Source organism: Erwinia oleae (assembly GCF_000770305.1).
In the GTDB taxonomy this organism is placed as follows: Bacteria; Pseudomonadota; Gammaproteobacteria; order Enterobacterales; family Enterobacteriaceae; genus Erwinia; species Erwinia oleae.
In genome coordinates this window covers 1-81107 of sequence record NZ_JNVB01000009.1, presented here as the reverse complement: position 1 = coordinate 81107, position 81107 = coordinate 1, and the positions used below count along the sequence as shown (strand labels likewise).

The following is an 81107-nucleotide window of genomic DNA, read 5'->3' as shown; positions in this document are numbered from 1 at the left end:
CCGGAACAGCGCGGGCGTCAACTGCGCCGGAGAGAGCCAGCCGCCGAGGGGATAGGTGATGCCGCCGCAGCCGGTTTTAACACCGCACAGCGCTTCCGCTTCCGCCTGCGTCACCGCGCGGGCGATCGCTTCCGGCAGGCGCATCGTCAGCATTTTCGCAATTTTTCCGGCGCTCTTTTCATCCCACGCAAGCTGCGTAACGCCGCACCACTGATGATCGAACGTGACATCGAGCTGATCTAACAGGCGTCGTGCAAAGGTAAAGGCCGCAGGGAAAAAGGTTGCCAGCGCTGGATCGTGATGATTGAGCAGCGGATAGAGCGCGCCCTGACGGTTCCCCGATGCGCCTGCGGCAGGCTGCGCATCGGCGCTGTACAGCGTCACTTTTTTGCCGCGCCGTAGCAGCGCAAGAGCGAGAAGGGCGCTGCTGATGCCGCCGCCAATTAGCGTGATCTCACCGCATTGCGCCTGCGGCCGTGCATACCAGGGCGTTCGCGGTGGCGTCGCATCTGCCCGGGTCATCACGCCGCCCAGCATCTCCCGTTTGGGGCCGAAACCTTTACGTTTTTCCATGCTGAAACCGGCGTCGATCAGTCCACGCCGCACAAAACCGGCGGCGGTAAAGGTAGCGATTGTGCAGCCCTGGCGGGCCAGTCGCGCCATGCATGCAAACAGGTCAGGCATCCACATCTCCGGGTTTTTCGCCGGCGAAAAACCATCCAGAAACCAGGCGTCGACCTGCTGATTCAGGCTGTCATCAAAACTGTCTGTCAGCGCATTAATATCCCCCAGCCACAGGTCGAGCGTCACGCGTCCGCCGTCCAGCAGCAGCCGATGACAGCCGGGCGTTGCCGACGGCCACTGCGCGCGTAGCGCAGCGGCATAGTCGGCCAGCTCGGGCCAGTGAGCGTGGGCGCGAGCCAGATCGGTCGGACTAAGCGGAAATTTCTCACAGCTGATGAAGTGCAAACGCTGTAGTCTGGCTTCAGGCTGCTGCTGTCGAAAAACATCAAAGCACTGCCACAGCATCAGAAAATTCAGGCCGGTGCCGAAACCTGTCTCGGCGGTGATAAAAAGATCGCGCGGATGGTCGCTAAACCTGGCAGGAAGCCGATTGCCGCCAAGGAAGACGTGGGCGGTCTCCTGCGGGCCGTTTTCATTAAAGAAGTACACATCGCCAAACGCTCGGGATACAGGTGTACCCTGTTCATTCCAGTTCAGCTCAGCATGTTCAACAGGCGTGGTTTTCACGGCGGAAGCTCGGTTATCAGGCGGTGGCGCGATTGTAACGGTGTGATCTCACCTACGCAAATTTACACAAGCTAACCGCTGATCGGACTTGTTCGGCGTACAACTGTAAGCTAAAGTGCTCCTCGAATCTTGATAATCGTATCCTAATAAAGAAGTGATGAGGTATTGAATGAAACGTGCAGTGATTACTGGCCTGGGAATCGTTTCCAGCATTGGTAACAACCAGGAAGAAGTCCTGGCGTCCCTGCGTGAAGGTCGCTCCGGCATTACCTTCTCTCAGGAGCTGAAAGATTCCGGCATGCGTAGTCACGTCTGGGGTAACGTTAAGCTTACTAAAGATGAAATCACCAGCCTGATCGATCGTAAAGTTCTGCGCTTTATGAGCGACGCGTCCATTTATGCCTACATCTCTATGCTGGAAGCGGTGAAAGATTCCGGCCTCACCGTTGAGCAGTATCAAAACAATCCGCGCGTGGGCCTGGTGGCCGGTTCCGGCGGCGGGTCGCCTATTAACCAGGTGGCCAGCGTTGACGGCATGCGCGCAAAAGGCCTGCGCGGCGTCGGCCCGTATATGGTCACCAAAGCCATGGCATCTGGCGTTTCTGCCTGTCTGGCTACGCCGTTTAAAATTCACGGCGTGAACTACTCGATCAGCTCTGCCTGCGCCACCTCCGCGCACTGCATCGGTAACGCCGTCGAGCAGATCCAACTGGGCAAACAGGATGTGGTGTTTGCCGGCGGTGGTGAAGAGCTGTGCTGGGAAATGTCCTGCGAGTTCGATGCCATGGGCGCGCTCTCCACCAAATATAACGACTCGCCTGAGAAGGCTTCCCGCACCTATGACAGCAGCCGCGACGGTTTTGTTATCGCTGGCGGCGGCGGTATGGTGGTGGTTGAAGAGCTTGAGCACGCACTGGCGCGCGGCGCGCACATTTATGCGGAAGTGGTTGGCTACGGCGCCACCTCTGATGGTGCAGATATGGTTGCGCCGTCAGGCGAAGGCGCGATGCGCTGTATGCGTCTGGCGATGCAGGGCGTGGATACGCCAATTGACTATCTGAACACCCACGGCACCTCCACGCCGGTGGGCGACGTGAAAGAGCTGGGCGCCATCCGTGAAGTGTTTAACGATGCCGTGCCAGCAATGTCCGCCACCAAAGCGATGACCGGTCACTCGCTGGGCGCTGCGGGCGTGCAGGAAGCCATCTATTCGCTGCTGATGCTTGAACACGGTTTCATCGCGCCAAGCATCAACATTGATGAGCTGGATCCGGCCGCCGAAGGCCTGAATATCATCACCAAACCCACCGAACAGACGCTGACCACCGTCATGTCGAACAGCTTTGGCTTTGGTGGCACCAACGCCACGCTGGTGATGCGCAAGCTGTAAGCGTTGGCTAATAAAAAAAGGGATGCGCCGCAGGGCCATCCCTTTTTTTGCCTCAATACGACCTACTCGCCGCGCAGCACTTTGCCGACATTCCCGGCGGGATGCACCGCCAGCAACTGCTCCCTGCCGAAACCACTCTTCGCCATCAGTCCGGCAATCATGCCGTCAAACAGCGCCAGCACCACCACGACCGAGGTGGTTGCCAGCATCTTCAGCGGGTCGATCTCCTCCACGCGCGGCGTCAGCAGCAGGCAGTCCGCTGCGCGGGCAAGTAGAGAGTCGGGATTTTCAGTCACGGCGATCACGCGCGTGCCTTTCGCCTTCACCGTGGGCAGCAGGCGGGTCAGTTCGTCTGAGTTGCCGCCGCGCGACAGCATGATCAGCACGTCGTCCGCGCGAAGAAAACCGATGTCGCCGTGGGCCGCATCCGCCGCGCTCAGCCAGATGGCCGGTTGCTCGATGCAGGCCAGCATATGGGCGATTTTACGCGCCGCAATGCCGGAGGTGCCGATGCCGGTAACGGCAATTTTTCCCGGACAGTCAGCCAGCAGATTAAGCACCGCCAGCCACTGTTGGCGATCGATATCCTCTTCCAGCCGCGCCAGCGTGCGGCTCCAGGTTTGCCAGCCAGCCTGCGCCTGCTGCCAGGCATCTGCGTCGTTCATCATGCCTCCTGCATCATCTGACGGTATTTCATGTGATCGTGATACAGCTCGCGAAAGACGCGGTATTTACGGTCGTAATAGCGTTTGATCTCATTGGTTTGCGGGGTGACGGTTTTACCGGTGCGGCTCATGGCGTTCATTGCTTCCGGCAGGGACTCATACAGGCCCGCCGCAACGGTGCCCATTATCGCGCTGCCAAGCAGCATCGCTTCGCTCTCTTCCGGCAGCAGCATGGCGCAGCCGGTGGCGTTAGCGTGTTCCTGCACAAACACCGGATTTTTGGTGCCGCCGCCGCTGGCCATAATGGTATCGATGCTGTAGCCGGTTTTGTTCATCGTTTCGATGATATGCCGCGTGCCCAGCGCGATAGCCTGAATCGTCGCCAGATAATGCAGCGCCATATCTTCCGGCGTACGTGACAGCTTCAGGCCGGTCAGCACGCCGGTGAGGTGGGGATTGGCGCGCGGCGAGCGGTTGCCGTGGAAGTAGGGCAGCATATGAATATCTTTGGTCAGAAAGGCGATATTCTCCGGCTCGCCCGCCATTTTGCGTAGCAAATCGTTAAGCATTTCATAAATGGTTTTACCCTGCGATTTGCCCTGTTCACGCAGCGCGCTGTAGCACGGGTGCGACTGAATAATGTGATCGATGAGCGCGCCGGTGGCCGACTGGCCGCCTTCGTTCAGCCAGAAATCCGGCAGTGCGGCAGAGAAATAGGGGCCCCAGACGCCTTTGATAAAACGCGGCTCGCGGGAGATCGCCATGTGACCGGTCGAGGTGCCGCCGATCAGCGCGATACGGCGGTCGAAATCCGCATGTTCGCCCGATGCCCCGGATGCGCCTAACGTGCCGAGGCTGCCCGCATGGGCGTCAATTATCGAGACGCTGACCGCCGTGCCGGGCAGCAGGCCCATCTCCTGCGCCGCACGCTGCGTCAGGCCGTGGCCCAGCGGCTCGCCCATGGTTTTCACGCTGCGGCCGATTTTCGCCGCCTCATGTTCCAGCAGATCTTCCAGGCCAATCTGGCGGAAATAGCTCTCGTCCCAGCGTTTCTCATGGCCCATGTAGGTCCATTTGCACACCAGCGAGCAGAGTGAGCGCGTTTCGTCCTGGGTGGCGCGCCAGGTCAGGAAGTCCGGCAGATCAAACAGGTGACCGATATTCTGCCAGCTGTTAGGCATATGCTGTTTCAGCCACAGCAGTTTGGGCGTCTGCATCTCTGGCGAAATCACGCCGCCAACGTAGTCAAGCACGCGATGCTGCGCGGCATTGATGCGTTCGGCCTGGGTAATCGCGCGATGATCCATCCACACAATAATGTTCTGTTCGCTGCGCCCGGACGGGCTCACCGTCAGCGGCTTGCCCTCTTTATCCAGCACCACCAGCGAACAGGTGGCGTCAAAACCAATGCCTTTGATCTGTACCGGATTGATATTGGTCTGGTTAACCGCATCACGTACAGAGTCGCAAACCGCCTGCCAGATATCATCTGACGACTGTTCAACAAAATCAGCCTGTGGGCGGAAAAGCGCAATTTCACGGCTGGCCTGGCCCATCATCCGGCCCTGGGTATCAAAAATGCCTGCCCGCGCGCTGCCGGTTCCCACGTCCACACCCAGATAGTAACTTGTCATTGTTAGCCTCGTCCGTCAGGTTCTGCGATTCTGTAATGCAATAAACAGGATGAGAACGCCGCCCCAAAGCGCCATGGTGAGGTAACTGCTCACGCCCAGCAGATTGAGGCCGCTCTCCAGCATTTGTAACACGATCAGCGCCAGCACCAGGCCGACCACCCGACCAAAGCCGCCGTCGGGATTCACCCCGCCAAGCACCGAAGCCAGAATGGTCACCAGCAGCCAGGATTCGCCGTAGCCCGCCTTGGCGGAGTTAAACATTGACATCATCAGCAGCGCCGCGCCCCAGCTCAGCAGTGCGGAAAGCACATAAACGGTCACCTGTACCCGCGCGGTATTCACGCCGCTGAAGCGCGTCGCTTCTTCGTTTGAACCCAGTAGATAGATGCTGCGGCCGAGCGTGGTGTGCTCCAGCAGCACCCACAGCAAAAAAGCCACCAGCAGGAAAATGAATAGCGCAACCGGTACGCCGAACAGATCACCATTGCCGAGGTACTGGATCAGGGGCGGAAAGCCCGAAATCACCGCGCCGTTAGAGAGCAGGATATTCAATCCGGCGATCAGCGTCATGGTGCCGAGCGTGGCGAGGATCGGCGACACGCCAACCACCGCGATCAGCAAGCCGTTGAGTGTGCCAATCGCTACCGCCAGCAGCGCACCCGCCAGCAGCGCCAGCAGCAGATACTGCGGGCCGGCATGGGTGGTAATGATCCACGCCATCAGCAGCGAGCAGGCGTTGGCGCTGGCAATAATCGACAGATTAATGCCGCCGGTGAGCATGGTCAGCCCCATTCCCAGCGCCAGCAGCCCAAGAACCGGGAGCTGCGTGGCGATGGACTGGAAGTTGCCCATACTGAAGAACCTGCCGCCCAGCGTGAAGGAAAACAGCGCCAGCACCACCGCGATCATCAGCATCTGGAGCTTAATAATGCGGTCGCCGGGTAACGCTTTAATCAATCGCTCCATCTCATACTCCCTTCGCCAGTTTGCGTTTTTCATTCCACGCGGTGGCGCTGATGCTAATTAAAATAATCAGACCGCTGAACACCATGTGCCAGTACGAAGAGACCGCCAGCAGCGTCAGTCCGTTTTGCAAAAAGGCCAGCAGCAGTACGCCAAGCAGCGTGCCGATGAGAGAACCGCGCCCGCCGGTCATGCTGGTGCCGCCAAGCACCACCGCCGCCAGCACGGTCAGCTCGTAGCCCACCAGCGAGTTCGGCGCAACGGACTGCGTGGTCTGGGCCTGTACCACCGCGGCAACGCCCGCCAGCAGGCCCATATAGCCGTAAACGTAAAAATGCAGCGTCAGCAGGTTCATGCCCAATCGCGAGGCGGATTCCCGATTGCCGCCCATGGCGTAGATCTGCCGCCCCAGCCGGGTATAGCGCATCAGCACGCCGGTGACGATAAATACCGCCAGCAGGCAGAGCAGGGGCAGGGTCAGGCCGTATTCGTACCCGTCCGCCGCCGTGAACGAGAGCCAGTTGATGCCGTTCATAAACCAGTCAGGGAAACCGTACAGCCAGGTCCCGTTGGTGAACCAGACCAGCAGCCCGTAAAAGAGATTCAGCGTGGCGATGGTGATAATGATGGCTGGCACGCGCAGGTAATAGACCAGCGCGCCGTTAATCAGGCCGAGTGCCAGCCCGCAGAGCATGGCAACGGCAAAGACCACAAGGAAGTTGCCGCCGTGCGCCAGCATGGTACTGGCCATCACATACTGCGCAATGGCGGTCATCGCCGGAAAAGAGATATCGATGCCGCCCGCGATCAGCACCACAAACAGCCCGCAGGCGAGAATACCCAGAATGGCATAGCTGGTTGCCACATCCGTCAGGTTGCCGAGGGTCAGAAACTCAGTGGTGCGCAGGCTGAGGCCCAGCACCAGCAGCAGGATCAGCATCCCAAGCCAGAACTCATGATGACTGATGATATGTCGCAGCTTGTTATTCATTGACCACTCCGGCGATCTCTTCTTCTTTACATTGATGCGGCGCGAAGCTGGCAACCAGCTCGCCTTTGCGCATCACCAGCACCCGATGACTGTTGTAATACGCTTCCGGGATCTCATCGCAGATCATCAATACCGCCATGCCGGACTCGGCCAGATCGCGGGCGATGCGATAAATTCCCTCTTTGTTGGCGATATCCACGCCGACGGTGGGCGAATCCAGGATCAGCACGCGCGGGTCGGTCGCCACCCATTTACCGATAGCGACGCGCTGGGCGTTTCCGCCGGAAAGCGTCTTCACCGGCAACTGGCTGTCGGATACCTTAATATTCAACTGGCGAATGAGAGCAGCGACCTGATGTCGCGCCTTGCCGTGATCGAGCAGGCCGAGGCGGTTGCGAATACGGTCAAACACCGGCACCAGCATATTGTCAAAAATCGACTGCTGCATAATCAGCCCCTGCGTCTGGCGATCTTCAGACACGTAGGCAATGCCATGACGAATGGCTTCGCGATTGTTGCGCAGCCTGACCGCGTTGCCTTCAATGCGGATTTCACCGCTGTCGGGCTGCGTCATACCAAACAGCGACAGGCACAGTTCGGTGCGCCCCGCGCCGAGCAGGCCGACCAGCGAGGTAATCTCTCCACGGCGCAGGCTGAGGTTAACCGACTGATACTGACCTTTTCGCGTCAGGTTAGTGATTTCCAGCAGTGGCGTTTCGCTCTTGTCAGCGCGCGCCGGTAAATGGCTGAACTCAAATCGCTGTCCGGTCATCAGGAAGGCCAGTTCGTCGCTGTTAAGATCGCTGGCCGGGTATGTGCCAACCAGCTTGCCGTCACGCATCACGCTGATACGGTCAGCGACTTCCATCACTTCATCCAGCTTGTGGCTGACAAACACCACGCAGATGCCTGCGGCCTTCAGCTCGTTAACTACCCGCAGCAGGCCATTAACTTCATGGCGGGTGAGCGAGGCGGTTGGTTCATCCATAATCACCAGGCTGGCGTCGGCGGCCAGCGCACGGCAGATAGCCACGAGCTGCCGATCGGCGATGGAGAGTTTTTCAACTTTACGATCCACATCAAGCATCACCCCAATGCGCTGCATGGTGTCCACCGCCAGCTTGCGCATGGCGCGGCGACGTACCCAGAAGCCGCCGCCCGGCAGATAGCGATGCACGGCAATATTTTCCGCCACCGTCAGGTTGGGGAAAAGCGACAGATCCTGATAGATCACCTGTACGCCATAATAAGCAGACAGCGAAGGCGAAAGATGGGTGAACAGTTTGCCGTCGATGCCGATATGTGCGCCTTTATCGGGATGATAAACGCCGGAGACGACTTTAATCAGCGTGCTTTTACCACAGCCGTTCTGTCCGGCCAGGCAGTGCACTTCGCCTTTATTCAGGGTCAGAGTCACATTATCCAGTGCCCGTACGCCGGGAAAGGATTTGCTGATTTTTTCTAATGAGATAAAAGGTTGCGACATAAGCGATGTCCGAAGCGATGGGCGTTCAGGCGCCGGTTCCAAAGGGGAACCGGCTTTTCCCTGGTATGGCGTAATTAAAAACCGAGCGTTTTAGCGTTATCTTTTGTCACTTCAAGGATGCGGTTAAAGCGAATTACGTGCGTTTTCATGTCCACGTCCGCTTTACCGATGCCGTCGATGGTCAGATCTTCGGTCACCTGCTTGCCGTCGAGGATCTGATCGGCCAGGCTCACCAGCGCAAAACCAGCATCTTTAGGATCCCACAGCAACGCTTTTTTGACGTCGCCGGTGGCCAGGTAAGGCGCGGCCTGTGCAGGCATGGCGATACCGACCACGGCGATTTTGTTTTTGGCACGTTTGCTTTTCACCGCCTGACCTGCACCGATCGGGCCGAGGGAACCAAAGCCAATGATGCCTTTCAGGTCGGGATAGGTACGCATCAGATCAAGCGTGGTGGCATAGGATTTATCAATGCTTTCCGCCACGGGCAGACGTGACGTCACCTCGTGCATCTCTGGATATTTTTTCTTCTGGTAAGCGATAGCGGCATCGGCCCAGGCATTGTGCAGCGGCACGGTCAGCGAGCCGACATAGATGGCGTAGCCACCCTTGCCGCCCATCGCCGAGGCCAGCTCATCCACGTTCTTTTCGGCGTATTTCTGGCTGTCGATAGTTTCCACGTCCCACTCGCCAATCTGCTGGTCGGGGGATTCATGCGTCAGTACGACAATGCCCTGACTGCGGGCTTTTTTCAGTACCGGCTCCAGCACTTTCGCATCGTTTGGCACCACAATAATGGCATCCACTTTTTTGGCGATCAGATCCTCAATGACTTTCACCTGCTGAGCCGGATCGGCCGTCGAGCCGCCCACCTGATAGGCATTCACATCCAGTTTGGTCGCGGCTTCTTTCACGCCCACTTCCATACGGGTAAACCACGGAATGCCGGTGACCTTGGCCACGACGGCGATATCATGTTTTTCAGCAGACCAGGTTGGTGTTGTAAACAGCATGCTGGCAGAAGCCACACAGGCGTATAATGCGAGGTTGAGTTTCATAACTATACCTTTGTCGTAGGGCGCGGATTGACCGCCATGTTGTCTGCTTGAGGCAGACTTATCGTCAGGTAAGACGTGGCGATGGCCACATCAGAAAGATAACAAGCGAAGGGAAGGACTCATGCAGTTATGTAAAAGAAATGTGATGAATGCCCATTATTGTTAATATTTAAGTATTTTTTAGTTAAAAATAAGTTAATTTTAGGTTTGCGGTTGGATTTTTACTACATTTTCCACCTCTTTAATGTAAATTAAATGTTAAATAATTAACCGGTTAAACTATTTTTTTAACAAACAAACTTTTTTAAACTGTGGTACTGCGGCGAGATATCGCGCAACGTTTAAAAAAGATTCAAAAGTGTGACAATGCACAACATTCCTCGTCTGAAAATCGCTTCTGGCAAAATAAATTAATGTTTTAATTTACCTATTTTTATTACATATCCATATGCGGACAGGACGTTTCTGACAAAATTCATCAGACATTGCCAACTGGTCTTAAAAGCAGGTACTGAGGGAGGGCTGCTATCTTCCTGCGCCTGTGCGGTCTTTTTACGTAAAACTGTACGCATACACACTAAATTGCATTTGCCCGGTATCTTTTAATTTCTGAAAGGGTCACAATGATTCTTCATCCCCGATCCCATCGGCGGCCATTCCCCTCACATGAGGGCAGGTAATGATTTTTCACACAACTGAAACCGTCTGCGCACTTACCGGAACGCATGAGGCCAATCTGCGCCGCTGGCAGCGGCGTGGGTTAATTTCTACTGAAAATCCCCGGGAAGGGTGGAGCGAAGCGCAGCTTGATGAGATTTACCTGATTAAAGCGCATACCGCGGGCGGCGCATCATTGAATGAGATCCAGTGGAGTCATACAGACGCTGCGTCACATCGTCTGACCGGATGGCCCGCGCGAAAAGGCGATCTGCTGTGGCTGCTGGAGTTTGGTTCAGAGCGGGCATTGCTCAGAAGTGTCAGAAATATGGCGGGGGACTTCTCCAGTGAGGACTTTATCAATCTGTTGATGCGTCCGCTGAATCGCTGGCTGCGGGATGACCGCCGTCAGGGCGCTGAACAGCGTCTGGAACGTTTTCATCACTGCGTGATTCTTCATTTTTATTCCATCAACCGCGCTGCGGATCGCAACTGCGCGACGCCGCTTTTTCTTGAAGCGATAAGCGTTACCGATACTACAGAAATATGGCTTGAGGCCATCCGGCTTACGGGTGAAGGTTTTTGCGTTGAGATTTCTTCGGAGGTCAGCGAAACGCCAGCCGTGTCACAACGCCATTACGATCACCATCTGCTGTGGTGCGGCGCAGGTATCAGTAAAAGCAGGTATCAGCTCTACTGTGACAGCATTACTGCCGGTCAACCCGTGCTGCTGTGCGGCACCGATAAACAGGTCAATGAATACCACTGAACCCGCCTTCGACCGACCATAAGGCCGGGTTTTTATCACGTTTCCCCTGTACTGATTTCTCTTTCCTGCCGCTGCTGATAATGATTGTGTTGGCGTTTTTTGCATAATCGTTCACCGGAAACAACGCGCCAGCGTCTCTACCGCGTTAACGATCTCGGCGCTGCGCAGGGCGGAAAAACCGAGCAGCCAGCCATGACGTTGCGGTTCGCCATGGTATAAGGGCGACAGGCGTGGCAGCACCAAACCTGAATCTCCGGCTCTGCGGGTCAGTTGTTGTTCGTCGTTGCCGGGCAGCGTAACGGTCAGCTGTAGCCCGCTCTCATGCGGCACGATCAGCAGTTTATCGCCGAGCTTCATGTTCAGCTCATTGAGCAGCGTTTCACGACGGCTTCCATATAAGCGCCGCATCAGGCGCAGATGGGCCTGAAAGTGGCCGTTATTGATAAAGTCTGCGGTAACAACCTGCATCAACTGGGCGCTGTGCCCATCCATCACGCTGCGCAAACGGCAAAGCGGATCGATCAGTGCGGGCGGCACCACCAGGTAAGCCAGCCTGAGAGAGGGAAAAAGAACTTTTGAAAAAGTGCCGAGGTAGAGTACGCGATTGTGTTCATCCAGCCCCTGAAGCGCAGGCAGAGGACGATCGTGATAATAAAATTCACTGTCATAATCATCTTCGATAAGCCAGCAGCTATGGCGGCGGGCGAATTCCAGCCATTGCAGACGCCGCGCCAGCGTCATCGTCATGCCTAAAGGGTACTGATGCGCCGGCGTGAGATACGCGAGGCGAGCGGTGGGAGCCGCAGGCAGCCGGGCGCCTTCGTTATCAACCGGCAGGGCCTCTAATTGTGCATTGGCGACGAGAAACGCGTTGCGGGCGCCTCTGTAGCCCGGTTCTTCCATCCACACAGCATCCCCGTCATTGCACAGCAGCAAAGCCAGCATGTGCAGAGCCTGTTGCGAACTGGTGAGGATCATCACCTGCTCAGCCTCGCAGCGGACGCCGCGAGAGAGCGCAAGATAGCGGGCCACCGCCTCGCGCAGTTCACTGTGCCCCTGTGGATCGCCGTATGAGTGCAGCGCAGAGGGGGTATTACGCAATCGCTGATTCATTAGTCGCCGCCAGATAACATGCGGGAAGGCGTTCAGGTCGGGTGAACCAGCGGCAAATGCCTGCGGGAAGGGCGGTTCGCGACAGCCGTCGGTGGCAATAATTTGCCTGCCACGCGCCGAAATGAGAGGCGACAGCGCACAGGCGCTTTTTTTCTTCAGGGCGCCGTCAGGCAACACAACGGCCACAAAGGTGCCGCGTCCGATCTCACGCCGCAAATACCCTTCACTCTCAAGCTGACCGTATGCAGCCTCAACCGTAACGCGTGAAAGCGAGAGGTCGCTGGCCAACAGCCGTGATGAGGGTAAACGTTCTCCCTGCCGAAGCGCGCCGCGAATAATTAATTGTCTGAGCATACCGCACATTTTTTCGGCTTTGGTTTGCCCTTTCTGTGAAGCAAAAAGTGAAATCAGTGGGAGCGATGTTAAGGGCATATGGGTCTTATTGTCAGGGGTAAATGGGTATTATTGACCGGTCCGATTCACCCTATCATTGAGCCACATCTGCTTAAAGGAGTTTTTATGAAGCCAACATCGGTTGTTTTAACTTTTCCTCCACCGTCACCTGGCCAGAGCGAAAACTGGCTGCGCGAGAAGCTCGCGTATTATGCCGACGCATGGGATGTCGCCACGGATCTGGCGAACCACGTTGCTGAAATTGTGGTGGTGGACGTACGTTCACCCGAGCAATATCAGGCCGGGCACATCTGCGGCGCAATAAGCTTTCCGCATCGTCTGATGACGTCAGAAAGCCTGGCGCAACTCGACAGAGAAAAGGTCTGTATCACTTACTGCGATGGCATTGGCTGCAATGGCTCAACCAAAGGCGCATTGAAGCTGGCGGAAGCCGGTTTTAAGGTCAAAGAGCTGATTGGCGGGCTGGATTTCTGGCTGCGCGATGGTCATCCCGTCACGCAGGGGAAAGAAGCGGGAGAATGGCCTTTACAGGCCAGACCGCATGAGTGCGGCTGTTAGGCTTTTCACTGACGTTAAAGAAAAATCCACAGCAGGAACCCAATCACCACCAGCGCGACAAAGATGCTGAGCATCGGGCTGTTGACGAGAGGTTGCAGCACCGGCGGCACATAGCCATAAAGGGGCGCGACAATCGGCTGTGGGTTGATTTCGCTGTCGGCCAGCGCCTGTTCGCGCTGGCGCTCTGCGCGGCGGGCAAACAGCAGATTGAGCAGATCCTGCGCCTGTAATAGGGTAAGCGGGGCGGAGGCAGGCTGCTGAAAACGCTGCTGACAGGCGTCTTCCAGCATTCGCTGCTCGTCGCGGTCGGGCGGCACTTTCAGCGAGGCCAGCAGCATCGGCAGGCCGGGTGACGTAGTGTGCTGACTGAGCGCCAGGCTGGCCTGGAGATACTGCGTCAGCAGCGGGAAAACGCGCGACGGAATGGGATCGCCGCTGTGAAGATTCACCATGTTCAACACCGTTGCCCACAGCTTCACTGGCTGTTCGCCGGTTGCGGCGGCAAGGCGCGCGATTTGCTGATTAAGTGTCTGGTGCTCGGCGGGCAGCAGCGTGCGATCGGTAATACGGTTTTGCTGCGGCTGAGGAATGGTCATCTGACCGTTTTGCAGCATGGTCAGCACCTGGCGGAGCTGATCGGGGTTAAGCGAACTGAGCACGGTGTGACCAAACTGCTGACGAATAAAATCGCTGACCGCCTGTCGATTGTTGCCCTGCGGCAGCAGGTCGGTGAGCTGTTGCAGCAACTGGCGCGTGGCGTGGCTGTCCTGCACCTGTGAAAGACGCGTGTTAAGAAACTGCTCCGCCGCCGGAAAGTGGCGCGACAGCAGCCCTGCATCGTTTTTCACGCCCACTTCGTGGCGCAGCCCGGCCCACAGCTCAGGCGATTTCAGCGAACTGAGCGCCATAATTTTCACAATCAGTCTTTCAAGCGCGGTGCGCTGCGCGGGCGAAAGAGGCTGGTCTCCGGGGCCGGTCTGACCGGGGCGGGTATCGATCGTCGTGCGATCGCCGGGTATCGGCGCACCGGGGCCACTGAGAGGCTGCATGGCTGAATCCTTAACTGAAGGGCGAATCCGGGGCGCGCCGGAAAAAAGATGCGCTATGATAGCAATCCCGCCCGGCGATAGGTAGTAGTCGACAGTACAGAAACGCTATTTTTTACCGCAATATTACCGCTCGCCGCTCTCCTCATTCAGCGCTTTCCTTTTCAGACGTAGTGGGGTTCGCAGACGCTGAGCCAGCAGCACGCCCAGCAAGGTCACGCCGCCGCCGATATAGTGATAGCTGTGCAGCGCCTCATGCAGGAACAGCACCGCAATGATGGCGGTGAAAATCGGCGTCAGGTTCATAAAAATCGACGCGGTATTGGCGCCCATCCGCATTACGCCCTGGATCCACATAAACGGGGCGATAATCGATGCCGGAATGCCTGCAAACAGCACCAGCGGGATATTATTCAGGTTAAGCGAGACGTCTTTCGCCAGCAGGAAGTTGGGCGTCAGCAGCAGCACGCCAAAGACAATTTGCACATACAGACTTTGCCAGTTCGGCAGGGCAATGGCCCAGCGTTTGGTCAGCACGCCGTAAAGCGCGTAGGAGGTGGAAGCGGCAAACATCATCAGTTCGCCTTTGCCCATGCCGTGCGTCAGCAGTTGCTGAGGATTTCCCTGGCTGACCAGCCACACCAGGCCGCTGAAGGAGAGCAGGCTGCCCAGCACTACGCCGTACGTAGGCGCCAGCCGTAACAACACCAGGCCAATCAGCACCGTCAGGAGCGGGATCAGCGCGTTTAATATACCCATAAACAGCGCGCTGACGCTGTGTGCGGCGTAATAGGCCAGGCTCTGATAAAGCACCATGCCGAGCAGGCCGAGTACCAACAGCTTCCACCATTCCGCACCAATTTGTTGACGATTACGCCAGACGGCAGGCAGCACGAACGGCGTCAGCGTCAGCAGCGCCAACAGCCAGCGATAAAAGGAGATCGCCGCCGGATCGATAGCGCCTGCGGAGATTTTACTGACGATGGCGTTGACCGACCAGATAAGCACGGCCAGCAAGGGAAACAGGGCATTCATGGCAGGAAGTTAGCTCTTTCAATTATTCTGTGAGACAGCGAGTGTACGCGGGTTTTGTCTCCTCATCACCTCCAAGGGTTATCCCGCCTGCGGGTTTGTGGCAGAATATTGCGCCTCACTGTGCCAAAGCAGGAATCTGATTGTGAAAATCCTCGTTGATGAAAATATGCCTTACGCGCGCGAGCTGTTCAGCCGCACCGGTACGGTTGTCGCGGTGCCCGGACGACCGGTACCGCAGGAGGCGCTTAACGACGCCGATGCATTAATGGTACGTTCAGTCACCAAAGTGGATGCAGCGCTGCTCGACGGAAAAACGGTAAAATTTGTCGGCACCGCCACCGCCGGAACCGATCATATTGATGAGGATTTTCTGAAAGCGCAGGGCATTGGCTTTTCCGCTGCGCCTGGCTGCAACGCCATTGCGGTTGTCGAGTACGTTTTCTCTGCGCTGCTGCTGATCGCCGAACGCGACGGTTTTCAGCTTCGCGACCGCACCGTTGGTATCGTCGGCGTCGGCAACGTCGGCGGTCGTCTTCAGGCGCGCCTTGAGGCGCTGGGTATCAGGACGCTGCTGTGCGATCCGCCTCGCGCCGATCGCGGTGACGAAGGTGATTTCCGCCCGCTTGCTGAGCTGGTGGCGGATGCGGACATCCTCACGTTTCATACGCCGCTGTTTAAGCAGGGCGAATATAAAACGCTGCACCTGGCCGATGAGGCGCTGTTAAAGGCGCTGAAGCCGAATGCCATCCTGATCAACGCCTGCCGTGGCGCGGTGGTGGATAACCACGCGCTGCTCAACGTGCTGCAACAGCGCAGCGATCTCAGCGTGGTGCTTGACGTCTGGGAGCCGGAACCGGATCTCTCCCTGCCGCTGTTGAAGAAGGTTGATATCGCCACCGCGCACATTGCGGGTTACACGCTGGAAGGCAAGGCACGCGGCACCACCCAGGTCTTTGAGGCCTGGACACAGTTTATTGGCCAGCCGCAGCAGGTTGCGCTGGAGATGCTGCTGCCCGCGCCGGAGTTTGGCCGCATCACCCTGCATGGCGAGCTCGATCAGCCGACGCTGAAAAGGTTAGTGCATCTGGTGTATGATGTGCGCCGCGATGATGCTCCGCTTCGTAAAGCGGCAGGCACGCCGGGCGAATTTGACCGCCTGCGTAAAAATTACCTTGAACGACGCGAATGGTCTTCGCTGATGGTGCAGTGCGACGTCGAGGAGACGGCAACGCTGCTGGCGAAGCTGGGTTTTAACGCGCTCTTTCATCCACATTCCTGAGGCGGTTTTCCACCGCCCTGTTTTTTTCTCTGGAGTAAACCAACATGTCTGACGGCTGGAATATTGCGCTACTGGGCGCGACAGGTGCCGTAGGGGGCGCTTTACTGGAGTTACTGGCCGAGCGTGAATTCCCGGTTGGTGAGTTGTATTTGCTGGCGAGCGAACGCAGCGCGGGCGAGACGCTGCGCTTTGCAGGCCGGTCGGTGATGGTGACCGACGCTGCTGAATTTGACTGGTCAAACGTGCAGTTGGCGTTTTTTGCCGCCGGGCGTGAAGCCTCGGCGCGCTATGCGGAAGACGCGGCCAACGGCGGCTGCCTGGTGATTGATTCCAGCGATCTCTTTGCGCTGGAGCCGGACGTGCCGCTGGTGGTGCCTGATGTCAATCCGCAGGCGCTGGGCGACTACCGCAATCGGAACATTATCAGCGTGGCGGATAGCACCGTCAGCCAACTGCTGTGCGCTATCAAACCGCTGACCGACGTGGCCGGTCTGGGGCGGCTTCAGGTCACCAGCCTGATCGCCGCCTCGGCGCATGGCAAAGCCGCAGTGGATTCACTGGCGGGTGAAAGCGCGCGTCTGCTTAACGGGCTGCCGGCGGAAGAGACGTTTTTCGGTCGCCAGTTGGCGTTTAACATGCTGCCGCAGCTGACCGACAGTGAAGGGAGCGTGTTAGCCGAACGACGTCTGGTCGATCAGGCGCGCAAGGTGATGCAGGATGAAGGGCTGCCGATCACCGTTTCGGTGGTGCAGGCGCCGGTATTTTACGGCAACGCGCAGATTGTTCATATTGAAAACCTGCGGCCCATGTCGGCCGAAGAGGCGCGCGACGCCTTTCAGCAGCAGGAGGATATCGCTCTCTCGGAAGAGGACAGTTATCCCACCCAGGTGGGCGATGCCTCAGGCAGCGCGCATCTCAGTCTTGGCTGCGTGCGCAATGACTACGGCGTACCGGAGATGTTGCAGTTCTGGTCCGTGGCGGACAACGTGCGCTTCGGCGGCGCGTTGATGGCCGTCAAAACGGCGGAAAAACTGGTTCAGGAGTATCTGTACTGATGTCAGAAGGGCAACCGCGACAGAAAGTCGCGCTTGGCATTGAGTATGACGGCAGCCGCTACTATGGCTGGCAGCGTCAGCAGGAAGTGCGCAGCGTGCAGGAGAAGCTGGAAAAAGCGCTGGCGAGCGTGGCGAACCATCCGGTCAGCGTATTTTGCGCGGGCCGAACCGATGCGGGCGTGCACGGCACGGGGCAGGTGGTGCACTTTGAAACCACGTCAATACGCAAGGATGCAGCCTGGACGCTGGGCGTGAATGCCAATCTGCCGGACGACATCGCCGTGCGCTGGGTGAAAGCCGTCGCTGAAGATTTTCACGCACGCTTCAGCGCTACGGCGCGGCGTTATCGCTACGTCATTTACAACCGGCGGCTGCGTCCGGCGATACTTAACGGCGGCGTCACCCATTTTTATCACCCGCTGGATGCAGAGAAAATGCAGCGTGCCGGACAGGCGCTGCTGGGCGAAAATGATTTCACGTCGTTTCGCGCCGTGCAGTGCCAGTCGCGGACGCCGTGGCGCAATGTGATTCACCTGAACGTCTGCCGTAAAGGCGCATATGTGATCGTTGACATCAAAGCCAATGCCTTTGTGCATCATATGGTGCGCAATATCGTTGGCAGCCTGATGGAAATAGGCTGTGGGAATCAGCAGGAGAGCTGGATGGCCGAGCTGCTGGCGGCGAAAGATCGCACGCTGGCTGCCGCTACCGCCAGAGCCGAAGGGCTGTACCTGGTGGCGGTCGATTATCCCGAACGTTATGACTTACCCCGTCCACCGATGGGGCCGCTCTTCCTGGAAGATTAAACCTGCTGGCGTATTGAAGGAAACACGTATGGAAATGATTCACACCGTGATCGATTTTATCCTGCATATTGATGTTCATTTGCAGGCAATGGTTGCCCAGTACGGCGTCTGGATCTACGCCATTTTGTTTCTGATCCTGTTCTGTGAAACGGGGCTGGTGGTGACGCCGTTCCTGCCGGGCGATTCGCTATTGTTTGTGGCCGGTGCGCTGGCCGCCATTCCCGACAGTGCGCTGAACGTTCATCTGATGGCGCTGCTGCTGTGCATCGCGGCCATTCTGGGCGACGCGGTAAACTATACAATTGGTCGCTTGTTTGGCGACAGGCTGTTCAGCAACCCCAATTCGAAAATTTTCCGCCGCAGTTACCTGGAAAAAACGCATCAGTTCTACGAGCGCCACGGCGGCAAAACCATCATTCTGGCGCGCTTCGTGCCGATTGTGCGGACCTTCGCGCCGTTCGTGGCCGGTATGGGTAAAATGTCCTATCGTCACTTTGCGCTGTATAACGTGGCTGGCGGCCTGCTGTGGGTTATCCTGTTTTCCTATGCGGGCTATTTCTTTGGCAATTTGCCTGCCGTCCAGCAAAATATTCACTACCTGATCGTAGCGATAATACTGGTGTCGATTCTGCCCGGCGTGATTGAAATCATTCGTCATCGCAGCAAAGCGAAACGGGAGTCGTGAGTTGAACTCTCCGGCGCCGTGCGATGCGCCGGAACATATTTAATAAATAAAAAAGCCCCGGCGACGGGGCAATCTACATTCCGCGCCTTTTTATACAGGCTTACGGGGTGGGGTCTGTTTAAGTATAGACATTCCATCCGGTCGCGCATCAACAACGGCGGCCCTGATATATAAGGCGTCCGCTCCCGTTTTACCCCTCGAAATGTCGCGGTAATGCATTGATGAATGTGTAGCGCGATGCGCTGTTTTATGATGTAATGTCGTTTAATTCTCAAACGATAATCTGTGTTAACTAATTGATTTAACACGATAAACAACATAACAGGTCATCAATGAGCTGGATTGAACGCATCCTCAATAAGAGTACAACCACCACAACGCGCAAGGCCAGTATCCCGGAAGGCGTCTGGACAAAATGTGACAGCTGCGGCCAGATCCTCTATCGCGCCGAGCTTGAGCGCAATCTTGAAGTTTGCCCTAAATGCGATCATCACATGCGCATGCACGGTCGTGACCGTCTGCACAGCGTGCTGGATGAGGGGTCGCTGATCGAACTGGGGAGCGAACTGGAGCCTAAAGACGTGCTCAAGTTCCGCGACTCCAAGAAGTATAAAGATCGTCTGGCTGCGGCACAGAAAGAGACCAACGAGAAAGACGCGCTGATCGTGATGAAAGGCACGCTGCACGGCATGCCGGTTGTGGCCGCCGCCTTTGAGTTTTCCTTTATGGGCGGCTCAATGGGGTCAGTCGTAGGGGCGCGTTTTGTCCGCGCTGTTGAACAGGCGCTGGAAGATAACTGCCCGATGATCTGTTTCTCAGCCTCCGGCGGCGCGCGCATGCAGGAAGCGCTGATGTCGCTGATGCAGATGGCGAAAACCAGCGCCGCGCTGGCCAAAATGCAGGCGCGCGGTCTGCCTTATATTTCCGTACTGACCGACCCCACCATGGGCGGCGTTTCCGCCAGTTTTGCTATGTTGGGCGACCTGAACATCGCTGAACCGAAAGCGCTGATTGGCTTTGCCGGTCCACGCGTTATTGAGCAGACCGTACGTGAAAAACTGCCGCCGGGCTTCCAGCGCAGCGAGTTCCTGATTGAAAAAGGCGCTATTGACATGATCATCCGTCGGCCGGTGATGCGCTTTAAGCTGGCGAGCATCCTGGCGAAAATGATGAACCTGCCTGCGCCGCAGGAAGAGAGCCTGAAAGAGGTGGTTGAAGAAACCCCCGACAGCCCTGAAGCCTGAATACTGACGGGAAGGGCAGCGGCTCTTCCCCCAATTCACCGTAACGCAGTGAACGGGACACATGGATAATCTTCCTCAAGCCACGTCGCCTTTGGTCACGTGGCTTCATTATCTTGAGAATTTACACACTCAGGCTATTGAACTGGGTCTGACGCGTGTTCAGCGCGTCGCAACCGCCCTCGATCTGTTAATACCCGCTCCGGTCGTTTTCACCGTCGCCGGCACCAATGGCAAGGGCACCACCTGCCGGACGCTGGAAACGCTGCTGATGGCGGCGGGCTATCGCGTTGGCGTCTACAGTTCGCCGCACCTGCTGCGCTATACCGAACGGGTGCGCATTCAGGGAGAGGAGCTGGCAGAAGCCGATCATACCGCCTCATTTGCCGCTATCGAAGCGGGCCGCGGCGACACCTCGCTTACCTATTTTGAATACGGCACGCTTTCTGCGCTGTGGCTGTTCAGACGCGCTAAAATTGACGTGGCGATCCTGGAAGTGGGGCTGGGCGGGCGGCTGGATGCAACAAACATCGTTGATGCTGACGTGGCGGTGATCACCAGCATCGCGCTCGATCATACCGACTGGCTGGGCCCGGATCGCGAAAGCATCGGCCGTGAAAAAGCGGGCGTTTTCCGCCGCGGCAAAGCTGCCGTTGTGGGCGAACCGGCGATGCCGCAAAGCATTGCGGAGGTCGCCGACGCTCTGGGCGCGCACCTTGTCAGGCGCGGGCGTGACTGGTCGTTCAGCGCAACCGACGACAGCTGGACGTTTAGCGATGCAAACGGCACGCTGAGCGGCCTGCCGCTGCCGCAGGTGCCGCTAGCGAATGCGGCGACGGCGCTGGCGGCGCTGCGGGCCTCTTCGCTCACGGTCGACGAAGCCGTCGTGCGCGAATGGATTAACAAAGCGATGCTGCCGGGACGGTTTCAGACGGTTCAGCAGGCGCCGAAGGTGATCCTTGACGTCGCGCACAACCCGCATGCGGCGGCTTACCTTGCCCATCGTTTGCGCACGTTGCAGAGCGCCGGCAGAGTGCTGGCGGTGGCAGGCATGCTGCACGATAAAGATATCGCCGGTACGCTGGCCTGTCTGACGCCGGTGGTGGATGAATGGTTCTGCGCGCCGCTGGAAGGGCCGCGCGGCGCAACGGCAGAACAGCTTATCGCGCATCTGCCAGCCGGACGGGTTTTCCCGAGCGTCGCCGCCGCGTTTGAACAGGCGCTTGAACAGGCCGCAGAACAGGATATTGTGCTGGTGTGTGGTTCTTTCCACACCGTGGCGCAGGTAATGGAAGTGCTGGAAACGGAGAAGGGCAGTGGCAAGTAAGTTTCAGAACCGTTTAGTCGGCACGGTGATCATCGTGGCGCTGGGCGTCATCATCCTGCCGGGATTGTTGGACGGAAAGAAAAAGCACTATAAAGAAGAGTTTGCGGCCATTCCGCTGGTGCCGAAACCGGGCGACCAGCAGGAAACCGACATGGCGCCGCCGGTAACCCAGGCGCTGCCTGCGCAACCGCCGGAAGGTGCGGGATCGGCAGTGAGCGGCAATAACGGCGAAAACAGTTCACAGGCGGAGAGCGGCTCAACCGCACCGCAGACCGACAGCCCGCCGACGGTTGTCGCGCCGCCGCCGGTCCAACAGCCAAAACCTGTGCCGGTTGAGAAGCCGAAACCACAGCCGAAGCCGGTGGAGAAAACACCGCCGAAGCCGGTTGAGAAGGTTCAACCGCAAACGCCGCCGCCAGAGGCTGCGCCCCAGGAGAGCGCGCCGTCCGGCCAAGCCTACGTCGTTCAGCTCGGCGCGCTGAAAAACGCCAGCAAGGTGAATGAGATAGTTGCGAAACTGCGCCTGTCTGGTTACCGCGCCTTTACCGTACCGTCTTCGCCAGTGCAGGGGCAGATCACCCGCATTTATGTCGGGCCGGACGCCTCTAAAGCGAAAATGCAGGCGGCGGTCGGTCAGCTTCAGGGGATCTCCGGATTGAGCGGCGTGGTGAAACCCTACAGTGCACGTTGACAAAGACGCGCCGCCCGCGTTTTTGCCTTTCGTTGTGAGAGGCTGTGCCTTGGGCGTCAATGAGAATTTATGGCGGCTCTTGCGCCCGCAGGCGGCGCAGGAAGTAAATTAATCGACGCAAATCAGGCGATTGGCCGCCGGTGCCGATTGCCTGCTTTCAGGCGCCGTTTCGCTGTAGAAATGCCGTTTTTTTACGCGCGCCCGTTTAATCAATATGGCTGAGGAAAACCGTACGCAAACGTTTTCTTTTTCTGTTAGAATTCGCCCCGAACTGGATGCGGGGCATCTGCGCTGGAAGAGTTCATGGTCTGGATAGATTACGTCATTATTGGTGTTATTAGTTTTTCGGCACTGGTCAGCCTGATCCGCGGGTTTGTTCGGGAGGCTTTGTCGCTCGTGACCTGGGGTTGTGCATTTTTTGTCGCCAGCCATTACTACTCTTTCCTTGCCGTCTGGTTTACCGGCTTTGAAGACGAACTGGTTCGAAACGGCATTGCCATCGGGGTGCTTTTCATCGCTACCCTGTTGGTTGGCGCTATCGTCAACTACGTTATCGGTTCGCTGGTTGAGAAAACCGGCCTGTCGGGAACGGACAGAGTGCTCGGTGTCTGTTTCGGCGCGCTTCGCGGCGTGCTGATCGTGTCAGCGATGCTGTTCTTTCTTGATACGTTCACCGGCTTCTCGAAAAGCGCGGACTGGCAGCAGTCGCAGTTAGTTCCCCAGTTCAGTTACGTCATCAGGTGGTTTTTCGACTATCTGAAAAGTACGTCGAGTTTTTTACCCCGGTAATTGAGCCGGGGTTGCGGCTTATGAGGAAATGACCACATGTGCGGTATTGTCGGGATCGCCGGTTTTATGCCGGTCAACCAGTCGATTTATGACGCGTTAACGGTGCTACAGCACCGTGGGCAGGATGCCGCAGGCATCGTTACCATTGATGCATTAAAGTGCTTCCGTCTGCGTAAAGCGAACGGTCTGGTCAGCGATGTATTTGAAGCCCGCCATATGCAGCGTTTGCAGGGCAACATGGGTATCGGCCACGTTCGTTATCCCACCGCCGGCAGTTCCAGTGCATCAGAAGCGCAGCCCTTCTATGTCAACTCGCCCTACGGCATTACCCTTGCGCACAATGGCAATCTGACTAACGCGCACGAGCTGCGTAAGCAGCTTTTCGAAAGCGGCCGCCGTCACGTTAACACCACCTCTGATTCCGAGATCCTGCTCAATATTTTTGCTCAGGAACTGGATCGCGCGCAGCATTATCCGCTGGAAGCCGAAAACATTTTTGCCGCCGTCACCGCTGTCCATCAGCACGTGCGCGGCGCTTATGCCTGTGTGGCAATGATTATCGGTCATGGCCTGGTCGCCTTCCGCGATCCTAACGGCATTCGTCCGCTGGTGATCGGCAAGCGCGCCATGCAGGACGGCCGCAACGAATATATGGTGGCCTCGGAGAGCGTGGCGCTGGATACGCTTGGCTTTGAGTTCCTGCGCGATGTGGCGCCGGGCGAAGCGGTCTACATCACTGAAAAAGGGCAGCTGTTCACCCGTCAGTGCGCGGAGAATCCGAAGTTTAATCCGTGCCTGTTTGAATATGTTTATTTCGCCCGCCCGGATTCGTTCCTCGACAAAATTTCCGTCTACAGCGCACGCGTGCGTATGGGCACCAAGCTGGGTGAGAAAATCGCCCGCGAGTGGGAAGATCTGGATATTGATGTGGTGATCCCCATTCCGGAAACCTCCTGCGATATCGCGCTGGAGATGGCGCGTATTCTCGACAAGCCTTATCGTCAGGGCTTTGTGAAGAACCGCTACGTGGGCCGCACCTTTATCATGCCGGGACAGCATCAGCGCCGCAGCGCCGTTCGCCGCAAGCTGAACGCTAACCGCGCCGAGTTCCGCGACAAAAACGTGCTGCTGGTGGATGATTCTATCGTACGCGGCACCACCTCGGAGCAGATTATCGAAATGGCGCGCGAAGCGGGTGCGAAAAAAGTGTATCTCGCCTCGGCCGCACCGGAAATTCGCTTCCCGAACGTCTATGGCATTGATATGCCCAGTGCGACAGAGCTGATTGCCCACGGCCGTGAAGTGGAAGAGATCCGCCAGCTTATCGGTGCAGATGCGCTGATTTTCCAGGATCTTGATGACCTGATTGAAGCGGTACGCGAAGAAAACCCGGACATCGCACAGTTTGAGTGTTCCGTTTTTAACGGCGTGTACGTCACCAAAGATGTCGATCAGCGCTACCTTGAGTATTTACAGTCGCTGCGCAACGACGACGCAAAAGCCATGGCGCGTCAGAATGAGGTGGAAAACCTGGAAATGCACAACGAAGGTTAATAAGTTGCGCATCAGCAGGTATGATGGGCCGGAAGCGATTCCGGCCCATTTTTTTGGCGCGACGGCTATTTCACGATCGACATACGCAGGTAATGCATGAAACGACTCATCATTGGTATCACGGGCGCCAGCGGCGTTATCTATGGCATTCGCGCGCTCCAGGTATTGCAGCAGGTTAAAGATGTGGAAACGCATCTGGTGATGAGCCAGGCAGCGCGTCAGACGCTGGCGCTGGAGAGCGACTACGCCCTGCGTGACGTTCAGGCGATGGCCGACGTGGTACATGACGTGCGCGATATCGCCGCCAGCATCTCCTCTGGCTCGTTTAAAACCGACGGCATGGCGATTTTGCCCTGCTCAATGAAAACCCTCTCCGGTATCGTTCACAGCTACAGCGATGGCCTGCTGACCAGAGCGGCGGACGTGGTGCTGAAAGAGCGTCGCCGTCTGGTGCTTTGCGTGCGCGAGACGCCGTTGCATTTGGGGCATCTGCGCATCATGACCACCGCCGCCGAAATGGGTGCCATCATTATGCCGCCCGTTCCCGCCTTTTATCATCGCCCGCAACACGTGATGGACATTGTCGACCAGACCGTTAATCGCGTGTTTGACCAGTTTGATATTGAACTGGATCAGGATCTTTTCACGCGCTGGCAAGGTGCATAACGCTCAGCGTTATGCACTAAAAAAGTGCGTAATCGCGCGCTGAATCGCATTTCGTGCATGCAGTGCACCAAAATGCAACATAGTTACCGCCTCGTCTCCACAAACCTGTTATATATTTTTATCATGTTGCTACTTTCAGCGCCGTTATCGGCACCGGCCTGCCGGATAAACGCAAGCTGGCATGAAAGCTGCAAATGAACAGAGTATTCAACAGGCTGACACATCAGATCATAAAAGACACTTCGAGGGTAATCTATGAAAAAGCAGGTCCTGGCTCTTTCTCTGCTCCTGGCGATCTCCTCTGCGGGCAGCGCGCTGGCAGCCGCGCCAAAAACGCTGCGTATCGGCACCGATCCTACCTATGCCCCGTTTGAGTCTAAAAACGCGCAGGGACAGCTGGTGGGTTTTGATATCGATCTGGCGAACGAGATCTGTAAACGTATGGCAGCCAAATGCACTTACGTGGAAAGCGATTTCGACGCGCTGATCCCCTCCCTGAAGGCGAAGAAAATCGACGCCATTATCTCTTCCCTTTCGATCACTGAAAAACGTCAGCAGGAGATTGCCTTCTCCGAAAAACTCTATGCCGCCAACGCGCGCCTGATTGCGCCGAAGGGCTCAAAAATCCTGCCTGACATTGATTCGCTGAAGGGTAAAACCATTGGTCTGCTTCAGGGCACCACCCAGGAAACCTACGCCAATCAGCAGTGGCGCACCAAGGGCGTGACCGTCACGCCTTACGCGAATCAGGATCTGGTGTATCAGGATCTGACCGCAGGACGTATCGATGCCGCCTTCCAGGACGAAGTCGCCGCCAGCGAAGGTTTCCTCAAGCAGCCGGCCGGTAAAGATTATGCCTTCGCCGGCCCGGCGGTAAAAGACGATAAAATCTTTGGTATCGGCACCGGTATCGGATTGCGCAAAGACGATCAGGATCTGAAAGCGGCTATTGATAAAGCGTTTGATGAAATCCGCAAAGACGGCACCTACGATAAACTGGCAAAAAAATATTTCGACTTTGACGTTTATGGCGGTTAAGTAAAACCTGTCACAGGGGGCCGCGCGGCCCCCGTTGTTAAAAGATAAAGACAGGACACGCTTATGCTGTATGGCTATTCGGACGTCATTTTCAGGGGCGCATTAGTAACGCTTGAACTGGCGCTCAGTTCAGTGCTGCTCTCCGTAATTCTTGGACTCATCGGCGCGGGCGCCAGGCTGTCGGGCAATCGTCTGCTTCGCCTGATCGCAGGCGGCTATACCACGCTTATTCGCGGCGTGCCCGACCTGGTGTTAATGCTGCTGATCTTTTATGGTTTGCAAATTGCGCTGAACGCCCTCACTGACCTGGCTGGCATCAACCAGTTTGATATCGACCCGATGGTCGCCGGGATCATCACGCTCGGTTTTATTTACGGCGCCTACTTCACCGAAACCTTTCGTGGTGCCTATATGGCGGTGCCGAAAGGGCAAATTGAGGCGGCCACGGCCTTTGGTTTCACCGATTCGCAAATTTTCCGTCGCATCCTGTTTCCCTGCATGATGCGCTTTGCGCTGCCCGGTATCGGCAACAACTGGCAGGTTATTCTCAAAGCGACGGCGCTGGTTTCTCTGCTGGGGCTGGAGGATGTGGTCAAGGCCACGCAGCTGGCGGGCAAAAGCACCTGGCAGCCTTTCTGGTTCGCTATCGTCGCAGGCATTATCTATCTGGTATTCACCACGCTCTCTAACGGCGTGCTGTGGTGGCTGGAACGCCGCTATTCCGTCGGTGTGAAAAGGGCAGAGCTATGATTGAGATCCTTCAGGAGTACTGGCAGGCGCTGCTGTGGAGCGACGGCTACCGCTTTTCCGGCGTGGCGATTACCCTCTGGCTGCTGGTGATTTCTGTCGCACTGGGCGGCTGTCTCGCGGTACTGCTTGCCGTTGCCCGTGTATCGCCGTATAAAGCGGTGCGCTTGCCGGTCTGGCTGTTTACTTACGTATTTCGCGGTACGCCGCTTTACGTTCAGCTACTGGTCTTCTACTCCGGCATGTATACGCTTGAGGTGGTGAAGGGCAGCGATCTGCTTAACGCTTTCTTCCGCAGCGGGCTTAACTGTACGCTGTTGGCGCTGACGCTGAACACCTGCGCCTATACCACAGAAATTTTCGCCGGTGCCATTCGCGGCGTGCCGCACGGCGAAATCGAAGCGGCCCGCGCCTACGGCTTCTCAACCTTCAGGCTTTACCGCTGCATCATTCTGCCTTCGGCGCTGCGTACCGCGCTGCCTGCCTACAGTAACGAAGTGATTCTGATGTTGCACTCGACGGCGCTGGCGTTTACCGCCACGGTGCCGGATCTGCTGAAGGTAGCGCGGGATATCAATTCGGCGACTTATCAGCCGTTTACCGCCTTCGGCATCGCCGCCGTGCTCTATCTGATTATCTCTTATGTGTTGATTAGTCTGTTCCGCCTGGCGGAAAAACGCTGGCTGGCGCACGTTAAACCCTCATCGAACCATTGAGTGAAACTATGGCAGAGAACAAATTAAACGTTACCGAACTGCACAAGCGTTATGGTGAACATGAGGTATTGAAGGGCGTTTCGCTGAAGGCGAACGCGGGCGACGTGATCAGCATTATCGGTTCCTCGGGCTCCGGGAAAAGCACCTTTCTGCGCTGCATCAACTTTCTTGAAAAACCCAGCGAAGGCACGATCTCCGTCAATAATCAGCCGATTACGCTGGTACGCGACACCGATGGCCAGCTCAAAGTGGCGAATAAAGAGCAGCTGCGCGCGCTGCGCACCAGCCTGACAATGGTTTTCCAACACTTCAACCTGTGGAGCCACATGACGGTGCTGCAAAATGTAATGGAAGCGCCGATGCAGGTTTTGGGACTGAGTAAAGCGGAAGCGCGAGAGCGCGCCGTGCGTTATCTGGACAAGGTCGGCATTGATGAACGCGCCCGCGCGAAATATCCGGTCAACCTGTCGGGCGGCCAGCAGCAGCGCGTTTCCATTGCGCGTGCGCTGGCGATGGAGCCGGAAGTGCTGCTGTTTGATGAGCCGACGTCAGCGCTCGATCCTGAACTGGTCGGGGAAGTGCTGCGCATCATGCAGAAGCTGGCGGAAGAGGGCAAAACCATGGTCGTGGTCACGCACGAAATGGGCTTTGCGCGGCATGTTTCCAGCCACGTGATTTTCCTGCATCAGGGTAAAATTGAAGAGGAAGGCACGCCGCAGGCGCTGTTTGATAATCCTCAAAGCCCGCGTCTTCAGCAGTTTTTATCCGGCTCACTGAAATAGGCGGTCAGACCACGTCCTGAAGCGCCTCATCCAGCTGATACCAGCGGAAATGGAAGCCGGATGCCTCAAGCCGGCCAGGCAGGACGTGCTGACCGCCGAGCACCAGTACCGCCGACTCGCCCATCAGCAGCTTAATGGCGCTGGCAGGCGTGCGGACCACCGCCGGACGGTGCATCACTTCGCCAAGCGTGGCGGCAAACTGCTCGTTGCGTACTGCATAAGGCGCAACCATATTGAACGGGCCACGCAGCGACGGCGTGTCCAGCAGCCAGAGAATGGCGTTGAGCATGTCATCCAGATGGATCCACGGCATATACTGCCTGCCGCTACCGAGCGGGCCGCCTACGCCGAGTTTAAACGGCAGCTTCATTCTGCTCAGCGCGCCGCCTTTTTTCGCCAGTACCACGCCGGTGCGGAGCAGGCAGACGCGGGTGCGCTCGCTTTCGGCCGCGCGGGCGAGCGTTTCCCAGCGGGCGCAGAGCTGATGGGTGAACTCCTCCTGGCCTGGATCGTCCTCGGTCAGCACCAGTTCACCGGCATCGCCGTAAAAGCCCGTAGCTGAACCCGAAATCAGCACCGACGGCGGCGTGCTGCTGGCGTTGATCAGCGAAGCGATCTGTTCGGTGATCCGCCAGCGGCTTTCACACAGTAGCTGCTTCTGCCGCGCGCTCCAGCGTTTATCGGCAATCGGCTCGCCCGCCAGATTGATAACTGCATCAATGCCGTTGAGATCGCGCTGCTGATTAAGACCAGACCAGAACGCCACGTTTTCACCCAGTTTTTCACGGGCCTTCGCCACGTTGCGCGTGACGACGCTGACGCTGTCGCCCCGCGCCAGTAAACGTGGGATCAAATGGCTGCCAATCAGCCCGGTACCGCCGGTAAATAAGATATGCATAGGCTTGTCCCTGATGAAAAGATCACGATTCCAACGCGTCTTTTCAGCTTAGGTGAAGCGTGAAGATCGTGCCCGTCAGTGCATCAAAAAGGGAACGCCTTGCGCGCCTGTTCGACTTTACCGCTCGCCGTGATTGCCTTTACCGGAAAAAATCGGTAAACAGGATGCAGTCGCTGCCTTGTAAGGAGAACGGCATGAATTATCCGGAAATAACACTGTGGTCTGACGGCTGTTTTTACAGCCCGTATGCGATGTCTGTTTTTGTTGCGCTCACTGAAAAAGGCGTACCGTTCTCCACCCGACAGATTGATTTGCGTCGTGAAGAACACCTCTCGCCCGCTTATCACGCCGTTGCGCTTACCCGACGCGTGCCTGCGTTGGGCGTTGATGATTTTGTACTGACCGAGTCTTCCGCCATCGCCGAGTATCTTGAGGAGCGTTTTCCGGCACCGGATTTTAAGCGTCTTTACCCGCGCGACATCGAAAAGCGCGCAAAGGCGCGGGAAATCCAGGCGTGGCTGCGCAGCGATTTCTTGCCGCTGCGTCAGGAGCGACCAACGGACGTGCTGTTTGCCGGCAAAACGTTCGCCCCGCTCAGTGAGGCCGGCAAAGCGTCTGCTGAGAAGCTTATCGCTGGCGCAACGCGACTGCTTGCCGCCGGGCAACAGAATCTTTTCGGCGAATGGTCGATTGCCGACACCGATCTGGCAGTGATGATCAACCGCCTGGTGATGCATGGCGACGACGTGCCGCAACCGATCGCAGACTATGCGCATTTCCAGTGGCAGCGTGCTTCCGTCCAGCTCTGGCTGACGCAATCGTCCAGAAGCGCGTGCTGATAAGACAATAAAACCGTCCGTAATGGTGATTGCGGACGCCAATTAATGCGCTCAGGCGCCTGACTTAATAAGGGTTTCGGATGGTCGAGCAAGACAGCGGCATGGAGTGGGTGGATATCGTTAGTGAAGATAACGAGGTCGTTGCACAGGCCAGCCGCGCACAGATGCGGGCACAGTGCCTGCGCCACCGCGCGACCTACATTGTGGTACACGACGGCATGGGGAATATTCTGGTTCAGCGTCGGACGCAGTCCAAAGACTTCATGCCGGGCATGCTTGATGCCACCGCTGGCGGCGTGGTGCAGAGCGGTGAAGATATGCTGGAGTCGGCCAGGCGTGAAGCGGAAGAGGAGTTGGGGATTGCCGACGTGCCTTTCGCCGAACATGGCTTGTTTTACTTTGAGGATCAACACTGCCGCGTGTGGGGCGGACTGTTCAGTTGCGTAACGCACGGCCCGTTCGCCATGCAGGAAGAAGAAGTGGACGAGATCTTCTGGATGAAGCCGGAGGAGATCACCGCCCGTTGTGATGAATTCACCGACGATTCGCTGAAAGCACTGTCGCTGTGGTTAAGCCGTAATGGTGAGCAGAGCACATCAAAGGCCGTTTCGCAGGCGTAATGCTGTGGCGATAAAAAAAGCACCGCATGATGCGGTGCTTTACTTTTTAGGGATGAACGATTAACGCACCACAACCGGACGTGGCTGGTTACGACGGCCCACCATGCCCATAGCGCCGGCGATAGCGGCTTCGATAATCAGCACAATCAGCGCAGCCCAGCTGGCTTTCGCCGTTGCCGCTGCCGCTTTATCTGCTGCTTCGCGTGCTTTCTGCTCTGCTTCCTGTTTTAACTGCTGATATTTCTGACGCGCCTGTTGATAACTTTTTTGCGTCTGCTCAACGATCTGATCGACTTCCTGATCGCTTTTACCGGTACGCGCCTTAATAATATTTTTCAGCGCATCGATATCGGCGGCCTGAAGCGTGTCCTCATTACGTTCGACGACGCCTTTGAACCAGTTCGCCAAATCAGTATCCGCCGTTTGTGGATGGTTTGCGGTATTCTCTGCCTGATTTTGTGCATTATTACTTTCTTTTTCAGCTTTCTGCTGAATATTTTCTGGCTGAAGTTCAGGCTTGCCGGTTTGGCGTAGCGTCGTCTCCAGTTCATTCTGCACATTGCCGAGATCGATATTATTCTCCTTCAGCGTATCTTTCGCTTTTTGCGTAAGCGTAGGCGCAATCGATGAAAGGCCATTGCCCAACAGGCTGAAGCCTGAACCAATGACGCTTGCCGTTCCGCTTGCTGCACTGCTAATAAGGGAGATGGCAAACCATACGCAGACCAGCGTATTCACTGACCACATCAGCAATCCGTGCAGCGCACCCTCACGCTGCGCGAGACGGCCGGTAATAAAGGCGCCCGCGGCTATGGAGATGAACATGCTCAGGCCTGTCCAGATTAATGCGCCTTTACCTAAACCATCCAGAGGATTCTGTTCCTTAAGCGGATCGATAGTGGTTGCGCCTATCGCCGTTCCTAATATGGACAGCAATAAATAAATGACGATTGAAATAATGACGCCTGCAAAAATAGCACTCCAGGAAATACGTTTTAACGGAGTGCCGTTATTTATTTCGCTGTAAACCGGTTGAGTATGAATGTCGCTCATTGAAAAACCCCTTTATCAAGTCAAAAAAACATTTTTTAAATATCGTTATAGGCGTTCCTGCCATTTCCTTGCCTGTATAAGATTAGTCTGGGAATGAAACTGTGCCCAAAAAAAATGCGGGAATTTGCTGTAAGTTAATTTTTTCAACTGCTTGCAGCGGGCAGAAAGGTGTTTTAAAGGGAATAAACCGGCAGGTTTTGAAATATCTCGCCAGGGAAGTGATGTCGCTTTTTAAAGGGAAGTCATGAAATAAAAAAAAGCGAGCCGGGAGGCTCGCTTTTGCTGAAAAAATGCGCGTTTAGCTTTCGGCCTGCTTAGACTGAATAGCCGTCAGTGCAATGGTGTAAACGATATCGTCTACCAGCGCGCCGCGCGAAAGGTCGTTAACCGGCTTACGCATGCCCTGAAGCATTGGCCCGATGGAGATCAGGTCGGCAGAGCGCTGCACCGCTTTATAGGTCGTATTACCGGTGTTCAAATCCGGGAAGATGAACACGGTGGCGCGACCGGCCACGGGCGAATTTGGCGCTTTGGATTTGGCCACGTCATCCATGATCGCCGCGTCGTACTGAAGCGGGCCATCAATCACCAGATCCGGGCGTTTCTCTTTGGCGATGCGCGTAGCTTCACGTACTTTTTCCACGTCGCTGCCTGCGCCTGAGTTGCCGGTTGAGTACGAAATCATCGCCACGCGTGGTTCGATACCAAACGCGGTGGCGGAATCCGCAGACTGAATAGCAATTTCGGCCAGCTGTTCCGGATTCGGGTCCGGGTTAATGGCGCAGTCGCCATAGACCAGCACCTGCTCAGGCAGCAGCATAAAGAACACGGAAGAAACCAGCGAACTGCCCGGCGCCGTTTTGATCAACTGCAATGGCGGACGAATGGTATTGGCCGTGGTATGAACCGCGCCGGATACCAGACCGTCAACTTCGTTACGCTCCAGCATCATGGTGCCGAGCATCACGTTGTCTTCCAGCTGCTCGCGCGCCACCACTTCGGTCATGCCCTTGCTCTTACGCAGTTCAACCAGGCGGGCAACGTACTCTTCACGCACCACTTCAGGATCGACGATATCGATACCTTTACCCAATTCAACACCCTGAACGGCGGCAACGCGCTGGATCTCTTCCGGATTGCCCAGCAGTACGCAGGTGGCGATACCACGTTCGGCGCAGATGGCTGCGGCTTTCACCGTACGCGGCTCGTCGCCTTCCGGCAGCACAATGCGTTTGCGAGCCTGGCGCGCCAGTTCAGTGAGCTGATAACGGAACGCTGGCGGAGAGAGGCGACGGCTGCGCTCGGAGGTGGCGGTCAGCGAGTCGATCCATTCGGAGTCGATGTGGCTGGCCACGTACTCCTGCACGCGCTCAATGCGCTGTGTATCGTCGCTCGGCACTTCCAGATTAAAGCTTTGCAGGCTCAGCGAGGTCTGCCAGGTGTTGGTTTTCACCATAAAGACCGGCAGGCCGGTGGCGAAAGCGCGTTCGCACAGTTTACGAATAGGTTCGTCGATTTGATATCCGCCGGTCAGCAGGATCGCACCAATCTCGACGCCGTTCATCGCCGCCAGGCAGGCGGCAACCAGCACGTCAGGACGGTCGGCAGAGGTCACCAGCAGCGAACCAGGGCGGAAGTGCTCCAGCATGTGCGGCAGACTTCGCGCACAGAAGGTCACGGACTTCACGCGGCGGGTGTTGATATCGCCTTCGTTGATCACATCCGCCTTCAGGTGATGACACATATCAATCGCGCGCGTGGCGATCAGATCGAAGCTCCACGGTACGCAGCCCAGCACCGGTAGCGGACTGTTGGCGAAAAGCTGCTTCGGATCGATATTGGCGATGCTGGCCTTGGTCGAATCGTCAAAAATCTCCGAAAGGTCAGGGCGGGTACGGCCCTGCTCATCAACGGGCGCATTCAGTTTGTTAATGATCACGCCGGTGATATTTTTATTCTTGCTGCCGCCGAAGCTGCTCTGCGTCAGTTCGATGCGCTCTTTTAACTGTGCGGCGGAATCATTGCCCAGTGACATCACAAAGACGATTTCCGCATTCAGCGTCTTGGCGATCTCAAAGTTCAGCGCTGACGCAAACTGATGCTTGCGGGTCGGCACCAGGCCTTCCACCAGCACCACTTCGGCATCTTTGGTGTTTTCGTGGTAGCGCTTGATAATCTCTTCCATCAGCACGTCCTGCTGGTTGGAACCAAGCAGGGACTCCACGCTGCTCATTGCCAGCGGTTCGGCGGCAGGAATGGATGAGTTGGAGCGAATGATCTTGGTGGTCTGATCCGGCGCGTCGCCGCCCGCACGCGGCTGGGCGATAGGTTTGAATACGCTCAGGCGAACGCCCTTGCGCTCCATGGCGCGGATCACGCCAAGGCTGATACTGGTGAGGCCGACGCTGGTGCCGGTGGGAATTAACATAATAGTACGAGACACGGGAAACCTCTCTGTACCACTCCTCGCTGCTGAAGCAACGGCGGGTACGCTTTGTTGGTGTCAAAACAACGCCGCCAGCCTGAGCTGGCGGAGGAGAATGCTCAGGCGGTCAGACGGCTGGCGTCGCGGGCGATAACCAACTCTTCGTTGGTAGGAATGACCACGGCCGGACGCGTGCCTTCTTTGTTGATGAAGCCCGCGTTGCCGAAGCGCGCCGCGAGGTTACGCTCATGATCCACCTCAAAACCGAGCAGCGACAGCTTCGCCAGCGACAGCTCACGCACCATTGCCGCGTTTTCACCGATGCCGCCGGTAAAGATCACCGCATCGAGACGGCCTTCCATCAGCGCCGCGTACGAGCCGATGTATTTCGCCAGACGGTGACAGAAAACGTCCATCGCGCGTTTCGCGTCTTCTTTGGTTTCGTAGTTTTCTTCAACGTAACGGCAGTCGCTGGTGACGCCGGTCAGGCCAAGAAGACCAGACTCTTTGGTCAGCAGCTTATTGATGGCGTCAACGCTCATGCCCAGCGTGTCGTGCAGGAAGAAGATAATAGCCGGATCGATATCGCCGGAACGGGTGCCCATCACCAGGCCTTCCAGCGGCGTCAGACCCATTGAGGTATCCACGCATTCGCCGTTGCGGATGGCAGAAATGGATGCGCCGTTACCCAGATGGCAGGTAATGATATTCAGCTCTTCAACCGGCTTGTTCAGCACTTTTGCCGCTTCATGCATTACGTAGTAGTGGCTGGTGCCGTGCGCGCCGTAGCGACGAACGCCGTGTTCCTTATAAAGATGATAAGGCAGCGCATAAAGATAAGACTCTTCAGGCATAGTCTGATGGAAAGCGGTGTCGAAAACTGCCACATTTTTATCAGAAAGGTGTGGGAAGTTTTTCATCGCTTCATCAATACCGATCAGGTGCGCCGGATTGTGCAGCGGAGCAAAAGAAGACGCGTCTTTAATGCTCTGAATGATGTTTTCGTCAATCACCACCGACTGAGTCAGTTTTTCACCGCCGTGAACGATGCGGTGACCGATTGCAGCAATTTGTGCTGAAAGCTCAGGTTTTTGTGCCAGAATAGTTTTAACAATGAAATTGAGGGCTTCGCTGTGCGCGGCGCCGGCGCCCAGGGCGGCTTCCTGTTTGCTACCTTCCATTTTCCATTTGATACGGGCTTCGGGCAGGTGGAAGCATTCGGATAAACCGGAGAGATACTCCTCACCGTTTGCAGGATCAATGATGGCAAACTTAAGTGAAGAACTGCCGCAGTTCAGAACCAGTACTAACTTACTCGACATGGAAGGTCCCTATTGGTTAAAAATGGCGAAAAAAAACTCAGTCAGACTATCAGCGTAGCGCATGAAAGCTGGTACATTAATGATGAATGTCATGCTTGTGGCAAACTTTGACCACCGACATAAAAAAAATAGAAAAATTGCACAAATTTTTGATATCAGCCTTTTGAAAAGAGTCCATTAATGTTCTCCCTTTCGGCTGACCTTGTAGAAACGGGCACAGGATAACCAGACTGCCGTTCAAAAACAAAATATTTTGAAAGTTGTAAGCTAACGTTGGTTATTTGTATTTTTTGTTTAAATGTTATTAATGAAGTTGAGGGGAGCCATGGCTAAAGAATCCGGTACGGTCGGTTGGTTAAAGCTGTTTCAACGCGGACAGCACTACATGAAAACATGGCCGGTTGATAAACGTCTGGCAGCCATGTTCCCGGAAAACAGAGTGGCGCGCGCCACGCGATTTGCGATTCGCTTTATGCCGCCGGTTGCCGTTTTCTCTCTGACCTGGCAAATCGCGCTGGGCGGCCAGCTCGGCCCGGCGGTGGCAACCGCGCTGTTTGCCTGTAGCCTGCCGATGCAGGGGCTTTGGTGGCTGGGCAAACGCTCCGTCACGCCGCTGCCGCCAGGCTTGCTGAACTGGTTTCACGAGGTGCGCGAAAAGCTCCAGGCTGCCGGACAGGCGATCGCACCTCTGGAAGGAAAGCCAACCTATCAGTCGCTGGCCGACGTGTTGCGTCGTGCGTTCAGGCAGCTCGATAAAACCTTTCTTGACGATCTTTGATCCCGGCGCGAAATTTTCGCTTCCTGAATGGGGCGAAAACCCGGTTTGAATCAAAGAAGCAGCGGCTTGCCGTACCGCATTGCCGCCGCTTATGTCATTCTTGCGTCATCCCTTTCAGATTGCAATTCGTCCACGGTGACGCAGGAGTGAATGATGGAAATGACCAACGCCCAACGTTTAATTCTCTCTAATCAATATAAGATGATGAGTATGCTCGATCCCGATAACGCCGAGCGCTATCGTCGCCAGCAAACCATCGTCGAACGCGGCTACGGCCTGCAAATGCGCGAGCTGGATCGCGAATTTGGCGAACTACCAGAAACAGTCTGCCGCACTATCATCGATATTATGGAACTGCACCACGCGCTGCACGTTTCATGGGCTAATCTGAAATCACCCGCTGGCATCGACGAGCGTCGGCTGAATTTCCTCGGCTTTGACGCGGCCACGGAAGCGCGTTATCTGGGTTACGTGCGCTTTATGGTCAATGTGGAAGGGCGCTATACGCATTTTGATTCCGGCACGCACGGCTTTAACGCGCAAACGCCGATGTGGGAAAAATACCAACGCATGCTGACCTTATGGCACACTTGTCCACGGCAGTATCATCTGAGTGCGAACGAGATCGCGCAAATTATTAACGCCTGAAAAGGAAAAACGCAGTGAAGTGTAAAGGTTTTCTGTTTGATCTGGACGGCACGCTGGTGGACTCCCTGCCGGTTGTGGAACGCGCCTGGCTGAGCTGGGCATCACGACGCGGCATTGCGGGCGAAGAGGTGCTGAATTTTATCCACGGCAAGCAGGCGATCACTTCACTGCGTCATTTCATGCCCGGTGCCTCTGAAGACGAGATCCGTGACGAGTTTCTGCTGCTGGAAAAGACCGAAGCGGAAGACACGGACGGGATCACCGCGCTGCCCGGCGCGCGTCAGCTACTGGCGATGCTCAGCGAGATGAACATTCCCTGGGCGATTGTCACCTCGGGTTCGCTGCCGGTCGCTTCGGCGCGCCGTCAGGCGGCAGAACTGCCCGAACCTGAAACCATGGTGACGGCGGAGCGCGTTCAGAATGGCAAGCCCGAGCCGGATGCTTATCTCCTTGGCGCACAGCTCCTTCAACTGGAGCCGGAAGAGTGCGTGGTGGTGGAAGACGCCGCAGCGGGTATTCTCTCCGGCCTGGCGGCAGGCTGCCATGTGATCGCGGTGAACGCGCCGGCCAGCTCTCCTCGCCTTGAGGATGTGGATATGCAGCTCTCCTCGCTGGAGGAGCTGATTATCCAGAAAAACGCCGACGGTTCCGTCAATGTGGATCGAAAACACTAAGCCATGATGTAACCCCGCTATTGCGGGGTTTTTTTTGTGGCATCCTGTGTGAAAACATCGCACTGAGAGTCACCGTGAACAAAGAACTTCTCTGGGTTATCAGTTTGTTAGCCGTTGCCATTCTGCTGTTTGTCAGCGGTCGGCTGCGCATGGACGTTGTGGCGCTGCTGGTGATTATTGCTTTTGTGTTAAGCGGAACGCTGACCTTGCAGGAGGCGACGCTCGGCTTCAGCGATCCTAACGTTATTCTTATTGCGGCGCTGTTTGTGATTGGCGAAGGTCTGGTCCGTACCGGCGTGGCGCTGAGGCTGGGTGACTGGCTGATGAGAATGGCTGGCAGCAGCGAAACAAAAATGCTGGTGCTGCTGATGGTGACCGTGGCGGGGTTGGGCGCGTTTATGAGCTCCACCGGCGTGGTGGCGATATTCATACCGGTGGTGCTCAGCGTGGCGGCAAAAATGAAAAGCTCACCGGGACGGCTGATGATGCCGCTCAGCTTCGCCGGGTTGATCAGCGGCATGCTGACGCTGGTCGCCACGCCGCCTAACCTGGTGGTGAACAGCGAGCTGGTGCGCGAAGGGCTGGCCGGGTTCGGTTTTTTTGATGTGACGCCGATTGGTCTGGTGGCACTGTTGCTGGGAATTGCTTATATGCTGCTGGCGCGCTTCTGGCTGGTCACGCCGCAGGGCGAAAACAGCGCGAAAAAGCTCGGACGACGCACCTGGCGCGATTTGATCCGCGATTACAAACTCACCGGACGTGCCAGAAGGCTGGCCGTACGCAGCGGATCGCCGCTTATTGGCTATCGGCTGGATGATTTAAAGCTGCGTGAACGCTACAGCGTCAACGTGGTTGGCCTGGAGCGCTGGCGCAAGTTTCGTCGGGTGATGGTGCCGGTCACGGGCACAACGGTGTTTCGCGCGCGTGACGTGCTGCTGATTGATATGTCGAATGCCGATATCGATCTGCGTGAGTTCTGCGGCGAGCAGATGCTGGAACCTATGATCCTGCGCGGCGACTACTTCTCCGACCGCGCGCAGGACGTCGGCCTGGCGGAAGTGTTAATTGTTCCTGATTCCGCGCTTCAAGGGAAAACGCTGCGGGAGATCGCCTTTCGATCCCGCTTTGACACCAGCGTTGTCGGGCTGCGCAGGCGTGGTGAGGTACTGGAAGGCGCGCTGACAGACGTTTCGCTGGAGCTGGGCGACAGCCTGCTGGTCATTGGCGACTGGAAAAAGATCCTTCATCTTAAGCAATATCCACGCGAGATGATCGTACTTAATCTGCCGGAGGAGGCGGACTACGTGGCCCCCGCGCAGAGCCAGGCGCCGCATGCGATTTTCAGCCTGGCGCTGATGGTGGCGATGATGCTGACCGATGAGATCCCTAACCCTGTTGCGGCGCTGGTTGCCTGCCTGCTGATGGGAAAATTTCGCTGCATTGATATGGAAAACGCCTACAAATCCATTCACTGGCCGAGCATCATCCTGATTGTCGGTATGATGCCCTTTGCGCTGGCGCTACAAAAGACGGGCGGCGTCGCGCTGATAGTCAATGGCCTGACGGCGCTGGCCGGCGGCTACAGTCCGCATATCATGCTGCTTTGCCTGTTTATACTCTGTGCAACTATTGGGCTGTTTATCTCAAATACCGCTACGGCGGTGCTGATGGCGCCGGTTGGCGTGGCGGCGGCGGGGCAGATGGGCCTGTCACCCTATCCGTTTACGCTGATCGTTGCGATCGCCGCCTCGGCGGCCTTTATGACGCCGGTGTCATCACCGGTCAACACGCTCGTTCTTGGCCCGGGCGGCTATACCTTTGGCGACTTCGTGAAGGTCGGCGTGCCGTTTACCCTGCTGATTATGATGGTCAGCGTGGTGCTGGTACCGGTGCTGTTTCCTTTTTAGAGATCCCCGCTGATCTCATCCAGAGAGAGGTTAAAGCTGGGAACAAACACCTCAACAAAGTAGTCCATTTCAGGGCTGTGACGATCCGCCAGCGTTTTCTCCAGGCGCGCTTTCGCCAGCTGGAATTCGTGATTACCCGCCGCGAGTTCTTCCAGACACTTGAGGTAGGCGCACAGCGCGTCGGCCTGCTTCACAATCGCCTTCTCGTCCTCACTGTGCTGATGTTCGTCAAGCAGTGGACGGTAAGCCGCCTGTAGCTCTGCTGGCAGCATCTCAATCAGTTTCTGCTGAGCGATTTTCTCAATTTTTTTATATTCAAAAGCGATTTGCGCATTGTAATACTTCACTGGCGTAGGGAGATCGCCGGTCAACACCTCGCTGGCGTCGTGGTAGATAGCCATCATGGCGATACGCTCGGCGTTAAGATTACCGTTAAATTTCTGGTTCTTTATGATCGCCAGCGCGTGGGCGACCATTGCGACCTGAAGGCTGTGCTCAGAGACATTTTCGGTGCGCACGTTGCGCATCAGCGGCCAGCGGTTAATTAATTTAAGACGGGAAAGATGGGCGAAAAAATGGCTTTGATTCATGGCAGGTTCCAGTGCGTTGACAGCAGGAGCCGGATGCTTCCGGCTCCTCACAAGCGTAGCGTAACTATTGGCGATATCCTTCCAGGAAGCGGCCGAATTTTTCAATCGCCATGGTCAGATCGTTAACGTGGGGCAGGGTAACAATGCGCACGTGATCGGGCCACGGCCAGTTAAAGGCGGTGCCTTGCACCAGCAGCACTTTCTCCTGAAGCAGGAAGTCGAGCACCATTTTCTGATCGTCGTGAAGGTTAAACTTCTTCGCGTCGATGCGGGGGAACATATACAGCGCACCTTCGGGCTTCACGCAGCTTACGCCCGGAATATCATTAATCAGCTCCCACGCGCGCTGCCGTTGCTCATACAGCCTGCCGCCGGGCACAATAAATTCGCTGATGCTCTGATAGCCGCCCAGAGCGGTCTGGATAGCATGCTGAGCCGGCACGTTGGCACAGAGGCGCATTGACGCCAGCATCTCCAGCCCTTCGATATAACCTTTCGCGTGGGCTTTCGGCCCGTTAAGCACCATCCAGCCCTGACGAAAACCCGCGACACGGTAGGTTTTCGATAAACCGTTAAAGGTAATAGTCAGCAGATCGGGCGCCAGCGCGGCAATTGAGTGATGCTGAGCGGCATCATAAAGAATTTTGTCGTAGATCTCATCGGCAAAAATAATCAGGTTGTGCTGGCGCGCCAGCTCAACAATTTCCAGCAGCAGCTCTTTGCTGTAAACCGCACCCGTTGGATTATTCGGGTTAATAATCACGATACCGCGCGTGCGCGGAGTAATTTTACTGCGAATGTCGTCGAGATCGGGAAACCAACCGGCTGATTCATCGCAGAGGTAATGCACTGCTTTGCCGCTGGAGAGTGAGACGGCGGCGGTCCACAGTGGATAGTCGGGAGCGGGGACCAGCATCTCATCGCCGCTGTTAAGCAAGGCCTGCATCGATTGCACAATCAGTTCGGAAACGCCGTTGCCGATATAGACATCTTCGACGGTCATCTCGCGCATGCCGCGGGCCTGGTAATGCTGCACAATGGCCTTACGCGCCGAATAGAGTCCCTTTGAATCGCAGTAGCCCTGCGCACCCGGCAGATTACGAATAACATCAACCAGTATCTCGTCAGGCGCTTCAAAACCAAACGGGGCAGGGTTGCCAATATTCAGTTTAAGAACTTTATTACCTTCTTCTTCAAGACGCTTTGCTTCTTTTAGTACCGGGCCGCGAATGTCGTAACACACATTATCCAGCTTGCCGGACTTATCAATCGGATTCATTTATCTCGCCTTAGACTCTCAGGACGGCGTTCCTGCCGTGGAAAAACCTCCACAATGTACTCTTCTCACTTGCCCTTTAGAAGGGCATGCGCTGGCTTCAGTACGTTTAACAAGGTTTTACCGGGAGTATGGAGAGCTACAGTATGCGCAAACGATTTGCTCAGTAAAAAATGCTGAGCAAAAAGAATTTTCTGGTTTATTAAACCTGCAATTGCGCTCTGTTACTGGAATCACTTCATTTCGCGTCATCCAGCGTGCATTTCTGTTGAGTTCTGGTTAAAAAAGATGGATTGATGATATCAGTAACTGTCAAAAAACGCTTATTTGAATGGTTGTATTTTGAACAGGGCATCCGCGCGTATAATATACGCGTTTATCCACATGGGGCCGGGCCGCAGGGAGTTTAACCCGCGCAGAATGTAAGCAAATGATAAATTTTTGTGGTTGAAAACGGCTAAGCGCACGGATAGCCAATAAAATCTTATTTTACCGAGAAGAATAGTCAGTTTGGGGCTTAAAAATTAAGCGGCAGTATGTCAGGATAGCATTCAGAAGACTTTAGGCTGAAAAATCCGGCCGAAGGGGTGATATAAATACCTCTTTAGTGGCATCGACAGTGAAAGAATTCTTATTGATTCCCGAGCGCATGCCATCCGGATGCGCAGACGGAGGAGCAGTAACGTACAGGACGCCACGGCACCGCCTCGCTTAATTATTAAGCCTGCGGCACCGGAATTTTATCCAGAAGCACGTGCCCTTATGCTTATCGATCCCTGTTTGGCACAGGGGCAACTTATCAACGTGAAGCATCTGTCATCGGTTCGTTTGATACAGCGCTAACGGAAGTGAAGCGTGTGATTTGTAGGGCCAGTAATGTTGCGGACAATTTTTTTCTGCACATTGCGCATGATACCTGAGCATCCCATTGATGCGTAAGGTAATAACACCAGGAAAGCTGTTCGTATAAAACTTATAAAGTGAAGAAAAAATGACCAATGCAAATCGTCCAATCCTTAATTTAGACCTCGATCTGCTAAGAACCTTTGTCGCCGTTGCCGATCTTAACACCTTCGCGGCAGCGGCCACAGCAGTGTGCAGAACGCAATCGGCGGTCAGTCAGCAGATGCAGCGACTGGAACAGCTGGTGGGTAAAGAGCTGTTTGCCAGACACGGCCGAAATAAGCTTCTCACCGAGCACGGTATTCAACTCCTTGGCTACGCCAGAAAAATCCTGCGCTTCAATGATGAGGCCTGTACTTCTCTCATGTACAGCAACATCCAGGGCGTGCTGACTATCGGTGCCTCGGACGATACCTCTGATACCATCCTGCCATTCCTTCTTAATCGCGTGACGTCGGTTTATCCGAAGCTCGCTATTGATGTACGCGTAAAGCGTAATCCATTCATGATGGAAATGCTGAATCAGGGTGAAGTGGATTTGGTTGTCACCACCTCCAGTCCAATGAACTTTACCTGGCAGGTGCTGCGTACGTCCCCGACGCTCTGGTATTGTGCAGCTGACTATATTTTTCAGCGTGGGGAGGCCATTCCTCTGGTTCTCCTGGACGAGCCAAGCCCGTATCGCGACATGGCTATCGACCATCTTAATGAAGCGGGCATTCCATGGCGCATCTCGTATGTTGCGTCAACGCTGGCGGCGGTTCGCGCTGCGGTGAAGGCCGGCCTTGGCGTGACGGCGCGTCCGGTTGAAATGATGAGCCCTGAGCTGCGTGTCATGGGCGCGGCAGAAGGCCTGCCGGTTCTGCCGGACACGGAATACCTGCTTTGCCGCAATCCTGAAAGCGAAAATGAACTGGCGCTGGCAATCTTTAATGCCATGGAGTCCAGTAACGATCCTTATAATTTATCGACCATGGTAAAGGATGACTCTGTCTTAAATGACGAAGAGGAATGAGCGCGGACGCAATCGATATCGTAATTTTTTGAAAAAGCGTTAAACAGAGTAAAATGCGTAAAATGGAGCCTTCCGGCTATTAATGAGTCGGAAGGCTTTTTTTATCAGGTTAACTTCATTTTTTCCGTCGGTTTCAACGGTAAATTCACGCCAGATATGCGCTGAAAATTACCCATTCCGAACGCTATTTTTTCCTGTTTTAACCCGTCTGTAATGTGACTTGCGATTGATATCCCTCAAATTGCGCCGCCTAAAATCACCTCACAAAAGATAAAACTGTGTCCTGGATCAAAAAAATAACCTCATTAAGGGGCAGGAAAAGTGGTCAAATCCTGCCAGAATAGGAAAAGTTAAATCCGCGACACATACAGGGAAATACCCGCTAAACTTACATCACACCCTGTTACTGACTCGATTTAGCTCAATTGTTGCGCATCAAGTGTTAAATAAATGCTGCGGGTGTAAATTAATGTGTGGATACTTTTGTGAAAGTTGACAAAAGGTTATTGAAAGGAGTAAAAAACCCCATAAAAGTGCTGCTTAATCAAAAAAGACAGCAAAATTTATAAGGTTTTTTATTTTTCCCGTGAATCGAGATGGTGCGTCAACCCGCGCAGGTTGTTCGTTTCCGCCTCAGGCTGAGTAAGCAAAGAGCATGTCTACTAATACTAATGTCATCGCCCATCATTGGGCATTCGCCGTATTTCTGATCGTTGCCGTTGGGCTTTGCTGCGCTATGTTAGCGGGCGCCTGGTTTCTGGGCGGTAAAGCGCGTGGGCGCTATACCAATACGCCTTTCGAATCAGGGGCTGCGGCGGTCGGAACGGCTAAGCTGCGCATGTCGGCGAAATTCTACCTGGTCGCCATGTTCTTCGTCATCTTTGACGTTGAAGCCCTCTATTTATATGCATGGTCGACGGCCATTCGTGAAAGCGGATGGGTCGGCTTTGTAGAAGCCACCATTTTCATTTTGGTACTGCTTGCTGGTCTGGTTTATCTGGTGCGTATTCGCGCGCTCGATTGGGCTCCTGCGGCGCGGCGCGTCGTGGTTAAGCCAACCACCATTTCGCACTCCAATCGTCATACGCAGTAACAGCGAGGCTTTAAGATGGATTATACGCTCACCCGCGCCGACCCGAACGGCGAGAATGACCGTTACCCACTGCAAAAACAGGAGATCGTATCCGATCCGCTGGAGAAGCACGTACATCAGAGCGTCTATATGGGCAAGCTGGAACACGCCCTGCACGATATGGTGAACTGGGGACGCAAAAATTCTCTCTGGCCGTTTAACTTCGGTCTTTCATGCTGTTATGTCGAGATGACCACGTCGTTTACCTCAGTACATGACGTTGCTCGCTTTGGTTCGGAAGTTATTCGCGCTTCGCCACGTCAGGCAGACTTTATGGTTGTGGCCGGTACGCCGTTTACGAAAATGGCACCTGTTATCCAGCGTCTTTACGATCAGATGCTTGAGCCAAAATGGGTGATTTCGATGGGCGCCTGCGCAAACTCCGGCGGTATGTATGACATCTATTCTGTGGTGCAGGGCGTGGATAAATTCCTGCCTGTTGACGTTTACATCCCTGGCTGCCCACCGCGTCCTGAAGCCTATATGCAGGCGCTGTTGCTGTTGCAAGAATCGATTGGTAAAGAGCGCCGCCCGCTGTCGTGGGTCGTTGGCGATCAGGGCGTCTATCGCGCCAACATGCAGTCCGAGCGTGAAAGAAAGCACGGCGAGCGTATCGCCGTAACCAATCTGCGGACGCCTGACGAAGTTTAAGGGATAGCCTGACTTTGACGGGCGCGGCGGTTGAGGAAGCGGTCGGTAACCACAACCTCATCGCCCGCCTGCGCTAAGAAGAGCACTGCAATTTATGGATGTGGCCTGGCCTCACGGCGTATAAAAAAAATACAACACGTACAGGCCCATTCTGACGCCAAAACTGAGTGCCTGCCTACAGGCCCACAGGGTGACCGACTTATGACTGATTTGACCACCGCCCAGCCCGCCTGGCAAACCCGCGATCACCAGGACGATCCGGTGATCGGCGAGCTGCGTAACCGTTTTGGGCCTGATGCCTTTACCGTTCAGCCCACCCGCACCGGCATTCCGGTAGTATGGGTGAAGCGTGAACAATTACTGGAAGTAACTGAATTTCTGCGCAAACTGCCGAAACCCTACGTGATGCTCTACGATCTTCACGGCATGGATGAGCGGCTGCGTACTCACCGTGCAGGCCTGCCTGCGGCGGATTTTTCCGTTTTCTACCACTTCATCTCTATTGAGCGTAATCGCGATATTATGCTCAAGGTGGCGCTGTCTGAAAAAGACCTGCACGTGCCAACGGTCACAAAGATTTTCCCGAATGCCAACTGGTACGAGCGCGAAACCTGGGAGATGTTTGGTATCACCTTTGATGGCCATCCTCATCTGACGCGCATCATGATGCCGCAGACCTGGGAAGGGCATCCGCTGCGTAAAGACTACCCCGCGCGCGCCACGGAATTCGATCCGTTTGAGCTGACAAAGCAGAAAGAAGATCTGGAAATGGAGGCAATGACCTTCAAGCCGGAAGAGTGGGGGATGAAACGCGGTACCGCCACTGAAGACTTTATGTTTCTCAACCTCGGCCCTAACCACCCGTCAGCCCACGGCGCTTTCCGCATCATTTTGCAGCTTGATGGCGAAGAGATCGTCGACTGCGTGCCGGATGTCGGCTATCACCATCGCGGCGCCGAAAAAATGGGCGAGCGCCAGTCATGGCACAGCTACATTCCTTATACCGATCGCATTGAGTACCTGGGCGGCTGCGTAAATGAAATGCCGTACGTGCTGGCCGTCGAAAAACTGGCCGGTATCAAAGTGCCGGAACGCGTTGACGTGATCCGCGTCATGCTTTCCGAACTGTTCCGCATTAACAGCCACCTGCTCTATATCTCAACGTTTATTCAGGACGTTGGCGCGATGTCGCCGGTATTTTTTGCCTTCACCGACCGTCAGAAAATTTATGACGTGGTGGAAGCCATTACCGGTTTCCGTATGCATCCGGCCTGGTTCCGCATTGGCGGCGTGGCGCACGATCTGCCGAAAGGCTGGGATCGCCTGCTGCGCGACTTCATTAACTGGCTGCCGAAGCGTTTGAAAGCGTACGAGCAAACCGCGCTGAAAAACTCGGTGTTGATTGGCCGCGCCAAAGGCGTTTCCGCCTACGGTCTGGACGAAGCGCTGGCATGGGGCACCACGGGCGCAGGCCTGCGCGCTACTGGCCTGGACTTCGACGTGCGCAAATGGCGTCCGTACTCCGGCTATGAAAACTTTGATTTCGAGGTGCCTGTCGGCGACGGCGTAAGCTGTGCTTACACCCGCGTAATGCTGAAAATGGAAGAGATGCGTCAGAGCCTGCGCATTCTTGAGCAGTGCCTGAATAATATGCCGGAAGGCCCGTTCAAGGCCGATCATCCGCTGACGACGCCGCCGCCAAAAGAGCGCACGCTACAGCATATCGAAACCCTGATCACCCACTTCCTTCAGGTGTCCTGGGGACCGGTGATGCCCGCCAATGAATCGTTCCAGATGATTGAGGCGACCAAAGGGATCAACAGTTACTACCTGACCAGCGACGGCAGCACCATGAGCTACCGCACCCGCGTGCGCACGCCAAGCTTCCCGCACCTGCAACAGATCCCGTCGGTGATCAACGGCAGTCTGGTATCCGATCTGATCGTATATCTGGGTAGTATCGATTTTGTTATGTCAGACGTGGACCGCTAATTATGCACGAACAACGAATCGCGATCGAAACGATCGACAACAATGCAGCTTTTGTGCTGAGCGCCGCAGAGCGCGACGCTATCGAGCATGAAAAGCACCATTATGAAGACGCGCGCGCGGCCTCAATCGAAGCGCTGAAAATTGTTCAGAAGCAGCGCGGCTGGGTGCCTGACGGCGCAATTGATGCTATTGCCGGGGTGCTGGGCATTCCGGCCAGCGACGTCGAAGGCGTTGCCACCTTTTACAGCCAGATCTTCCGCCAGCCGGTGGGCCGCCATGTGATTCGCTATTGCGACAGCGTGGTGTGCCACATTACCGGCTTTCAGGGCATCCAGGCGGCGCTGGAAGAGAACCTCAATATTAAGCCGGGCCAGACCACGGCGGACGGCCGCTTCACGCTGCTGCCCACCTGCTGCCTGGGCAACTGCGACAAAGGGCCGACCATGATGGTGGATGAAGATACGCACGTTCATCTGACGCCGGAAAACATCGTTAACCTGCTGGAGCAGTATCAATGACAATCAAACAGATCATTCGTACTGCGGAAACGCATCCGCTGACCTGGCGTCTGCGTGATGACAAACAGCCGGTTTTCTTTGACGAATACCGCAGTAAAAACGGCTATGCCGGTGCTGACAAAGCCCTGAAGACCCTGTCGCAGGACGAAATCGTGGCAGCGGTTAAAGACTCCGGCCTGAAAGGGCGCGGCGGCGCAGGCTTTTCGACCGGCCTGAAATGGAGCCTGATGCCAAAAGACGAATCCATGAACATCCGCTACCTGTTGTGTAACGCTGATGAAATGGAGCCGGGCACCTATAAAGACCGCCTGCTGATGGAACAGTTACCGCACCAGCTGGTGGAAGGCATGCTGATCAGCGCCTTTGCCCTGAAAGCGTATCGTGGCTATATCTTCCTGCGCGGCGAATATGTCGAGGCCGCGGTTAACCTGCGTCGCGCTATAGCCGAGGCGACGGAAGCGGGCTACCTGGGAAAAAACATCCTCGGCACCGGTTTTGACTTTGAACTGATCGTGCATACCGGCGCAGGCCGCTACATTTGCGGAGAAGAAACCGCGCTGATCAACTCGCTGGAAGGGCGTCGCGCCAACCCGCGCTCCAAACCGCCGTTTCCTGCCTCGGCAGGCGCATGGGGCAAGCCGACCTGCGTGAACAACGTTGAAACGCTGTCCAACGTCCCGGCGATTCTGGCAAACGGCGTCGAGTGGTACAAAAGCATCTCCAACAGCGAAGACACCGGCACGAAAATGATGGGCTTCTCCGGCCGCGTGAAAAATCCGGGCGTCTGGGAGCTGCCATTCGGCACTACCGCGCGCGAGATCCTGGAAGACTACGCCGGCGGCATGCGCGACGGACTGAAATTCAAAGCCTGGCAGCCGGGCGGCGCGGGCACGGACTTCCTGACCGATGCACACCTCGATCTGCCGATGGAGTTCGCCAGCATTGGCAAAGCGGGAAGCCGTCTGGGCACCGCGCTGGCGATGGCTGTCGATCACGAAATCAATATGGTTTCGCTGGTGCGCAACCTGGAAGAGTTCTTCGCGCGCGAGTCCTGCGGCTGGTGTACGCCGTGCCGTGACGGCCTGCCGTGGAGCGTGAAAATCCTGCGCGCGCTGGAGCGTAAAGAAGGGCAGCCTGGTGACATCGAAACGCTGTTGCAGCTTTGTCGCCAGTTGGGGCCGGGCAAAACGTTTTGCGCCCATGCGCCAGGTGCAGTAGAGCCACTGCAAAGCGCCATCAAATATTTCCGCGAAGAGTTTGAAGCAGGCATTGCGACGCAGGTATTCAGCAACGCACACGCCATCGCCGGTATCCAGGCGAACCTGCTTAAAGCGCGCTGGTAAGCGCCAGATTACAAGTTTTACCCGACAGATAATGGGTAGGAAATTTTTGTTTTAACGCTCATCTGATGAGCCTTACTTGAGCAAGTTCACTATGGCTACAATACATGTAGACGGTAAAGAATATGACGTCGATGGAGCGGACAACCTGTTACAGGCTTGCCTCTCTCTTGGCCTTGATATTCCCTATTTCTGCTGGCATCCGGCGCTGGGAAGCGTAGGTGCCTGCCGTCAGTGCGCGGTGAAGCAGTTTCAAAACGCGGAAGATACCCGTGGCCGCCTGGTGATGTCCTGCATGACGCCCGCGTCGGACGGCACCTTCATCTCAATTGATGATGGCGAAGCAAAAGAGTTCCGTGAGAGCGTGGTCGAGTGGTTGATGACCAACCATCCGCACGACTGTCCGGTCTGCGAAGAGGGCGGTAACTGCCATCTTCAGGACATGACCGTGATGACCGGCCACAGCTTCCGCCGCTACCGCTTCACTAAGCGTACTCACCGCAATCAGGATCTCGGACCGTTTATCTCTCACGAGATGAACCGCTGTATCGCCTGTTACCGCTGCGTGCGCTACTACAAAGACTACGCCGACGGCACCGATCTGGGCGTTTATGGCGCGCATGATAACGTTTACTTCGGTCGTCCGCAGGACGGTACGTTGGAAAGCGAGTTTTCCGGCAACCTGGTGGAAATCTGTCCGACCGGCGTGTTCACTGACAAAACCCATTCCGAACGCTATAACCGTAAATGGGACATGCAATATGCGCCAAGTATCTGCCAGCAGTGCAGCGTCGGCTGTAACACCAGCCCCGGCGAGCGCTACGGCGAACTGCGTCGTATTGAAAACCGCTACAACGGCACCGTTAACCAGTATTTTCTCTGCGACCGGGGCCGTTTCGGCTATGGCTATGTGAACCTGAAAGACAGGCCGCGTCAGCCGATGCAGCGTCGCGGCAACGACTGGATCGCGCTGAACGCCGAACAGGCAATGCAGGGCGCGGCGGACGTGCTGCGTCAGGCGAAAAAAGTGATCGGTATCGGCTCGCCGCGCGCCAGCGTTGAGAGCAATTACGCGCTGCGCGATCTGGTGGGCGCGGAAAACTTCTCCACCGGCATTCCTGCCGCTGAACAGACGCGGCTGGAACTGATGCTGAAAGTGCTGCGCGAAGGCGGTATTCACACGCCAGGCCTGCGTGAAATTGAAAGCTACGACGCGGTGCTGGTGCTGGGTGAAGACCTGACGCAAACCGGCGCGCGCGTGGCGCTGTCGGTGCGCCAGGCGGTGAAAGGCAAAGCGCGCGAGCTGGCAGCGGCGCAGAAAGTCGCCGACTGGCAAATTGCCGCCATTCTTAATATCGGTCAGCACGCCAAACATCCGCTGTTTGTCACCAACGTCGATCAAACGCGCCTTGATGACATCGCCGCGTGGAGCTACCGGGCGCCGGTTGAAGATCAGGCTCGGCTGGGCTTTGCCATCGCCAACGCGCTGGACGAAAGCGCGCCTGCGGTCAGCGGCATCGACAGCACGCTGAACGGCAAAATCGATGTGGTGGTTCAGGCGCTGAGCGGCGCGAAAAAACCGCTGATTATTTCTGGCGTGCACGCCGGTAGCGAAGCCATTATTCAGGCAGCGGCCAACGTGGCGAAGGCGCTGAAAGGACGCGGCGCGGATGTCGGCATTACGTTACTGGCAGGCGCGGCAAACAGCGTTGGTCTGGGCCTGATCGGCGGTCAACCGTTGGAGTCGGCGCTGGATGCACTGACCAACGGCGCGGCGGATGCGCTGATCGTGCTGGAAAATGACCTCTATCGCCATGCGCCAAAAGCGCAGGTTGATGCGGCGTTGAGCAATGCGGCGAACGTCATTGTTATCGACCACCAGCGCACCGCCACGATGGATAAAGCGGGTTTGATCCTCTCTACCGCCAGCTTCGCGGAAAGCGACGGCACGGTGGTCAATCAGGAAGGCCGCGCGCAGCGCTTCTTCCAGGTTTACGATCCCTCTTATTATCACGACAACATCGCGATGCTGGAGAGCTGGCGCTGGCTGCATTCGCTGAAAAGCACCATCACCAATCGCGAAGTGGACTGGACGCAGCTCGATCATGTGATCGACGCCTGCGTGGCGGCGCTGCCGCAGCTGGCCGGTATTAAAGAGGCCGCGCCGGATGCAAGCTTCCGCATTCGTGGTCAAAAGCTGGCACGTTCGCCGATCCGCGCCAGCGGACGCACCGCCGCGCGCGCTAATATCAGCGTGCACGAGCCGCGCCAGCCGCAGGATAATGACACGATGTTTGCCTTCTCGATGGAAGGAAACAACCAGCCTGGTGCGGCGCGTTCGCAGATCCCGTTTGCCTGGGCGCCGGGCTGGAACTCCCCACAGGCCTGGAACAAGTTCCAGGACGAAGTGGGCGGTCACCTGCGTAACGGCGATCCGGGCGTGCGCCTGTTTGAAGCAGGCGATGCACAGCTCGGCTGGTTCGATGAGGTGCCGGAAGCATTTACCCATGCTGAAAACGGCTGGCGGGTAGCGCCTTACTTCCACCTGTTCGGCAGCGAAGAGATGACGCAGCGGTCGCCGGTGTTCCAGCAGCGCATGCCCGCGCCTTACGTGATGATCAATCCGGCCGATGCCGCGAAGCTTGGCGTCAATGCAGGCACCACCGTTGCCTTCACCTGCGCAGGTGAAACGCTGCGTCTGCCGGTGCGTTTTTCTGATACGTTGCAGGCAGGACAGGTCGGCCTGCCGGTTGGCCTGCCGGGCGTCCCGCCATTCCTGCTGGGTGCCACTATTGAGACTATGCAGGAGGCGGCACAATGAGCTGGCTGACACCGGACGTTATTGACGTTCTTATTGCGGTAGGTAAAGCCCTGGTCATTCTGTTTGTGGTCGTGGGCTGCGGCGCATTTATGAGCTTCGGCGAGCGTCGCCTGCTTGGTCTGTTTCAGAATCGCTACGGGCCAAACCGCGTAGGCTGGGGCGGCTCGCTTCAGCTGGTCGCTGACATGATCAAAATGTTCTTTAAAGAGGACTGGACGCCGCCGTTTACCGATCGCGTTATTTTCACCCTCGCGCCGATGATCGCCTTCACCTCGCTGCTGCTGGCGATGGCGATTGTGCCGGTCACCTCAACGTGGATGGGCGCAGATCTCAACATCGGGCTGCTGTTTTTCCTGATGATGGCCGGTCTGGCGGTCTACGCGGTGCTGTTTGCGGGCTGGTCCAGTAACAACAAATACTCGCTGCTTGGTGCAATGCGCGCTTCAGCACAGACCCTGAGCTACGAAGTGTTTCTCGGCCTGTCGCTGATGGGCGTGGTGGCGCAGGCCGGTTCGTTCAATATGGTCGATATCGTCAACAGCCAGACGCACCTGTGGAACATCATTCCGCAGTTCTTCGGCTTTTTGACCTTCGCCATCGCGGGCGTTGCGGTATGTCACCGTCATCCTTTTGACCAGCCAGAAGCGGAGCAGGAACTGGCCGACGGTTACCACATCGAATACGCCGGGATGAAGTTCGGCCTGTTCTTCGTCGGTGAATACGTGGGGATCGTGACCGTGTCTTCGCTGATCGTCACGCTGTTCTTCGGCGGATGGAACGGTCCCTGGCTGCCGCCCGTCTTCTGGTTCGCCATTAAAACGGCGTTCTTCATGATGATGTTTATTCTGATTCGTGCTGCGTTACCGCGTCCGCGCTATGACCAGGTGATGTCGTTCGGCTGGAAAGTATGTTTGCCGTTGACGCTGTTGAACCTGCTGGCGACTGCCGCAGTGATTCTGTACAACGCGTGAGGTTGGGGTTAAGAATATGACATTAAAAGACATTGTGGTGGGATTTGGCACCACGGTACGCAGTATCTTTCTGATTGGGATGAACGCGTTCGCCAGGCGTGAAACCATGATGTACCCGGAAGAGCCGGTTTATCTGCCGCCGCGCTACCGCGGACGCATCGTGCTGACACGCGATCCCGACGGACAGGAGCGCTGCGTAGCCTGCAACCTGTGCGCCGTCGCCTGTCCGGTTGGCTGTATCTCGCTGCAAAAAGCCGAGATGCAGGATGGTCGCTGGTATCCGGAATTCTTCCGCATTAACTTCTCGCGCTGCATTTTCTGTGGCCTGTGTGAAGAGGCTTGCCCGACCACTGCGATTCAGCTTACCCCAGATTTCGAACTGGGTGAGTTTAAGCGTCAGGATCTGGTGTACGAAAAAGAAGACCTGCTGATTTCCGGTCCGGGTAAATACCCGGAATACAATTTTTACCGGATGGCGGGTATGGCGATCGACGGGAAAGACAAAGGCGAGGCTGCCAATGAAGCCAAACCTGTCGACGTCAAGGGCTTGTTACCTTAAGGAGCCAGGCATGGAATTTGCGTTTTATATTTGTGGTGTGGTGGCGGTGCTGACGACGCTGCGCGTCATTACCCATACCAACCCGGTGCATGCGCTGCTGTACCTTATTATCTCTTTGCTGGCGGTGGCCGGGGTGTTTTTTACCCTTGGCGCCTACTTTGCCGGTGCGCTGGAGATTATCGTTTATGCGGGCGCCATTATGGTGCTGTTCGTGTTTGTGGTGATGATGCTGAACCTTGGCGACAGCGTACAGGCGCAGGAGCGCGAATGGCTCAAACCTGCCGTCTGGCTGGGGCCGGGCCTGCTTTCCCTGCTGCTGCTGGTGGTGATGGTGTACGCCATTCTGACCGTTAACGATCAGGGCATTGATGGCACGATGATCGACGCGAAAGCCGTGGGTATCAGCCTGTTTGGCCCTTACGTTCTGGCCGTTGAACTGGCGTCGATGCTGCTGCTGGCAGGTCTGGTGGTGGCTTACCACATTGGACGTGAACAGCGTGTGGGCGAAGTGCTCAGCAATCGCCCTGAAGATGCCGCAAAAAGCAATAAGGAGGAGCGCGCATGATCCCTCTGCAACATGGCCTGATCCTGGCCGCCATTCTGTTCGTGCTTGGGCTGACCGGCGTCATTATTCGTCGTAACCTGCTTTTTATGTTGATCAGCCTTGAAATTATGATCAACGCCGCCGCGCTGGCTTTTGTTGTCGCCGGAAGCTATTGGGGCCAGGCCGACGGACAGGTGATGTATATCCTGGCCATCAGCCTCGCAGCGGCCGAAGCCAGTATCGGTCTGGCGCTGCTGCTTCAACTGCACCGTCGCAGCCAGAACCTCAACATTGATAAAGTGAGTGAGATGCGCGGATGAACCTTCTCTATTTAACTATTCTTTTTCCGCTTATCGGCTTTGTGCTGCTGGCTTTTTCCCGTGGACGCTGGTCAGAGAATCTTTCCGCCGCCGTGGGAATGGGCTCAGTAGGCCTGGCGGCGCTGGTTACGCTCTATGTTGGCGTTGATTTTTTCAATCACGATCGGGCTGCCTTCACCCAGATGCTGTGGACATGGATCCACGTTGGCAACTTCAATATGCAGGTCAGCCTGGTGCTGGATGGCCTGTCGCTAACCATGCTGTCGGTGGTGACCGGCGTGGGCTTCTTCATCCACATGTTCGCCTCATGGTATATGCGTGGTGAAGAGGGCTATTCACGCTTCTTCGCCTATACCAACCTGTTTATTGCCAGCATGGTGATACTGGTTCTGGCCGACAACCTGATGCTGATGTATCTGGGCTGGGAAGGGGTAGGGCTCTGCTCGTACCTGCTGATCGGCTTCTACTACACCAACCCGAACAACGGCGCAGCGGCAATGAAGGCTTTTATCATTACCCGCGTCGGTGACGTCTTCCTGGCCTTCGGACTGTTCATTCTCTACAACGAGCTGGGCACGCTGAACTTCAGAGAGATGGTTGAGCTGGCGCCCGCGCACTTTGCGGCAGATAACCACATGTTGCAGTGGGCAACGCTGGCGCTGCTCGGCGGCGCGGTAGGCAAATCGGCTCAGCTTCCGCTGCAAACCTGGCTGGCCGATGCGATGGCAGGCCCGACGCCGGTTTCCGCGTTGATCCACGCCGCGACCATGGTGACCGCGGGCGTTTACCTGATCGCGCGCAGTCATGGTCTGTTCCTGATGACGCCAGAGGTGCTGCATCTGGTGGGCATCGTCGGTGCGGTGACGCTGGTGCTGGCAGGCTTTGCCGCGCTGGTGCAAACCGATATCAAGCGCGTGCTGGCTTACTCCACCATGAGCCAGATTGGCTATATGTTCCTCGCGCTGGGCGTACAGGCCTGGGACGCGGCGATCTTCCATCTGATGACCCATGCGTTCTTCAAAGCGCTGCTGTTCCTCTCTTCCGGTTCGGTGATCCTTGCCTGCCATCATGAGCAGAACATTTTCAAAATGGGCGGCCTGCGTAAAAGCATTCCACTGGTCTATGTCTGCTTCCTGGTAGGCGGCGCGGCGCTGTCGGCGCTGCCGCTGATTACCGCAGGCTTCTTCAGTAAGGATGAGATCCTGGCCGGCGCGCTGGCTAATGGTCACATTAATCTGATGGTGGCAGGCCTGGTCGGGGCGTTTATGACGTCGCTCTATACCTTCCGCATGATCTTTATCACTTTTCATGGCGAAGAGAAAATCCATGCTCATGCAGGCAAAGGCATTACGCATCATCTGCCGCTGCTGGTGCTGTTGGTTCTTTCAACCTTTATTGGCGCAATGATTGTTCCCCCGCTGCGCGGCGTGCTGCCAGAGACGACGGAGCTGGCGCACGGCAGCGTGCTGACTCTGGAGATCACCTCCGGCGTGGTGGCTATCATCGGCATTCTGCTGGCGGCGGTGCTGTGGCTGGGTAAACGCACTCTGGTGAAGACGATTGCGGCCAGCGCGCCGGGCCGTTTCTTCAGCACGTGGTGGTTCGCCGCCTGGGGCTTCGACTGGCTGTATGACAACGTCTTCGTTAAGCCGTATCTGCTGATTGCGAAAGCATTGTCAAGCGATCCGCTGAACGGGCTGATGAGCCTGCCGGCGCTGTTCTCTCGCCTGGCGAACAGAGGCCTGGTGGTCAGCGAAAACGGTTATCTGCGCTGGTACGTTGCCTCCATGAGCGTCGGCGCCGTGGTGGTGCTTGCGCTGCTGCTGGTGATGTAAAGGTTTGTGAGCGGGATGAGTGATATCTCATCCCTCGGTTATAGGTTTTTAAAATTTCCTGAAGCCTGGGCGTCATCGGCGCAGTCAGTTGTGTCACCGCCAGCGCGCAGCAACCGGAGCATACTTAGGTATGTGAGGATTGCGAGCACTGCCGGGGGCAAAAATGGCAAGCAAGATAGCCCATTCAGGATCGGAAAAGGGAAGCAAATCGCCATGTTATTACCCTGGCTAATACTCATCCCGTTCATCGGTGGTCTGCTGTGTTGGCAGTTAGAGCGCTTCGGCGCAAAATTGCCGCGCTGGATTGCGCTGATTGCGATGGGGCTGACGCTGGCTCTCTCTCTGCAACTGTGGTTGCAGGGCGGTTACACCCTGACGCAGGCCGCTGGCCTTCCGCAATGGCAGTCTGAATTCCTGCTGTCGTGGATCCCGCGCTTTGGCATAAACATACATCTGGCGCTGGACGGCCTGTCGCTGCTGATGGTGGTGCTGACCGGCCTGCTGGGCGTGATGGCAATTCTGTGCTCGTGGAACGAAATCGATAAATGGCAGGGCTTTTTCCACCTGAACCTGCTGTGGATCCTGGGCGGCGTGATTGGCGTCTTCCTGGCTATCGACATGTTCCTGTTCTTCTTCTTCTGGGAGATGATGCTGGTGCCGATGTACTTCCTCATCGCGCTCTGGGGACACAAAGCATCCGACGGGAAAACGCGTATTACCGCAGCGACAAAATTCTTTATCTACACCCAGGCCAGCGGCCTGGTGATGTTGATAGCGATTCTGGCGCTGGTCTTCGTGAACTACAACGCCACCGGCGTCTGGACATTCAACTACGAAGAGCTGCTTAAAACGCCGATGTCGCATACCGTTGAATACATGCTGATGCTCGGCTTCTTTATTGCCTTTGCGGTTAAAATGCCGGTGGTGCCGCTGCATGGCTGGCTGCCGGACGCGCACAGCCAGGCGCCAACCGCCGGTTCGGTTGACCTTGCCGGCATCCTGCTGAAAACGGCAGCCTATGGTCTGCTGCGCTTTGCGCTGCCGCTGTTTCCGAACGCCTCCGCCGAGTTTGCCCCGATTGCCATGTGGCTGGGGATTATCGGGATTTTCTACGGCGCATGGATGGCGTTCTCACAGTATGACATCAAGCGTTTAATCGCCTATACCTCTATCTCACATATGGGCTTTGTACTGATTGCTATCTATACCGGCAGCCAGCTGGCCTTCCAGGGCGCGGTAATTCAGATGATTGCGCACGGCTTGTCCGCCGCCGCGCTGTTCATTATCTGCGGTCAGCTTTACGAACGTCTGCACACCCGCGATATGCGACAGATGGGCGGCCTGTGGTCGCGCGTTAAGTGGCTGCCGGGGCTGTCGCTGTTCTTTGCGGTGGCAAACCTGGGGATGCCGGGAACCGGTAACTTTGTGGGTGAATTTATGATCCTGACCGGCAGCTTTCAGACGGTGCCGACGATCATTGTCATCGCCACCTTTGGGCTGGTATTCGCTTCCGTTTATTCGCTGATTATGATGCAGCGTGCCTGGTACGGCGCGCCAAAATCGGATACGCCGTTGCGTAGTATGTCCGCACGCGAGTTTCTGATCATCATGGTGCTGGTGGTTCTGTTGGTGCTGTTGGGCATTTACCCGCAGCCGATTCTGGATACCTCCCATACCGCGATGAGCAATATTCAGCAGTGGTTTACCGCTTCAATTTCAACTACAAGGCCGTAATTCGCCATGACAATAACCTCTCAACACCTGATCGCGCTTCTACCGCTGCTGATTGTCGGCCTGGCGGTGGTGGTGGTGATGCTCTCCATTGCGTGGCGACGCAACCACTTCGTCAATGCCACGCTGGCGGTGATCGGCCTGAACGTTGCGCTGCTCTCGCTGTTTTTTGTCGGGAACAACGGCCCGATGGACGTAACGCCGCTGCTGCGCGTCGATGGTTATTCGATGCTCTACACCGGGCTGGTGATCCTTGCCAGCCTGGCGACCTGCACCTTTGCCTATCCGTGGCTGGCGACCTATCCGGACAATCGCGAAGAGTTCTACCTGCTGGTGCTGATTGCAGCCGCAGGCGGCATCATGCTGGCGAGCGCCAACCATCTGGCCTCAATGTTTCTTGGTATTGAGCTGATCTCCCTGCCGCTGTTCGGCCTGGTAGGTTACGCTTTTCAGCAAAAGCGCTCGCTGGAAGCCAGTATCAAGTACACCATTATGTCAGCGGTCGCCTCGTCTTTCCTGTTGTTCGGCATGGCGCTGATTTACGCCGAGTCCGGCAACCTGAGCTTCATGGCGCTGGGCAAAAGTCTGAATGATGGTCTGCTGAGCCAGCCGTTGCTGCTGACGGGCCTCGGCATGATGATCGTCGGGCTGGGCTTTAAGCTGTCGCTGGTGCCGTTCCACCTGTGGACGCCGGACGTTTACCAGGGCGCGCCTGCGCCGGTATCAACCTTTCTGGCAACGGCCAGCAAGATTGCCATTTTCGGCGTGGTAATGCGTCTGTTCCTCTACGCGCCGGTGGCGGACAGCGAAGCGGTACGGCTGGTGCTGGCGATTATTGCCGTCGCCTCCATTCTGTTCGGTAACCTGATGGCGATTTCGCAGAGCAATATCAAGCGCCTGCTTGGCTATTCCTCCATCGCTCACCTTGGCTATCTGCTGGTGGCGCTGATCGCGATTCAGACGCATCAGCTGTCGCTGGAAACAACGGGCGTGTATCTGGCGGGTTACCTGTTCAGCAGCCTTGGCGCATTCGGCGTGGTCAGCCTGATGTCCAGCCCGTATCGTGGCCCCGACGCGGACTCGCTCTACTCGTACCGCGGCCTGTTCTGGCATCGTCCGATCCTTTCGGCGGTAATGACAGTGATGATGCTGTCGCTGGCAGGTATCCCGATGACGCTGGGCTTTATCGGCAAGTTCTACGTCATTGCGGTTGGCGTTGGCGCGCACCTGTGGTGGCTGACCGGCGCGGTCGTGGTCGGCAGCGCAATTGGCCTTTATTACTATCTGCGCGTCACCGTGAGCCTGTACCTCAATCCGCCGGAACTGTTACAGCGTGATACGCCAGCAAACTGGGCGTTTACCGCTGGCGGCGTCGTCGTGCTGATTTCCGCGATCCTGGTACTGCTGCTGGGTGTTTACCCACAGCCGCTGATCTCGCTGGTTCAGATGGCGCAGCCGCTGATGTAAGCGGCAGGCGATAAAACAAACGGGCTCATGTAGCCCGTTTTTTTATGCCTTTATCGTGCAGCAGGGAACCCGAACGGCACAAATGCCACTCATCTTGAGTGATTGCCGCATGATGCGGCAGCGCTTTTCATTCAAACGAGGAGATGACTATGTTACCGATTGTCGCTGGTGCCGCCGGTATGGCGGGACGTGCTGTCTTGCAGGGCGTGGGTAAAGAAATAGCAGGCCAGGGTCTGGAAATGGCGAAAGACGCCTTTAAAAATGACAAGCCTGAGGATGCTCAGGCAAATTCAGCACTGAATAATCTGCCGAAATCCCCGATTAGCTACTGAAAATAAACAGCCTGCGCTGAAAGCCATTCATGCAACCGGGATGCTGCATGAATGGCTTTCTCTTCGTTTAAAAAAAGAAGCCTGTACAAATAACTGCGGGTACACTCATTTCTTTACCACTGGCTTTCGGGGAGAAGAAAATGGCGTTGGACTGGCAGGATCTGCATCATAGCGAACTCACCACCCAGCAGCTTTATCAAATTCTGGCGCTACGTAATACTGTCTTCATTGTTGAACAAATTTGCCCCTATCAGGATATCGATGGTGCGGATTTGTACGGCGAAAACCGGCATATTCTGGCTCTGTCGGATAACAAACTGCTGGCTTATGCGCGCCTGCTTGCGCCAAAAGGGAACGATCGGCCTGCAAAAATCGGCAGAGTGATTGTCTCTGGCGAGGCGAGAGGCATGAAGCTGGGTAATCAACTGATGGAGCAGGCAGTCGCCAGCTGCCAGGACCACTGGCCGCAGCATAAAATTTTCCTCTCCGCCCAGGCGCATTTGCAGCGATTTTATGGCCGCTTCGGTTTTACCGCCGTCAGCGAAACCTATCTTGAAGACGACATTCCGCACGTTGACATGCAAAATTAAAAAAGGCTCCGTAAGGAGCCTTTTACATGAGCATTACATCTGCCGATCGTCAATATACTTACGCTTGTCCGGCGGCGGTGGAAAATACTGGTAAAGCCAGGTTTCGCTCAGCGTCTCGTCTTTCGTCCGCAGGAACAGGCGCATGTCTACCGGATCGGTCGCATCGCTGTTGGGATACCAGTCGAACAAAATACGATAGCCGTTATTCGGTTCGACGTAGAGGATCTCAACCTGTTTGATGGTGCCGGAGGTGACCGTGATCACCGGCTCAATGCCTTTTGGCGCAGCGGCTTTCAGATCGCCGCCAACGAAATCAACCGCAAAGCGACGCGCCCAGACTTCTGGATAGTGCTCACCCGGCGCCCAGCCTTCGGGAAACGCGCCCATGCCGCTGCGGGTGGCGCTCACGCGTGCCAAATCACTGTTTACCGGCGGCAGTCCGCTCCAGTAAAGTTTGTAGCTGAAGCTGTGCTCACTGCCCGCTTTGATCGCCTCGGTCGGACGCCAGAAACAGACGATGTTATCCAGCGTTTCACCGGTGGTCGGGATCTCCATCAGATTGATGGCGCCGCTGCCCCATTTGCCGACGGGCTCAACCCACAGGCTCGGCCGTTTATTGTACCAGCCAATAACATCCTGATAATCCTGGAAGTTGTGATTAAGCTGGAGCATACCGAAGCCGCGCGGGTTTTCGTCCTGATAGGCGTTCCAGGTCACGCGCTGCGGGTTGTTCAGCGGACGACAAATCCACTCGCCTTTACCGGTCCACATCGCCAGACGATCGGAGTCGTGGATCTGCGGATGGATAGTATCGCACATGCGACGTTCGTTGTTGCCGCAGCTGAACATCGTGGTCATCGGCGCGATACCGAGTTGGTCGATATCCTTACGCGCATAAAGGTGGTTTTCCACCTCCATCACCACGCGTTTCTCTTCGCAGTGGATAATGAACTTAAAGGCGCCGGTGCAGCTTGGGCCATCCAGCAGCGTGTAGACGGTAAAGGTGGTGTCGTCGGCGTTCGGCGTTTCAAACCAGAAAGCGGTGAAGTCCGGGAACTCTTCCTTACCGTTGCTGAAGGAGTTGATGGCTACGCCGCGGGCGGAAAGACCGTACTGATAGGTCTCATCCACGGCGCGGAAATAGCTGGCGCCGAGGAAAGAGACGATATCTTTGCTGGCCAGTTCCGGCTTTTTAAAGGCGCGGAAACCGGCAAAACCCAGGTCGGTTTTTCCTTCAAGCTGTTTGGTATCGACCTTCGCGTTGTTGTAGTTAAACAGTTCAGGCCGGAAGTGGATCTCACGCGCCTCGCGGCTGTCGGCATCAACGGAAAACATCCGCAGGCGTCGTTTAAAGCCCATACCAACGTGGAAGAACTGCACGTCAAGCTGGCGATCGGCGATGCCGTTCCACAGCGAATGGTTAGCGTCATACTGAATTTCGTTATAGGCCTGCGGCGTCATGGTCGCCAGCGTATCCGGTAGCGGAGCGGGCGCACCGCCATACGGTTTTTTCGCCAGGTCGGCGGCCATCGCTTTCAGCACGTCAAAATCGAACTTTTTCGCTGTCCCGTCGGCAATATCACTGTCGGCCCAGGCGGCCTGCGCAAACAGCGAAGAGAGGCCGGAGAGGCCGCCGATCGTGGCAAAGGCCATCGACGCTTTCATAAACATTCTTCGATTCATGCCAGAAATCATTTCCTTGGTGAACGGAGTGTAAAGTGACTGTCGTGCAATACGTCAGGTGCACCCATATTGTGAACCGCGTCACAGCACGGTAGGACAGTCGGCGAATTGGAAAATTCAGTTAACAAAAAATTTAACAGATAAATCCAATAAAAGCAGTGCGTTCCTGTGTAAAGAAGCTTTTTAAGCCTCTTCCGACGCGCCGGCATTGACGCAGAGAGAGCTGGCATCAGGCCAGAGCCGGGCGTTAACAGAAGGCATCATGACGTCTGTTTTTGATTTATGAACGCAATTGCCGCATTTCTCAGTCAATTCCTGGTGTGATGAGGCGGCAAAGCGCGTGGAAGTGTCTATAGTTAGTCAACAACATTATTCGCACAAGGAGATGGTATGGCTACAACAAATGAACCACAAGAAACCCGCCTGGACGACGATCTGACGCTGCTGACCGATACGCTGGAGCAGGTGTTGAAATCATCCGGCGATCCGGCGGATCAGAAGTACCTTGAACTGAAAGCGAAAGCTGAAAAATCGCTGAATGAAGTGAAAGCTCGCGTCAGCAATGCGTCAGATACTTACTATTATCGCGCGAAGCAGGTTGCCACGCGCGCTGATGAATACGTTCACGATAAGCCGTGGCAGGGCGTTGGCGCCGGTGCTGCGTTAGGTCTGGTCGTTGGGCTGCTGCTGGCGCGTCGTTAAGCGTTCAGCATGCGTAAAGAGGCGTCCTGCGGGGCGCCTTTTTTATTAACGCCGGTACGGGATCAATGCAATGGACGTTGCTCTCATCTAAAGTGGCTTCGACTATCACTCACCGGAGACGCTGACGTTGACTATCACAAATGCCCTGAAACAGCTGCGTCAACAACTGGCTGAGTTTAACGATCAACAACCCGGTTTTGCGCGCTTCACCGTGCCGTTGCCGGCCGGTTGCGACGGGCTGGCATGGCTTGGCGCACAGGCAGTCTGGCCACAATTTTACTGGCAGCATCGACAAAACACGCTCTCGATCACCGCCTGCGGCGACATTCTTCACGCCGACACGCCTGAAGAGGCGAACCGCCTGCTTGTGACGCTGCCGCCGGACTGGCTGCTGGTTGGCGCCAATGATTTTGCGCTGGCGCACAGCTTTCTGTTTGTCCCCAGAGTGCTGATTCAGAACGACAGGCTGAGTGTTTTCCTGCACGATGACCTCGCACTGCATCGTGATGCACAGCGCGCCATTGCCTTTATCGACGGGCTGAGCGAGGCCCGGCCGCTGGCGCCGCTGCCCGGCGGCGTGCAGGATATTCGGCATCAGCCGGACAGCGACGGCTGGTTCAGGCAGATTGAACGCGCGCTTGATGCTATCGCGCGGGGCGATATGGAAAAAGTTGTGCTCGCTCGCGCAACCGACTGCGCGTTTCCGACGGCGGTTTCAGCCGCTTCAGCACTGGCGGCCAGCCGCGCAATCAACCCGCGCTGTTTTCATTATCTGCTGGCGTTTACTGCACAGCGGGCGTTTCTGGGCTCCAGCCCCGAGCGGCTCTATCACCGTCAGTCTGCCGCGCTCGTCACCGAGGCGCTGGCAGGCACCTGTCCGGGCGCAGAAAATCGGCAACGTGCGCAACAGCTTGCCAGCGCGCTGTTGCAGGATGAAAAAAACCGCCATGAAAATCAGTTGGTGGTAGAGGATATCTGCCAGCGGCTTGCATCCGTCACCGCATGCCGGGAAGTGCAGTCGGTTGAGGTGGTTTCGCTGCGTAACGTGCAGCATCTCCGGCGGGTCATCACCGCCACTCTGCTGACGACGGACGATAGCCGGTGCCTTGAGCGGCTCCAACCCACCGCCGCCGTCGCCGGCTTACCCAGAGAGGTCGCCAGAGACTTTATCGCTAAAAATGAGCCGTTCTCCCGCGAGTGGTATGCAGGCTCGGTGGGCTATCTCTCCGTTGCCGAAAGCGAGTTCGCCGTGGCGCTGCGCTGCGCCCGCGTGGAAGGCCAGACGGTCAGGCTCTATGCAGGCGCCGGGATCGTCGCCGGATCGCAGCCTGAGACGGAGTGGCAGGAAATTAACCATAAAGTGGCAGGTTTGGGTGCTCTGTTTGGCGTAATTTTAGCGCCATAATCCTGCCTTAAATCAAGATAGCCGTCGTCAACGCCTTTTATACTGCCCATCTGCACGCTGAACGGGATGGGTTATGTCACACAGCATATTCAACCGCCGCTGGGCCGGGATCATACTTGAAGCACTGACGCGGCACGGCGTGCGACACGTCTGCATCGCACCCGGATCGCGTTCTGCGCCGCTGACGCTGGCGGCTGCCGCTAATCAGAAACTCCACTGTCATACCCACTTTGACGAACGCGGCCTCGGGCATTTTGCGCTGGGGCTGGCAAAAGCCGTTCGTCAGCCGATTGCCATTATCGTCACCTCCGGCACGGCCGTGGCAAACCTTTATCCTGCCGTTATCGAAGCGGGCCTGACCGGCGAACGCTTGATTATTCTTTCTGCCGATCGTCCGCCTGAGCTGATCGACTGCGGCGCCAACCAGGCGATTAGCCAGCCGGGTATCTTTGCCGGGCAGACTGCCGGGGCGCTCAACCTGCCGCGACCCACGCCGGAACTGCCTGCCCGATGGCTGCTTTCGGCTATCGACTCGCTGCTCGGCGAACATCCTCACGGCGCGGTTCATGTTAACTGCCCCTTTGCCGAACCACTTTACGGGGGCGATCCCGCCGCGTTTCGGGCATGGGATGACGACGCGGGAAGCTGGTGGCAGAGCGCGCAGCCGTGGCTGAGCACCATAAGCAGCCAGGCGGTGCCTGTTGAGCCACAGTGGCCGCGCCTGCGTGAGAAACGCGGGTTGATTGTGGTGGGAAAAGTCAGCGCGGAAGAGGGCGCTGCGCTGGCGAACTGGGCGCGCGAACTGGGCTGGCCGCTGCTGGCGGATGTCCAGTCGCAGACCGGCCAGCCGTTACCCTGCGCGGAACTCTGGCTGCGCGAGCCGCAGGCTATCGAAGCGCTGGCCTCGGTGGAGTTCATCATACAGTTTGGCAGTCATCTGACCGGTAAACGGCTGACGGGACTGCTGACCTTGCTGCAACCTGAAAGGTTCTGGTTGATTGAAGCGATGCCGGGCCGACGCGATCCGGCGCACCATCGCGCCTGCCGGATGGTCACGGCGATCCTGCCTTGGCTGGCGCAGCATCCGGCGGTGCCGCAGGCACCCTGGCACGGCACGCTCCGGTCGCTTGCCAGCGACGCGCAGCAAAAACTCGGCCAGCGTTCAGGCGACTTTGGTGAAGCGCAGTTGGCGCACCGGCTGCCCGCGCTGTTGCCAGAGGGCGGCGCGCTGTTTCTTGGCAACAGCCTGACCATCAGGCTGGTGAACGCGCTGGCGCAGCTGCCAGCCGGTTATCCGGTTTATGCAAACCGCGGCGCCAGCGGTATTGACGGGCTGATTGCTACGGCGGCGGGCGTGCAGCGCGGCAGAGATAAACCACTGCTGGCCATCGTCGGCGATCTCTCTGCGCTTTACGATCTCAACAGCCTGGCACTGCTGCGTGAGCAGCCTGTGGCGCTCATTGTGGTAAACAACAACGGCGGGCAGATATTTTCAATGTTGCCGACGCCGGAAGCCGAGCGCGCGCGCTTTTTCTCACTGCCGCAGCAGGCGGATTTTTCCTGCGCCGCCGGGCTGTTCGGCCTGCGTTACGCTCAGCCGCAGAGCTGGTATGCGCTCGCCGATGCGGTAAAAGAGGCCTGGCAACAGGGCGCAACGCTGATTGAACTGCGCGTTGACGATGAAGCCGGGGCGCGTTTTCTTGCCGATGCGGCGAACGGACGATGATCCTTCACGCGCGCTGGCAGGGCCGCCATCGCCAAAACAGGCCGGTGCTGGTCTGGCTGCACGGTTTTCTCGGCAGCGGCGCAGAGTGGCAGGCGGCGCAGAACCACTTTACCGACTGGCCACAGCTCAGCGTCGATCTGCCGGGGCACGGCGGCTCTTACGCGCAGCGCGTGGACGGATTTGAAACGCTTTCGCAACGCCTTGCCGCCACGCTTCGCTTTCATCATGTCGAACGTTACTGGCTGATCGGCTATTCGTTGGGCGGTCGCGTTGCGCTTTATCATGCCTGTCGTCATGGCGATAACCACCTGGCGGGGGTGGCCGTTGAAGGCGCGCATACGGGCCTCGGCAGCGATGAAGAACGGCGGCTTCGCCTGGCGCATGATACGCAGTGGTCGGCGCGGTTTCGCCAGCAGCCGCTCGGTGCGACGCTCCGCGCGTGGTATTGTCAGCCGGTCTTTGCCGATCTCAGCGAGGAGCAACGACAGACGCTCATCCGCCTGCGTTTGCACAACCATCCTGACGGGCTGGCGGCGATGCTGCTCGCCACCTCGCTGGCGCATCAGCCCGATTTGCAGCCCGCGCTGGCGCATCTTTCCTGTCCTTTTCTTTATCTCTGCGGCGAACATGACCACAAGTTTCAGCAGTTGGCGCGGCAGGCCGCGCTGCCTGTTGCTCTGGTATCCCATGCGGGGCATAACGCGCACCGCGCCAATCCCCTGGCTTTCGCCCGCCATCTGGCCGGCGCCCTTTCTCCTGTTGAGGAAAACCGATGATCTACCCAGATTCTGACACGCTTTATGCGCCGATTGAATGGTTCGACTGCGGCGCAGACTTCAGCGATATCCGCTTTCACAAATCCGCGGACGGCATTGCGAAAATCACCCTCAACCGCCCGGAAGTGCGCAATGCTTTTCGCCCGCGTACGGTGAAAGAGATGATGGCGGCGCTCGACGATGCGCGCCACGACGACCGCATCGGCGTGATTATTCTTACCGGCGAAGGCAATGAGGCGTTCTGCGCCGGTGGTGACCAGAAAATTCGCGGCGACTACGGCGGCTATCGCGATGAGGCGGGCGTTCACCACCTCAACGTGCTGGATTTTCAGCGGCAGATCCGCACCTGTCCAAAACCGGTGGTGGCGATGGTGGCGGGCTATGCGGTCGGCGGCGGGCACGTTCTGCATATGCTCTGCGATCTGACCATCGCCGCTGACAATGCGCAGTTCGGCCAGACCGGGCCAAAAGTCGGCTCGTTTGACGGCGGCTGGGGCGCGGCCTACATGGCGCGCATCGTCGGGCAGAAAAAAGCGCGGGAGATCTGGTTTCTCTGCCGGATGTACAACGCGCAGCAGGCGCTGGCGATGGGGCTGGTCAACACCGTCGTGCCGCTGGCTGACCTGGAGCGGGAAACCGTGCGCTGGTGCCGCGAGATGCTGGAAAACAGCCCGATGGCGCTGCGCTGCCTGAAGGCGGCGCTGAACGCCGACTGCGACGGCCAGGCAGGGCTTCAGGAGCTGGCAGGCAACGCCACCATGCTGTTCTATATGACTGAAGAAGGGCAGGAGGGGCGCAATGCCTTTAATCAGAAGCGCCAGCCGGACTTCAGTAAATTTAAGCGAAACCCCTGATGCGCGACGCGACGCTGTTTCATTATGAGATCCCGCTTGAGGCCGGCACCGTGCTGCGGGACAGCCGAATAAAAAGCCGCTGCGGGCTGTTGGTCAGACTGCGCGAGGCAGGGCGGGAAGGCTGGGGCGAAATCGCGCCGCTGCCCGGCTTCAGCGCGGAATCACTACCGGAAGCGCAGGCGGAAGCCATCCGACTGTCAGACGCCTGGTGTGAGGGTGAAATGAGTGCAGAGAGCAGCCTGTCCTCGGTGGCCTTTGGCCTCAGCCTCGCACAGGCTGAATTAGCCGCTGAACTACCCACAGCGGGCGACGTCGTCGGCGCGCGGCTTTGCACCGGCGATCCCGATGCGCTGATTGCGGGACTGCACCTACAGCGAACGCCGGTGGCAAAAATGAAGGTCGGCCTGTATGAGCCGGTTCGCGACGGTATGATGGTGAACCTGCTGCTGGAGGCGCTGCCGCATCTGACGCTGCGGCTGGATGCCAATCGCTGCTGGAGCCTTGAGAAAGCCTGCCGTTTCGCGCGCTTTATCACGCCTGCGCTGCATGCGCGTATTGCCTTCATAGAGGAGCCGTGCCGTACGCCGGACGAGTCCCGCTGCTTCGCGCAGGAGACCGGGATGCCGCTCGCGTGGGACGAACACCTGCGCGAACCGGATTTTACGCTGAGGGCGGAACCGCACCTGCGGGCGGTGGTCATCAAACCGATGCTGACAGGCAGTCTCAGGCAGGTCAGGCAGCTTATCGAAAACGCGCAGCAAAAGGGGCTGACGGCAGTGATCGGCTCGTCACTGGAGTCAAGCCTTGGGCTGACGCAGCTGGCGCGTATCGCCCGCTGGCTGACGCCGGAAACGCCGCCGGGGCTGGATACGCTCGATTTAATGCAGCAGCAGCTCGTTCGGCGTTGGCCGGGCTGCACGCTGCCGCGGGTGACCGCTGACGCGCTGGAAAGCGTATGGCGGCGCTGAGCGACTGGCCGTGGCTGCGGCATCCTGCGCATGCCGTGGCGCTGTGCGGCGCGGGCAACGCGCTTAGCTGGCAGGCGCTGGCTGAACGCATTGAACAGCTGGCCGTGGGTTTCAGCCAGCAGGGCGTTCATCCGGGCGCGGGCGTTATGCTCAAGGCGAAAAGCAGCGAAACGGCGCTGCTGGCCTATCTGGCGCTGCTGCGCTGCGGCGCACGATTACTGCCCGTTAATCCGCAGCTTCCGACGACGCAGTTAATAAATATTCTGCCCGATCTCAACCTGGATTTTGCGCTGACGCTGGAAGGCGAGGCAGATTTCCCCGTTCCCGCCTTGCAGATGCAGACGCAGCCGGGCTGCCTTTCATTGCAGTGGCAGCCGGACGCCATCGCCACGCTGACGCTCACCTCCGGCTCCAGCGGCCTGCCGAAGGCCGTGGCGCACACGTTTCGCGCCCATCTCGCCAGCGCGGCGGGCGTGGTGGCCTGCCTGAACTTCCACGCCGGTGAAAGCTGGCTGCTTTCGCTGCCGCTGTTTCACGTTTCCGGTCAGGGCATTATCTGGCGCTGGTTGCTGAGCGGCGGCTGCCTCGTTTTGTCGGGGGAACGGCCCCTGCCTCAGGCGCTGGCGGCGGCGAGCTTTGCGTCGCTGGTGCCAACGCAGCTCTGGCGGCTGCTTCAGCAGCCAACGCTGCCGGAAAAGCTCCACACCGTGTTGCTGGGCGGTGCCGCAATCCCTGAAGCACTGACCGCGCAGGCAGAGGCGCGCGGGCTGGCCTGCTGGTGCGGCTATGGCATGACAGAAACGGCGTCAACCCTGGTCGCGCGCCGCGCCGGGGCGGGCGCAACCGTCGGGCGAGCGCTCGACGGGCATCGTATCCGGCTGCATGAAGGACAAATTCAGGTGCGGTCGCTGGCGCTGGGCTGCGGCTACTGGCGAAACGGCGAGCTGTTGCCGCTGACTGATGATGCAGGCTGGTATTCAACCGGCGATCGGGGACGCTGGCACGGTGAGGAGCTGGAAGTGGTGGGGCGGCTGGACAATCAGTTCTTCTCAGGCGGAGAGGGCATCCAGCCCGAGCAGATTGAAAAAATTCTGCTGGCGCATCCTGCCGTCTCGTCGGTATTTGTGGTGCCGAAGGCGGACAGCGAATATGGTCATCGCCCGGTGGCGCTGCTGGCCGCCGACGCGCCGCTGCCCGATATTGCCGAATGGGCAACGCGTCGCCTGGCCGGTTTTCAGCGGCCGGTGATGTGGTATCCGCTCCCCGCCCTGCACGCGGGCGGCATCAAAATCTCACGCCGTCAGCTTGCCGAGTGGGTGGCGGCGCAGGCGACGGTAACGGGCTGAGCAAAACGGTATTGTATTTATTCCCCGCGCTTCCTACAGTTAATCCACTTACGCGGAGTGGGAGAAGACAGTGATACGAGTGGAAATGCTCTCAACGGGCGATGAAGTGCTGCATGGACAGATTGTCGATACCAACGCGGCGTGGCTGGCCGATGTCCTGTTTCAGAACGGGCTGCCGATGACCAGCCGACAGACCACCGGCGACGATCTTGCTGAGCTGGTAACGGTATTGACCGAACGCAGCAGGGTGGCCGACGTGCTGATCGTCAATGGCGGCCTGGGGCCAACCAGCGATGATCTGAGCGCGCTGGCGGCGTCCCGCGCGGCGGGCGTGCCACTGGTGATGCAGGAAGCGTGGCTGGCGAAAATAGAGGCTTTTTTTGCCGGGCGCGGACGTAAAATGGCGGACAGCAACCGTAAACAGGCGGAGATCCCACAGGGTGCGGAGATGCTGGACAACCCCATCGGCACCGCCTGCGGCTTTGCGCTGATGCTGAACCGCTGCTGGATCTTCTTCACGCCCGGCGTGCCGTCCGAATATAAGATGATGGTCGAACAGCAGATCCTGCCGAGGCTGAAGGCGCGTTTCTCACTGCCGGCACCGCCGGTCTGCCTGCGCATGACCACGTTTGGACGCGGCGAAAGCGATATGGCCGCCGATATCGAACCCCTGACGCTGCCCGAGGGCGTGGTGGTGGGCTATCGCGCCTCTATGCCGATTATTGAGCTTAAACTGAACGGCCCGGCTTCAAAGCTGAAGGAAATGGAAGCGTTCTGGCGGCAGGTGCGGGAAATTGCCGGCGAAAGCGTGATATTTGAAGGCACCGAAAATCTGCCGGCACAGCTTTCGCGCAGGCTCAACGAGCAGAATCTGACGTTGGCGCTCAGCGAGCAGTTTACCGCCGGTTTACTTCACTGGCAGCTTGCCTCGGAACAGGCTCCGCTGGCTGCGGGTGAGATATTGCCGACGCAGCAGGAGTCGCTTTCCGGGCTGGCCGCGCGCGCGCAGCAGATCCCGTCGCAACTGGCGCTGGTGGTGGGCGGTCTTGATGACGAGCAGTTGGGTTTTGCGCTGAAAACGCCTGACGGCTGCTGGGCGCAGCGCGTGAAATTCAACGTGAGTCACCATGCGCTGAAAACACGTCAGGAGATGGTAGCAATGATGGCGCTGAATATGCTGCGTCGCTATTTGTCCGGCATGGAAGTCTCCACCGGCCACGGCTGGGTGAAAGTGGTGGAAACGCTGAAAATCTGAACGTCAGGCTTTTGGCTGCACGGTTGACAAATGGCTGTGTGGGCAAGGGCATCAGGTGATAATACGGGCAGAAAGCTACATCTCAATTTCAATATCGCCTTTCGCCGTGCAGCAGCACGGCAATATCTCGCCTTCCTCTATAAACGCCAGCGGCGCTGCGGCGTAGCATACTTCACCCTTCAGCAGCCGGGTACGACAGGAGCCGCAGTAGCCTTCCCGACACTGATATTCAACGCAGATTTTATGTGACTCCAGCGCGTCAAGCAGCGAGCGATGCTCTTCCTTGCAGTGAAGCTGCGTGCCCGAAGCACGCAGCGTAATGATCGCATCTGCCATTTTACAGCTGGAAGTCGTCGAAGTCGTTTTCGCCCACTTCGGAGTCAATCTGCCCCACCAGATAAGAGCTGACTTCCACTTCCTGCGGTGCGACCTGCACGTTGTCCGACACCAGCCAGGAGTTAATCCACGGAATAGGGTTGGAGCGCGTCTGGAAGGGCAGATCGAGCCCGACCGCCTGCATGCGGATATTGGTGATGTACTCAATGTACTGCCAGAGAATGTCTTTGTTCAGGCCGATCATCGAGCCGTCGCGGAAGAGGTATTCCGCCCACTCTTTTTCCTGCTGCGCTGCAAGCACAAACAGGTCGTAGCACTGCTGGCGACATTCACGGGCAATCTCAGCCATTTCAGGATCGTCCTCGCCGCTGCGCAGCAGATTGAGCATGTGCTGGGTGCCGGTCAGGTGCAGCGCCTCGTCACGTGCAATCAGGCGAATGATTTTTGCATTGCCTTCCATCAGTTCACGCTCTGCAAAGGCGAATGAACAGGCAAAGCTGACGTAGAAACGGATCGCTTCCAGCGCGTTGACGCTCATCAGACAGATGTAGAGCTGCTTTTTCAGCTCGCGCAGGCTCACAGTAACCGTTTTGCCATTCACCTGATGCGTGCCTTCACCCAGCAGATGCCAGTAGTTGGTCATCTCAATCAGATCGTCGTAATAGCCGGAAATGTCTTTCGCGCGCGACAGGATCTGCTCGTTAGTGACGATATCGTCGAATACCACCGCCGGATCGTTAACGATGTTGCGAATAATGTGAGTGTAAGATCGTGAATGGATGGTTTCCGAAAAGGCCCAGGTTTCCACCCATGTTTCCAGTTCAGGAATGGAGATCAGCGGCAGCAGCGCCACGTTCGGGCTGCGGCCCTGGATAGAGTCCAGCAGCGTCTGGTATTTCAGGTTGCTGATGAAAATGTGCTTTTCGTGATCGGGCAGCTTCTGGTAGTCGATGCGATCGCGCGACACGTCCACTTCTTCCGGGCGCCAGAAGAAGGAGAGCTGTTTCTCAATCAGCTTTTCAAAGATGTCATATTTCTGCTGATCGTAACGTGCGACGTTCACCGGCTGGCCGAAAAACATCGGTTCACTCAGCTGATCGTTTTTGTTCTGTGAGAAAGTGGTGTAAGCCATAAGCGTCAATCCGTCAGGCACAGGCCGGAAACCGGCCCGGAGAAAGTAACAAGGGGCAAACGCTCTGCCCCTGTGGATTAGATTTTGCAGGCGCCGCTTTCGCAGCCGTCGTCCTGAATGGAAGGCGCAAGGTCGTCCTGTGCATCTTCCGCACCGTCACGGGTGTTCTGATAGTAGAGCGTTTTTACGCCGAATTTATAGGCGGTCAGCAGGTCTTTCAACAGCTGTTTCATCGGCACACGACCGTTGGCGAAGCGCTTGGGATCGTAGTTGGTGTTCGAGGAAATAGCCTGATCGATAAACTTCTGCATCAGACCGACCAGTTGCAGATAGCCGTCGTTGTTCGGCATATCCCACAGCAGCTCATAGTTATCCTTCAGGCGTTCGTACTCCGGCACCACCTGGCGCAGGATGCCGTCCTTTGAGGCTTTGATGCTGATGTGGCCGCGCGGCGGCTCAATGCCATTCGTGGCATTCGAAATCTGCGAGGAGGTTTCCGACGGCATCAGGGCCGACAGCGTTGAGTTGCGCAGACCGTGCGTTTTGATCGCTTCACGCAGCGCTTCCCAGTCGAGATGCAGCGGTTCATCGCTGATGGCATCCAGATCTTTTTTGTAGGTGTCGATCGGCAGGATGCCCTGCGCATAGGTGGTTTCATTGAACCACGGGCAGGCGCCTTGTTCTTTTGCCAGTTCGTTCGAAGCCTTCAGCAGCCAGTACTGAATGGCTTCAAAGGTTTTGTGCGTCAGGTTGTTGGCGCTGCCGTCCGAGTAGCGCACGCCGTTTTTCGCCAGATAGTAGGCGAAGTTAATCACGCCAATGCCCAGCGTGCGGCGGCCCATTGCGCCGCGCTGCGCCGCCGGGATCGGATAGTCCTGATAATCCAGCAGCGCATCCAGCGCGCGGACGGCGAGGGTCGCCAGCTCCTGCAAATCGTCCAGGCTGTCAATGACGCCAAGGTTGAATGCGGAGAGCGTGCAGAGCGCGATTTCGCCGTTTTCGTCGTTCACGTCCAGCAGCGGTTTGGTCGGTAATGCAATCTCCAGACACAGGTTTGACTGGCGCACCGGCGCGATGGTGGCATCAAACGGGCTGTGGGTGTTGCAGTGATCGACGTTCTGAATATAGATACGTCCCGTCGAAGCGCGCTCCTGCATCATCAGCGAGAAGAGATCGACCGCCTTCAAACGCTCCTTGCGGATGCTGTCGTCTTTCTCATATTTCGTATAAAGACGCTCGAACTCGTCCTGATCGGCGAAGAACGCATCGTACAGGCCGGGCACGTCCGACGGGCTGAACAGGGTGATGTCTTCACCTTTAAGCAGGCGCTGGTACATCAGCTTGTTGATCTGCACGCCATAGTCCATATGACGCACGCGGTTGCCTTCCACGCCACGGTTATTTTTTAACACCAGCAGGCTTTCCACTTCCAGATGCCACATCGGGTAGAACAGCGTGGCCGCACCGCCGCGCACGCCGCCCTGCGAGCAGGATTTCACCGCCGTCTGGAAATGCTTATAAAAAGGAATACAGCCGGTGTGGAACGCTTCGCCGCCGCGGATCGGACTGCCCAGCGCGCGGATGCGGCCGGCGTTAATGCCGATCCCGGCGCGTTGGGAAACGTATTTCACGATAGCGCTGGAGGTGGCGTTGATCGAGTCGAGGCTGTCGCCGCACTCGATAAGCACGCAGGAGCTGAACTGGCGGGTTGGGGTGCGCACGCCGGACATGATCGGCGTCGGCAGTGAAATTTTAAAGGTAGAGATGGCGTCGTAGAAACGCTTCACGTAGTCAAGACGCGTCTCGCGCGGGTAGCCGGAGAACAGGCAGGCCGCCACAAGAATATAGAGGAACTGCGCGCTTTCGTAGATATCACCGGTGACGCGGTTCTGCACCAGGTATTTGCCTTCAAGCTGTTTTACCGCCGCATAGGAGAAGTTCATGTCGCGCCAGTGGTCGATAAAGCCGTCCATCTGGGTGAACTCGTCCTCACTGTAATCTTCCAGCAGGTGGCGATCGTACTTGCCGAGATCGACCATACGCTTCACCTGGTCGTAGAGCGTCGGCGGTTCAAACTGGCCATAAGCCTGTTTACGCAGGTGAAAAATCGCCAGGCGCGCGGCCATGTACTGATAGTCAGGCGCCTCGCGGGAGATCAGATCCGCCGCCGACTTGATAATGGTTTCGTGGATGTCGGAGGTTTTGATCCCTTCGTAGAACTGGATGTGAGAACGCAGCTCAACCTGAGAAACGGAGACGTTTTCCAGACCTTCGGCAGCCCAATCAAGCACACGGTGGATTTTATCGAGGTTAATGCGTTCGGTGCGGCCATCGCGTTTAGTGACAAGCAGACTCTGATTCATGTTGCGTGGTGTCCTGTCCGTGAGTCGAAAATATCCCCTGCTTATACACAGTGCGCCCGGATGTGCGTAAGTCTGTGGATAAACACTATATATAGGGGGTAGGTTAACTGCGAGTAACAATATGGTGAGTATTTTAGTAATTTATTGGCGCTTAACAAGGCTTGATTTTCGGTTGATTTTACTGTCCAGCGGGGTGATTTTTTCTTAAGCCCGCGTTCCTAAAGGGGCGGGGAGAAGTCAAGCGCTTGATATTTTTTTTTGAAATTTGATCGCCGACCGCTTTCTGAGGCGCAGAACGCTGCGCCGCCTCGTCCCGTCTGTGATTTTCGTGCTGTTCCGGGTCAGTCGGCAGCAAACAGCGTGTTCCTTTTACAGCACAACGGAACGGCATAGAAAAAAACAGGGCATCTGGTAATTTATAAAACGCAACCAACGGAACGTTTTACAGGAGGAATTTAAAAAGCTGAAATTAATATCTTTATATAAGAGATCATTTGTCACACTAACATTTTTTATTGTTAAGAGGTTAATAATAATTTTGTGATTGCTATTGAATGATTTGGGAATAACGCTAAAATTGAATTGATAATTAAAGTGTGGAAAGTGATTAAATTTCATTTAATGTTTGGAGATAAACAATGAGAATGTATAAGTCCGGTGGGGAAAGTACTTATATTGAAACGCCCTATTACAGACATCATGGCGCAACATTTATTGCACAACAGCTTATGCAGTTAAGCAATCAAACCAGGAAAAATAGTGCGTCAGCCTCTGCCCTGCGTGCCAGTAATCCGATTGACATCATGAATAATGGCGCATCGGCTGTTTCAATGGCGGGTAGCTTCCTTTCCCTTGCTGCGTTATTTATGGATATGGAAGCCGGCCCCGGTACGGCTACCTTTGGTGATAAATATCGTATTAATAACTATACTGGCGGTACACTGGTACATACTGATGCCTCAGTGCCGGTGGCATCTCATGCGGGTTATAATACTATCCCTTATGAAGGCATCATCCAGCCAGGGAACAGTGGTGCAATTAAAGTGACCTGGTTAAGTTCAAAAAATACCGACCGTCCTCTTTTGAATTATACATTTGAAGTTGGTTTTTCCTGGCAGGATGTCCGAACAGATTTAGACTCAGAAATTGGAGAGCCTTTAGGATTTAAATTAAAATTTCGATGTAGTCGAAATGCACTGTCAAAAGATAACAGATTTTCACTTATTCGGCTGGAAGGACTAACTATTAATTACTCCACAATGATGAGTAATGCGTATTATACTGTAAGTTTGGATAACATTACCGAAAACACCCAGTCAGACTGGGATAATTTAGACCGCGTCTGGACGGACTATCCAGGAGGGAAAATGATGGCGATTAAGATCCATCGCCTGAATGTAAATTTTCTGTTGGTTATCTCTTGCCCTCTTGTTCACTATGATTATGAGTCCTACGAGGCATATCGAAATGCATTTGGTAACGGTGGGCTGGTACAAATCAATCTCATCAGAATTTGATTGTTATCTCTTTTAGACATTTATTTTGAGGTGGTGTATGCCAAATAAATATATTATGCGCATATCGGACGATTTTCGTTTAGTACAGATCGCATTGCGCGATCTCGAAACACGCAATTTAAAAGATAATGCGAATAACTCCCGTGTTTTTATGTTGACGATTGGTTTTTTGTCGGCGATATCTTCTATTGTTTATGGTGGCTCCGCACTCGCTAACAGCATTAAGCAAAAACAGCAGCAGGCACTTGCTGCGGCTGAAAGCAGGAAAAAAAGGCTGGATATATCTGTTATTAATTTTTCATCAGATATTGTTACCATCCCTGTACTGGGGTCACCGAGCAGCGGCGATACCATGGCCCATGGCGGTATCCTTCCGCAGAATGCAGAAACCAGCCGAACGCTTACGCCGCATTATCAGTCAGGAAACACATCCAGTGAAATTGCCAGCTTCAAATTTTGTTTTATCTTTAATGATTACGATGCTGAAGAATTACTCGCCTTTCACTGCCGTTATCGCTATAAAGCAGATCTGGGTGCCTGGCAATTTGAATCAAGCGAGTTAAGTCTCGTTAATGAAGACGAGAATGACAGTTCAGGCATATTTGGCCGGACAATTTCTAAGTTAACTTTTGCTGATGTCGGCTCTGTTGCCCGGTCTCCCTGTTTTGTTATTTTTAATTCACAAGGAAAGCCGTTTAAACTGGTTTCTGTCTCAGCAGGTCGACAGGCTGACGGACAAAATAAAATGGTCATTTCGGTGCTCGATTTGGATACTGATGTGACGGCTATAGTTGGAGGATAAGTTAAACGGGCCAGTTATTCTGGCCCGTTATATTTTATCGTGCAGAATCGGCGTGGCGCGTATGCACCATATAATTCACATCCACACCCGGCGCCAGTTTGAATTTGTTAGTCAGCGGATTGTAGTGCAGGCCGATGATGTGCTGCTCACGCAGCGAGGTTTCATCCACCCAACCCAGTAGCTCGCCGGGACGAATAAATTTTTTGATATCGTGAGTGCCGCGCGGCACCATGCGCAAAATATACTCTGCGCCGATAATCGCCATCAGCCATGATTTGCTGTTGCGATTGAGCGTCGAGAAAAAGACCTCGCCGCCGGGCTTGACCAGTTTTGCACAAGCCTGCACCACCGAACGCGGATCGGGAACGTGTTCCAGCATCTCCATGCAGGTAACCACGTCGTACTGACCTGCAAACTGCTCAGCGTGCTCTTCCACGGTCTGCTGAACATAACTGACGTTGAGGCCGCTCTCCAGCGCGTGCAGGCGTGCGATCTCTAACGGTTCGGCGCCCATATCCAGGCCGGTCACCTCCGCGCCTTCACGCGCCATGCTCTCGGCGAGAATGCCGCCGCCGCAGCCAACGTCCAGCACTTTTTTACCAAACAGGCCGTCGCTGTGCTGAGCGATATAGCCAAGGCGCAGTGGGTTAATGCGGTGCAGCGGCTTGAACTCGCCTTCCAGATCCCACCAGCGGGACGCCACTGCTTCAAATTTCGCAATTTCACTGCTGTCGACGTTGGCTGCTGCCCCTGTTTCACTCTTCATTTCCGTTCCTGGCTGTAAAGTTTGTACTAGAGTATACCTCTTTCTCTGACCCCATGTGCAGGCGGCCATTAAAGCGGGCAAAATCACGCTTTCCGTTCACCGCCATCGCTAAAGGTGATATACTTTCGCACCTTTGAATCCGGGAATAATTTAGAAGGAAAGCGCCTCCATGAGCGACCTGGCCAGAGAAATCACACCGGTCAATATTGAAGAAGAGTTAAAGAACTCTTATCTGGATTACGCAATGTCGGTCATTGTTGGCCGCGCACTGCCGGATGTACGGGATGGCCTGAAGCCTGTGCATCGCCGCGTCCTCTACGCCATGAATGTTCTGGGCAACGACTGGAACAAACCCTATAAAAAATCTGCTCGCGTCGTCGGTGACGTTATCGGTAAATATCACCCTCACGGTGATACCGCCGTCTACGACACCATTGTGCGTATGGCGCAGCCGTTTTCGCTGCGCTACATGCTGGTAGATGGTCAGGGCAACTTCGGTTCCGTCGACGGCGACTCAGCCGCAGCAATGCGTTATACCGAAGTTCGCATGTCCAAAATTGCCCATGAGCTGCTGTCGGATCTCGAAAAAGAGACCGTCGACTTTGTGCCAAACTACGATGGCACCGAGCAGATCCCGGAAGTCATGCCGACGAAAATCCCGAACCTGCTGGTTAACGGTTCGTCCGGTATTGCGGTCGGCATGGCGACTAATATTCCTCCTCATAACCTTACCGAAGTGATCAACGGCTGCCTGGCCTACATTGATGATGAGAACATCAGCATTGAAGGGCTGATGGAGCATATCCCGGGGCCAGACTTCCCCACGGCCGCGATCATCAACGGTCGGCGTGGCATTGAAGAAGCTTACCGTACCGGACGCGGCAAAATTTACATCCGTGCGCGCGGCGAAGTGGAAACGGATGCGAAGACCGGCCGCGAAACCATCATCATTCATGAAATTCCCTATCAGGTTAACAAAGCGCGTCTGATCGAGAAGATGGCTGAGTTAGTCAAAGAGAAGCGTCTTGAAGGCATCAGCGCGCTACGCGATGAGTCCGATAAAGACGGCATGCGCATTGTGATTGAAATCAAGCGCGACGCGGTTGGCGAAGTGGTACTGAACAACCTCTATTCGCTGACGCAGCTGCAAACCTCTTTCGGCATTAATATGGTGGCCCTGCATCAGGGCCAGCCAAAAATTATGCCGCTGAAGGATATTCTGGAAGCGTTTGTGCGCCACCGTCGCGAAGTGGTGACGCGCCGTACCATTTTCGAACTGCGCAAGGCGCGCGATCGTGCGCATATCCTTGAAGCGCTGGCCATTGCCCTGGCGAATATCGATCCGATTATCGAACTGATCCGTCGCGCGCCAACCCCGGCAGAAGCTAAAGCGGGTCTGGTTGCCCGTCCGTGGGCGCTGGGCAACGTTTCCGCGATGCTGGAGCGCGCGGGCGACAATGCCGCGCGCCCTGAATGGCTGGAAGACGAGTTCGGCATCCGCGACGGTCAGTACTATCTGACCGAACAGCAGGCTCAGGCGATTCTGGATTTGCGTCTGCAAAAGCTGACCGGCCTTGAGCACGAGAAGCTGCTGGATGAGTACAAAGCGCTGCTGGAGCAGATCGCTGAACTGCTGCGTATTCTGGAAAGCTCAGAGCGCCTGATGGAAGTGATCCGCGAAGAGCTGGAGCTGATCCGCGACCAGTTTGGCGACGAGCGCCGTACCGAGATCACCGCCAACAGCGCCGATATTAATATCGAAGATCTGATCAACCAGGAAGACGTGGTGGTTACGCTGTCGCATCAGGGCTACGTGAAGTATCAGCCGCTGACCGACTATGAAGCGCAGCGCCGCGGCGGCAAAGGCAAGTCGGCCGCGCGTATCAAAGAAGAAGACTTTATCGATCGCCTGCTGGTGGCGAATACGCACGATACGATTCTGTGCTTCTCCAGCCGGGGTCGTCTCTACTGGATGAAGGTTTATCAGCTGCCGGAAGCCAGCCGCGGCGCGCGCGGGCGTCCTATCGTCAACCTTCTGCCTCTGGAAGCAAATGAACGCATCACCGCCATTCTGCCGGTGCGTGAATATGCGGAAGGCTGGAACATCTTTATGGCAACCGCGAGCGGTACGGTGAAGAAAACCGCACTGACTGAGTTCAGCCGTCCGCGCAGCGCCGGGATCATCGCCGTCAACCTGCGCGAGGACGATGAGCTGATCGGTGTGGCGCTGACCAACGGCAGCGACGAGGCAATGCTCTTCTCCGCTGGCGGTAAGGTTGTTCGCTTTGCGGAAACTGCCGTCCGCGCGATGGGGCGTACCGCTTCCGGCGTTCGCGGCATCAGGCTGGCGGAAGGCGATCGCGTGGTGTCGCTGATTGTGCCGCAGGAAGAGGGCGCAATCATGACCGTAACCCAAAACGGCTACGGCAAGCGTACCGCCAGCACGGAATACCCGACCAAGTCGCGCGCCACCCAGGGCGTGATCTCGATTAAAGTGACCGAGCGTAACGGGCCGGTTATCGGCGCTGTGCAGGTGGTCGACAGCGATCAGATCATGATGATTACCGATGCCGGCACGCTGGTGCGTACGCGCGTATCGGAAGTCAGCGTGGTGGGACGCAACACCCAGGGCGTGATCCTGATCCGCACCGCCGAAGACGAAAGCGTGGTTGGCTTGCAACGCGTTGCTGAGCCGGTGGCGGACGAGGAGCTGGATGCCATCGACGGCAGCGTCGCGGAAGGCGAGGACGATATCGCGCCGGAAGTGGAAAATGATGAAGACGCGCCGGAAGGCGATGAGGACGAGTAATCGTTCCCCGCGCTAATAATGAAGCCGCTTCATCTGAAGCGGCTTTTTTTATACCACTCGCTTCCTCCCGGGCGGCAGAGTGCCACCGGCGAGGCAACCCGTCACGCCGTCAGAAACCCTCTCAACCGATCTGGCTTTTTACTTGCCATAACGGTACTGTAACGCCACCGCAATCATCATCCAACATCGGCCGTTTCGCTTGAAATATCTTGTCTCATTCAGAACCACGTTACGCATTTCCCGCTACCTGTTTCGGGCGCTGGCGCTTATGCTCTGGATGCTTGGCGCGCTGCTGACCGCTTTTTACATCATCAACGTGCTGCACGAAAAAGAGTCGCAGGTGCGGCAGGAGCTTAATGCCAGCGTCGAGCAGGCGCAGTGGTACGTGCGCCATGCGGCAGACGTCTCGCGCGAGCTGAAATACATTGCGGAAAATCGGCTCAACGCCACGACCAGCTCCCTGGATGCCATGAATGGTGTCTTACCTGGCAAAGCGCCCGCGCCGCAGTT

The 81107-nt window shown here is 56.4% G+C and carries 72 protein-coding genes and 1 pseudogene; 52 read left to right on the top strand and 21 right to left on the bottom strand.

Going from position 1 to position 81107, the window contains the following annotated elements; all coding sequences use genetic code 11:
* Positions 1-1251: tRNA (5-methylaminomethyl-2-thiouridine)(34)-methyltransferase MnmD (gene mnmD, locus GS12_RS04880; protein WP_034944433.1), on the bottom strand; the 1251-nt coding region annotated here is incomplete at its 3' end.
* 169 nt (positions 1252-1420) lie between these two features.
* Between mnmD and fabB the strand changes: the two genes are divergently transcribed.
* Positions 1421-2641: a beta-ketoacyl-ACP synthase I gene (fabB, locus tag GS12_RS04875; protein WP_034944432.1), complete on the top strand. Its 1221-nt coding sequence runs from the start codon at positions 1421-1423 to the stop codon at positions 2639-2641.
* A gap of 62 nt (positions 2642-2703) precedes the next feature.
* On the opposite strand, the gene GS12_RS04870 is transcribed toward fabB, so the two are convergent.
* From GS12_RS04870 to GS12_RS04845, 6 genes are all read right to left on the bottom strand, one after another.
* Positions 2704-3306, bottom strand: coding sequence for a KpsF/GutQ family sugar-phosphate isomerase (locus tag GS12_RS04870; protein WP_034944431.1), 603 nt, complete (start codon positions 3304-3306; stop codon positions 2704-2706).
* Positions 3306-4940, bottom strand: coding sequence for an FGGY-family carbohydrate kinase (locus GS12_RS04865; RefSeq protein ID WP_034944430.1), 1635 nt, complete (start codon positions 4938-4940; stop codon positions 3306-3308). The genes GS12_RS04870 and GS12_RS04865 overlap by 1 nt, the downstream gene beginning before the upstream one ends.
* 15 nt (positions 4941-4955) lie before the next feature.
* A complete protein-coding gene (locus GS12_RS04860; RefSeq protein WP_034944428.1) occupies positions 4956-5906 on the bottom strand; it encodes an ABC transporter permease in 951 nt (316 codons plus the stop codon).
* Position 5907: 1 nt separating this feature from the next.
* Positions 5908-6894, bottom strand: a complete 987-nt coding sequence (locus GS12_RS04855) for an ABC transporter permease (protein WP_034944426.1) — start codon at positions 6892-6894, stop codon at positions 5908-5910.
* Positions 6887-8380, bottom strand: a complete 1494-nt coding sequence (locus GS12_RS04850; RefSeq protein WP_034944424.1) for a sugar ABC transporter ATP-binding protein — start codon at positions 8378-8380, stop codon at positions 6887-6889. The genes GS12_RS04855 and GS12_RS04850 overlap by 8 nt, the downstream gene beginning before the upstream one ends.
* Positions 8381-8454: 74 nt before the next feature.
* Positions 8455-9438: an autoinducer 2 ABC transporter substrate-binding protein gene (locus GS12_RS04845; RefSeq protein ID WP_034944421.1), complete on the bottom strand. Its 984-nt coding sequence runs from the start codon at positions 9436-9438 to the stop codon at positions 8455-8457.
* A 679-nt stretch (positions 9439-10117) separates the two neighbouring features.
* Between GS12_RS04845 and GS12_RS04840 the strand changes: the two genes are divergently transcribed.
* Positions 10118-10864, top strand: coding sequence for a MerR family transcriptional regulator (locus GS12_RS04840; protein ID WP_034944418.1), 747 nt, complete (start codon positions 10118-10120; stop codon positions 10862-10864).
* A gap of 111 nt (positions 10865-10975) precedes the next feature.
* Here GS12_RS04840 and pdxR read toward each other — a convergent pair whose 3' ends face one another.
* Positions 10976-12409 (bottom strand): MocR-like pyridoxine biosynthesis transcription factor PdxR, encoded by a 1434-nt coding sequence (gene pdxR / locus GS12_RS04835; RefSeq protein ID WP_034944417.1) that lies wholly within the window; start codon positions 12407-12409, stop codon positions 10976-10978.
* 87 nt (positions 12410-12496) lie between these two features.
* Here pdxR and GS12_RS04830 point away from each other — a divergent pair, with 87 nt between their 5' ends.
* Complete coding sequence (locus GS12_RS04830; protein WP_034944416.1) at positions 12497-12949, top strand: rhodanese-like domain-containing protein; 453 nt, start codon at positions 12497-12499, stop codon at positions 12947-12949.
* 14 nt (positions 12950-12963) lie between these two features.
* Here the strand turns inward: GS12_RS04830 and flk are convergent, their stop codons facing one another.
* Positions 12964-13998, bottom strand: coding sequence for a flagella biosynthesis regulator Flk (gene flk, locus GS12_RS04825; protein ID WP_034944415.1), 1035 nt, complete (start codon positions 13996-13998; stop codon positions 12964-12966).
* A 123-nt stretch (positions 13999-14121) separates the two neighbouring features.
* A complete protein-coding gene (locus tag GS12_RS04820) occupies positions 14122-15030 on the bottom strand; it encodes a DMT family transporter (protein WP_034944414.1) in 909 nt (302 codons plus the stop codon).
* 142 nt (positions 15031-15172) lie between these two features.
* Between GS12_RS04820 and pdxB the strand changes: the two genes are divergently transcribed.
* The 14 genes from pdxB (at position 15173) to hisP (ending at position 28406) form a co-directional block, all read left to right on the top strand.
* A complete protein-coding gene (gene pdxB / locus GS12_RS04815; protein WP_034944413.1) occupies positions 15173-16309 on the top strand; it encodes a 4-phosphoerythronate dehydrogenase PdxB in 1137 nt (378 codons plus the stop codon).
* 44 nt (positions 16310-16353) lie between these two features.
* Positions 16354-17364 carry an aspartate-semialdehyde dehydrogenase gene (locus GS12_RS04810; protein WP_034916157.1) on the top strand — a complete coding sequence of 337 codons (1011 nt, stop codon included), beginning with the start codon at positions 16354-16356 and terminating at the stop codon, positions 17362-17364.
* On the top strand, positions 17364-18170 hold the full coding sequence (gene truA / locus GS12_RS04805; RefSeq protein ID WP_034916155.1) for a tRNA pseudouridine(38-40) synthase TruA: 807 nt from the start codon (positions 17364-17366) through the stop codon (positions 18168-18170). Before GS12_RS04810 ends, truA begins: the two co-directional genes overlap by 1 nt.
* Before the next feature lie 28 nt (positions 18171-18198).
* A complete protein-coding gene (locus tag GS12_RS04800; RefSeq protein ID WP_034916154.1) occupies positions 18199-18855 on the top strand; it encodes a DedA family protein in 657 nt (218 codons plus the stop codon).
* A gap of 332 nt (positions 18856-19187) precedes the next feature.
* The gene (gene accD, locus GS12_RS04795; protein WP_034916153.1) at positions 19188-20099 is read left to right on the top strand and encodes an acetyl-CoA carboxylase, carboxyltransferase subunit beta; all 912 of its coding nucleotides are present in this window, start codon (positions 19188-19190) and stop codon (positions 20097-20099) included.
* A 61-nt stretch (positions 20100-20160) separates the two neighbouring features.
* Entirely contained in the window at positions 20161-21423 is a 1263-nt protein-coding gene (gene folC / locus GS12_RS04790; protein WP_034944411.1) for a bifunctional tetrahydrofolate synthase/dihydrofolate synthase, read from the top strand.
* Positions 21413-22114 (top strand): cell division protein DedD, encoded by a 702-nt coding sequence (gene dedD / locus GS12_RS04785; RefSeq protein ID WP_034944408.1) that lies wholly within the window; start codon positions 21413-21415, stop codon positions 22112-22114. The genes folC and dedD overlap by 11 nt, the downstream gene beginning before the upstream one ends.
* 303 nt (positions 22115-22417) lie before the next feature.
* Positions 22418-22903 (top strand): colicin V production protein, encoded by a 486-nt coding sequence (cvpA, locus tag GS12_RS04780; protein ID WP_034916147.1) that lies wholly within the window; start codon positions 22418-22420, stop codon positions 22901-22903.
* A gap of 36 nt (positions 22904-22939) precedes the next feature.
* On the top strand, positions 22940-24457 hold the full coding sequence (gene purF, locus GS12_RS04775; RefSeq protein ID WP_034916146.1) for an amidophosphoribosyltransferase: 1518 nt from the start codon (positions 22940-22942) through the stop codon (positions 24455-24457).
* Positions 24458-24553: 96 nt separating this feature from the next.
* Positions 24554-25123: a UbiX family flavin prenyltransferase gene (locus GS12_RS04770; RefSeq protein WP_034944405.1), complete on the top strand. Its 570-nt coding sequence runs from the start codon at positions 24554-24556 to the stop codon at positions 25121-25123.
* Between the two features lie 255 nt (positions 25124-25378).
* Complete coding sequence (gene argT, locus GS12_RS04765; RefSeq protein WP_034944403.1) at positions 25379-26161, top strand: lysine/arginine/ornithine ABC transporter substrate-binding protein ArgT; 783 nt, start codon at positions 25379-25381, stop codon at positions 26159-26161.
* Positions 26162-26224: 63 nt separating this feature from the next.
* A complete protein-coding gene (locus GS12_RS04760; RefSeq protein WP_034944400.1) occupies positions 26225-26911 on the top strand; it encodes a histidine ABC transporter permease HisQ in 687 nt (228 codons plus the stop codon).
* A complete protein-coding gene (locus GS12_RS04755) occupies positions 26908-27624 on the top strand; it encodes an ABC transporter permease (RefSeq protein WP_034944398.1) in 717 nt (238 codons plus the stop codon). The genes GS12_RS04760 and GS12_RS04755 overlap by 4 nt, the downstream gene beginning before the upstream one ends.
* An 8-nt stretch (positions 27625-27632) precedes the next feature.
* Positions 27633-28406 carry a histidine ABC transporter ATP-binding protein HisP gene (hisP, locus tag GS12_RS04750; protein ID WP_034916136.1) on the top strand — a complete coding sequence of 258 codons (774 nt, stop codon included), beginning with the start codon at positions 27633-27635 and terminating at the stop codon, positions 28404-28406.
* Between the two features lie 4 nt (positions 28407-28410).
* Here the strand turns inward: hisP and GS12_RS04745 are convergent, their stop codons facing one another.
* Positions 28411-29304 carry a TIGR01777 family oxidoreductase gene (locus GS12_RS04745; RefSeq protein ID WP_034944396.1) on the bottom strand — a complete coding sequence of 298 codons (894 nt, stop codon included), beginning with the start codon at positions 29302-29304 and terminating at the stop codon, positions 28411-28413.
* 194 nt (positions 29305-29498) lie between these two features.
* Between GS12_RS04745 and yfcF the strand changes: the two genes are divergently transcribed.
* On the top strand, positions 29499-30143 hold the full coding sequence (yfcF, locus tag GS12_RS04740) for a glutathione transferase (protein WP_034944394.1): 645 nt from the start codon (positions 29499-29501) through the stop codon (positions 30141-30143).
* A gap of 80 nt (positions 30144-30223) precedes the next feature.
* Complete coding sequence (gene yfcD, locus GS12_RS04735) at positions 30224-30763, top strand: NUDIX hydrolase YfcD (RefSeq protein WP_034944392.1); 540 nt, start codon at positions 30224-30226, stop codon at positions 30761-30763.
* Between the two features lie 60 nt (positions 30764-30823).
* On the opposite strand, the gene GS12_RS04730 is transcribed toward yfcD, so the two are convergent.
* The 3 genes from GS12_RS04730 to ackA form a co-directional block, all read right to left on the bottom strand.
* Positions 30824-31816, bottom strand: a complete 993-nt coding sequence (locus GS12_RS04730; protein ID WP_034916127.1) for a TIGR04086 family membrane protein — start codon at positions 31814-31816, stop codon at positions 30824-30826.
* A 298-nt stretch (positions 31817-32114) separates the two neighbouring features.
* Positions 32115-34259, bottom strand: a complete 2145-nt coding sequence (gene pta / locus GS12_RS04725) for a phosphate acetyltransferase (RefSeq protein WP_152601354.1) — start codon at positions 34257-34259, stop codon at positions 32115-32117.
* Between the two features lie 101 nt (positions 34260-34360).
* A complete protein-coding gene (ackA, locus tag GS12_RS04720; protein ID WP_034916123.1) occupies positions 34361-35563 on the bottom strand; it encodes an acetate kinase in 1203 nt (400 codons plus the stop codon).
* 325 nt (positions 35564-35888) lie between these two features.
* Between ackA and yfbV the strand changes: the two genes are divergently transcribed.
* From yfbV to GS12_RS04700, 4 genes are all read left to right on the top strand, one after another.
* Positions 35889-36341, top strand: coding sequence for a terminus macrodomain insulation protein YfbV (yfbV, locus tag GS12_RS04715; RefSeq protein ID WP_034944390.1), 453 nt, complete (start codon positions 35889-35891; stop codon positions 36339-36341).
* Between the two features lie 153 nt (positions 36342-36494).
* Complete coding sequence (locus GS12_RS04710) at positions 36495-36989, top strand: YfbU family protein (protein ID WP_034916120.1); 495 nt, start codon at positions 36495-36497, stop codon at positions 36987-36989.
* A gap of 14 nt (positions 36990-37003) precedes the next feature.
* Positions 37004-37663 (top strand): sugar phosphatase, encoded by a 660-nt coding sequence (locus GS12_RS04705; protein ID WP_034944388.1) that lies wholly within the window; start codon positions 37004-37006, stop codon positions 37661-37663.
* A gap of 74 nt (positions 37664-37737) precedes the next feature.
* A complete protein-coding gene (locus GS12_RS04700) occupies positions 37738-39570 on the top strand; it encodes an SLC13 family permease (protein ID WP_034944386.1) in 1833 nt (610 codons plus the stop codon).
* On the opposite strand, the gene yfbR is transcribed toward GS12_RS04700, so the two are convergent.
* Entirely contained in the window at positions 39567-40160 is a 594-nt protein-coding gene (gene yfbR / locus GS12_RS04695; protein WP_034916115.1) for a 5'-deoxynucleotidase, read from the bottom strand. The genes GS12_RS04700 and yfbR overlap by 4 nt on opposite strands.
* A 64-nt stretch (positions 40161-40224) precedes the next feature.
* A complete protein-coding gene (locus GS12_RS04690) occupies positions 40225-41439 on the bottom strand; it encodes a pyridoxal phosphate-dependent aminotransferase (RefSeq protein ID WP_034944383.1) in 1215 nt (404 codons plus the stop codon).
* A gap of 37 nt (positions 41440-41476) precedes the next feature.
* On the opposite strand from GS12_RS04690, the gene GS12_RS24225 reads away from it, so the two are divergent.
* The 17 genes from GS12_RS24225 (at position 41477) to GS12_RS04610 (ending at position 60157) form a co-directional block, all read left to right on the top strand.
* Positions 41477-41719: a hypothetical protein gene (locus GS12_RS24225; protein WP_152601353.1), complete on the top strand. Its 243-nt coding sequence runs from the start codon at positions 41477-41479 to the stop codon at positions 41717-41719.
* A 708-nt stretch (positions 41720-42427) separates the two neighbouring features.
* On the top strand, positions 42428-43354 hold the full coding sequence (gene lrhA / locus GS12_RS04685) for a transcriptional regulator LrhA (RefSeq protein WP_034916110.1): 927 nt from the start codon (positions 42428-42430) through the stop codon (positions 43352-43354).
* A gap of 655 nt (positions 43355-44009) precedes the next feature.
* Positions 44010-44447: an NADH-quinone oxidoreductase subunit A gene (locus GS12_RS04680; protein WP_034916108.1), complete on the top strand. Its 438-nt coding sequence runs from the start codon at positions 44010-44012 to the stop codon at positions 44445-44447.
* A gap of 15 nt (positions 44448-44462) precedes the next feature.
* Complete coding sequence (locus tag GS12_RS04675; RefSeq protein WP_034916106.1) at positions 44463-45137, top strand: NuoB/complex I 20 kDa subunit family protein; 675 nt, start codon at positions 44463-44465, stop codon at positions 45135-45137.
* A gap of 201 nt (positions 45138-45338) precedes the next feature.
* A complete protein-coding gene (nuoC, locus tag GS12_RS04670; RefSeq protein ID WP_034944380.1) occupies positions 45339-47129 on the top strand; it encodes an NADH-quinone oxidoreductase subunit C/D in 1791 nt (596 codons plus the stop codon).
* A 2-nt stretch (positions 47130-47131) separates the two neighbouring features.
* Positions 47132-47647 carry an NADH-quinone oxidoreductase subunit NuoE gene (nuoE, locus tag GS12_RS04665; RefSeq protein WP_034916101.1) on the top strand — a complete coding sequence of 172 codons (516 nt, stop codon included), beginning with the start codon at positions 47132-47134 and terminating at the stop codon, positions 47645-47647.
* 2 nt (positions 47648-47649) lie between these two features.
* Complete coding sequence (gene nuoF / locus GS12_RS04660) at positions 47650-48990, top strand: NADH-quinone oxidoreductase subunit NuoF (RefSeq protein ID WP_197060531.1); 1341 nt, start codon at positions 47650-47652, stop codon at positions 48988-48990.
* 91 nt (positions 48991-49081) lie between these two features.
* Complete coding sequence (nuoG, locus tag GS12_RS04655) at positions 49082-51808, top strand: NADH-quinone oxidoreductase subunit NuoG (RefSeq protein ID WP_034944373.1); 2727 nt, start codon at positions 49082-49084, stop codon at positions 51806-51808.
* On the top strand, positions 51805-52779 hold the full coding sequence (nuoH, locus tag GS12_RS04650; protein WP_034916096.1) for an NADH-quinone oxidoreductase subunit NuoH: 975 nt from the start codon (positions 51805-51807) through the stop codon (positions 52777-52779). Before nuoG ends, nuoH begins: the two co-directional genes overlap by 4 nt.
* A gap of 16 nt (positions 52780-52795) precedes the next feature.
* The gene (nuoI, locus tag GS12_RS04645) at positions 52796-53338 is read left to right on the top strand and encodes an NADH-quinone oxidoreductase subunit NuoI (protein ID WP_034916094.1); all 543 of its coding nucleotides are present in this window, start codon (positions 52796-52798) and stop codon (positions 53336-53338) included.
* A gap of 10 nt (positions 53339-53348) precedes the next feature.
* Complete coding sequence (nuoJ, locus tag GS12_RS04640; protein WP_034916092.1) at positions 53349-53903, top strand: NADH-quinone oxidoreductase subunit J; 555 nt, start codon at positions 53349-53351, stop codon at positions 53901-53903.
* A complete protein-coding gene (gene nuoK, locus GS12_RS04635; protein ID WP_034916091.1) occupies positions 53900-54202 on the top strand; it encodes an NADH-quinone oxidoreductase subunit NuoK in 303 nt (100 codons plus the stop codon). Before nuoJ ends, nuoK begins: the two co-directional genes overlap by 4 nt.
* The gene (gene nuoL, locus GS12_RS04630) at positions 54199-56037 is read left to right on the top strand and encodes an NADH-quinone oxidoreductase subunit L (protein WP_034916089.1); all 1839 of its coding nucleotides are present in this window, start codon (positions 54199-54201) and stop codon (positions 56035-56037) included. The genes nuoK and nuoL overlap by 4 nt, the downstream gene beginning before the upstream one ends.
* A gap of 213 nt (positions 56038-56250) precedes the next feature.
* Positions 56251-57771 carry an NADH-quinone oxidoreductase subunit M gene (nuoM, locus tag GS12_RS04625; RefSeq protein WP_034916087.1) on the top strand — a complete coding sequence of 507 codons (1521 nt, stop codon included), beginning with the start codon at positions 56251-56253 and terminating at the stop codon, positions 57769-57771.
* Between the two features lie 6 nt (positions 57772-57777).
* Positions 57778-59235 (top strand): NADH-quinone oxidoreductase subunit NuoN, encoded by a 1458-nt coding sequence (gene nuoN, locus GS12_RS04620; RefSeq protein WP_034916084.1) that lies wholly within the window; start codon positions 57778-57780, stop codon positions 59233-59235.
* 149 nt (positions 59236-59384) lie between these two features.
* Entirely contained in the window at positions 59385-59567 is a 183-nt protein-coding gene (locus GS12_RS04615) for a hypothetical protein (protein WP_034916082.1), read from the top strand.
* Between the two features lie 140 nt (positions 59568-59707).
* Positions 59708-60157: a GNAT family N-acetyltransferase gene (locus GS12_RS04610; protein WP_034944372.1), complete on the top strand. Its 450-nt coding sequence runs from the start codon at positions 59708-59710 to the stop codon at positions 60155-60157.
* 33 nt (positions 60158-60190) lie between these two features.
* Here GS12_RS04610 and GS12_RS04605 read toward each other — a convergent pair whose 3' ends face one another.
* Positions 60191-61840, bottom strand: coding sequence for a glucan biosynthesis protein D (locus GS12_RS04605; RefSeq protein ID WP_034944434.1), 1650 nt, complete (start codon positions 61838-61840; stop codon positions 60191-60193).
* 390 nt (positions 61841-62230) lie between these two features.
* Between GS12_RS04605 and elaB the strand changes: the two genes are divergently transcribed.
* The 8 genes from elaB (at position 62231) to GS12_RS04565 (ending at position 70872) form a co-directional block, all read left to right on the top strand.
* On the top strand, positions 62231-62542 hold the full coding sequence (gene elaB / locus GS12_RS04600; RefSeq protein ID WP_034916078.1) for a stress response protein ElaB: 312 nt from the start codon (positions 62231-62233) through the stop codon (positions 62540-62542).
* A gap of 127 nt (positions 62543-62669) precedes the next feature.
* Positions 62670-63947 carry an isochorismate synthase gene (locus GS12_RS04595; RefSeq protein WP_034944371.1) on the top strand — a complete coding sequence of 426 codons (1278 nt, stop codon included), beginning with the start codon at positions 62670-62672 and terminating at the stop codon, positions 63945-63947.
* Positions 63948-64020: 73 nt separating this feature from the next.
* Positions 64021-65673: a 2-succinyl-5-enolpyruvyl-6-hydroxy-3-cyclohexene-1-carboxylic-acid synthase gene (gene menD / locus GS12_RS04590; RefSeq protein ID WP_034944369.1), complete on the top strand. Its 1653-nt coding sequence runs from the start codon at positions 64021-64023 to the stop codon at positions 65671-65673.
* Positions 65670-66449, top strand: coding sequence for a 2-succinyl-6-hydroxy-2,4-cyclohexadiene-1-carboxylate synthase (gene menH, locus GS12_RS04585; protein WP_034944367.1), 780 nt, complete (start codon positions 65670-65672; stop codon positions 66447-66449). Before menD ends, menH begins: the two co-directional genes overlap by 4 nt.
* A complete protein-coding gene (gene menB, locus GS12_RS04580) occupies positions 66446-67303 on the top strand; it encodes a 1,4-dihydroxy-2-naphthoyl-CoA synthase (protein WP_034944365.1) in 858 nt (285 codons plus the stop codon). The genes menH and menB overlap by 4 nt, the downstream gene beginning before the upstream one ends.
* Positions 67303-68271, top strand: coding sequence for an o-succinylbenzoate synthase (gene menC / locus GS12_RS04575; protein ID WP_034944364.1), 969 nt, complete (start codon positions 67303-67305; stop codon positions 68269-68271). The genes menB and menC overlap by 1 nt, the downstream gene beginning before the upstream one ends.
* Positions 68259-69617 (top strand): o-succinylbenzoate--CoA ligase, encoded by a 1359-nt coding sequence (gene menE, locus GS12_RS04570; RefSeq protein ID WP_034944362.1) that lies wholly within the window; start codon positions 68259-68261, stop codon positions 69615-69617. The genes menC and menE overlap by 13 nt, the downstream gene beginning before the upstream one ends.
* Before the next feature lie 70 nt (positions 69618-69687).
* Entirely contained in the window at positions 69688-70872 is a 1185-nt protein-coding gene (locus tag GS12_RS04565) for a nicotinamide mononucleotide deamidase-related protein YfaY (RefSeq protein ID WP_034944359.1), read from the top strand.
* A gap of 75 nt (positions 70873-70947) precedes the next feature.
* On the opposite strand, the gene yfaE is transcribed toward GS12_RS04565, so the two are convergent.
* The 3 genes from yfaE to nrdA all read right to left on the bottom strand — a co-directional run bounded on the left by yfaE (position 70948) and on the right by nrdA (position 74703).
* Complete coding sequence (gene yfaE, locus GS12_RS04560; protein ID WP_034944358.1) at positions 70948-71208, bottom strand: class I ribonucleotide reductase maintenance protein YfaE; 261 nt, start codon at positions 71206-71208, stop codon at positions 70948-70950.
* Position 71209: 1 nt separating this feature from the next.
* A complete protein-coding gene (nrdB, locus tag GS12_RS04555; protein WP_034916063.1) occupies positions 71210-72340 on the bottom strand; it encodes a class Ia ribonucleoside-diphosphate reductase subunit beta in 1131 nt (376 codons plus the stop codon).
* A gap of 77 nt (positions 72341-72417) precedes the next feature.
* On the bottom strand, positions 72418-74703 hold the full coding sequence (gene nrdA, locus GS12_RS04550; RefSeq protein WP_034944357.1) for a class 1a ribonucleoside-diphosphate reductase subunit alpha: 2286 nt from the start codon (positions 74701-74703) through the stop codon (positions 72418-72420).
* 638 nt (positions 74704-75341) lie between these two features.
* Here nrdA and GS12_RS04545 point away from each other — a divergent pair.
* Together GS12_RS04545 and GS12_RS04540 are read left to right on the top strand one after the other, a co-directional pair.
* Complete coding sequence (locus tag GS12_RS04545; RefSeq protein ID WP_152601352.1) at positions 75342-76220, top strand: hypothetical protein; 879 nt, start codon at positions 75342-75344, stop codon at positions 76218-76220.
* 37 nt (positions 76221-76257) lie between these two features.
* Complete coding sequence (locus GS12_RS04540; RefSeq protein ID WP_034944354.1) at positions 76258-77022, top strand: hypothetical protein; 765 nt, start codon at positions 76258-76260, stop codon at positions 77020-77022.
* A 34-nt stretch (positions 77023-77056) separates the two neighbouring features.
* On the opposite strand, the gene ubiG is transcribed toward GS12_RS04540, so the two are convergent.
* A complete protein-coding gene (gene ubiG / locus GS12_RS04535) occupies positions 77057-77788 on the bottom strand; it encodes a bifunctional 2-polyprenyl-6-hydroxyphenol methylase/3-demethylubiquinol 3-O-methyltransferase UbiG (protein WP_034944352.1) in 732 nt (243 codons plus the stop codon).
* 169 nt (positions 77789-77957) lie between these two features.
* On the opposite strand from ubiG, the gene gyrA reads away from it, so the two are divergent.
* Entirely contained in the window at positions 77958-80597 is a 2640-nt protein-coding gene (gyrA, locus tag GS12_RS04530; RefSeq protein WP_034944351.1) for a DNA topoisomerase (ATP-hydrolyzing) subunit A, read from the top strand.
* 199 nt (positions 80598-80796) lie between these two features.
* Positions 80797-81107, top strand: a pseudogene (locus GS12_RS04525) (two-component system sensor histidine kinase RcsC); the annotation flags it as partial.

Coding starts and splice junctions, on each gene's coding strand:
- GS12_RS04730 (WP_034916127.1), bottom strand. CDS start 31,816: ATGAGCGACATTCATACTCAACCGGTTTACAGCGAAATAAATAACGGC.
- hisP (WP_034916136.1), top strand. CDS start 27,633: ATGGCAGAGAACAAATTAAACGTTACCGAACTGCACAAGCGTTATGGT.
- ackA (WP_034916123.1), bottom strand. CDS start 35,563: ATGTCGAGTAAGTTAGTACTGGTTCTGAACTGCGGCAGTTCTTCACTT.
- gyrA (WP_034944351.1), top strand. CDS start 77,958: ATGAGCGACCTGGCCAGAGAAATCACACCGGTCAATATTGAAGAAGAG.
- GS12_RS04865 (WP_034944430.1), bottom strand. CDS start 4,940: ATGACAAGTTACTATCTGGGTGTGGACGTGGGAACCGGCAGCGCGCGG.
- truA (WP_034916155.1), top strand. CDS start 17,364: ATGTCAGAAGGGCAACCGCGACAGAAAGTCGCGCTTGGCATTGAGTAT.
- GS12_RS04850 (WP_034944424.1), bottom strand. CDS start 8,380: ATGTCGCAACCTTTTATCTCATTAGAAAAAATCAGCAAATCCTTTCCC.
- elaB (WP_034916078.1), top strand. CDS start 62,231: ATGGCTACAACAAATGAACCACAAGAAACCCGCCTGGACGACGATCTG.
- yfcD (WP_034944392.1), top strand. CDS start 30,224: ATGGTCGAGCAAGACAGCGGCATGGAGTGGGTGGATATCGTTAGTGAA.
- nuoK (WP_034916091.1), top strand. CDS start 53,900: ATGATCCCTCTGCAACATGGCCTGATCCTGGCCGCCATTCTGTTCGTG.
- GS12_RS04755 (WP_034944398.1), top strand. CDS start 26,908: ATGATTGAGATCCTTCAGGAGTACTGGCAGGCGCTGCTGTGGAGCGAC.
- GS12_RS04680 (WP_034916108.1), top strand. CDS start 44,010: ATGTCTACTAATACTAATGTCATCGCCCATCATTGGGCATTCGCCGTA.
- nuoI (WP_034916094.1), top strand. CDS start 52,796: ATGACATTAAAAGACATTGTGGTGGGATTTGGCACCACGGTACGCAGT.
- GS12_RS04770 (WP_034944405.1), top strand. CDS start 24,554: ATGAAACGACTCATCATTGGTATCACGGGCGCCAGCGGCGTTATCTAT.
- menB (WP_034944365.1), top strand. CDS start 66,446: ATGATCTACCCAGATTCTGACACGCTTTATGCGCCGATTGAATGGTTC.
- GS12_RS04610 (WP_034944372.1), top strand. CDS start 59,708: ATGGCGTTGGACTGGCAGGATCTGCATCATAGCGAACTCACCACCCAG.
- nrdB (WP_034916063.1), bottom strand. CDS start 72,340: ATGGCTTACACCACTTTCTCACAGAACAAAAACGATCAGCTGAGTGAA.
- GS12_RS04830 (WP_034944416.1), top strand. CDS start 12,497: ATGAAGCCAACATCGGTTGTTTTAACTTTTCCTCCACCGTCACCTGGC.
- nuoL (WP_034916089.1), top strand. CDS start 54,199: ATGAACCTTCTCTATTTAACTATTCTTTTTCCGCTTATCGGCTTTGTG.
- pdxR (WP_034944417.1), bottom strand. CDS start 12,409: ATGCCCTTAACATCGCTCCCACTGATTTCACTTTTTGCTTCACAGAAA.
- yfaE (WP_034944358.1), bottom strand. CDS start 71,208: ATGGCAGATGCGATCATTACGCTGCGTGCTTCGGGCACGCAGCTTCAC.
- nuoM (WP_034916087.1), top strand. CDS start 56,251: ATGTTATTACCCTGGCTAATACTCATCCCGTTCATCGGTGGTCTGCTG.
- GS12_RS04760 (WP_034944400.1), top strand. CDS start 26,225: ATGCTGTATGGCTATTCGGACGTCATTTTCAGGGGCGCATTAGTAACG.
- GS12_RS04690 (WP_034944383.1), bottom strand. CDS start 41,439: ATGAATCCGATTGATAAGTCCGGCAAGCTGGATAATGTGTGTTACGAC.
- GS12_RS04860 (WP_034944428.1), bottom strand. CDS start 5,906: ATGGAGCGATTGATTAAAGCGTTACCCGGCGACCGCATTATTAAGCTC.
- nuoH (WP_034916096.1), top strand. CDS start 51,805: ATGAGCTGGCTGACACCGGACGTTATTGACGTTCTTATTGCGGTAGGT.
- yfbV (WP_034944390.1), top strand. CDS start 35,889: ATGGCTAAAGAATCCGGTACGGTCGGTTGGTTAAAGCTGTTTCAACGC.
- ubiG (WP_034944352.1), bottom strand. CDS start 77,788: ATGAAGAGTGAAACAGGGGCAGCAGCCAACGTCGACAGCAGTGAAATT.
- argT (WP_034944403.1), top strand. CDS start 25,379: ATGAAAAAGCAGGTCCTGGCTCTTTCTCTGCTCCTGGCGATCTCCTCT.
- GS12_RS04855 (WP_034944426.1), bottom strand. CDS start 6,894: ATGAATAACAAGCTGCGACATATCATCAGTCATCATGAGTTCTGGCTT.
- GS12_RS04745 (WP_034944396.1), bottom strand. CDS start 29,304: ATGCATATCTTATTTACCGGCGGTACCGGGCTGATTGGCAGCCATTTG.
- GS12_RS04800 (WP_034916154.1), top strand. CDS start 18,199: ATGGAAATGATTCACACCGTGATCGATTTTATCCTGCATATTGATGTT.
- GS12_RS04605 (WP_034944434.1), bottom strand. CDS start 61,840: ATGAATCGAAGAATGTTTATGAAAGCGTCGATGGCCTTTGCCACGATC.
- nrdA (WP_034944357.1), bottom strand. CDS start 74,703: ATGAATCAGAGTCTGCTTGTCACTAAACGCGATGGCCGCACCGAACGC.
- menH (WP_034944367.1), top strand. CDS start 65,670: ATGATCCTTCACGCGCGCTGGCAGGGCCGCCATCGCCAAAACAGGCCG.
- GS12_RS04615 (WP_034916082.1), top strand. CDS start 59,385: ATGTTACCGATTGTCGCTGGTGCCGCCGGTATGGCGGGACGTGCTGTC.
- nuoE (WP_034916101.1), top strand. CDS start 47,132: ATGCACGAACAACGAATCGCGATCGAAACGATCGACAACAATGCAGCT.
- folC (WP_034944411.1), top strand. CDS start 20,161: ATGGATAATCTTCCTCAAGCCACGTCGCCTTTGGTCACGTGGCTTCAT.
- cvpA (WP_034916147.1), top strand. CDS start 22,418: ATGGTCTGGATAGATTACGTCATTATTGGTGTTATTAGTTTTTCGGCA.
- nuoG (WP_034944373.1), top strand. CDS start 49,082: ATGGCTACAATACATGTAGACGGTAAAGAATATGACGTCGATGGAGCG.
- GS12_RS04710 (WP_034916120.1), top strand. CDS start 36,495: ATGGAAATGACCAACGCCCAACGTTTAATTCTCTCTAATCAATATAAG.
- yfcF (WP_034944394.1), top strand. CDS start 29,499: ATGAATTATCCGGAAATAACACTGTGGTCTGACGGCTGTTTTTACAGC.
- lrhA (WP_034916110.1), top strand. CDS start 42,428: ATGACCAATGCAAATCGTCCAATCCTTAATTTAGACCTCGATCTGCTA.
- GS12_RS04845 (WP_034944421.1), bottom strand. CDS start 9,438: ATGAAACTCAACCTCGCATTATACGCCTGTGTGGCTTCTGCCAGCATG.
- nuoC (WP_034944380.1), top strand. CDS start 45,339: ATGACTGATTTGACCACCGCCCAGCCCGCCTGGCAAACCCGCGATCAC.
- purF (WP_034916146.1), top strand. CDS start 22,940: ATGTGCGGTATTGTCGGGATCGCCGGTTTTATGCCGGTCAACCAGTCG.
- GS12_RS04675 (WP_034916106.1), top strand. CDS start 44,463: ATGGATTATACGCTCACCCGCGCCGACCCGAACGGCGAGAATGACCGT.
- menE (WP_034944362.1), top strand. CDS start 68,259: ATGGCGGCGCTGAGCGACTGGCCGTGGCTGCGGCATCCTGCGCATGCC.
- nuoN (WP_034916084.1), top strand. CDS start 57,778: ATGACAATAACCTCTCAACACCTGATCGCGCTTCTACCGCTGCTGATT.
- GS12_RS04840 (WP_034944418.1), top strand. CDS start 10,118: ATGATTTTTCACACAACTGAAACCGTCTGCGCACTTACCGGAACGCAT.
- accD (WP_034916153.1), top strand. CDS start 19,188: ATGAGCTGGATTGAACGCATCCTCAATAAGAGTACAACCACCACAACG.
- GS12_RS04540 (WP_034944354.1), top strand. CDS start 76,258: ATGCCAAATAAATATATTATGCGCATATCGGACGATTTTCGTTTAGTA.
- GS12_RS04870 (WP_034944431.1), bottom strand. CDS start 3,306: ATGAACGACGCAGATGCCTGGCAGCAGGCGCAGGCTGGCTGGCAAACC.
- menD (WP_034944369.1), top strand. CDS start 64,021: ATGTCACACAGCATATTCAACCGCCGCTGGGCCGGGATCATACTTGAA.
- GS12_RS04545 (WP_152601352.1), top strand. CDS start 75,342: ATGAGAATGTATAAGTCCGGTGGGGAAAGTACTTATATTGAAACGCCC.
- GS12_RS04810 (WP_034916157.1), top strand. CDS start 16,354: ATGTCTGACGGCTGGAATATTGCGCTACTGGGCGCGACAGGTGCCGTA.
- fabB (WP_034944432.1), top strand. CDS start 1,421: ATGAAACGTGCAGTGATTACTGGCCTGGGAATCGTTTCCAGCATTGGT.
- nuoJ (WP_034916092.1), top strand. CDS start 53,349: ATGGAATTTGCGTTTTATATTTGTGGTGTGGTGGCGGTGCTGACGACG.
- GS12_RS04820 (WP_034944414.1), bottom strand. CDS start 15,030: ATGAATGCCCTGTTTCCCTTGCTGGCCGTGCTTATCTGGTCGGTCAAC.
- yfbR (WP_034916115.1), bottom strand. CDS start 40,160: ATGAATCAAAGCCATTTTTTCGCCCATCTTTCCCGTCTTAAATTAATT.
- menC (WP_034944364.1), top strand. CDS start 67,303: ATGCGCGACGCGACGCTGTTTCATTATGAGATCCCGCTTGAGGCCGGC.
- flk (WP_034944415.1), bottom strand. CDS start 13,998: ATGCAGCCTCTCAGTGGCCCCGGTGCGCCGATACCCGGCGATCGCACG.